Source organism: Gluconacetobacter asukensis (assembly GCF_014174375.1).
GTDB lineage: Bacteria > Pseudomonadota > Alphaproteobacteria > Acetobacterales > Acetobacteraceae > Gluconacetobacter > Gluconacetobacter asukensis.
The window spans coordinates 57275-170856 of sequence record NZ_JABEQE010000004.1; the positions used below are offsets into that span (position 1 = coordinate 57275).

A 113582-nucleotide genomic window follows, 5' to 3' on the forward strand; every position below is an offset into this window, starting at 1 on the left:
CGAAAACGGCCACGGCGCCTTCCGCCCCTACAAGCACACGATCATCGTCAAACCCGGCGAAAGGCTCAGCTACCTGGTCACCGCCGACGAGCCCGGCTTGTGGGCCTATCACTGCCATCTGCTCTATCACATGGAGGTCGGCATGTTCCGCACCGTGGTGGTGGCATGAGGGCGCGATTCCCGGCCACCCTGGCCCTCATCCTCTGCGCAGGCACGGCCCACGCGGCCGATGGCAACACAACGGGCAGCATGGACGATGCCCCCGTCGCCTATGTCGGCGGCATGCCGCCCGTCATGGACCACATGCTCTACAGCCACGCGCTGCTCGACGAGTTCGAAGCCCGCGCCAACAATCATGGCGGCCAGTTCCGCTATGACGGCCAGGCCTGGTTCGGCACCGACTACGACAAGCTGTGGCTGAAATCCGAAGGCACGGTCGGTACCGACGGCCGCTTCGGCGACGGCGACCACGAAGTGCTGTACGACCGCGCCGTCTCCCGCTATTTCGACGTGCAGTCCGGCGTGCGGGTCGATATCGATGCCGGGCCGACCCGCGCCTGGGGCGCGGTGGGCGTCGAAGGGCTGGCGCTGTATTTCTTCCAGCTCGAAGCGACCGCCTATTTCAGCGATCGCGGCGCGGCGGCCCGGCTGCAGGGATCGTACGACCTGCTGCTGACCAACCGCCTGATCCTCCAGCCCCAGGTGGAAATGAATGTCTATTCCACCAACGACCGCGCCCGCGGCAACGGGCGCGGCCTGTCGGATCTCGATACCGGATTGCGCCTGCGCTACGAATGGCACCGCAAGATCGCCCCCTATCTGGGCGTGACCTACACCAGCAGCTTCGACCAGGCCGCCAGCATGGCCCGCGCGCGCGGGCAGCGGGTCCACGGCATGAACGTCACCGCCGGAATCAGACTATGGTTCTGACCCCGCCCGTGATCACCACGATGTTTTCAAAACAAGACAGAAGGAAAATCTCGCCGATGCGTCCATCCATCATCAGGACCGCCCTCCCGCTGGCCGCCCTGCTGGCCGGGCTCCACGCCGCTCAGGCTGCCGCGCAAGGCACCACCGGCACGGCGCAGGGCATGTCCGGTATGGCCGGCATGGACATGTCCGGCATGGACCACGGGTCCATGAGCATGAAGGGGCCGATGGAGACCATGCCGGGCATGCAGATGGCCGGCCCATCCCCCACACCAGACCGGACGGCGAACGCCGCCCCGCAGGGCGATTGCCGTGCCATGCCGGGCATGGCCATGCAGGGCGGCCGGTCCGGGGCAGGGTGCGGCACGCAGGGCGCGGCAGCCAACCCCGACCCGCAGCCCATGCCCGAGGCCGTGCGCGAGCGTTAACGGGGCCGCGTCAACGCCCCACCCGGCGCGCCTGCTTCGCGCGCCGGTCTTCAATCTCGGGCTGCGATCAGCCAAACCGTTCGCCGACCATCTCCTCGCTCTCCGCCCACAGCGCCTCCGCACGGACCGGATCGACGGCATAAGCCCGCACCCCGCCCTCGATCAGGCTGATCGGCTGGTCGTCGGGCACCACGGCGCTGACATGGCAATCCTCGCAATAATGCCCGCCCACCGCATCGGCCTCCGCCACCACACCGGCCCAGACCGAGGTCGCAGCCCCCTGCGGGATGGTCTTGAACTGGAAAGGCGGCTTGCCCTCGGCGGTGGCGCGTTCATTGATCTGCGCCACCATGGCCTCGATCTGCCCGGGGCCCATATGGCGGGCCAGCTCCGTCATGATCCCGCCGGGATGCACGGCCGTCGCCCGCACGCCCCGCGCCCGATGCCGCGCATCGAACGCAACCGCGAACAGGATATTGGCGGTCTTGGACCGTCCATAGGCCAGGAACGGCTCATAGGCCGTCCGCTCGAAATTCGGATCGTCGAGGTCGATATCGGAAAACCGATGACCCGACGAGGCCAGATTCACCAGCCGCGCCCCGTCATGCATCAGCCCGGCAATCCGGTTGACCAGCACGAAATGCCCCAGATGATTGGTGCCGAACTGCGTCTCGAACCCATCTTTGGTATGGCCAAACGGCGTGGCCATCACGCCCGCATTGGCAATCACCAGGTCGAAGGGCAGGGCGCGCGCGTTCAGCGCATCCGCACAGGCGCGCACGCTGGCCAGGTCCGCCAGGTCCAGTGCAACCAGCTCCAGCGAACCGCCGCCGCGTTCCGCATCCGCGCGCACCTGTGCGGTCGCCCGATGCGCCTTGTCCAGATCGCGCGCCGCACCCACCACATGCGCGCCATGGGCCGCCAGCGCCCGCGCCGTCTCGACCCCAAGCCCGGCGGAAACACCAGTTACGAACACGCGCCTGCCCGCAAGGGAAAGCCCGGAAAGAACATCCTCGGTCGTGGATGTCGCGCCAAAATCCTGTGCCATCATTGGCCTCCAGCAGGAAAGGGAGTTATGTGGAAGCATGCTCCGCTTATAGATATGCGGAGGATTACTCCGCTTAACAAGGGGCAGAGGCGTGGACGGGGAAAAAATATCGCGCCGCAAACCGCGCAGCGACGGCCAGCGCAACCGCCAGCACCTGCTGGATACGGCGAAAGCCGCCTTCCAGTCCGGCGAGACCGACATCCCGCTGGACGAGGTCGCACGCCGCGCCGGGGTCGGAATCGGCACGCTCTACCGCCATTTCGCCAACCGCGACGCCTTGATCGAGGCCGTCTATCGCAACGAGCTGGACCGTCTCGCCGCGGCCGCCACCCAGCTTGCGGGCACGCATCCGCCGGTCGAGGCCCTGCGCGCATGGATGCTCCTGTTCGTGGATTATATCGCCGCCAAGCAGGTCATCGCCCCCGCCCTGAACGGGCTGGTCGGCGGCACCTGCGCGCTCTACGCGGCCTCGGCCGAGATCATCAAGGGCACGATCGACGGGCTGGTCTCCCGCGCGGTCAAAAACGGCGACATCCGCCCCGATCTCGACCCGCTGGATTTCCTCCGCGCCCTGGTCGGCGTCTCCAACGTCGCCGCCGCCCCAGGCTGGGAAGCCAGCGCCCGACGCCTGGTCGATATCCTCATCGCCGGATCACAGCCTCCAACCGCGTCCCAAAGCCGGACATGACAGCTATACATGACAGCTATATAGGCCATGCTTCAAGCGTATGACCAAGTCTGTCCGGCTTGCAGGGCATCGGCCATGTCATCGCCGATGCCGGAGAGGAAGCATTCCAAAGCGGTCGAATGGCAGTTGGAGGCCATCGCGTACCCGATCATTCTGCAACATGTCGGACAGGCCGCTTCCAGCCTCTTTGTGAGTCGTACCGATAGATTGCCAGTGCCGAAAAATTGAAATGACAAAGGCTGCGTCATCGGTCAGATCGGAAAAACCCAGTACGGTAAGATTGGTGATTTGTATCTTCCAATCCAATAAGCATGTGAATTGCCATTTTTAAGCGGTCAATGCTGAATTCAAGTACTATTTTTGTTGAAATGCCCTGCCTTGTCAGTCGGCAGGGGTTGGCGTAACTGGGGTCCGAACCTTAAGCCGACTTGACCATGTCCGGTTTGCGGGGCCGCATTTCAGGCCCATACACCTCAATGACGTTGGGATTGCGATGAACGCCTATTCAGATTACCTGACCGAAATCAAGGACAGAGCAAATCAGGGGCTCGCTCCCAAGCCGATCGACGATGGCGCGCTCGTCCGTGACATGATCACGTTGATTGAGGACGCAGGTAACGAACACCGGGCCGATGCCCTCAAGTTCTTCATTTACAACACGCTGCCCGGCACCACGAGCGCCGCCGGCGTCAAGGCGGCGTTCCTCAAGAAGATCGTCCTGGGCGAAACGCTCGTCCCGGAGATCACCCCCGCCTTCGCTCTCGAGTTGCTGTCGCACATGAAGGGCGGCCCCTCGATCGAGGTGCTGCTTGACATCGCCCTCGGCGATGGCGGCCCGATCGCCGAGCAGGCGGGCGAGGTGCTGAAGACCCAGGTCTTCCTCTATGACGCCGACATGTTCCGGCTGCGCGATGCCTTCAAGGCGGGCAACGCCATCGCGAAGGACGTGCTCGAGAGCTATGCCAAGGCCGAATTCTTCACCAAGCTTCCGGCTGTCGAGGACGAGATCCAGGTCGTGACCTTCGTCGCGGCCGAAGGCGATATCTCGACCGACCTCCTGTCGCCGGGCAACCAGGCGCATTCGCGCTCGGACCGCGAGCTGCACGGCAAATGCATGATTTCGCCGGAAGCACAGCAGGAAATCGTCGCGCTGCAGAAGCAGCACCCCGGCAAGCGGGTGATGATGATCGCCGAAAAGGGCACGATGGGCGTCGGCTCGTCGCGCATGTCGGGCGTGAACAACGTGGCGCTCTGGACCGGCAAGCAGGCCAGCCCCTACGTTCCGTTCGTCAATTTCGCCCCTGTCGTCGCGGGTACCAACGGCATCTCGCCGATCTTCGCGACCACGGTCGACGTGACCGGCGGCATCGGCCTGAACCTCAAGAACTGGGTCAAGAAGACCGGCGCGGACGGCAAGCCGATCCTCAATAACGACGGCAACCCCATCCTCGAGCAGAAATACTCGGTCGAGACCGGCACCGTCCTGAAGATCGATGTAAAGAACAAGCAGCTCCGCGACGAGAACGGCAACGAGCTGGTCGATGTCGCCGCCGCGTTCACGCCCCAGAAGATGGAGTTCATGAAGGCGGGCAGCTCCTACGCCATCGTCTTCGGCAAGAAGCTCCAGACATTCGCGGCCCAGGCGCTGGGGATCGAAGCGACCCCCGTCTTCGCACCGAACAAGGAGATTACGGTCAAGGATCAGGGCCTGACCGCGGTCGAGAAGATCTTCAACCGCAACGCCGTCGGCGTGGCGCCGGGCAAGGTCCTGCATGCAGGGTCGGATGTCCGCGTGAAGGTGAATATCGTCGGCTCCCAGGACACGACCGGCCTGATGACGGCACAGGAGCTTGAGGCGATGGCGGCCACCGTCATCTCGCCGCTCGTGGACGGTGCATACCAGTCGGGCTGCCATACGGCATCCGTCTGGGACAAGAAGGCCCAGGCGAACATCCCGAAGCTCATGAAATTCATGAACGATTTCGGCCTGATCACCGCGCGTGACCCCAAGGGCGTCTATCACGCGATGACGGACGTGATTCACAAGGTCCTGAACGACATCACCGTGGATGATTGGGCGATCATCATCGGCGGCGACAGCCATACCCGCATGTCCAAGGGCGTGGCCTTCGGCGCCGACTCCGGCACGGTGGCCCTGGCACTGGCCACGGGCCAGGCGACGATGCCGATCCCGCAATCGGTCAAGGTCACGTTCAAGGGCACGATGCAGCCGCACATGGACTTCCGTGACGTGGTGCACGCGACCCAGGCGCAGATGCTCAAGCAATGCGGCGACAACGTCTTCCAGGGCCGCGTCATCGAAGTGCATATCGGCACGCTGCTCGCCGACCAGGCCTTCACCTTCACCGACTGGACAGCCGAGATGAAGGCCAAGGCGGCGATCTGCATCTCGCAGGACGAGCCGCTGATCGAATCGCTGGAAATCGCCAAGTCGCGCATCCAGATCATGATCGACAAGGGCATGGAAAATGCCGCGGGCACGCTGAAGGGCCTGATCGCCAAGGCCGATGCGCGCATTGCCGAGATCCGCTCGGGCGAAAAGCCCGCGCTGGCGCCCGATGACAACGCGAAATATTTTGCCGAGGTCGTGGTCGATCTCGATCTGATCGACGAGCCGATGATCGCCGATCCCGACGTGAACAACCCCGATGTCTCCAAGCGCTACACCCACGACACGATCCGCCCGGTTTCGTACTATGGCGGCACCAAGAAGGTGGACCTTGGTTTCGTGGGCTCCTGCATGGTGCACAAGGGCGATATGAAAATCGTGGCCCAGATGCTCAAGAACCTGGAGAAGGCGCAGGGAAAGGTGGAGTTCAAGGCACCGCTGGTTGTCGCCGCCCCGACCTACAACATCATCGATGAACTGAAGACCGAGGGGGATTGGGAAATCCTCGAGCGCTATTCCGGCTTCGAATTCAATGACCTGCTGCCGAAGGCCACCGCGCGGACCGAATACGAGAACATCCTCTATCTGGAACGTCCGGGCTGCAACCTGTGCATGGGCAACCAGGAGAAGGCAGAAAAGGGCGATACCGTTCTGGCGACGTCGACCCGCCTGTTCCAGGGACGCGTCGTCGAGGATTCCGGCGAGAAGAAGGGTGAATCGCTTCTGGCCTCGACCCCGGTCGTGGTGTTGTCGGCGATCCTTGGCCGGATGCCGAACAATGAGGAATACAAGGCTGCCGTCGAAGGGATCGATCTGACCACGTTCGCTCCGCCGAAGGCGACGCCGATCGATTCCTTGTCCGTCCATTACTGATACGAGGTATTGGGTCCCCGGGTCTGGCCGTTTGGCATCCGTGACGGAGTCCTGTCTGGCACGTTGCCACTCCTGATACGGACATTCGGCTAACCCGGCCCTGTGCTTCGGTGTTCACTTCCATCAAGGCCGCTCCGCTCCGATGCGCGGAAAGGCAACCCCGGGCGCGGCCCTCTGGGCCGCTCCCGCTCATCAGCCCATATTTTCGGTCAGGCTCTAAGAGGCTGTTTCAAAAACCCCGCTGGCGGCGGCCTGACGGCGGTTTCCTGCGCGTCGGTGCTCACGGCCATCAAGGCCGCTCCGCTCCGATGCTCAAAAACCACCGCCAGACGCGTGGCTGGCGCCACGCTTCCACTCACCATCGGAGCTTTTGAAACAGCCTCTAAAACGGGCCCTACGCCCAACGACGTGCGTTCGCGATCTCATGTTCGATCTGCAGGATCATCCGCTGCGGCACGTCATGGTCAGTCGCGATCGCACGCCATCCGGCAGGGGGCTCGCCGCAAAGCCCGCATCCCATTCAAAAGCCACGCTTCGAGGGGCCTCGTCCCGACCAAGCGAGTGCAACAGCGATCGAATATGATCTCTTAAACGCCATAAATCACGATAAATAATCAATAATGATCTTTTGACGATAGGCGGACGATACGGCAGAACGCCGACCGCCGGACCGGTTTCCGGACGGGTTCACCGCGCAGGTCCGCCGCCCATCCTCACCCACCCGCCGCCATTTCAGCCGCAAAATCCCGATAGGACCGCAACGGCCGCCCCAGAATCCCGGTCAGCCGTTCCACATCGCCCGCATCGGGGATCATCCCCTCGCTCTGGAACCGGTCGGCCATCTTGCGCATGTCATAGGCCATCCAGGCCGGGGCAAAGCGCCGCAGCGTCTGCTCGAAAGCGACGGTATCATTGCCCGCATGCACGATCGGGCGGCCAAGCACCTCGCTCCAGATGCCGGCAATGGCGCTGCCCGTCAGCAGATCGGGCCCCACCAGATTGAAGCGCGCAAACGGCAGCGGCGCGGGCGCGTGCGCGCGCCTCAGCAGTTCCAGTGCGGCAATCTCGCCGATATCGCGCGCATCCACCATGGCCAGGCCCCTGTCGCCCACCGGCATCGGATAGACGCCATGGCTGAAGATCGCATCCTTCACGCCGACATCGTTATTGATGAAATAGGCCGGCCGCAGCACGGTCGCATGGAGCCCGGTCTGCTCGATCATCCGCTCGACCGCATACTTGCCCGCAAAATGCGGAACATCGACATAGAGGTCGCTGTGAATCACCGAAAGATAGACAATCCGCTCGATCCCCGCCTCCCGCGCCAGATTGAGCGTGATGAGCGCCTGCGTGAATTCATCCGGCACGACGGCATTGAGCAGGAACAGCGTGTCGACACCCGCCAGCGCCGCACGCATGGCATCGATATCCAGCATCTCCCCCTGCGCCACGGCCACGCCGGCGGGCAGTTTCGCCTTGGCCGGATCACGCACCAGGGCGCGAATATCGGCCCCGCGCCGGGCCAGTTGGGTCACGATTTGCGTGCCGACCGTACCGGTCGCGCCAGTGACGAGAATGGTCATGAGAATGCTCCATGGTTCGAGGATGTGCAGTTCAATCTATTGACCCACCGATGATCCGATAGACGCTATATCTGGACAGTCTGTCTCACGGGTGGATCGCTCATGGATTTATTGGCACTCGCGGATTTCAACCTGGTCGCCCGTCATGGTGGCTTCGGCCGCGCCGCGCGCGCGGCCGCCCGTCCCAAGGCAACCCTGTCGCGCCGCGTGGCCGATCTGGAGGAAAGCCTGGGCTACCGCCTGTTCGAACGCGGCGCGCGAACGCTCAGGCTGACCGAGGAAGGGCGCGCGCTCCACGAACGCACGGCCGCCCTGCTGGGCGAGATCGACGATGTGGCGGCGGCGATCGGCGCGGGCTCGGCGCGTCCGCGCGGCCGGCTGCGCATCAGCGCGCCGCAAGTGTTCGCGCATGTGGTGATGGGGCGGCTGAGCGCACATTTCGCCCTCCTTCATCCGGACGTGCAGGTCGAGGTCACGGCGGAAGACCGCACCGTCGATCTGGTCGAGGACGCCTACGACCTCACCATCCGCGTCAATCCACGGCCCGATGACGATCTGACCGGACGCTGCTTCCTGCATGATCGCCTCGTACTCGTCGCGGTTCCCTCCCTCTGCCGCCCGGCAGGGGAAGAGCCCGTTCCGGCGATCCTCCTCGCCTCCGCCGACCCCGCCCAGCCATGGCGGATTCAGGGGCCGAACGGCGTGGTCGCGATGACGCCGGAGCCGGTCCTGACACTGTCCTCGCTGATCATGGTGCGCGACGCCGTCCACACGGGCATCGGGGCTGCGCTGCTGCCCCTGTCGATGGTCGCGAAGGACATCGCACACGGCCGCTTGACCCGCTGGGGCGACGTCGCGGGCGGCGAGGTGGAATTATGGGCGCTCTACACCTCCCGCCGCCTGCTGAGCGCGCGGGTCTCGGCGTTCCTCGATTGCCTGCACGCAGCCTTCCCCACCGGCACATCCGAGGAACTGGCCGGATTCCTGGCCTAACCCAGCCGCTGTCACAGGTGCAGGAAAAGACCCAGACCGTTCATCCCGCAGCTTTCGGGAGAATGGACATGGTATCGTTATCTATTGAATCGCTCGAAAGAAAGGACGATCAACGTCCTTTCAGCATGATTGTTATCTTCTCTTTCAGTTGCGGCAGATCGGTCTGAACAGTGTTCCAGACGATATCGAAGTCTGTATTAAAATATCCGTGGGTTATTCGGTTTCGGATACCGCGCATGCTCTTCAACGGAATGCCATCATCCACGAAATCCGGGAAGTCGCGCAGAATTTTGGCAGAAGTTTCCCCGATGATGATAAAGGCCAGAACCGTGGCATCCTTGACCAGCGCATTGGCCAGGAACTGTTCCCGCGTCATCCCGGCGGTATAGGCAAGCGCCTTGTCGGCACCTTCCAGAATTTGCCCGAGCAGTTCGCTGATATCCTTCCGCATCACAGGGCGACGCAATCGGACAGGATGCGTGCCCGAAGGGAAGATTTGATGTCGCCCGGCGTCAACAGGTCAACCTGTAAGCCCAGCACATCCTGCAACTGCTCCTGCAAGCCGCCAAGGTCGAACAGCGTCACATCCGGCGTCACGTCCACCAGGATATCCACGTCACTATCGGGCCGGTCATCCCCGTGCGCCACCGAGCCGAACAGGCGCGGATTTCGGGCGAAACGGGTGGCCAGAATCATGTCCCGGATGATGTCCCGCTTGCTGGCCAATATTTCGGACGGCTTCATTGGTCAGATCCCCAAAGACCCCTCATGGGCTGGAACTATGGCACAAATCCACAGGACGGGCATCCGTCAGGTGGCATCCGGCTCCATCAGAGCCATGGCGACTCCTCCCCCTAATAGCGGGCAGAAATTTACGGGCGCCGCAGAATGCCAGCGGGCAGGCTGGCGTCACGCATCCCAAAGGTCCGCTGGCATTTAATAGACGATCGGTCTAATAAATCCCTCATGAATGCCGACTCACCCGCCCCCCGACGCGGCCGCCCCCTGCGCGCGCCAGACGGTCCCGTGCAAACGCGCGAACAGCTCATCCGCGCCGGCGTCGCTTCATTGACCGAGCAAGGGTTCACCGCCACCGGCCTGGACGGGCTCCTCCGTGCCGCCGGCGTGCCAAAAGGCTCGTTCTATTATTATTTCGACAGCAAGGAGGCATTCGGCCTGGCGCTGGTCGACAGCTACGCCGCCTATTTCGCGGCCAAGCTGGACCGCTGGCTGGGCCAGGCGCAGGTCCCCCCGCTGGAGCGCGTGCGCCATTTCGTGGCCGATGCGGCGGCCGGCATGGCCCGGCACGATTTCCGGCGCGGCTGCCTGATCGGCAATCTGGGTCAGGAACTGGCGGTGCTGCCCGAGACTTATCGCCAGGCGCTGGCCACGGTGCTGGCGTCGTGGGAGGCAAGGCTGGCCGCCTGCCTGGCCGAACAGTATGGCGACCCGGCCGCACGGCACTACGCGGCCTTCTTCTGGACCGGGTGGGAAGGTGCGGTGCTGCGCGCCCGGCTGGAACGCTCGGCCCGGCCGCTGGACCTGTTCCTGGACGGGTTCACCGCGCTGGTTCGCCTCTAGCAGAATGGGAGATCAGACAATGTTCGATGCCGTGATGATCGAGAAATCCGCCGACGGGGCACAGACGGTCCATATCGGCCCGGTCGAGGACGCCCGCCTGCCCGATGGCGACGTGACGGTGCGCGTCGAATGGTCGACGCTCAATTACAAGGATGCCCTGGCCATCACCGGGCGCGGGCCCATCGTGCGGCAATTCCCCATGGTGCCCGGCATTGACTTCGCAGGCGTGGTCGAACTCTCGGCCCGCGCCGACATCCCGCCCGGCACCCGGGTGGTGCTGAATGGCTGGGGCGTGGGCGAACGCTGGTGGGGCGGTCTGGCCGGCCGGGCACGGGTCAAGGGCGACTGGCTGGTGCAACTGCCCGAGGCCTTCACCACGCGGCAGGCCATGGCGATCGGCACCGCCGGCTATACCGCCATGCTGTGCGTGATGGCGCTGGAACGGCAGGGGCTGACGCCGGAGCGCGGCCCGGTGCTGGTCACCGGCGCCTCGGGCGGGGTGGGCAGCGTCGCGGTCATGCTGCTGGCCCGGCTGGGCTACCACGTCGCCGCCGTGACCGGCCGGCCGGAGGAAGAGGATTACCTGCGCGCGCTGGGCGCCGCCGAGATCCTGCCGCGCAGCGGGTTCTCCACCCCCGGCCGGCCGCTGGAAAAGGCGTACTGGGCCGGGGCGGTCGATGTCGCGGGCGGCGTGGTGCTGGCCAATGTCTGCGCCGCGATGCTGCCCAACGGGGCGGTCACCGCTTGCGGGCTGGCGGCAGACATGGCGTTCCCGGCCACGGTGGCCCCGTTCATCCTGCGCGGGGTGACGCTGGTAGGCATCGACAGCGTGATGTGCCCCCGGCCCCAGAGGATCGAAGCCTGGCGGCGCCTGGCCGAACTCACCGACCCCACGCGCCTGGAATCGATGGTCACCGAAATCGCGCTGGCCGACGTGCCGCAAGCGGCGGCCGCCCTGCTGGACGGCAGGATGCGCGGGCGCATCGTCGTCCGCATCCCCTGAACAATCGTTTCAAACGCGCGTCCCGTCGCAAGGGGCCGCGCGTTCAAGGCAATGAGATTACTCCGGCGCGCCATCCAGATGCGAGTGATAGCGGGGACCCGCGAACGTGGCCAGCAGGGCAATCGCGCAGCCCGCGCCCCCCACCACGATCATCAGCGCCGGGGCCAGGTCGCCCCCCAGGCCCAGCGCGATCCGGTGCTGGATCAGCCCGGTACTGGCCGCGATCAGATTGCCGCACTGATACGCCACGCCCGGAAAGGTAGCCCGGACATCGGAGGGCGAGAGTTCATTCAGATAGGCCGGCACCACCCCCCAGGCCCCCTGGATGCAGAACTGGATCAGCACCGCGCCGAGGGCGATCCACACCGGCGCGGTGGAAAGCGCCCATAGCGGCAGCAGCGGCAGGGCCAGTGCCGCGGCCAGCGCAATGGCCCGCGCCCGCCCGATCCGCTCCGACAGCGCGCCGAAGCACAGCCCGCCCGCAATGGCGGCCAGATTGTACAGCACCACGATCACGGTAATGGTCGGATGCGGCAGATGCCGCTGCAACGCCAGGAAGATCTTCGGAAACAGGTCCTGCGACCCGTGGCTGAAGAAATTGAACGCCGCCATCAGGCACACCGCATACACCACCAGCCCGCGATACCGCCGCAGGACCGACAGCATGGACGGCTTGGCGGCGCGGGGCATGCCCGCCATCCGCTGCTGGCTGGCCAGCCAGACCGGGCTTTCCTTGACGTAGAGCGCGACATAGATGACCGAAAGCCCGGTCGAGGCCCCCAGCACGAACAGCCCCTGCCATCCCAGCGCCGGCAGCAGCAGGAACATCAGCGACGCCAGCAGGTAGCCCGCCGGATAACCCGCCTGCAGCAGGCCCGACGCCGTGCCGCGCCAGTGCGGCGGCACCGTCTCCATGGTCAGCGACGTGCCGACCCCCCATTCCCCGCCCAGCGCCACGCCGAACAGCAGCCGCAGCGCCAGGAAGATCGTCAGGTTGGGCGCGAAGGCCGACAGCAATTCGATGGTGGAATAGGTCACGATCGTCGCCATCAGGATCGGGCGGCGCCCATACCGGTCGGCGGCCCGGCCGAACAGATAGGCCCCGACCGGCCGGCTGATCAGCGTCAGCGTCGGCGCCAGCAGGATCGCCTCCAGCGAGGTGGCAAAACTGTGGGCCACATTATCCAGCGTGAACAGCACGATGAAGAAATCGCAGGCATCGAGCGTCCAGCCCAGGAAGCACGCGGCGATGATATGCCGGGCATCGCTCAGGCTGCGGATCGGAGGGGCAGCGCCGGTCGGGGGCAGGGAGGTCATGATCGGGGCGGGTCCTTGATTGCTTTCCTCCGTTCTAGCGGCAACCGGCGCCGATGGCATGGGGGGCCGCGAGATCAGGGCGAACCGCCCCCGCCGACCGGCCGCATGCGATCGCGCCGGGCGCGAAAAGTTCGAATCACAAGTTCGAATCTCGCACCGAATTGGCAGGAATCTTTCGAAACTATCACTTTCCTGTGATAGCGGTTCTCCAGCCGTCCGGCGTCGTTAGATTTTTTCAAGGGCCCGCAATCGCCGCGCTCGCGCGTTTTCCTTTCCTCCTGACCAAGAAGGGTAGTGGCATGAACCGTCACCAGCAGGAACAGGAGCCGTCGGGCCCGATCCGGGTGCTCTCCGTAGCATCCGAGATGTTCCCCTTCGTCAAGACAGGGGGACTGGGCGACGTGGTGGGCTCGCTGCCGGCGGCGCTGCGTACCGAGGGCGTGCTGGTGACGACCCTGCTGCCCGGCTACCCTGCGGTGCTGGACGCGCTGGAAGGCCCGGTGCGCGTGGCCACGATGGCGCCCCTGCCGGGTGTCGAAATCGCGCTGCTGGAAGGCTATGCCGCCGGTCATCACCTGCTGGTCATCGATTGTCCGCATCTGTTCCGCCGCAAGGGCAACCCCTATCTGGCGCCCGACGGCACCGACTGGCCCGATAACGGCGTGCGCTTCGCCTGCCTCTCGCGCGTCGCGGCCAGCATCGCCCAGGGAAAGGTGGAGGGGCAGGCGGCGGGCCTCCGCCCCGACCTGGTGATGGCGCATGACTGGCAGGCCGGCCTCACGGGGGCCTATCTGCATTATGACGGCCAGCCGGCCGCGCCGGTGGTGCAGACCATCCACAATCTGGCCTTCCAGGGCCGCTTCCCGGTGACGGATCTCGAACGGTTCGGCCTTCCGCCCCATGCTTTCACGATCGACGGCGTCGAATGTTACGGCGAAATCGGCTTCCTCAAGGCCGGCCTGCTCTTCGCCGCGCGCATCGTCACCGTCTCGCCGACCTATGCGCGCGAAATCCAGTCCCCCGAATGGGGCATGGGGCTGGACGGGCTGCTGCGCACGCGGGCAGACCAGCTCAGGGGGATCCTGAACGGTATCGACACCAATGACTGGAATCCCGAAACCGACCCGGCGGTCCTCTTCCCCTATCAGGTCGGCGACGTGGTGGGCCGCCGGCCCAACAAGCGGGCCTTCCAGGCGGAATTCGGCCTGCCGCAGGACCCGGATGTCTTCCTGCTGGGGCTGGTCAGCCGCCTGACCGGGCAGAAGGGGGTGGATATCCTGGCCGATATCGTGCCCCGCATCCTCGACGACCGCACGCAGCTGGTCGTGGTCGGCAGCGGCGACGTGGCGATGGAACGCGCGCTGGCCCGGCTGGCGCGCCAGTATCCCGACCGGCTGGCCTGCCATATCGGCTATAGCGAGCAATTGGGCCACCGCATCCAGGCCTCGGCCGACAGCCTGCTGCTGCCGTCGCGCTTCGAGCCCTGCGGCCTGACCCAGCTCTGTGCCGTGCGCTATGGCTGCGTGCCGATCGCGGCGCGCGTCGGCGGCCTGGCCGATACCATCATCGACGCCAACGAGGCCGCGATGGCCAGCGATGTCGCGACCGGCTTCCTGTTCTCGCCGGTCGATGGCGAAACCCTGGCCGGCGCCATCCGCCGCGCGGCCACCCTGTACCGCCAGCCGGGGCGCTGGGCGGGGCTGCAACGCAACGGCGCGCGCTACGACGTCTCCTGGGGGCGCAAGGCGAAGGAATATGCAAGGCTGTTCCGCCGGGTCCTCGGCCGGGCGGAAATCGGCATGGCCGAATTCGACAATTCGTCGGTACGGCGCCACGCGCGGCTGGCCGGGCCGGGCGGCATCGTCCCGTCCACGCGGGGTGCGCGGGCGGCCTATCAGGCAGCCCGGCGCGGGCGGGTCCGCGCCAATGACCTGTTCGGCCGGTCTGGCTAGGCACCGTCCCGCCGCGCCGGGCCGCCCCGGCCTGTCCGTTCGTCCGCCATTTTCCGCCTGTATTCCAGCCCGCCGGAATCCCGCCTCATGAACGTTGCCTCGAACGACAGCGTCTATTTCCTTCCTCCGGAGACCGAAGCCCTGCTGCGGGGCACCTGCCCCGACCCGTTCGCCATCCTCGGCCGCCAGGCACACGGCCGTTCCGACATCGTGCGCGCCTTCTGCCCCGACGCGCGGGCGGTGCGGCTGGTGGTCCAGCGTCCGCGCTCGGCCCCGATCGAGCGCGCCATGCGCCGGGTGGACGAACGCGGCCTGTATGTCGGCACCGTGCCCGCCGGCGCCCGCTACCGGCTCAAGATCGGCTGGGCCGACGGATGGGAGGAAACCGAGGACCCGTATTCCTTCGGCCTGCTGCTGGGCGATCTGGACCTGCATCTGTTCGCCCAGGGCCAGCATCGTGACCTGGACCAGGTCATGGGCGCCCAGCCGATGGTGGTCGACGGCGTGGCCGGCGTGCGCTTCGCGGTGTGGGCCCCCAACGCCTTCCGGGTGTCGGTGATCGGCGATTTCAATGTCTGGGATGGCCGCCGCCACCCCATGCGCCTGCGCCACGCGGCCGGAATCTGGGAATTGTTCATCCCCCGCATCGGCCCGGGCGAGCGCTATAAATACGAAATCATCGACGCCGAACACCGGCTGCTGCCCCCCAAGGCCGACCCGTATGCGCTGGCGGCGGAACAGCCGCCGGCCAACGCCTCGGTGGTGGCGGACACCACCCCCTTCGCCTGGACCGACGAGGACTGGATGCAGGGCCGCGCCGGCCGGCATGATCTCGCCGCGCCGATGTCGATCTACGAGGTGCACCTGGCCTCCTGGCGCCGCCCGGCGGGCGACCCGCACGGCATCCTGCGCTGGGACGATCTGGAACGGACGCTGATTCCTTACGTTGTCGATATGGGATTCACCCATATCGAGCTGATGCCGGTCATGGAGCATCCGTTCGACGGGTCATGGGGGTATCAGACATTGGGCCTCTACGCGCCATCGGCCCGCTTCGGGGCGCCGAAACAGTTCGCCGCCTTCGTCGATGCCTGCCACAGGGCAGGGGTAGGCGTGATCCTGGACTGGGTGCCGGCCCATTTCCCCGCCGACGCGCACGGCCTGGCCCATTTCGACGGCTCATGCCTGTACGAGCATGCGGACCGGCGCGAGGGCTACCACCCCGACTGGCACACGCTGATCTACAATTTCGGACGCAACGAGATCCGGGGCTTCCTGATCGGCAGCGCGCTGACCTGGCTGCGCCGCTACCATGTCGACGGGCTGCGGGTCGATGCCGTCGCCTCGATGCTCTATCGCGACTATAGCCGGCGCGAGGGCGAATGGCTGGCCAACATCCATGGCGGGCGCGAGAACCTGGAAGCCGTCGCCTTCGTGCGCGACCTGAACACGATCATTGCCGAACATTGTCCCCACACGCTGATGATCGCCGAGGAATCGACGGCCTGGCCCGGCGTCAGCTGGCCGGTGGCCGATGGAGGGCTGGGCTTTTCCTATAAATGGAACATGGGCTGGATGCACGACACGCTGGCCTATATCGGGCGCGACCCGCTCTGGCGCCGCTACCACCATTCCGAAATCATGTTCGGCCTGTACTATGCTTTTTCCGAGCGCTTCATCCTGCCGCTGTCGCATGACGAAGTCGTCCACGGCAAGGGCTCCCTGCTGGAGCGCATGCCCGGCGACGAGTGGCGCAGACATGCCGGGCTGCGCGCCTATTTCGCCTTCATGTGGGGCCATCCGGGCAAGAAACTGCTGTTCATGGGCGGCGAGCTGGCCCAGCCGTACGAATGGCGCGCGGACGGCGAGGTCGCATGGTACCGGCTGGACCAGCCGGAGGGGCGCGGCATGCAGGCGCTGGTCCGCGACCTCAACCGCCTGCACCGCGCCTGCCCGGCCCTGCATCGCGCCGACTGCACGTCCGACGGGTTCGAATGGCTGATCGGCGACGATGTCGACAATGCCGTCTTCGTCTGGCTGCGCCGCGCGCCCGACGCGGCCCCGGTCCTCGTGGTGTGCAACATGACGCCGGTGCCGCGCCCCGCCTACCGCGTGGGCGTGCCCTATGGGGGATATTGGCGCGAACTGCTCAATTCCGACGGAGGTGAATATGCGGGGTCCGGCATGGGCAATGGCGGCGGTGTCCAGGCCGAGCCCGAAGCCGCCCATGGCTACGACCATTCCTGCGTCCTCACCCTGCCGCCCCTCGCGGTCCTGTATCTCTCGCCGGAGTAAGCCTGTGCATTGTCAGAGCCTGACCGAAAATGCGCGCTGGCGGCGATCCAGCGTGCGTTGCCTGCGCTTCGGTGCTCATGGCCATCAAGGCCACTCCGCTCCGATGCCCGGCAACACACGCCGGGCGCGGCCCCCTGGGCCGCTCTCGCTCGCCAGCCCGCATTTTCGGCCAGGCTCTCAGACAGGGTCCGGCCGATGATGCGCTTTCCCGCCCGGCTGATGCGCGGCGCGCCCGCACCCCTGGGCGCCACCTGGGACGGGCTGGGTGTCAATTTCGCGGTCTTCTCGGCCAACGCGCACCGCATCGACCTGTGCGTGTTCGATCACTCGGGCAGGCGGGAGGTCGCGCGGTTCGACCTGCCCGAACGCACCGACGAAGTCTGGCACGGCTACCTGCCCGATGCGCGGCCGGGCCTGCTCTACGGCTATCGCGCCTACGGCCCCTACGAGCCCCTGCGCGGCCACCGCTTCAACCCGCACAAGCTGCTGGTCGATCCCTATGCCCGCGCGCTGCATGGCACCCTGACCTGGTCGGACGCGCTGTTCGGCTACCGCGTCAACTCGCCGCGCGGCGACCTGTCGATCGACCGGCGCGACAGCGCCCCCGCAATGCCCAAGAGCGTGGTCACCAACGACGCCTTCAACTGGGGCGAGGACCGGCTGCCCCGCGTGCCGTGGGACCGCACGGTGATCATGGAAGCGCATGTGCGCGGCCTGTCGATGCGCCGCAACGACCTGATGCCGGTCGAACGCGGCACCTTCCGCGCCCTGTCCGACCCGCGCCTGATCGACCATCTGCTGCATCTGGGCATCACCACGCTGGAACTGATGCCGGTCCAGGCCTTCCTCAAGGACCGGTTCCTGATCGAACGCGGGCTGACCAATTACTGGGGCTACAACACGCTGGCCTTCTTCGCACCCCAGACCGGCTACCTGGCCGAAGGCTCCCCGCACGAAATCCGCACCGCCATCCGCCGCCTGCACGCGGCAGGGATCGAAATCATCCTCGACGTGGTCTACAACCATACGTGCGAGGGCAGCGAACTCGGCCCCACCCTGTGCTATCGCGGGCTGGACAACGCCGTCTATTACCGGCTGGTGCCGGAGGACGAGCGCCACCTGATCAACGATACCGGCTGCGGCAACACGCTCAACCTCTCCCACCCGCGCGTGCTGCAGATGGTCATGGACTCGCTGCGCCACTGGGCGGTCGATTTCCATATCGACGGGTTCCGCTTCGATCTGTGTTCCACCCTGGGGCGCGAGAGCTACGGGTTCGACCCGTTCTGCGGCTTCTTCGACGTGCTGCGCCAGGACCCGGTCCTGTCCACGCGCAAGCTGATCGCCGAACCGTGGGACCCGGGGCCCGGCGGCTACCAGCTCGGCAACCATCCGCCCGGCTTCGCCGAATGGAACGACCGCTACCGCGACACGGTGCGGCGCTTCTGGCGCGGCGATGCGCTGACGCGCGGCGACCTGGCGGCACGGCTCGCCGGTTCGGCCGATGTGTTCGACCGGCGCGGGCGGCGCCCGTGGGCATCGGTCAATTTCGTGACCTCGCATGACGGTTTCACGCTGATGGACCTGGTCAGCTACAGCCACAAGCATAACGACGCCAATGGCGAGGGCGGGCAGGACGGCCATTCCGACAATCTCGGCCGCAACTGGGGGGTGGAAGGCCCGACCGACGATCCGGCGATCCTGGCGATGCGCGCCCGGGTGCGGCGGGCCATGCTGGCCACCCTGTTCCTGTCGCAGGGCACGCCGATGCTGCTGGCGGGCGACGAATTCGGCCAGACCCAGGGCGGCAACAACAACGCCTACTGCCAGGACAACCCCACCGCCTGGCTGGACTGGTCGCTGGCCGCCTCGGCCGCCGGGCAGGCGATGATCGCCTATGTCGCCCGGCTGGCGGCCCTGCGCGCCGCCCACCCCTCCGTACGCTGGCGCAGCTTTCTGTATGGCAAGCGCGAAACCCCGGCCGGTCTCCTCGACATCGCCTGGTACGATCCCGAGGGCCATCCGATGACGTCCGACGCCTGGAATGACGAGCACGGCAGAATCTTGGGCCTTTTGCGCTCGTGCACTGATGATTCCGGCGTCACCGATACCACCTACCTGATCATGAACGCGGGCGGCGCGGACGCGGACTGTACCCTGCCGCCGGTTCCGGGCGAATGGACGCTGCTGCTCGACAGTGCCGACCCGGCCCGGACCGGCACCATTGCGGACAGGCTGGCGCGCTGGACGGTGGGTGCCCACGGCGTCGTGCTGCTCGGCTTCACTCCCGACGCACGGCATGCAAAGGGAACGGTCGATGCGTAAGACCCATGCTTTCGCCTGCAGTTTCGGCGCAACCCTGGTCGCGCCGCACCAGACGCGCTTTCGCCTCTGGGCACCGTCCAGTTCCTCGGTCTCGGTCGAGATCGAGGGGCAGGCCCCGGTACCGATGGAGCGCCATCCCCATGGCTGGTTCGAGGTCACGGCCCCCTGCGGCGCCGGCGCGCTCTATCGCTACCGGGTCGGCCCCTATCTGGCGGTGCCCGACCCGGCCTCGCGCGCCCAGCCGCGCGACGTGTCGGGCCCCAGCCAGGTGGTCGACCCCCGCGCCTATGACTGGCAGGAGAACGAGTGGCGGGGCCTGCCGTGGGAACAGGCCGTCATCTACGAAATCCATGTCGGCGCGGCCGGCGGGTTTCGCGGCGTGCGCGACCAGCTTGCCCGGCTGGCGGCCCTGGGGATCACGGCCGTCGAGCTGATGCCGCTGTCCGAATTCCCCGGCGGCCGCAACTGGGGGTATGATGGCGTGCTGCCCTACGCGCCGGAATCCGCCTACGGCACGCCCGACGACCTCAAGGCGCTGGTCGATCACGCCCACGCGCTGGGCATGATGATCTTTCTCGATGTCGTCTACAATCATTTCGGGCCGGAGGGGAATTTCCTCCCCGCCTACGCCGCCCCGTTCTTCCATGGCGGCCCGCAGACCCCCTGGGGCGACGCCATCGATTTCCGCCAGCCGGCCGTGCAGGCCTATTTCACCGAAAACGCCTTGTACTGGCTGATGGAATACCGGTTCGACGGGCTGCGTCTGGACGCGGTGCAGGCCATCGGCGAGCGTGACTGGCTGGTCGAACTGGCAGCCCATGTCCGCGCCCGGACCGAGCCCGGCCGCCACGTGCACCTGATCCTGGAGAACGAGAACAACGATTCCGGCCTGCTGCGCTCGGGGTTCGACGCGCAATGGAACGATGACGGGCACAACGCCCTGCACGTGCTGCTGACCGGCGAGGACGAGGGCTATTACGCCAATTTCGCCACCGATCCGGCCGGGCGCCTGGCGCGCGTGCTGGCCGAGGGCTTCGCCTTCCAGGGCGAGCTGTTTCCCACCCTCGGCCGCCCGCGCGGCATGGAAACGGGCGGCCTGCCGGCCAGCGCCTTCATCCTGTTCCTGCAGAATCACGACCAGATCGGCAATCGCGCGATGGGCGAGCGGCTGACGGTGCTGGCCCCGCCGCAGGCGCTGCGCGCCGCCTACGGGCTGCTGCTGCTGTCGCCGCAGATCCCGCTGCTGTTCATGGGCGAGGAATGGGGCTCGCGCCGGCCGTTCCTCTATTTCACCAGCCACCCGCCCATCCTGGGCGATATCGTGCGCGACGGCCGAAGGCGCGAATTCGCCGCCTTCGCCCATTTCAGCGACCCGGCCCGGCGCGAGACGATCCCCGATCCCAACCACCCCGACACCTTCGCCGCGTCGCTCCCCCTGGCCGAGGAGGCCGCCACGGCCGAAGGGCGGGCATGGCAGGGCTTCTTCGCCACCCTGCTGCGCCTGCGCCACGCCCGCATCACGCCGCGCCTGCGCGGTGCCCGGGGCCTGGGCGCGCGGGTCGTGGGGCCGGGCGCGGTGGCCGCGCGCTGGCGGATGGGCGACGGGGCGATCCTGTCGATCGGCCTCAATCTCGGGCCGGATGCGGTCGACCTGCCGGACTGGGTGGCCGGCCCGATCCTGTACCAGGACCCGCCGCAGCCGGGCGGGCAGGGGCCCCTGCCGTCGCATGGCGTGGTCGTCCATCTGGCCGAGCCCCGGCCGCCTTCGGGGGCTGCTCATGAATGACCGCAGCCTGCGCACGCGGGCACGCAAGGCAGGTCTGGCCACCGCATGGCGCGACGCAGCCGGCGTTTCGCATCGTGTCGGGGCCGATACGCTGCGCGGCCTGCTGCGCGTGCTGGAAGACGGGGCGAAGCTGGAGGAGGACGCGCTGCCGCCGATGGTGGTGGGGCAGGCGGGCGTGGCCACGGTGCTGCCGCTGCGCGCATCGTCCGAACGGCTGGCCTTCCGGCTGGAATGCGAGGATGGCAGCGTCATCTCGGGCCATGCCGGCCGGTCCAGCGACGGCTGCGCAAGGCTGCCCGCCATTTCGGATCTCGGCTATCACAGGCTGGAAATCGCGGGCCGGCGGACGGTACTGGCCATCGCGCCGGCCCGCTGCCGCACAGTGGCCGACGCCACGGGCGGCGCGCGCGGCTGGGGCCTGTCGGTGCAGCTCCACGCCCTGCGCGCCCGGCACGATGCCGGGATCGGCCATTTCGGGGCCCTGGCCGACCTGGCGCGCCAGGCCGCCGCGGCCGGCGCCGACGCGCTGGCCATCAGCCCGGTCCATGCCATGTTCAGCGCCCGGCCCGCGCAGTTCAGCCCCTATTCCCCCTCCAGCAGGCTGTTCCTGAACGTGCTGCTCGCCGACATGCGCAGCTGGTTTTCCACGCATGATATCGGGGCGATGATGCGCCGGCTGCGCATCTCGCCGCAGGCCGCGCGGGCGCTGGAAGACGCGCCGCTGATCGACTGGCCGCAGGCGGCCGAACTGCGGCTGCGCATGCTGCGCGGCCTGTATGACGATGTCATCCGCCCCGCGCCGCCGGCCGAACTGACGGCCTTCGTCGCCGCCCATGGCCGCGCGCTGCATTGCCACGCGGTGTTCGAGGCCCTGCAGGCGCATCAGCTCGGCCGTGGCCCGCGCGGCGGCAACTGGCGTGCCTGGCCCGGTGCGTTGCGCGATCCCGCCAGTCCCGAGGTGGCGCGCTTCGCCGAGGAACGCCATCACGACGTCTGCTTCCACCTGTTCCTGCAATGGCTGGCGGCGCGCGGCCTGCACGGCGCGGGCCAGGCGGCGCGCGATGCCGGCATGCGCATCGGCCTGATCGCGGACCTGGCGGTCGGCACCGATCCGGCCGGCAGCCAGTGCTGGGCCAACCAGGACGATTTCCTGATCGGCGGCTCGGTCGGCGCGCCGCCGGACCCGCTGGGCCCGCTGGGGCAGAATTGGGGGCTGACCACCTTCTCTCCAGGCGCATTGCGCGCCCACGGCTATCGCGCCTTCATCGACACGCTGCGCGCGACGCTTACGCGCCAGGGCGGGGTGCGCATCGACCATGTGATGGGGCTGGAACGGCTGTGGGTGATCCCCGAGGGCGCGTCGGCCGCCGACGGGGCCTATCTCTCCTTCCCGGGGCGGGACCTGATGCGGCTGGTGGCGCTGGAATCGCACCGGCACCAGGCGGTGGTGATCGGTGAGGATCTGGGCACCGTGCCCCCGGGTTTTCGCACCCGCGCAGCACAGCGGTCGATCATGGGCATGAATGTGCTATGGTTCCAGCGTGATGCACAGGGCGCGTTCCTGCCGCCCGACAAATGGGGAGCGAACGATGTGGCCATGACGACCACGCACGACCTGCCCACCGTAGCCGGCTGGTGGCAGGCTACAGACATCGGCTGGCGCAAGAGCCTGCGCCAGCTGGCGCGCGGCACCAGGGCCGAGGACGCGCTGGCCGCCCGCGCGCGGGACCGCGATGCGCTGTGGGCGGCGCTGCACCCGCCGGCCGCGCCCGATCCGCCGCCCGTCACGCCCGACGGCGCGGCCCGCGTGGTCGATGCGGCGGCGCGCTTCGTCGGTACCGCCGCCTCGGCGCTGGCGATCCTGCCGCTGGAAGATGCGCTGGGCCTGCCCGAACAACCCAACCTGCCCGGCACCATTTCGGGCCACCCCAACTGGCAGCAGCGCTACCCGCCCGGCCCGCCGGTGCTGGAGCGGCCGGACGCGGCCCGCCGGCTGGACCTGCTGCGCACCGCCCGGAATCGCGTATGACGGCGGGCGTGCGCGCGACCGTCCGCCTGCAATTCCACGCCGGCTTCACGCTGGATGACGCGGTCCCGCTGGTCGATTATTTCGCCGGGCTCGGCATCAGCCACCTCTACGCCTCGCCGCTGCTGGCCGCCCGCCCGGGCTCGACCCACGGCTACGACACGCTGGATTACAGCCGCATCAATCCCGAGCTGGGCGGGCGCGAGGCCCTGGTCCGGCTGGTGGCGCGGCTGCGCGCGCACGGCATGGGGCTGATCCTCGATATCGTGCCCAACCACATGGCGGTGGGCGGCAGCGGCAATGCGTGGTGGGAGGATGTGCTGGCCTGGGGGCGGTCCAGCCGGTGCGCCCATATGTTCGACATCGACTGGTCCCCGCCCGACGACAGCCTGCGCGACCGCGTGCTGCTGCCCTTCCTGGCCGAACCCTACGGCGACTGCCTGGACAACGGCACGCTGGAACTGCGTTACGACGCAGCCGAGGGCCGTTTCGCCTGCTGGCATTACGAACATTGTTTCCCGATCTGCCCCGATCACTTTCCCGATCTCTTCGCGCCCGAAGACGCGCCCCCGTCCGACGGGCTGGCGGACTGGTCGCGCACGCCCCAGGGTGCGGCCGCCGTCGCGCGCGCGCTGGCGCGCATGGCCGGGCCCGAGGGACGGGCCCGCCTCCATGCGCTGCTGGAACGCCAGCATTACCGGCTCGCCTGGTGGCGCACGGCCTCCGACCTGATCAACTGGCGACGCTTCTTCGACATCACCGGCCTGGCCGGATTGAGTGTCGAGCATCCCGACGTGTTCGACGCCGTGCATCGCACGATCATCGGCCTGTATGCCGACGGGCTGATCGACGGCGTGCGCGTCGACCATATCGACGGGCTGACCCAACCGGGCGCTTATACCACGCGCCTGCATCGCGCGCTTGCCGCTGCCGCCCCCGCCCGTCCGCCCGAGGCCCCACCGGGCGCCCCCCTCTATGTCGAGAAGATTCTGGCCGTGGAGGAGGTGCTCCCCACCGGCTGGGCAGTCGACGGCACCACCGGTTACGATTTTCTGGAACAGGTCGACCTGCTGCTCCACGACCAGCGCGGCGCGGACGCGCTGGACGATCTGTGGGTATGGGGCGCCGGCGGCGCCACCAGCTTCCATGCGGAGCAGGAAGCAGCGCGCGAGGCGGTGCTGGACGGCACGCTGGCCGCCGACCTGGCCCGGCTGGTCCACGCCCTGGCCACCCTGGCACGGCGCGACCCGCGCGCCCGCGACTTCACGCCCGCCGCGCTGGAACGCGTGCTGCGCCGTATCCTCATCCGCTTTCCCGTCTACCGGACCTATGAAGGCGATGGCGGCAAGGTGCTGCACGCGGTCTGCCAGAGCGTGCGCGCCGGGCTGCCACCGGCACAGCAGCCGGTGCTGGACTGGCTGGAGCGGCAACTCGGCCCGCAGGCCCCGCAAGATGCCGCCGGCGCCATCGCCTGCTTCGTGCATCTCACGGCCCCGCTTGCCGCCAAAGCCGTTGAAGATACATCATTTTATCGCTATGGCCGCCTCCTGTCGCGCAACGATGTCGGCACGCATCCCGGCCAGTTCGGCGGCACCGTCGCCGCCTTTCACGCCGCCAATATCGTGCGCCGCCGCGACTGGCCCCGCGCCATGCTGGCCACCGCCACCCACGACCACAAGCGCGGCGAGGACGCCCGCGCGCGCCTGGCCGTGCTGTCCGAACTGGCCCAGGAATGGGCACGCGTCGCCACGCGCTGGAGCACCTTCAACGCCCCGCTGCGCCAGCGGATCACGACCCGCTCAGGCCCCTGCGCCGCGCCCGACCGCGCGGACGAACTGATCCTCTACCAGACCCTGCTGGGCGCCTGGCCGGTCGGGGACGGTCCGCTCGAGCACAGGATCACGGCGGAATTCCGCGACCGCGTGGCGGCCTGGCAGGTCAAGGCCCTGCGCGAGGCCAAGCGCCACACAAGCTGGATCGACCCCGAGCCCGCCTATGAGGAGGCCTGCGGCGCCTTCCTCGACGGCCTGCTCTCCCCCCATCCCGAAAACCGGTTTCCCTGGATGCTGGATGCGTTCGTCAACCAGATCGCCCCGGCGGGCGCGCTGAACGGGCTGGCGCAGACACTGCTGCGCCTGACCAGCCCCGGCGTGCCGGATCTGTATCAGGGGTGCGAATTCTGGGATTTCAGCCTGGTCGATCCCGACAATCGCCGGCCGGTCGATTTCGCCGGCCGCATGGCGGCGCTGGCCGAGGGCGCCGATCTCGGACCGCTGCTGCCGCACTGGCGCGACGGCAGGGTGAAACAGGCGCTGATCGCAGCAATACTGCGGTTCCGGGCCGCCCATCCCGACCTGTTCGCCGAGGGGGCGTACCAGCCCGTCAGGGTCACGGGCACCCGGCGCCAGCATCTGGCCGCCTTCGCCCGCGTCACGGCAGGGGCGACGATGCTGGTGATCGCGCCGCGCCTGCCCGCCGCCCTGATGCCGGACCCCACCGACCTGTCCTGCCCCTCCATGCTCTGGCGCGGCACGGCGCTGGACTGGGACGACGCGCCGGCCGGCCCATGGCGCTCGCTGCTCTACCCGGACCGCATTCTCGACCGCGCGGCGGTGCTGTACCTGGCCATGCTGGCCGATGCGGCACCGCTGGATGTGCTGGTGTCCGCCTGACCTGCTAGGTCAGGCGTTCCAGCAGCACGGCCTGTTCCGTCCCCACGCGAATGGGACCAGCAGGCAGAAAGCCGGTCTTTTCCGCCACGCGGAGCGAAGGGCGGTTGTCCGGGGCCACGAGGCAGACCGCCCGGCGAAACGGGGTTGAGCGATCCAGCCACTCCAGGGCACCGCGCAGGGCTTCGGTCGCGTAGCCCCGGCCATGCGCCCATGGTGCCAGCACCCAGCCGGCCTCGGGCACGCCGCCCAGTAACGGGTCGGTGTCCCGCTTGAAATCGGCGAAGCCCACGTCGCCCACATACCGGTCGCCGTCGCGGGTGCGGACGCACCAGTAGCCGAACCCCAGCACCGGCCACAGGCCGCGATAGCGCAGCAGCCGCGCCCAGCTTTCCTGCGCCGTGGCCGGCCTGCCGCTGATATGCCGGACGACAGCCGGATCGGCCCACATCTCGGCCAGCGGGCCGAAATCGGTGCTTTCGTGCAGTGTCAGCCGCAGCCGGTCGGTTTCGATGATGTGTCCTGGGGTCCCGGGCATCGGGGTCTGCATCCTTCCATGACGCACGGCGGCTCTCCTTCAAAATAACTTCACTGTCTCTGCCCCGCGCTTTCCGCTGAGTGTGCGCTGTCATAGCGCCTTTGGCCAAGGGGGGATGCCTTGTCGGAGACAACCATACCGCGCAGTCATTTTCTGCGTCCCAGAATGGACAGCGGGGGCACCGCCGCGTTCAGGATCTTCTTCCTGTCCGTGCTGGCATGCGCGCTGGCCTTCGTCGGGTACAGCCTCCTGACCGACCTGCAGGCGGCAGGCGAGCACGGGCTGGCCGTCGGGGCCTTCGCCCTGCTGGCACTGGCGCTGCTGATCGCGCTGGGCTTCGAATTCGTCAACGGCTTCCACGACACGGCGAACGCGGTCGCGACCGTCATCTATACCAACAGCATGCCGCCCATGGTGGCCGTCGTGTGGTCGGGCATGTGGAACCTGCTGGGCGTGCTGGTCTCGTCCGGCGCCGTCGCCTACAGCGTGGTCACGCTGCTGCCGGTCGAACTCATCCTCCAGGTGGGCAGCAGCGCGGGATATGCGATGATTTTCGCCCTGCTGATCGCCGCCATCGTATGGAACCTCGCGACCTGGGCGATGGGTGTGCCCAACAGTTCCTCGCATGCCCTGATCGGCTCGATCATGGGCGTGGGCATCGCCAACCAGCTGATGGCACCCACCGGGGCGGCGACCTATGGCGTCGACTGGTCGCAGGTGACGAAGGTCTTCAGCGCGCTGCTGTTCAGCCCACTCTGCGGCTTCGTGCTGTCGATGGTGCTGTTCTGGCTGTTCCGCGTGCTGGTGCGCAACCGGACGCTGTTCGAGGCGCCCGAGGGCCACAAGCCCCCGCCGCTGTGGATTCGCGGCCTGCTGATCGGCACCTGCACCGGCGTCTCCTATTTCCACGGCGGCAATGACGGGCAGAAGGGCATGGGCCTGATCATGCTCATCCTGATCGGCGCGGCACCCACCGCCTATGCGCTCAATCGCGCCATGCCGGAATCGGCCATGCCGGCCTTCGTCCAGTCGGCTGGCGAGACCGCGGGCATCTTCCGTCATCACATGACGGGCCGGGGGGCCGACGATGTCGCAGCGGCCCGCGCACGCGTCACGGCCGCGCTGCGCGACAGGGCGGTAGCGGATGGCCAGGTCTATGGCGCGCTGGCCGTACTGTCGGACGATATCGCCCATTCGGTCAGCGGGTACCCCACCCTCAACGCCATCCCCGCCGCGCAGGTGCCGAACGTCCGCACGGACATGTACCTGGTGTCGGACGCAATCCGCGTCCTGGGCAAGACCACCGCCTTCGAAGGGGCCGAGGCTGCGGGCCTCAAGCATTTCATGGGGCAGCTCAATGCGGGCACGCGCTTCATCCCCACCTGGGTCAAGGTCGCTGTCGCGGTGGCGCTGGGCCTGGGCACGATGGTCGGCTGGAAGCGCATCGTCGTCACCGTGGGCGAGAAGATCGGCAAGACGCACCTGAACTACGCACAGGGCGCCTCGGCGGAACTGGTTGCTATGGGGACGATCGGCCTGGCCGAGGGTTATGGTCTGCCGGTTTCTACCACCCATATCCTCTCCAGCGGTGTGGCGGGGACCATGGCTGCGGCAGGTTCGGGCCTGCAATGGCGGACGTTGCGCACCATGGCCATGGCCTGGGTGATCACGCTGCCCGCTGCCATGTTGATCAGCGGCATGCTGTTCTTTATCCTGAGGCATGTCTTCTGACACGAGGCCATGAAAGTCGAACGACCCGTCCCGGCCCTGCACCGCGTGGCGGGTCTTCTGGCGGTGCTCTGCCCCTTGACGATGGGGAACGGCATTCTGGCCGCCACCCTGCCGCTGGTCACCGATGTCCTGCCCTCCGGCGTGCCGCTACCCCCACCGACGCCGGTGGAAGTGCAGCCGCCCGAAGACCCGGGCAGCGAACTTCTGGGTGAGGCCGGCGGGGCGCGGCCTTGGCTGGCCCGCCACGGCATCCGAATCAACATGCAGGATGTCGAGGAATTATGGGGCCTCGCCTCAGGCGGCCTGCATCCCGGACCCACCTATGACGGCATGACGGCTGTGACCCTGATGTTCGATACCGAGCGTGGCTTCGGCTGGCCGGACGGGTTGCTGAATGTCAGCGCGTTGCAGATCCGCGGTCGGTCGCTGACGGGCGAGCGGCTCGGGGCGGTGAATACCGTCAGCGGCTACGATGCCGGGCGCTCGACCCGGCTGTTCGAACTCTGGTACGGCCAGGGCTTCTTCGCGAACCGGCTGGATGTCAGGGTGGGGTCGATCGACCTCGATACCGAGTTTTTGGTCAGTCAGAACGCCTCATTCTTCCTCAATTCCAGTTTCGGCTGGCCGCTCTCGACCTCAAATAACCTCTATTCCGGAGGGCCGTCCTGGCCGTTCTCGGCCCTGGGGGCGCGGGCGAAATGGACGCCGATCGACCAGTTGGTGCTGATGGGCGCCGTCACCGACGACAACCCGACGCGCGGCCCCTTCTACAGCGCCATCGCGCCCACGCAGCGCGACCCGTCGGGCACCGCATTTTCGACCAGCGGCGGGACGCTGTTCATAGGCGAGGCCCAGCTTTCGGTCGATGTCGCCCGCTGGATCGGCGGTCAAGCGGCTCCCAGCCTGCCGGGAACGTGGAAACTCGGCGGCCTTTACGACACCGGCCGCTTCCCCGACCAGCGATACGACGATCACGGCGGCCTGCTGGCAGCACCGGACAGTACGGGCCAGCCGCGCTACCATCGTGACAATTGGATGATCTACATGATGGCCGACCAGATGATCTGGCGGGCGGCGCCGGGGTCGAGCAAGACGATCAGCCTGTTCGTGCGTGCCACCGCCAATGACGGCTCGCGCAACCGGTTCTCCGCCGAGATCCAGGGCGGCGTGACGTTCGACGGGATGGTCCCGGGCCGGACTGACGACACGATCGGCATCGCCTGGGGAACTGGCTTCTATGGTAGCCGGGCAATCGGCAATGCGCGCGATGCCATGCGTCTGGGCACGAGCCTGGCAGGCGCGCTGAAGCCCGAGCAGCATATCGAGGTGACCTATCAGGCGGCCGTGACCCCGTACCTCATCATCCAGCCCGATTTTCAGTATTTCTGGCACGTCGGCGGCACGTCGTTCGATCCGCAGACGGGGCGGCCGATCGGTAACGGCGTCGTGCTAGGCGTGAACATGACCACCACGTTCTGAGGGCCCGGCTACAGGGATTCATGAAAATTTCAACGCGTTTTCCTGTGGAAAGCCCTATTCGGCCAGTAAGGCGTACAGCATGGAAGGCAACGACGATGGACGATGAGGATCTGGAAAGCCTGTCGGCTGAAGAGCGCGAGCGCGTGCAGATGCGCCGCGAACTCATCGACGATCTGGACGAGGAGTTCGAGCTTTCGTTGGAGGAAGAGGCCATCGGTGGAACGCTCGACGCGTCCGACCGCGCGTTTCGGCGCGTCTATTTCCGTGAACTGGTTCGTCTCCAGGGCGAGTTGATCAAGCTGCAGGATTGGGTGAAGGCGACCGGCCATCGCCTGGTCGTAATCTTCGAGGGGCGGGACGCCGCCGGCAAGGGGGGCGCGATCAAGCGGATCACCCAGCGGCTGAATCCGCGTCTGTGCCGCGTCGCCGCCCTGCCGGCACCCAACGACCGCGAGCGCACGCAATGGTATTTCCAGCGCTACGTGGCCCATCTGCCGGCGGCGGGTGAGATCGTCCTGTTCGACCGGAGCTGGTACAACCGTGCTGGAGTCGAGCGTGTCATGGGCTTTTGCACCGAGGATGAATATGAAGAGTTCTTCCGCTCGGTGCCCGAGTTCGAGCGGATGCTCGTTCGCAGTGGCATCCAGATCATCAAGTTTTGGTTTTCGATCACAGATGACGAGCAGGAGGCTCGCTTCCGCGCGCGGATCGAAGATCCGCTGAAACAGTGGAAGCTCAGCCCGATGGATCTGGAAAGCCGCCGCCGCTGGGAGGATTACACCCATGCGAAGGAGACGATGCTCGAGCGGTCCAGCATCGACGAAGCGCCGTGGTGGGTGGTGCAGGCGGTCGACAAGAGGCGTGCGCGCCTGAACTGCATCGCCCACCTGCTCTCGCTCGTTCCCTACGGGCCGGTGCCGAAGCCGGACGTGGTGCTGCCCGAACGCGTCCATCATCCCGACTACGAACGGCAGCCGACCCCGGATGCCATGATCGTTCCCCCGCGCTACTGACGCGGCCTGCGCGAGGGGCTGGAACGCCCCGGGGGGCCTGCGTTCCGCCTGCTTGATCCTGCCGAACCCTTGGTGGCGCTCTGGCGTAGCGGGGGATTGTATCTTTTCAGGATGCGGGCCAGGGTCCTGAGACAGGCGGGTTTTGAAGGATGTCGATAATTAATAGCATGACGCGACCCATCCCGGGCTGCGCTCGTTCACCAGCCCACATTCCCAAACAGAATCTTAAGCGGTTTCCGTTATCTGAATATTAAGTTTATGGCCGTCAAAATAGAATGCTCCTGTCCGGCAACTTTCAGTCCTGATATAAGAGAGAATTATTCATGAACAATCATGATCTGTCTGACTTCAAATCCAGGCAAGATTTCGTTGAGATGAACGAAAGTGATTTTCGTTCCATTCGATCTGTTCAGGCTCTCATTGATCGGGAAATGCCGGCCGCGCTTGACAAATTCTATGCCCAGGTTCGCCGGACGCCGAAGGCGCGGAGTTTCTTTTCTTCCGAGTCACAGATCGAGCATGCGAAACATGCCCAACAGACGCATTGGAAACGGATTTCCGGTGCGCGGTTCGATGATGAATATGTCAAAAAGGTCCGGACGATCGGTTCGGTGCACGCCCGCATCGGGCTGGATCCGAGCCTGTATATCGGTGGTTATGGGATCATTCTCAACCATCTCGTTCAGTCCGTCATTGGCGATATGCTGTCGCATGGTGGTTTCCTGTCCCGGACCTCGTCACGGGTGGCGCGGAACCTCGGGGATGTGATCGGCAGTCTGTGCAAGGTGGTGCTGATGGAGATCGACCTGACGGTGTCGTCCTATCTGGATGACCTCGATAAGGCGCGCGTCGCGATGCAGGCGGAACAGGACCGCCGCGCCCAGGAAGATCGCGAGGTGATTGAGATTATCGGCAATGCCCTGACGGCGCTGGCCAATGGCGACCTGACCCATCGCATCGAAGGCGGCCGGATACCCGAGCGCCTGGACGCGCTGAAGCAGCATTTCAATCAGACGGCCGAGACGCTGGAACATAGCCTGTGCAAGATCTCGGTGAACGCGACCGATATCGTGTCGAACGCCGACGGGATTCGCCAGGGGGCCGAGAATCTTGCTCGCCGCAGCGAACAGCAGGCGGCGAGCCAGGAGGAAATGTCGGCGGCGCTGAGTCAGATCACGCAGCGGGTCGCGAAGACAGCCGAGGAAACGCGGAAGGCCAACCACATGGCCAACACGGCGCGCGGCGATGCCGAGCATGCGGGCAGCGTCGTCCATGGCACGATCGCGGCGATTTCGGAGATCGAGAAATCATCCCGGGAAATGGCCGGCATTATTGGGATCATCAACGAGATCTCGTTTCAGACCAATATCCTGGCCCTCAATGCTAGTGTCGAAGCGGCACGGGCTGGGGATGTGGGCCGTGGCTTTGCCGTGGTGGCCAGCGAGGTCCGCGCGCTGGCGCAGCGCTCGGCCGATGCGGGCCGGGAAATCTCGGCGTTGATCAATCTCTCGGGCGGACAGGTGAAATCCGGCGTGACGTTGGTGCACGAGGCCGGCGATGCATTGCGGCGCATCATGTCGCAGGTGCAGCAGATCAACGATGTCGTGTCGAGCATTTCGGATTCGGCACAGGAGCAGTCCGCCAGCATCAGCCAGTTGAATATCGCCATGGGCGGGCTGGAACAGACGACCCAGAAAAATGCCGCCGTTGCCGAGGAAAGTGCCTCGGCGGTGCGCAATCTGGTGGCGACGTCCGACGAACTGACGCGGATGGTCGCGGGGTTCACCCTGTCCGGCCGAGACACGCGGCCTGCATTCTCGCGGCAAAAGCCCAAGCTGGCCCTGATCCGGACGGAATAAGCGATCGCGAAGGCTGTCACGCGGGCGGCCGGTCTGCCATCGTGCGGTGCAGGAAGGCACCGATCTCATCCGCCATGACGTGCTGAAAGCCAGCGCGGTCGAAACCCGGCGGATCTTGCGATGGCGAAAAATCCGGGCGCGCCATGTTCGCGGGGAAGGGGCTGAGGAACGAGAAATGCCCCGCGCCGGGCACGCAGCGATTATCGACCTGCGCCGGGTCGGGCACGCCCTGCATCACGACATTGGCCAATACCGGCGGGGTGATGTCGTCCTCGGCCGCCGTGCGCATCAGGATCGGGCAGCGGACCGCCGACAGGGCGCCGGGGGCGCGGAACCACCCGGTGGCCGGGGCCAGCAGTACCAGCGCGTGAACGCGCCGGTCATGCGTGACGGCGATGCGCCGTGGCGGATCGTCCGGGCTGCGTCCGCCGCTCCATGGCTGGCCGCCCGCCGCCGCCAGCACCGTGTAGGTGCCCAGGGAATGGCCGATCAGTGCCACGCGCTCCGGCCGCAGGGCGGGGCCGACCACCGGGTCGGCGAAGGCGGCGGCGATGCTCAGGCACACATGCCGGGGGCGGTTTTCCAGATTGGCCAGTGTGCGGGCCAGCGCGTCGTCATTTAGGCTGTTGCCGGGGTGTTTCGGCATGGCGATCACGAAGCCGCGTGACGCCAGCGCCATTGCCAGGTCACGATAGACCCAGGGCGATCCGCCATTGCCATGGGACAGCACGACCAGCGGCCGATCATGCCCCGCGACCGGTCCTTCGGCGAGGGGTAGGTGGTAGGGGCCGAAGCGGCGCGGATGCGGTGTGCCGATGGTGGGATAGAGGATCGCCAGTTCGATCGCCGCGTCCTGCACCCTGTCATGGAGCGTCAGGCCACGATAGCCCACCACATGCCCGGCGGGACCTGGTGCATCGTCGTGGCTCTGTTCCATCCCTGATCCTTTCCGCTCGTGCCGTGGGTGCTCCGGCCCATTGTTCCGAGTGGCGTTAACATGCCGATATCGGATGGGGCGGGCCAGTGGCGGCGACGCATCGCTTCCGCTCGGTATCGAAACGTTTAAAACATGCTCGTGAAGCAGGCCCTGGCCGGACATGCTTGTCCGGCTGGGTGAACAGTCTATTGAAAACAGGAATCTATAATCGTTTTCGCGCCCGGGGGGCCGCAAGGGCCCCTCCTTGCTCTTGTCATCTGTCAGGAAACTCATGCCGTCTGCCCTTTCTTCCATCTCGTCGCGGCCCACGCGGTCTTCGTCCTTCGCTGTCGTGGTTGCGATCGAATTGTGGGAGCGGTTCGGCTATTACGGCATGCAGGCCGTGCTGTTGCTGTTCATGGTGCGGCAGCTCGGCATGGCGGATGCGCGGGCCAATCTGCTGATGGGGGCCTTCGCGGCCATGGCCTATGCCTTGCCGGTGGTTGGGGGCTGGGTGGGCGACCGGGTGCTGGGGTCGCGCCGGGCCATGCTGCTGGGGGCTACCTGCATGATGGGCGGCTATGCCGCGCTGGCGGTGGCGACGGCGCATGTCGGGCTGATGACGGTGGCCATGGCGCTGATCGCGACCGGCAACGGATTTTTCAAGCCCAATGCCGCCAATCTGGTGCGCCGGATCTATGAAGGTGACGACGCGGCGCTCGATTCCGCTTTCACGCTCTATTACATGGCGGTCAATGTCGGCTCGACCGCGTCGATCCTGCTGACGCCCTTGCTGCAGGACCATTTCGGCCCGGCGGCGTCGTTCGCCACCTGCTCCGCCGGGCTGGCGTTCGGCCTGGGCGTCTATACCGTCCTGCGTAGCCGGCTGCGCCATGTCGGCTCGGTGCCCGATTTTGCGCCGCTGGCCGCAGGGCCGGTGGGTGGGTTGCTGCTGGGCATGGCGGGGGCGATCGTGGGGTTGCACCTGATTCTGGATCGGCCGGCCGTGGCGCGGGCCTGTGTGTGGCTGGCCGCGCTGTCGGTCCTGGGCGTCTGGGCGGTGATCTATCGGCGTGCCGTGCCGGCGCAGCGGCCGGGGTTGCGGATGGCCTACATGCTGTCGATCCAGGGCATGATCTATTTCGTGTTCTACCAGCAGATCGTGACGTCGCTGACCCTGTTCGCCCTGCGTGCGGTGCGCGGCGATGTGACGCTGGGCGGGGTGACGCTGTTTCATATGTCGGCCGGCCAGTTCCAGGCCCTGAACCCGATCTGGATCATGGTGGCCAGTCCGATCCTGGCCTTTCTCTACCGGCGCCTGGCCCGGCAGGGGCGCGACCTGCCGATCGCGCGGAAGTTCGTGGTGGGATACAGCCTGGTGACGCTGGCCTTCGTGATCTGGTGGCTGGGGGCGCTGTCGGGTGGGGCGGGGCTGGTTTCGCCCTGGTTCATGATCGCGGCCTATTGCGCCCTGGCGGTGGGTGAATTGCTGGTCGGCGGGCTGGGGCTGGCGGTGATTGCGCGTTATGTGCCCGCTGCCATGGGTGGGTTCATGATGGGGTCGTACCTGCTGTCGATGGGGGTGGCGATGTATGTCGGCAGCATGGTCGCCAACCTGGCGGCCGGTGCCCCCGCGCATCCGGCGGCGGGGGCGGAGGCCTATGCCGGCCTGTTCCTGACCCTGGCTATTGCCGCCGGCACGATCGTGATCCTGTTTGCGGCATTGCTGCCGCTGACGCGGCGGTGGGATCGCCAGCATGTGCGGGATTCGGCTCTTTTCTCCGCCTAGTCCCGAGCTTTCAGAGGCTGGTTTCCAGAACGCGGCGGCTGACTTCCAGGGTTACGTCCTGGTGTTCGCCCAGTGCGGTCATGCCGTGCTGTGCGAGCTGGCTGATCACGCCGTCGATCGTCTCGGTGCCGAGCCCGTAGGCGGACAGGCGGGTGGGGATGTCCAGGCTTTCGAAGAAGGCGCTTGTGCGCGCAATCGCGCACTCGATCCGCTCGTCCTCGGTGCCGTCGCGCAGGTTCCATACGCGCTCGGCATATTGCAGCAGCTTGCCGCGCTTGGCGTCCTTGCGGACCCGCAGCATGGCGGGCAGGACGATGGCCAGTGTGCGGGCATGGTCGATATCGTGGCGGGCCGTCAGTTCGTGGCCGATCATGTGCGTCGCCCAGTCCTGCGGCACGCCGGCGCCGATCAGCCCGTTCAGCGCCAGGGTCGCGATCCACATCAGATTGGCGCGCAGATCGTAATCATGCGGGCTGGCGATGACCTTCGGCCCGATTTCGATCAGGCTCAGCAGCAGCCCTTCGGCGAAACGGTCCTGCGCCATGCCGCCGGCCGGGTAGGTCAGATACTGTTCCATGATGTGGGTGAAGGCATCGGCCACGCCGTTGGCGACCTGCCGCACCGGCAGGGTGTAGGTCTTGGTCGGGTCCAGCACCGAGAAGCGCGGGAAGACGTGGGGGCTGCCGAAGGCGAGCTTTTCCCTGGTTTCCGTGCGGGAAATGACGCTGAAACTGTTCATTTCCGACCCCGTGGCGGGCAGCGTCAGCACGCTGCCGAAGGGCAGGGCGCCGGTCACATCCGCCCCATGGGTGCGCAGGATGTCCCACGCGTCGCCCTTGTAGTTCACGGCGGCGGCGACGAATTTGGTGCCGTCGATCACCGATCCGCCGCCGACCGCCAGCAGGAAATCCAGCCCTTCCGCACGGATGGTCGCGACCGCGTGCATCAGGGTCTCGTAGGTGGGGTTGGCCTCGATGCCGCCGAATTCACGCACCGTCCGCGTGCCCAGGGCTGCGCGGACCTCGGCCAGCGTGCCGTTCTTCTCGGCGCTGGAGCCGCCGTAGAGGACCAGCACGCGCGCTTCGGCCGGAACATGGTCGGCAAGCTGGGGGATCGTGTCCTTGCCGAAGATGATGCGGGTCGGGTTGTAGAATTCGAAATTCTGCATGGTGTCTCCTTGCCGCCGGCGTGGCCGACGGAAAATCGGGTCAGGCGGGCAGGCCGAGCATCCGGCGGGTGGCCGTCATGGCGTCGTCGAACGCCTGACGGTCGCGGGTGAATTTCGCCAGCAGCGTCGCCCCCAGCCAGAGCTGGTAGAGGGCGGCGGCCAGCGGGCGGGCATCCTGCGTTACGGGGAGCGAGCCGTCCTGCTGGCCGGCCGCGATGAAGCGGGCCAGACGGTCCACGACTGCGGTGGCGCCGCCCTGCAGGATCAGGCGCATCCGCTCCGACAGGTCGCAGACCTCGGCGCCGAGTTTGACGGCCAGGCAATGGTCGTGGACCGTGCCGGCGATATGCGCGTCGCGCCACTGGGCCCAGTAGGTCATGAAACGCTGGCCGGCGGTGCCGTCGTGCTGGTCCAGCAGCACGTCGATCCGGGCGAGATAGGTGGTGAAATACTGCTCCAGCAGCGCCTCGCCGAAGGCCTCCTTCGAGGCGAAGTAATGGTAGAACGAGCCCTTGGGGATCTCTGCCGCGCAGAGGATCTTGTTGAGGCCGACCGCCGAGAAGCCCTTGCTGCCGATGATCGGCCGTGCCGTGTCCAGGATATGGCGGCGGACATCGTGATGGACGGATGCTGCGTTCATGAGGGGAGGCTATCCTGAATTAGACCGGTCGTCTAGTGGGGTGTCGATCCGCGCAGCGCGCGGCGGGTGGCCGCCGGCGCGCGTGTCGAACGGGGCGCTAACGCCACAATGCGGCCAGGAGCGGCACCAGCAGGGCGGTCAGCAGGCCGTTGAGCCCGATGCCCAGGGCGGCGAAGGCCGCCCCGACCTCGTCGAGGGCTGCGACCTGGGCGGCTGCGATGCCGCTGCCGGCGACGCCGGCGGCCAGGCCGTGTGCCCGCCAGTCGTCGATCTGGAAGCGGGCGAGCATGTGGCGGCCGATGATGGCCGCCAGGATGCCGCCCAGGATTGCCAGCGAGGCGGTGAGCGCGGGCACGCCGCCGATCTGATCGGACACCGCCATGGCGATCGGCGTGGTGACGGCCTTGGGCGCCATGGACAGCGCGACGCTGCGCGACCCGCCCAGCAGCCAGACGAGGCCCACGCCGCTGATGACCGAGGTGAGCGAGCCGGCCAGCAGGGCGAGGCCGATGCTGGAGAGATGGCGGCGGACCAGCGCGAAATTCTCGGCCAGCGGCACGGCCAGCGCCACCGTCACGGGGCCGAGCAGGAAATGGATGAACTGCGCGCCGGCGAAATAGGTGTCGTAGGACGTGCCCGTGCCCAGCAGGGTTGCCCCCACGATCAGGATCGCGATCAGCACCGGGCTGGCGAAGGGCGAGCCCCCGCAGGCTTTCTGCACCTGGCGGCCGATGACATAGGCCGCCAGCGTGACCACCAGCCAGAGCAGCGGAGTGGCGGAAAGGGGCGTCCAGAGATGATGGAGAGCGGCGTTCATGATGTGCGTCCCTCGCCATTGGTGTCGTGCGTGTGGGTGGGGCGCAGGGTCCAGTGCATGACCAGCGCGGTCACGATCAGGCTGAGAATGGTCGAACCGGCCACGGCGACGAGGATCGGCAGCCATTCCTTTCGGATGACCCCGGCCTCGGCAATGATTCCGACGCCGGCGGGCACGAACAGCAGGCCCATATTGGCGATCAGCCCCTCGGCCGCCGGCTTCAGCGGTGCGGGTGTCCGGTCATTGCCGGTGCGCCGGGCCCGGAGGCCGAGGGCGAGGGCCAGCAGGAACATGCCGATGACCGGGCCGGGGATCGGGAGCTGAAACGTGGCGCGCAGCAATTCGCCCAGAAGCTGGCATCCGACAAGAATGAGCATCGCCGACGTCATCATGGTCTCCACTGGTGCGGGCCCCTGCGGGAGAGGCCGGTCCGGACGGGATAACAACATGATCGCGAAAATGCGACAGCGGAGACGGGTTCATGGCCCGCCGGGTAGGGGAAAACATGCTATTCTCCGCCTGACGCGGAAGGATGGCCGCCATGGACGATCTGCCGATCAGCAAGGCATTCACGCTGCTGGAGCCGGGGCCGGTGGTGCTGGTCACGACCCATGACCGCCACCGGGACAATGTGATGACCATTTCCTGGACCATGGTGCTGGATTTCTCGGCCTCCTTCGCCATCACGACCGGGCCGTGGAATTATTCCTTCGCCGCGTTGCAGCGCACGAAGGAATGCGTGATCGCGATTCCGACGGTGGACATGATCGATACCGTCGTGGGGATCGGGACCTGTTCGGGGCAGGATACCGACAAGTTCGCGACATTCGGGCTGGTGCGTGAACAGGCCCACCGGGTTCGCGCGCCGCTGATCGGGCAGTGTCTGGCGCATATCGAATGCCGGGTGGTCGATTTCATCGAACGCTACAGCATCGTGGTGCTGGAGGGGGTCGCGGCCCATATGGATGCCGCGCGGCAGGAGCGGCGGACGATCCATGCCGTCGGCGACGGCACCTTCGTCGTGGATGGGCAGCGGATCGACCGGCGGGAGATGATGCGGTCGAAACTGCCGGATGGCGTTTGAAAATTTCTTCCTTTTCTGAAGAAAGAACCTCTGTCCATGCGGGGGTGTCGCATGCGTCCCTGCAAAAGAACCCTGAACAGATCAAAAGTTTTTTTTGGTTCTTTTTTCAAAAAAGAACGGAAACGCCGGACTCACGCGATTTTGACAATCCTCGCCCCTGCCTGTCATAACGGTATCGCACTGACACCGTAGCCGGCAGGAGAGACACGACAGGATGACGACGGGCCAGACTGCTTTCACGCGGCGGGACATGCTGCGGGCCATTGGCCTGATCGCGGGTGCGGGGGCGATGTACCAGGCCATGACGGCGCTGGGTCACGCGGCGGAATCGCAATTTACCGGCGCGCCCGACCTGTCCGGGGCGCCCCGGGGTGCGAAGGTGGTGGTGCTGGGTGCCGGCCTGGCGGGATTGCTGGCGGCGTATGAGCTGGAACGGGCCGGCTACGAAGTGCAGGTGCTGGAATACCAGAACCGTCCGGGCGGGCGGAACTGGACCCTGCGTGGGGGCGACACCTATACCGAGCTGGGCGGTGCGACGCAGACGGTCCGGTTTGCGCCGGGGAATTACCTCAATCCCGGTCCGTGGCGGATTTCGCACCATCATCGTGCCATCCTGCATTATTGCCGGGCCTTCAATGTGCGGCTGGAGCCGTTCATTCAGTTCAACAACAATGCGTTCGTCCATTCCACGCATGCGTTCGGCGGCAGGCCGCAGCGCTACCGGGACGTGGCGGCGGATTTCCATGGCAATGTGGCGTCGCTTCTGGCCACGGCGGTCAATACCGGCGGGCTCGACCACGCCGTGACGCAGGACGATCGCGAACGGCTGCTGGAGGCCTTGAAAGGGTGGGGGACGCTCGATGATTCTCTCACCTATCGCAAGGGGCTGCATGTGTCGGGGCAGCGCAGCTATGCCCGGCCGCCGGGGGCCGGGGCCGATGGCGCGCCGCTGCCGTCGGACCTGCTGCCGTTTCATGACGTGCTGGACCCGGTGGTGTGGAAGAGCATGAAGTTCTTCACCAGCTATGACATGCAGCCGACCATGTTCCAGCCCGTCGGGGGGATGGACATGATCGGCAAGGCCTTCGCCAGCCGCCTGCCGCACCAGATCACCCTGAATGCCAAGGTGACGGGTATTGCGCAGGACGAAAAGGGCGTGACGGTCCGCTGGGCCGACACGCGGTCGGCGGAAATGCATGAAACGAAGGCGGATTGGTGCGTGTGCACGCTTCCGCTCACTATTCTCTCGCAGATCGATATTCAGGTGTCGGCCGCCAAGAAGGCCGCGATCAGCGCCGTGCCGTATGCATCGCACGCGAAGGTCGGGCTGGAATTCCGCCGGCGGTTCTGGGAGGAGGATGAGGCGATCTATGGCGGCATCAGCTTCACGGATCAGGAAATTGCTTTGGTGTCCTACCCCAATGACAATTTCCATGCCGCGGGCCCGGCGGTTCTGTTGGGGGCGTTTGCCCTGGGGCGCGGGGGATATGATCTGGCGGGGATGACGCCGGAAGAGCGGATCGAGGCTGCGCTGAAACAGGGCGAGAAAATCCATCCGCAATATCGGAAGGAATTCCTGAGCGGTGCCTCCGTGGCGTGGAGCCGCGTGCCGTGGATGCTGGGGTGCCGCGCGCGCTGGAGCGAGGCCGACCGGGCCGCGCATTACCAGAATCTGGTGTCCATGGAAGGAAGAATCGTGTTGGCCGGTGATCATGCCTCTTACATGGCAGGCTGGCAGGAGGGGGCTTTGCTGTCATCGCTCGATGCTATCCGGCAACTTCATCATCGTGCGACGGCCGTATGAGGCGGCTGGTTCAGGCCCTGCTGCTGGCCTGCGCCTGGGGCGCGGCCGGCCCGGCGCGGGCGCAGGCGCCGTCGGCCGACGGGAGCGAGATCTACCGGCAGATCTGCCAGGCGTGCCACATGAAGGGCGGAACGGGGGCGATCGGGGCGGGCAAGGTGCCGGCGCTGGCGCATAATGCCCGCCTGGCGGTGGCGGCCTATCCGGCGACCATCGTGGCGCAGGGGCATGGCGGCATGCCGTGGTTTTCCGACATTCTCTCGCCCGCACAGATCGCCTCCGTGGTGAATTACGTGCGGACCCATTTCGGCAATCATTATCAGGATGCGCTCGACGCCCAGACGGTGGAAGCGATGCTGGGGCCGAGGAAAGTCGACGACCACTAAGCTGGATTGAAGCGTCCCGGGTTTCCCGGAGGCTATTTGGTTTGAGTCACGCAGCCATATCGATGTTCTCAGGGGCTGCATAGTAGTTGGCTTCGGCCTCGGCGGGTGGGATATGGCCGATGGGACCGAAGAGGCGGTGGTTGTTGAACCAATCGACCCAGCGCAACGTTGCCATTTCCACGGCCGACACACCCGGCCAAGAGGGCTGCCGCCAGATGACCTCAGCCTTGTGGAGGCCGTTGATGGTCTCAGCCAATGCGTTGTCGTACGAATCCCCGACGCTGCCGACCGAGGGTACCAGATTGGCCTCGGCCAAGCGTTGGGTGTAATTCATGGCGAGGTATTGAACGCCCCTGTCACTATGGTGGATCAGACCATCCTCGGGGCCGGGCCTACGCGCATGGATTGCTTGCTCCAGGGCGTCCAACACGAACCCGGCGGTGGCGCTGGTGCTGACCTTCCAGCCCACGATGCGCCGGGCATACGGGCGGCATGTTCATGATAGGAGGACGGAGCAATCGCCAGTTCGCGGCAGATCGGCTCGATACCCAAGTCCTCGCGATGGGCGAAGCAGCCAAGGTTCCACCTGCGTTAGCAGGGGGAATGCTGCGGAGGGGTCTATGAACGCCATCATCATTTCCCGTGGCGGTCGAGCTCCGCCATCGCAAAATACGCCGATGCCTTGCGCAGGATCTCGTTGGCGTGCCGTAACTCCTTGACCTCGCGCTCAAGCTCCTTGAGCCGAACGCGCTCGTCACCAGCTTGCCCCGCCGGCCCCGCCCGCCGTCTCGCCTCATCGCGGCACCAGCGGCGCAAAGTTTCCGCCGTGCAGCCAATCTTCGAGGCAATCGACGTCATCGCCGCCCACTCCGAGCCGTAATCGGCGCGATGCTCCCCAACCATACGGACCGCACGCTCCCGCACCTCAGGTGAAAATCTCTGGCTCATCGTATTCATCATAGCTCCTTCTCATAGATAGGAGCCTCCGGGAAACCCGGGACGCTTCAGAATCCATGAATGCAGACAGCGCCTAAAACACGAGTGTGTGTATCCCCGGCGCTACTACTTGACAAAACATTACAAATCGGTGCGATAAATCTCGAATTGTTTCTATAACGTCGACGCTTCCAGGTGATACGAGGCCGTAACCAGCCTCGGCACGTGAAAGCCGCCGACCTCAACCTCACGCAGCTAACGTGAGATCAAATTGAGTCGCCTCATCGAAGACGTCGTATTCGTCAACGGCACCGCAACACCCGATGCCAACTCACAACGCACCGCCTAATCACGTCGCGTCATCCAATTTCTAGGAAAACTCTCTTCAGGATGGGTTAAGATGCTATGAGGATAATACCCGTGAATAGCGTGAAATTTATGAATGCAAACAAACTGTTTGTAACAAATAACGTAAAAGAAATTTCGTTTACAGTATTTGTGTCGATGTTATTAATATCGGTATTTCATTTTAATATATTGGATTATAAAATTTCGAGATATATGAATTACGTCGGTGAAAATAGGGATATTATTGATACTATCGTAGGTATAATTACTGGACTAAATGCCTTTTCAAATATATTGATGATGTCTATCGTTGTCTTTGCGTGGTTTTATTCAGACACGGGCGCGAAAAAAAATAGTGTCTTTATAGGGGCGTTAACTTCATTCGGAGCGGGGGTGATTAGCCGCATATTGCAGTTTAACCTGCCGATGCATGTCAGACCCCTCTATGATCCGGCGCTGAATTTCCGACTTCCAAGCGGTGTTGGATCTGGTACTCTTAGCCATTGGTCATCGTTCCCGAGCGATCATGCTACGATATTTTTTGGTTTTGCCTGTACTATTAATGCTGTCAATCCTGTTGCCGGAGTTTTGGCCTATATACTTGCATTTATTTTCGATTTCGGTCGTATCTATCTTGGTTATCATTTCCTGAGTGATGTCATTGGAGGGGCAGCTCTAGGCATATTTTGCGTCACATTGACTAGGCCGCTCTGTGTCAATAAAAAAGTAAATTCGTTTTTCTTATGGTGCATGTCACACAAACCATATTTTTTTGCTGTTTCATTCTATTTTTCCATTTGCATAGCGACGATGTTTGATGATTACAGGGCAGCAATACTCAAGATTCTTCATATGTTCCATGTTCATATTCCATCCTAGTGTCCTGATCGAGAAGTTTAGGTGATTATCCTGATGGCGGGGGTAATCGAACGGGACGTGCGGCGGTTGCGATCGAACTGACGGCATTGGAGCGTCAGGAACTGGAATTTCTGGTACGGGCGCGCAAGACGGGACAGGCGCTTGCGCGGCGGGCATGGATTGTCCTTGCTGCCGCCGATGGGGAGGAGAACAAGACGATCCGTGACCTGACGGGCGCGTACATCAACACGGTTGGCAAATGGCGCCGGCAGTTTGCGATAGACCGTCTGGACGGGCTTTACGATGAACCGCGGCCCGAGACGCCGCGCGATGCTATGCATTGGTCGCTGCGCTCGATGGCGCGGGCCGTGGGGTATGCACCGTCCACGATCCATCGCATCTGGAAAGTGTTCGGGCTACAGCCGCACCGGACAGAGACCTTCAAACTGTCGAGCGATCCCGTCTTCGTGGAGAAGGTCCGCGACATCGTTGGCTTGTATATGGCACCGCCCGAACATGCGCGGGTGCTGTGCGTTGATGAGAAGAGCCAGATCCAGGCGCTGGATCGCAGCCAGCCCATGCTGCCTATACGGCGCGGCAAAGTCGTGCGGCGGACCCATGACTAACCCGCCATGGCACGACGTCGCTGTTCGCGGCTCCCGACATTGCCGCTGGCACTGTCATCGGAAAATGCTATCCGAAGCACCGGTCCACGGAATTCCGTAAATTTCCCGTCCAGATCGAGACCAGTGTGCCGACTGATCTCGATATCCATCTGGTGATGGATAACTATGGTAACCAGCCGATCAAGACCCTCCCTGAGTTTTATCGAAAGGCTCTTCGACACCGAGAGCGACATTGCTTTTGTGGATGAGGATCAGTTCCCGGAGATTTTCGATACCAAATTCGGTAGAAGCGAAGACATGCTCGTTCTCCTCGGTGGAATTGATGACATGGAGGCAGCCATCCTCCGGCTCCATGCCGATGCTAATGTCATGCAGGAAATCTTCATCCTCGCCGAACTGAGTGGCGATGCAGGCGGCAGTATAGACAAAATGGATTGCCGCCACGATCAAGCGGCTTGTTTTTGAGGCGCAGCCATGGGCGGCCAATTCCAGGGCAGCAGTTCGTGGAGGCGGTTGACCTTGCGGTCGTTGATGCGGGCGAGGACGTCGGCGAGATAATCGTGCGGGTTGAGGCCGGACAGTTTGGCGCTTTCGATAAGGGTCATGGCGTCGGCAATGTTGTCTCCGCCCGCGTCGGAACCGGTACCACCATGATTTCGATTTCGGGCTTGCCGCTGCCGCTGAGCTGGATGATGGCGCGCCCGGCCGGCAGCGGGAAATCGACCATCTTGCCGATTCCGCTACAGGCCGGCCCGCGCTCGTGGTGGGTGGAGCCCACGGCGGCGCCGTCGCGCACCAGGTCGAGCCACGCGCGGGCATTGAGCATGACCCGGTAGGTGCCTGCCTTCGGGGCGTCGAAGGCGACCATTCCGCCGGAACTGACCGAGCCGCCGGGCTCGTCGGGGCGGAGGGCGTAGCTGACATCCGGCGTTGGCCGCAGGGCCACCAGCACCGCCTGCCCTGGCGGGAGGACGGCATGGTCGAGCGCGGACACGGTGCCGGCGGCCGCGAGGTGGGACGGAGATGCCCATCCGCGCAGATCGTCGGGCAGGGCCGGCTTGTCCGGCGTGCAGGCCGCTGGCGGCGCCGGCGGCGGGTCGTCCGCCCGTGCGGGGGCCGAGAGGGGGAGGCCGAGCAGCAGGACGGCCAGAGACGGGATGACGAATGGTTTCGCGGTTGCCATGATGCCTTTCCGCATTCCTGTATCGCTTTGGGTCCGTAGCCGAATTCTATACGGACACCGCCGAAACTCGAAATGAAAGCCTGCCGGCCGCCCTGGGCGCGGGCGGCGCTGCACGGATTCGGAAGGACTCCGGTGGCGATCGGCCGCCTGTATGGAGTCAAGCGTGAATCGTCATCGCGCTGTGAATTGTTTGGGCCGATGGCGCGATGCGACAGTACGGTGGAATCACGGAGATTCGGTGTTGCTGCTCTTGACGGCGCGTAAATGGCGGAAGACCGGGGGTTTTTCGATGAGGGCCGATGCGGCGCCTCGGGCGATTATCCACAGATTCCGGGGGTACCCTTCTGGATAACTCTGTGGATTGCTTGTCCGGAAACAGGCGTGATCGCGACGAATCCCGCTTTTCTTGGTTTGTTCCGGCGTGGCGGGTGGTGCCGGAGGGCTTCCGCGGTTTTTTTTCCGGTCGGCTGTGAATGATTTGCAGCCTGGGGCAGTCATAAAATTGACATGGAATCAAGACCCTTTTCAGGGGATGGATGCAATCATGCTGGAAACGGCGGAAAACAGCCATTTTCGCGATGATGTTCCGTCGTGGAGCGGCGAGGATTATCCACAGATTCCGGGGATACCCCTCTGGATAACTCTGTGGGTGGATGAAGCTGAGGCTTGAATCCGAGGGACCTTGCCCTGTTCTTCCCGGTTTGTTCCCGCACCCGTGTGTTCGGGCCGGTTGGGGGGGGAGGCGCTGCAAAAAAGAGGCCGGGCCCGAAGGCCCGGCCGAGGGGTTTTTTTTGCACAGCGGGTCGCTCTTATCCGATTGTCGGAAGCGATGAGTATGAAATAATTGTTACATCGTGATGAATCGGGGCCGCCCGTTTTCAGTCCTGTTCGGCGGGGGGAAGACTGTGCGGGAAGGCGGCGGGGCTGAAGAAGCCCAGCAGGATGCCGCCGAAGGCCACCGCGATGGCCAGCGGGGTGAGGACGCCGAAGCCGGCATGGGTCAGCACCTGGCCGCCGGCTGCCGACCCGAGCAGGATGCCCACGTTGCTGGCGGCATTGATCGCGGCCCCGGCCACGTCGGGGCGGGTGGCGCGGGCGCGGATGGCCCCGGACATGACGAAGGGGATGATGGCCGAATAGCCGATGCACCATAGCCCCACGGCGCCCACCGCCGCCCAGCCGGACAGGATGTGCCCATACATCAGCCCCATGCCGATCAGCATGGCCAGGCCGCCGCCCAGCAGGCCGGCGCCGGGATTGCGGTCGACAAACTGGCCGGCCCCCCACAGGCCGAGGATGCTGACGCCGCCCGTGAGCAGCAGGGCGATGCTGAGGGTGCCCGCCGTCAGCCCATGGTCGAGCAGCAGCGGCGCGACATAGGTGTAGAGCAGGTTGTGCGCGAAGAAGAACACGGCATCGACCGCCACCACGATCAGGAAGATCCGCATCACCCTGCGGGAGGCCATGCCGGGCAGGCTGTTGCGCACATTGGCGGGCGAGGAGACCGGCGGCAGGAAAAACGCGATGCACAGGGTGAGCACGACTGCCAGCGCGGTCATGACGAACATCGCGACCCGCCAGCTTGCCAGATGCCCGATTGCCGCCGCGCCCGGTACGCCCAGGATGGCGCCCAGCGAAGTGCCCCCATAGACGAAGGAAATGGCCCGGCCGGTCATGCTCTGCGGTACCAGCCGCGCCGCATAGGCGGACGTGATCGACATCAGCAGCGCATGCGCCAGCCCGCCGATCAGCCGGCCCATGCACAGGAGCGGAAAGGTGGGGGCCACCGCCACCACCAGATTGGACAGCACGTAGCCCGACAGCGAGATGAGCATCAGCCGTTTGCGATCGATATGCGCGGTCATGATCGTGAGCGGGACCGCGCCGAGTGCCACCATCAGGGCGAAGGCGCTGACGGCCAGCCCCGCGTGGCCTTCCGGAATGTGGAAAGTCTGCGCCATCTCTATCAGGATGCCGACGGGGGCGACCTCACTGGTCAGTGCCGTGAAGGTACAGGCAAACAATGCCCAGAGACCGATGACGGCGCTGGTCGGCAGGGTTTTGAAAAGCATGGGGACCTGTTGCGAATACCGAAATTGGACGCCGATTCTTCGAAAACCCTTCTGGCATTCCCTGCATCGGAACGGAATAGACAGTTTTCGAGGGGCTGGAACCCGGCCGGCGGCTACGAGGCTGGCAGGAGGCGAGCAACCGTCCCTTACCCGCCGCTCGACAGTTTCATCAGCACCAGGCCGCTCGTGATCAGGAGGGCGGCCAGGATGCGCAGGGGGCTGGCGGCTTCGCCGAGAAACAGGATGCCGACCAGAAAGGCCCCGATCGCCCCGATGCCAGTCCAGACCGTATAGGCGGTCCCGAGCGGCAGATGTTTCATCGATAGCGAAAGCAGGGCGAAGCTGGCGATCATCCCGGCGATGGTTATCGCGGAGGGGATGAAGCGTGTGAAACCCTGGGATTCCTTCATCGCGAAGGCCCAGACGACTTCCAGCAATCCAGCGATCGTAAGCATCAGCCACGACATGGCGGTCTCCATTCAGAGCCGCCGGGCCGTCCCGGACCTGAAAACCCGCAACAGGGGCGAGGACGTGGCCTCGCGATTGATATAGGACATGATGGGGGCCGGATCAATCGGCCCGTCCCTCCCGCGAGGCCGTCTTCAGCAGCCAGGCGCGGAAGGTCTGGAAAGGGCCGTAGCTGCCGTGGTTCGGGGGGGAGGCCAGGTAGTAGGCGCCCTCGCTGCGCAGCGTTCCGCCCGGCAGTTCGACCAGGCGGCCGCTCTTCAGCAGGTCTGATACCAGAAAACGCGGCAGCAGGGCGACGCCGGCCCCGGCTGCGGCGGCCTGTGCGATGAAGGTGAACTGGTCGCACAGCATGCCGTGGACCTTTAGCGCCTCCACCCCCTGGGCGGCGAACCATCGTTCCCACGCATCGGGGCGGGAGACCAGGTGCAGCAATGGGGCGCCGAGCAGGTCGGCCGGGGTGCGGAAGGCGTGGCGGGCCTGCAGGGTGGGGCTGCAGGCCGCGACGATCTGTTCCGACATCAGGAAATCCATGTCCGCGCCCGTCCATTCGGCCGCGCCGAAATGGATGGCGGCATGGAGCGTGTCGCCCGAGAAATCGAAGGGCAGGGGGCGGGACATCAGGTTGATCGTGATGTCGGGATGGGCGCGCATGAAATCCGGCAGGCGGGGGGCCAGCCACTGGCTGCCGAAGGTGGGCAGCACGCCCAGATTGACGGCGCCGCCGGTGGGATTGGCGCGAAAGCCCAGGGTGGCGGTGGCGATATGGCGCAGGGCCTCGCGGACCTCGCGCGCATAGGCCTCGCCCGCCAGGGTCAGGCGCACCGTCTGGCGGTCGCGGACGAACAGGTCGGCGCCCAGTTGCTGTTCCAGCGCGCGGATGTGCCGGCTGATCGCGCTCTGGGTCAGGTGCAGTTCCCGCGCGGCAGCGGTGAAGCTCTCCAGCCGGGCCGCGGCCTCGAACGAATGCAGGAGCAGGGTGGGAGGCAGGAAACGTCGCGGGGTCGCCATGTCAGCCCGTGGATGCGAAGGGGAAGTGACGCGCGGGGTGGGGTCATTCCAGATCCGCATGATGTCAGTTTCCTTTATCGTTTGAAAGGCGGGCCGCCGTCGCGAATGATATGGAATCGGAATAACAGGCCGGCCGCGCCAGGGGCGCCCGACAGGGTGGGGACGTGTGGTGGACAAGACCGGGATGATCGGCGCGGACGCGATCCGGGCCCGTTTCGCGCGGGCGATGTCGGAGATGTATCGCCAGGAGGTGCCCCAGTATGGTGCCCTGACGGAACTGGTCGCGCGGGTGAATGCGCGGGTCCTGCAGGACGACCCGGCCCTGAAGGCCCGGCTGGAGGCGATCGGCGCGCTGGCGCGGCTGGATGTGGAACGGCATGGTGCGATCCGGCTGGGCACGGCGGCGGAACTGGCGACCATGCGCCGGCTGTTCGCCGTGATGGGCATGGCGCCGGTCGGGTATTACGATCTGTCGGTTGCGGGCATTCCGGTGCATTCCACCGCCTTCCGGCCGGTCGATGAGGCGGCGCTGGGGCGCAATCCGTTCCGGGTCTTTACCTCGCTGCTGCGGCTGGACCTGATCGCGGACGTGGCCCTGCGCGCCGAGGCCGAGCGCATTCTGGCGGCGCGGCGGATCTTCACGCCCGGCGTGCTGGCGCTGATCGGGCAGTGGGAGGGTGAGGGCGGGCTTGGGGACGCGGAGGCGGACCTGTTTGTTCGCGAGGCGCTGGAGACGTTCCGCTGGCATCGCGAGGCAACGGTCAGTGCCGCCACCTATCGCCGCCTGCATGACGCGCATCGGCTGATTGCGGATGTGGTGTGCTTCAAGGGGCCGCATATCAATCATCTGACGCCGCGCACGCTGGATATCGATGCGGCGCAGGCCGAGATGCCGCTCTACGGCATGCGGGCCAAGGAGGTGATCGAGGGGCCGCCCCGCCGGGCCTGCCCGATCCTGCTGCGCCAGACCAGTTTCGCGGCGCTGGAGGAGCCGATCCTCTTTCTTGGGGAAGGCAGTGCGGGCGAGGACGGGTGCCATACCGCCCGGTTCGGCGAGATCGAGCAGCGTGGCATGGCGCTGACCCCGAAAGGGCGGGCGCTGTATGACCGGCTGCTGCGCGTGGCGCGTGACGACGGGCCGGAGGATGTGCCGTACGGGGCGCGGCTTGAAGCGGCCTTTGCGCGGTTTCCTGATACCGAGGACGAATTGCGCGGGCAGGAGTTGGCCTATTTCCGCTACGACCTGACGGATGGCGCGTCGCTGCCGCCCGGCCTGTCGGCCGAGGCGCCGATCGGGGATCTGGTGCGGTTGGGTGTGGTTGTGGCCACGCCGATGACCTACGAGGATTTTCTGCCGGTGAGCGCGGCCGGGATCTTTCGCTCCAATCTGGGTGGTTTGGGTGGGGCGGATTATGCCGCCAGCGCCGACCGTACGGGGTTCGAGGCCGCCCTGGGGGCCGAGGTGCTGGATGAGTGCGCGCTGTACGCGGCGCTTCAGGACCGATCTGTTGCCGATGTCCGGCGATGCCTGCGTGATGCGGCTGCCGCGTGATTGAAGGCCGGTGAGGCCACCCGGGAGGAAAAGAGCACGGCGATGAGAAACGATCCGCGCAGCCATGGATTGTGGGAACTGTCTGCCCCACCCGCGCCCGCCACCATGGCGCTGGCCGGGGATATCGATGCCGATGTGGTGATTGTCGGTGCGGGTTATACCGGCCTGTCGGCCGCGCTGCATCTGGCCGCGGCCGGGGGGTCGGTGGTGGTGCTGGAGGCGGTGGAGATCGGGTTCGGCGGGTCCGGGCGGAATGTCGGGCTGGTCAATGCCGGATTGTGGGTCATGCCGAAGGATGTGATCGATGGGCTGGGGCCGGTTCATGGGCCGCGCATCCTCCGGTTGCTGGGCGATGCGCCGTCAATGGTGTTCGATCTGGTCGGGCGGCATGGCATTGCCTGTGAGGCCGAGCATAATGGCACGCTGCATTGCGGGGTCGGCCGGGCGGGGCTGGCCAGCCTGAAGGAGCGCGAGCGCCAGTGGCGGCGCCTGGGCGCGCCGGTCCGGCTGCTGGACCCGGGTGAGACGCGAGAGAAGGTGGGCAGTGGCGTGTATGCCGGGGCGTTGCTGGATGCGCGGGCCGGCACCATTCAGCCGCTGGCCTATGCGCGCGGGTTGGCGGGGGCGGCGCTGGCGGCGGGGGCGCGGATTCACACGGCGAGCCCGGTTGTCTCCGCCCGGCAGGAGGGCGGCCGTTGGCGGTTGTGGACCGAGGCGGGCAGCGTGCGTGCGGCGAAGGTGATCGTGGCGACCAATGCCTATACGACCGTGCATGCCGGCGCGTTGTGGCCCGAGATCCGGGCGGAGCTGATTCATCTGCCTTATTTCAACATTGCCACCGTGAAGCTGGATGCGGCGCAATTGGGCTCTGTCCTGCCGCAGAAGCAGGGGGCGTGGGACACGAAGGAGGTGCTGACCTCTTTCCGGCTCGATCGGGCGGGGCGGCTGGTGATTGGCAGCGTGGGGGCGTTGCGGGGGGCGGGCCTGTCCGTGCACCGGCAATGGGCGGCGCGGGCATTGGCACGGATCTATCCCCAGTTGGCGGGTATCGGGTTCGAGAGCGAATGGTTCGGCAGCATCGGCATGACGGTCGACGATCTGCCCCGCCTGCACCGGCTGGCGGAGAATGTCGTGTCCATCAGTGGTTATAATGGGCGGGGTATTGCGCCCGGCACGGTATTTGGCCGCGTGCTGGCCGATTTCGTGCGCGGTGTGGTATCCGAGGCCGAATTGCCGTTGCCGGTGAGCGATGTGGTGCCGGCACGTGCCCGGCGGGTGCGGGAGGCGGTGTATGAGTATGGCTCGGCCGCCGCGCATCTGGTCGGTGCAAGGTTGTAGGAAGGATTCTTCTTTTTCTGAAGAAAAAGAAGCAAAAAGACTTTTATCCGTTTTGGGTCATCGCGTGTTCCCAGCACAAAATTCCTGAACGAATCAAAAGTTTTTTGGTTCTTTTTTTTCAAAAAAGAACAGAAAACCAGACGATGAAGCGAGAAAGCAGAGAGACGATGACAAACCTGATAGCTTCCGAAGTGCATGACCTGCTGGTGCGCCTGGGCGTGCCGGCCGCGCGGTTTACGGGTGGCACGCTGGCCGTGCGCTCGCCGGTGACTGGCGAGGAGATTGCGCGGGTGGTCGAGAGCGCGCCGGAAGATGCGCGCCGTACGATCGGCGCGGCGGCGGAGGCCTTCACGGCGTGGCGCCGGGTGCCCGCGCCGCGCCGGGGTGAGCTGGTGCGCCTGCTGGGCGAGGAACTGCGCGCCAGCAAGGAGGCGCTGGGCCGGCTGGTGACGCTGGAGGTGGGCAAGGTCGTGTCCGAGGGCCTGGGCGAGGTCCAGGAGATGATCGATATCTGCGATTTCGCGGTGGGGCTGTCGCGCCAGTTGTACGGCCTGACGATCCAGTCGGAGCGGCCCGATCACCGGCTGACGGAGCAGTGGCATCCGGCGGGTGTGGTTGGCGTGATCTCGGCGTTCAATTTCCCGGTGGCGGTGTGGTCGTGGAATGCGGCGCTGGCTTTCGTCTGTGGCGACCCGGTGGTGTGGAAGCCGTCGGAGAAGACGCCGTTGACCGCGCTGGCGGTGCAGGCGCTGTTCGACCGGGCGGTGGCGCGATTTGGCGATGACGCGCCGGCGAATCTCGGCACGCTGCTGATCGGCGGGCGGGAGATTGGTGAGCTGCTGGTGGACGATGCGCGGGTGCCAGTGGTTTCGGCGACGGGTTCGACGCGCATGGGACGCATTGTCGGCGAGCGTGTGGCGCGGCGCTTTGGCAAGTCGATCCTGGAACTGGGCGGGAACAATGCCTCGATCGTCACACCTTCGGCCGATCTGGAACTGACGCTGCGTGCCGTGGCCTTCGGCGCGATGGGCACCGCCGGGCAGCGCTGCACCACGCTGCGCCGGTTGATCGTGCATGAAGATGTTTATGACGCGCTGGTGCCGCGTCTGGCGCAGGTTTATCAGCGGATTTCGGTTGGCAGCCCGATCGATAGTGACGCGCTGGTGGGGCCGCTGATCGACGGGGCGTCGTTCGAGGCGATGCAGGCCAGCCTGAGCGATGCCAAGGCCCATGGCGGCATTGTGCATGGTGGCGAGCGGGTCGACGTGAACGGGGACGGGTCGTTCTATGCCCGCCCAGCGCTGGTGGAAATGCCGGGGCAGGTGGGGCCGGTGCGTGAGGAAACCTTTGCGCCGATCCTGTATGTTCTGAAATACAGCGCGCTGGATGAGGCGATTGCGTTGCAGAACGATGTGCCGCAGGGGTTGTCCTCCTCCATCTTCGGCAACGATCTGCGCGAGATCGAGCTGTTCCTGTCGGGCGCGGGTTCGGATTGCGGGATTGCGAACGTCAATATGGGGCCGTCCGGTGCGGAAATCGGTGGGGCCTTTGGCGGAGAGAAGGAGACCGGTGGTGGCCGGGAATCCGGATCGGACGCGTGGCGGGCCTATATGCGGCGGCAGACGAATGCGATCAATTATGGCCGCACCCTGCCGCTGGCGCAGGGGGTGACGTTCGATATCGGTTGATGGGTGGGTCGGGGCGGAGGGCCCCGACCTTTCAAAACGCTTCGTTATCGTTGGTTTGCGGGAAGCTGTTTTTCAGACCGAGGGGCGGGCTCTGCCCGCGCCCGGCAGGGCATGATGCCCTGCACCCCGGTTTTTGACTATCGTCGGTGACATCGGCCATCGTGCCGGGGGGCATCCGTCCGCGCACGGATGTGGTCATGGCGTGAGGCGAGGAAGGCCGTGCTGGCAATCGCCAGGGCGTAGACGGCGAGGTCGGCCACCGCAAAATGATGCCCCAGGAGAAAGCTGCCCAGCGGGCCGGAGCGGACATGATCCAGGGCCGGCGCGTGGAGGCGTTTCAGACATTCGGTGAGGGTGGCCAGCACGATGGCGGCGCAGGCCGTCCGGAGCGGGTACCGGCCATTGGACGGGATGGCCACTGCGCACCAGATCATCATGCCCCAGAGCCATGAACCACCCCATTTGGTGACGGGAAACGGGAGGCCGAGCGGTGCCTTTCGCAGAATCACGCCTGCCGCGATGGTCGCGCTCATCAGCAGGACGAGCCGCGTGGATGACAGGCCGGGCCGTGGTGGATGGGGCATCGTCGGGAGTCCGTTGTCACGTCGTCGACTGACTGTTCGAGCGGGAGAGGCGGTTCGGCCGGATGGCGATCGTTGTGGTGACGAACGCCACGTAGAGGAGCAGATACCAGGAGCCGATCTTGCCATACCGCACCATGTGCCCTGCATGCTGTTTCGAATAGAGCCATGTGCCGGTAAAGGTCCCGATGTTCTCGGCAATCCACAGCGCCAGGCTGGACAGGAATGCGGCACAGGGAAGGGGCATCCACCAGCGCCGGGTGGAGACCCGGAAGGAGATCCGGGTGCGGCCGAAAACCAGGACCGTGGCGAGGAAAAGCAGCCAGCGCATGTCCGGCAGGGCGTGGTGGGTAAAGAAATTGAGGTAGATCGCAGCAGACAGGCCGAGTGTTGCCGGGAAGGGCGGATAGGGCGTGAAGCGCATGTCGAAAATTCTGATGACGCGAACCATGTAGCTCCCGACCGCCGCATACATGAAGCCTGAGAACAGGGGGACGTGCATGATCTTGAACACGCCCGGCTCGGGATAGGTCCAGGCGGCGACGCTGACCTTGAACCATTCCATCATCGTCCCCGTGACATGGAACAGGAGGATGATCTGGGCTTCCTTCCATGTTTCGAGCCGGAAGGTGAGAAACACGATCTGCGTCAGGACCGCGAACAGAAACAGCGCATCGTAACGGCAGACTGGCCAGGAGGGGGACCAGACCCATTTCGTGACCAGAATGGCCAGCAGGAGCAGGCCGCCGAACAGGCAGGCCCATCCCTGTTTGAGGACGAAGAGGCCGAGTTCGAGGAGGCCGGACGAGAGATGCGACCGGCCCCAGTTGCCCATGCGACGTTCGAGCGCGCGCGTATCGAGGCGTGGGGAGCGTGGCATCGGTATCCGGCGGGAGTAGGGAGAGGGCCCCCTTCTTCTATGACCGTATTCCTTCCGACGGAAGTCGTCCTGGCCGTCTGTCCGCGCGGCGGTCTCACGATCCGGATATCAGGGCCCCGATCGTTTCAATATGTCAGGACAGCAGGACGGAGGAGGCCCCGGCATTGTGTATGTCGATGCCGGTCATTCCATAGAGGGTGACGTGACCGCTTTGTCCGGTTACGAAAATATCGGTATTTCCCTGGGATGTTGAAACCTTGATGTCCGCGATATTGCCGATGCCGGTCAGGGTGACGGTTTCCCTGCCGGGATTGAAGCCATAGAGCCCCAGATGGCCTATTTTGGACATGTCCGCGTCGAGTGTCGTGATTCCGGTTTCGGTTCCGAAATACGCATCCAGGTCGCCGCCCCAATCATGGATGGTCGCACCCTCCAGCCCGCCATTGAAGGTTGTGTGGCCGCCCTGAACGGCCAGCATGATATGATTGCCGGAAACGCTCTGCGAGGCGTTGACGACAAAATCCTTCACGCCGGTATAGATATTCTGCTGCGTGGCGCCGCCATCGACGGTCGCCGTCGTGCCCTCATTATCCGCAGCGCTCATCGACGCCACGATCGTCTGGACCCCGGAGAATGTGTCCGACGCCTTGACGAGCAGGTTCACGGAATCCGCGAACAGCGTTTCGTTGTCGTTTCCGCCCGTGATGGTATCCGTGATACCCTGGGAATGGAACGCCACCAGATCGAAGACGCCCTCGTCGCCCGTGACGTCGATCTGCCCGCCATCGGTGACGAGAAGATCGGCGGCCGATGCATTGTGGCTTCCGTTTACGGTTGTCACGCCCCCGGTCGCCCAGACGGTGGTCTTCTGAAGGTTGAGGTTGACCGTATTGTTGCCGCCTTGGATACCGAGATAGGCCTGGGGGGCGTTATTGCTGAAGGGGGAGAACATCGAGGGCCCGCCGGTATCGGTCCCGGCATTGAAGATCAGAGTCTGATCGCCGTTCCAGACCTGCTGGACACCACCGCCATCGACCGTCAGCGTATGATCCGTCGGACCGTTGGGATCGGACACGATCACTTCGACGGCGCGAGCGGTATTGCTGACCGTCATGTCGTTGTTATTGGTAAAGACGAGCAGATTCGCGTTGGACGATGCGCTGTCGATCGTGCCGTGGCCGGCCGAGACATGCAGGCTGTTGGTGCCCGACAGCAGAAGATTGAAATCGGCATTCGCATTGTCGATGATCGAGTCGGCACCGGATAGCGTTCCGTCAATCGTCGATGTGCCGGAATTTTCGATGGCGATAGTGGAGAACATGCCGGAAAGTGTCACGCCGCCGGCGCCGTCGACTGAAAGGGCGTACCCGTTGCCGATCACCGCATCGGTAATATTTGCATTCGCATGCAGGGCGACCTGTGCCGATGTCGAGGATTCGATCGTATCGTCGGCGTTGCTGGAAACATCGACAGACGATGCGGTGCTGGTGAGGGTGAGGGCTACCCCGCTTCCTGCCTGTGTCACTACCTGGGTTGCGGACGTGACGACGGATGGTGTCGGAGAAATTGCCGTGGCCTGTCCCGAGATCGTGACGATGTTCTGCGGATTCGTGTCATAGGAGCGGGAGAGCGTGTCGTCATAAGACACGTTGGGGTCACTGACATCGAACGAGATGGCGCCCCCTGACGGCTGCGTCCCGGCGACGGATTCCGGCCCGATGAACATGCCGGAAAGAGACCAGTTCGCGAGATTTTCGAGTGCGGCGCTGTTCTTGTCAGTAGCCTGGCCGACCATCGAGGCGATCATCTGGTCGATGGCGGCATTCAGATCGATCGTGACAGTGTGCAGGGGGCCGCTATCGGTGACGGCCGGAAGGTAGGCGACGGGATTATCCGCGCCGGCGTTTCCGCTTACGTTGAACATGCCGGTCCAGGTGCCGGTCGTGCTGTCGTAGCTGAGGGTGGAATAGGGCTGTGGCTGTCCGCGCGTGTCGGTTATCGGGACCTGTAGAAAGATCCCGAATGTCGGAAGCGACGGATCATAATGTGCGCTGTTGGTCGCGTTGAAGGTCACCGTGAAATCGTTGCCCACATAGCCGACCCCGTCCAGTGGAGCGACGGAGGATACTCTCTCATCGGCCGAGAAGGTCATTGATTTATCGAAAGTATAGGCCGGCTGCGTCGCGGGTGCGGCTGTTTGCAGAAATACGTCGCGTACATTGCCGCCGGCCGCACTCAGCCGATACGTATACTGGCCAGGCGTTCCATAGACGACGAGACCCGATGACGCACCGGATGAATCCCCCGCGTGCCACGAATAGTCGGCCGCCCCCAACAGGCTGTCATCGTCCTGGGATGCGCCGACAACGGGAGATGAGGGGTCGAATATTTCAGAGGCCGGTGTGCCCCATTGGGTCAGGCTCCAATCTGTATTGTCGGCACCGGAGACCAACGGAAGCTGCGATTGATATTGCTCTGCGCCGTCAAGAACCGTTCCGGTATTGAATAATATTTTCGGGCTGGCGCTGACATCGTCAAAAATTCGAATGGACATGGGGCGGTTTCGTCAAATCTCGGGATTGGAAATATTGGCGCCGCGACATTATCGTCCCGCCCGAGACAAAAAAGTTAACGTTCGTTTAATTTATGTCCAATTCAAGAAAAGATGAAATATTCATGGAGGGGTATCTTGACCGGTCTGGCGGAGGTGTGTTTAGGGTTTGGGTTTTTTATTTTAATGAAATATTAATACGTGGATTAATATCAAGATAATGAACTTTGTTCTTAATATTGTTTTCCACGAATGGCAATAATGAAACCATGTTTGATTTCGTATCGTTCCTCCCCTCGTTGGCGGGGGCGGTTGGGGCATTGCTGGTGTTGGCTGGGAGGTCAAGGAGCGGGTGGCTGGCGCCTCGGATAATAAAAGTTTCCCTTATGGGCCGCCTGTGCATCGGAGCGTCTCCGACGACGGGCGGGAGAGGCCGCGTCGTCTGCGGCCTCTGGGGGAATCGCTGTCTGAAGCCGTTCGTAACCCGGCCTGCTCAGAGCCTGTTTGGAAATGCGTTCAGCATCGCCAACGCCTGCCGGGTCGCCTCGGTCAGCGGGGTGGGCAGGGCTGTGAGCGGGAACCAGCCCCAGTCGGCAAGGGCGTGGGGTTCATGGATGGCGGGGGTGCCGGTCTGGATGGTGGCGCGGAAGACGGGGGCGACCCAGTGCGTGCCGCGCGCGCGGTCGATCTGGTCGACGATGCACAGCAGGCTGGTAAGGGTGATGGTGATGCCGAGTTCTTCGGCGATTTCGCGGATGGTGGCGTTGGCGACGGTTTCGTAGGGGTCGAGCTTGCCGCCGGGGAGGCCCCAATGCTGGGCTTCCGGGTCTTTTCGGCGGAGGACCAGCAGGAGTTTGCCGTCTTCGATGATGGCGGCGCCGCAGCCGACGCGAGGCTGGGGAATGGGGGGTGTGCTGTCGGTCATGGGGGCAGCATAGCCAAGTGCAAGAATGGAAACGATCCGTTTCCGTCATTTTTGTTATTGTATTTCAGGACCTCCGCTATGTCTGGATGCAGCGGAACGGTTCGGGCCTGATGGGTCCGGGTGTTCGGTGTGCATTTGTCCTGATTTCGGAGTTGTTTCCCATGAAGCGCAGCGCCTATTCGCTTTTCACGGCCTTGGCCATTGCCGCCAGCCTGCCTGTTGCCGCCCAGGCGGCGGGCAGCCCGGCCGAGGTTCAGTCGGGCCATTATGCGGTCGAGCCCAGCCATACGCAGGTCGGGTTTTCGGTCCTGCATTTCGGCTTCACCAACTACGCGGGTGTGTTCTCCAACGTGTCGGGCACGCTGGAGCTGAATGCGAAGACGCCGGCGGCGTCCAGCCTGTCGGTGACGATCCCTGTCGCCTCGGTGCAGACCACCAGTGACGTGCTGAATGGCGAGTTGAAAGGTGCCGAGTGGTTCGACGCCGAGAAATTCCCCAACGCCACCTTTGTCTCGACCAGCGTGAAGCTGACCGGCAAGAGTGATGCCGTCGTCGCGGGGAACCTGACGATCCATGGCGTGACGAAGCCCGAGACGCTGAAGGTGCATTTCATCGGCGCCGGCGTGAACCCGCTCGACAAGAAATACACCACCGGTTTCGAGGCCACCGGCACCGTCAAGCGCAGCGATTTCGGCGTGAGCAAGTATGTGCCCTATGTCAGCGATGAGGTGACGTTGCGCATTGCCGGCGCCTTCGAAAAGCAGGACTGACCGCCATGGCCATAGCCGCGCGCGAAGCCGGCGGGGTTGTGCGGTATACGGCCGTCGCGATCGTCCTGCATTGGGCGATCGCGCTGGGCATCCTGGTCCTGATCGCGATGGGGCTGGTGATGGACCATCTGCCGCTTGCCCCGATGCGGGTCTTCCAGCTCTACCAGCTTCATAAATCCATCGGCATCACCATCATGTTCCTGATCGTGCTGCGTGTGGGCTGGCGCCTGACGCATGCGGCGCCGGGCCTGCCGGAGAGCATGAAGCCGGTGGAGCGGCGGGCGGCGCATCTGACCCATGCCGCGCTGTATGGGTTGCAGCTTCTGTTGCCGCTCAGTGGCTGGGCGCTGGTCTCGGCTTCGGTGCTGGGCATTCCGACCGTGCTGTTTTCCGTCGTGCCGTGGCCCGACCTGCCGGTCCTGTCCACGCTGGCCGACAAGGCGCCGGCCGAGGCGGTGCTGAAGATCGTTCATCACTGGGCGGCCTGGAGCCTGCTGGCGCTGATCATGTTGCATGTGGCGGCTGCTCTGCGTCATCATGTTATTCTGCACGACAATATCCTGCGGCAGATGCTGCCGGCCTTCGGCCGCCGTACCCTGCGCCAGGGAGAGTAATCCGATGTCTTTTCTCAACAGGACGGCCTTCGCGGCCGTTGCGGCCACTCTGTTCCTCGCGCGGCCCTCTCTGGCGGCCGAGTGGACGATTGATGCCGCCCACAGCATGGTCGGCTTCTCCGGCATGCAGACCGGCAGTCCGTTCAGCGGGCATTTCGGCAAATTCGGCGGCACGATCTCGTTCGATCCGGCCCATCCCGAGGCGGGCCATGCCCTGATCACCATCGATATCGCCAGTGCCGCGACCGGCGACCGGCAGCGCGACGGGGCGATGCCCGGCCGCGACTGGTTCGATGTCGCGGCCTTTCCCACTGCTACTTTCGAGGCCACGCGCTTTGTGGCGACGGGAGGCAATGGCTATCAGGCCATCGGTCGGCTGACGATCCATGGTGTCAGCCGGCCGGAAACGCTGCCATTCACGCTGGAGATCAGCGGTGATACGGCGCATGCCAAGGGGCATCTGGACCTGGTCCGTTCCGCCTTCAATGTCGGGCAGGGGCCGTGGGCGAGTGGCCAGTGGGTTGCGCTGGCGGTCGGCGTGGATGTCGATCTCTCGGCCCACAAGGGAGGTTGAAGACGTTTCGATTGTGGTATGGTGGGGAGGGCTCGGGTATCGCCATGCCCTGCTTTCAGCCATAGTCGGTCACAGGATGGCGTTATCCGGTCAGGAAAGGGTGTCGGGCATGCGGCGTCGTGATGAAGATGGCATCGTTTCGGAAGCCGGCCTGCTTCTGGCCGAAATCCAGTCGGATGTGGAGCAGTTGAACAGGCGCGCGCAATCCGTCCCGCAGATGCCCGACAGCCTGCGTCAGGGCATTGCCGCCCTGGCGGACAAGATCGACGCGCTTTGTGACCTGAGCCGCCGATAGGCGGCGGGCCGCGCGGTCAGAGCCTGTTTGGAAATGCGCGCTGGTGAGCGAGAGCGGCCCGGAACGGGCCGCGCCCGGCGTGTGTTTCCGAGCATCGGAGCGGAGCGGCCTTGATGGAAGTGAGCACCGAAGCACAGGAAACGCGCGTCGGATCGCCACCAGCGCGCATTTCCAAACAGGTTCTCAGCCCGGCCCGCACTGGGCGTCGATCAGCAGGCGCGCGCATGCGCCCACCTGCGCGGCCGGCCCCGGCGGCGGGAAGGCCTGGCCCACGACATAGGCGCCTTCCATCAGCAGGATCAGGCCGTCGGCAAGCTGTTCCGGATTGGTGGCCCCCATCTGCAGGGCGCGGTCGACCAGCCAGTCCCGCACCTGATGCTTGAGGCGGGCTGCTTCCTGCCGCACCGGGTGCGCACGGTCGGGATATTCGAGGATAGCGTTGGTCAGCGCGCAGCCGCGATAGTCGGCGGCGGCGGAACGTTCGGCCAGCCCGTCGAAATAGGCCAGGAGCTGGGCGCGGGCGTCATCGGGGTGTTCGGCGCGGACAAGGGCGATCCGGTCCCAGAAACATTGCTGGTAGTCGGCGAGGAAGGCCGTGGCCAGCCCGTCCTTGGAGGCGAAGGCGCGATAGAGCGACGGCTTGGTCACGCCCGCATTCTGCACGATCTCCTCCACCCCCACGGCGCGGATGCCCTGGCGGTAGAACAGGTCGCGGGCCGACTGGCGGAGCCTGTCGGCCGCCGTCGGGCGTCGGGGAGGGCGCGGGGCGGGCGAGGAGCGCATGGGGAAATCCGCTTGACGATGTTACCGATCGGTACGTAACGTGGCGCGATCTTGAACTGACCGGTCAGTCATATGAGCCCGCTCCCTGTTTCCCGCAAGGTTTCCCGGCCCGCCTACGCGTTCGTGGGGGTGGTGGGGCTGACCTTTCTGTCGCTTCTGGTGTCGGCGGGGGTGCGTGCCACGCCGGGCGTGCTGATGATGCCGTTGCAGATGGAACTGGGCTGGAGCCGGGCCGGGATTTCGGCCACTGCGGCGTTCGGTATCTTTCTCTACGGTTTTGTCGGCCCGTTTTCGGCGGCGCTGATGCAGGCGGTGGGGATACGCCGCACGCTGGTCGGCGCGCTGCTGCTGATTGGCGGGGCCAGTTTCCTGTCCCTGTTCATGACGCAGCCATGGCAGTTCTTCGTCACCTGGGGGATGCTGACGGGGCTGGGCACCGGGGCCGTGGCGATGGTGCTGGGGGCGACGGTGGTGAATCGCTGGTTCGTGGCCCGGCGCGGCACCGTCATGGGGCTGCTGGCGGCCAGCACGGCCACCGGATCGTTGTTCTTCCTGCCGGCCCTGGCGGCGCTGGCCCATGACCATGGCTGGCGCGCGCCGGTGCTGGCGGTGACCATCGCCTGCCTGGTCCTGGCGCCGCTGGTGGCGCTGTTGCTGCCCGAACATCCCGAGCGGCTCGGGCTTCTGCCGCATGGGGCGCCGCCGGATTATGTGTCGCCCCCGCCGCCCGACCGCAACCCGCTGCACATGGCGGTGGGGGCGTTGCGCGATGCGGTGCCGAAACGCGATTTCTGGTTTCTGTTCCTGACGTTTTTCGTGTGCGGGTTTACCACCAATGGGCTGATCGGCACGCATTTCATCGCGATCTGCGCCGATCATGGGATCGGCGAGGTGCCGGCGGCGGGGTATCTGGCCATGATGGGGCTGTGCGACCTGTTCGGCACCACGCTGTCAGGCTGGCTGACCGACCGGACGGATGCGCGCTGGCTGCTGTTTTCCTATTACGGGCTGCGCGGCCTGTCGCTGGTGGCGTTGCCGTTCTGCGATTTCTCGCCGGGCAGCCTGACGGTGTTCGGCATCTTCTACGGGCTGGACTGGATCGCGACCGTGCCGCCGACGCTGCGCCTGGCCAATGTGGCGTTCGGCGAGCGTGCGGCGCCCATGGTGTTCGGCTGGGTGGTGTTCGGGCACCAGATCGGCGCGGCCTGTGCCGCGTCGCTGGCCGGGCTGCTGCGTCAGGCTCAGGGCAGCTATCGGGACATGCTGGTGCTGGCCGGCTGCGCGGGCGTGCTGGCGGCGCTGATGGCGCTGGGCATCGGGCGTGCGCCCGTGCGCGGTACTGTTCCGGCAGGGGCGCGATAGAGGGAAGGTCCTGGGGCTCCCGGATCACGGCGCAGGCATGGCCGCGCCTCCGGGAGCGGTGGGATCACGCTATTCCTCCAGGTCGTACTGGCTTGCGGCGTAATCCACGTTGAGGTCATTCACATCCCTGACCGCACGCATCACGGCGTCGCGCCGGCAGTCCGAGCGTTCGATCGCACGGCGGAGTTCCGAGCCGATGGCGGTACTATCGCCGCAGACCGTCAGGGCCGCGCGGTCTATCCGGGCCACAAGGTCCCGGGCCCCCGGGGCGGTCGCCAGATCGGCCCGGTAAAAGGTAACGGGTATCCGTTGGATCTCGTCCTCGCCCCAGCCCTGGCCCTCGGCCGTGATCTCTTCGGACTGGGTGTTGCGGGCCTGGGCCCAGGCGGAATGCAGGGGCACCAGGGAGGGCGCCAATCCTGCTAGGATGAGCAGTCCGGCCCCGATGAGCCGGGCCCGATGGTGGGGGGAGGTTGCTTTCAAAGTCTGCTGTCGGGTTGCCGGCTTTGCCGGGTTGGCTTCCATAGGCGCCATACCAGCCATCCATACTGGATTGGTCATGACACACGCTCCAAGATCGACCTGGAAGAGACTCAGTGCGGTCGCCCGCCGGAGATTGCCTCCGGCAGCGCCGCCTGACGCCTTACTGTGTAGGCGTGTGGGCATGGGGGAACCAGATCACATTCAGCGGGGCCTTTCCCTGCGTCACGCAATGGGCGCATGCCCGTCGGGCTGTCAGGCGGCCGGGCGGCGGCCCTGATAGACGCGTCCGAAGCGGTTTTCGAGGAAGGTGTCCAGCGCGATATCCTCCTGGCGGATGAGGCCCTGGGCGGGGAGGTGGCCGTCCTTCAGCAGGTCCAGCACGGCGCAGATGGCGCCGGCGGTGGTGATCTGGATGGCGGTGCGTGGGCGGCCGTTGACGGTCTCGCCATAGATGCGGCGGACGAAGCTTTCCTGCGTCAGGCGGCCGTCGCGCCAGCCTGACACGGTGACGAAGACCAGCACGATGTCCTGCTGCGTCACCGGCAGGGCGTATTCGAGAATATCCTTGAACAGGTCGCGCCGTTCGGCCAGCCGCAGGTCGCGCAGCAGCAGCTTCATCGCCTGGACGTGGCCGGGATAGCGGATGGTGCGGTAGTTGAGTTCGCGCACTGCCCCAGCATAGGTCTCGCACAGCGAGCCGAGGCCGCCCGAGGTATTGAAGGCCTCGTAGGTCACGCCGTCGACGCCCAGCGTTTCCAGCCCTTCCAGCGCCGGCACCATGCGCCGCCGGCCGTCCACGATGGCCTCGCAGGGCTCGATATATTCGTTGATGACGCCGTCGGTGCTCCAGGTGAGGTTGTAGCCCAGCGCGTTGGAGGGGAATTCGGGCAGCGCGCCGACCCGCAGGTGGATCGTGTCCAGCCGTTCGAAGCGCCGGGCGATGTCGTGGGCGACGATGGACACGAAGCCGGGGGCCAGGCCGCATTGCGGGATGAAGGCGGAGGACGCGCCGGCCGCCAGGTCGCGGACCGCGCGGGTGCTGGCCACGTCCTCGGTCAGGTCCAGATAGTGGATGCCCGCCGAGGCGGCGGCGGAGGCGATCGCGGTCGTGAGATGGTAGGGTGCGGCGGAGAGGACGGCGTCATGGCCCGCCATCAGCGGGGCCAGGGCGTCGGGCTGTGCGATGTCGGCCCGGAGGCGGCGGACCTGGGGGCCGACATCGGCGCGGTCCAGGCCCGGCTGGTCCCGGTCGATCAGCGTGACGGCGTAATCGCCGGTCGCATCGAGGAAGTCCGCGATCGTGGAGCCGATCTTGCCTGCGCCGGCAACGAGTATCTTCTTCATGCCCATCGTTCCTGATCCGTATGTGATACGGAAATGGAACGAAGGAATACGGCCGGACACAATGGGCGGAGTGACGCGCGATCGGTGCTTTCTTTCGGCAGAATGTCGGATATGATCGGCATTATGCAACCCGATGAGACGGACAAGGCCCTGCTGGCCCTGCTGGAGGGCAATGCGCGGATTTCCACCGTCGCGCTGGCCCGCCGTGTCGGCCTGTCGCGCACGACGGTGCAGAGCCGGATCGAGCGGATGGAGCGGGCCGGGCTGATTGCGGGCTATACGACCGTCACCCCTGCCCATGACGCTGATGCGGTGCGGGCGCATGTCATGATCACGGTCACGCCGCGCCAGGCGGCCTCGGTCGAGGCGGCGCTGCGTCCGATCCGGGAAATCCGCGAACTCCACGCCGTCAGCGGTTTGGTGGACATGATCGCCATTGTCGGCGCGGGCTCGACCGAGACCATCAACCGGGTCATCGACCGGATCGGCATGCTGGACGGGGTGGAGCGCACGACATCGGCGATCATCCTCTCCACGCGGTTCCGGCGCCGGGGAGGGGAGCCAGCTTCGTGACCGGGCCGCTCAGGGGGCGGGTGGCGGCGTGGGGCTGAGATAGGGCTGTGCCGCGGCCGGGCGGGCGGGCGGCGGTTCCGGCCGGTGTGAACCATCGGGCATGGAATGCGTTGAAAAATGTGATGTTTGTTGGGGGGCGCCGGTGCGTCCCGTCCCATCGAACGGCTGCGGAGCCCCCGGCAATTGAGGAGAAGCGACCTTGAGATTTTCAGCATGCGCTCCATTCGCCGCGTTCGCCCTTGCCGCCTTTTCCCTGGGCACGGTCCATGCCGCGTCGCGCGAGGAGCAGAGCGCGGCCTGCCGGGGGGATGCGATCAAGCTGTGCACCTTCGCCATTCCGGACGAAGACAAGGTAGCCGCCTGCATGAAGAAGAAGGTCGATCAGCTTTCGCCGCGCTGCCGGGCGATGTTCGAACCGGCGGGAAAGAAGAAGCCCGGCCGGGGCAGGGCGAAATCTCCGTCATGAAAGGGCCGGGTCCAGACAGGCTCTGACGCGCCTCAGCTGTAACGGATCATCTGCATGAATCCGTAATCCATGTGCATCTGGTGATGGCAGTGGAACAGCGTGTCACCCGGATTGTCGGCGACGAGCAGGGCGTCGATCGTGTCGAATCGTCCGATCTGGACCGTATCTTTCTCGATCGGGCCGATCCGGCGCATGCCGCGGCGCAGGATGGTGAAATGGTGCCGGTGCAGATGCAGCGGATGCGCGCAGCCGCTGAGATTGATCCAGCGGAACAGGTAGCGGCCGCCCGCGCGCACATGCAGCGGGGGCAGGTCGGCATAGGAGCGGCCGTTGATCGTCCAGCCTTCCATCCCGTCCGGTGTCAGCCTGCGTTCGAACAGCATGGGGAAGATGCCGTCCAGCCGCAGATCTTCGACCGGCGGGGCGGCGGGGCCGCCGAACAGGGCGTAGTCCCAGTCGGATATCGGGGGCGGGGTCCAGATGGCGGGGCCGGTGGCGCCGGCATATTCGATCACGCGGCCCAGGCCGGCGGTCTGCTGCGCCGGGTCGGTGGGGCCCAGCACCCAGCGGCCCGGCCGGTTCATATGCACGATGGCGTCGACCCGTTCGGCCACGCCCAGCGTGATCACCGAGACCGGTGCGGGACTGGCGACCGGGTTGCCGTCCAGGGCGACCACCGTGAAGGCGTGGCCCGGCAGGGCCAGGGACACGGCTTCGGTCGCGCTGGCATTGAGGAAGCGGAACAGCACCCGTTCGCCCTGCCGCACGCGCACCGGCTCGGCCGCCTGCATCAGCCGGCCATTGAAGGTGGCGTAGCGGTAGCGCGGCATGGCGCAGAATTCGGGGGAGGCCGGGATGCCGGGCAGGGCGCCGTCCCAGTGATGGGCCGCCAGCAGCACCTCGCGATCGTGGCGGCCCGGATCGCGGCGGGGTTCGACGATCAGGAAGCCGAACTGCCCGCTATACATGGCGCGCGAGAAATCCATCATCGCCATGGTGTGGGTATGATACCAGCGCGTGCCGGCGCGGGGAGGCACGAAGCGGTAGTCCAGCGTGCCGCCCGGCGGGATGGTGGCCGATCCTTCCTCGGCCGCGCCATCGGGGACGGCGCCCACGTCCAGCCCGTGCCAATGGACCAGTTCCGGCGCGTCGCTGCCGTTGGTCACGCGGACCCATGCCGGCCTGCCCTCGGGCAGGCGCAGCACCGGGCCGGGTACCTGCCCGTCATAGGCCAGCACCCGGCGGGTGATGCCCGGTGCCAGTTCGACCGTCGTGGGCGCGATCCGCAGCGTTATGGGCTGGGCCGTCATGGGCTGGACCGGGGCGGCATGGCCGGCACCCGGGCGCGGCAGCAGGCCCGCCATGCCGCCGGCCAGCAGCGCCCGCCGGCGGGTGATGGGGGGAATGTCAGTCACTGCCATGATGCGACCTCCCGCGCGGCGCGGATTCCGTGCTGGAATGCGCCGGTATAGTTCTGTGCGCCGTTGAGTTCGGCATGGGCGATGGCGATGCGGCCGAAGCCGCGCGCCACGATCTCGCGCTCCGGCGGCTGGCCGTTGCGGCCGTAATAGAAGCCGGGTGTCTGGATGACCCGCGCATGGCCCCAGCGATTGAGGATGATGCCGTCGATGTCGCGCGCGGGGTCGAACCCGGCCTCGGCGAACATGGCGGCCATCTGGGTGCGGATGATGCGCTCATATTCCGCGTAGCTGGTGGACAGCAGGCGCATCCGCCCGCGCGCGCCCTGTTCCCACGCGCTCAGGCCGGGGGTGTACAGTCCCATGTAGAAGGTCAGCAGGGCTGGGCGGTCGGGGTGCAGCGGAGGGGTGTAGTCGGGGGTGACGATCGACTGGCGGATATTGGCGCAGAAGCCGAACATGGTGCCGTCATCCATCCAGCGGGCTGCCGTCGCGTTCAGCCGGTAGAGGAAGCGCCAGTTCTTCAGCCCCACATTGGCCACCAGGGCGGGGGCGTAGCTGAACCGGTCGTAGGCCGTGCGGATGCCGGCCGGCAGGTCGCGCACTACATGTTTGGTGATCCACCCGCCGGTCGCCATGATGACGGCGCGCGCGCGAACCCGATGGATGCAGCCGGCGCGGGCGTAGGCCACGTCGACGATGCCCGAGGCCGGGTCGTCGCCGCGATGGCGGACCGACAGCACGGTTGCATCCTGGCGGATGCGCACCGGCCCCTCGGCGTCCAGCCGGGCCGGGTCGATGCGGCCCCACTGCATGGCCGAGAACGACACGCCGCCGGGAAACAGGCCGGGGATGAGCTGCGACGCCAGATAGCGGCCCAGCAGCGCGTTGCCGCCGGGGAAGGAGTAGGTCATCCGCTCGGACTGGGTGACCAGATGCATGCCGTAGCGCGCGGAAATCGCATCGGCGCTGACGCCGCCCAGCAGGCCCACCACCGGCTGGTGGAATGAAGTCACCTCCGGCCGGTAGCCGCACAGTCCTTCCAGATAGGTGCGGTAATCGATCTGGTCCAATGCGCGCGGATCATCGGCATGCACGGCGCCTTCGCCCCGTCGCCAGCGCAGCAGGCTCTGCCGGACCTCGGGCGGGAAGGGCGTGCGCGCCAGGTCGTCGCGCCAGATGTTTTCGGTCCAGCAGGGGCGGGGCGCGCCGTCCCTGGTGTCGAAACGATAGGCGATGTCGACCTGTTTCTCGTTGAAACCATCCATGTTGGAATAATTGTCGAACGAGAAGCGGAGCTTCTTCAGGGACGGGTCCCATGACTGCACGGTGAAGTCGTAGGGGATGCCGCATTCGCGAAACAGGGCGCCGATGGGGGTGTCGGCATCGGGCTTCGGCGCCAGGAAATCGTTCGATCCCTGCGGGCCGAGCAGGCGCGTGCCCTCGACCATGAATTCGTTCTGTCGCGCCTCGCCGCCGAAGATCGGGTGGTTGTCCAGGATCAGGCAGTGCCGGGTACCCTCGGTCAGGGCCCGGTATTCCTTGGCCGCCATCAGGCCGGTCAGGCCGCTGCCGACGATCACCAGGTCGTAGGATTCGACGTCCTCGCCGGCAAGGGGGGCGGCGGACAGGGCGTCATGGAACCCGTCGCGCACGCGGTGCGCCGCCGTCAGGACCGGCAGCGTGTTGCCGTTGGCGCGTGCATAGTCGCCGACGCCGCCATAACCCGAAAAATCGTCGATTCCGTCTGGATCGTGCCCTGAAACCGGGCAGGCTGTCACCGGGCGCGCCCTGCCGTTCAGGAAGTCTCGCCGCGTGGTTCCACCCCCCATGCCCAGGCGGCGGTCTTCGCTGCTGCCATTGCCCATACCGTTTCCTCTTGAACGCGCGTTCCGCCTGCCTTTCCGGGGAATGCAGGCGGATAATCGGTTTATCGTCGAAATGGATTCTGCAGAGCCAGATCAATGCGGCCATAGTACTATCCGCCGGTGAAGGAAATCCCGGAAGAGTTCAAATCACAGGGACCTGCGCCGTGATCATTGACATGCAGCAGGACTTTTCCGGGCCTGACGTTGCGCGAGCTGGTGCGGCGCCGGCGGCAGGGGGAACTTTCGGGACGTCCACCCGTAGCGATGCACGTGACAATGGTCGGGTCGTGCCGACCGTCCATGCCGATCGCCTCGACGGGGCCGCGCACGTGCCCGGCTGATCCGTTCCCTCAGGCGATGGTCGATTCCATGATGCATTCGGGAGAGAGTGGATGCCTGTCGCCACCGTTGCCGACCTGATCGCGGATACGCTTGTTGAAGCGGGTGTGAAACGCATGTTCGGCGTTGTGGGCGACAGTCTCAACGCCCTGACGGAGGCGCTGCGGGTTCGGCCGGCCATCGAGTGGGTGCATGTGCGTCATGAGGAGGTCGCGGCCTTTGCGGCGGCTGGAGACGCGCAGATCATGAACCAGCTTGCCGCCTGCGCGGGGTCGTGCGGGCCCGGCAACCTGCACCTTATCAACGGTCTGTTCGATGCCCATCGCAGCCGGACGCCGGTGCTGGCGATTGCCGCGCATATTCCCTCGGGGGAAATTGGCGGCGGCTATTTCCAGGAGACGCATCCGCAGAACCTGTTTCGGGAATGCAGCCATTATTGCGAGCTTGTCTCCGATCCGTCCCAACTGCCCTATGTGCTGGAAAATGCCATTCGGGCTGCCGTGGGGCTGCGCGGCGTGGCTGTGGTGGTCATTCCGGGGGATGTCGCGCTGCGCCCGGCGCCGCCTGGCGCCCATGCGGCGCGCCGGGGGCTGTTGCCGCCGGTGCCGCTGGTGCGGCCGGCGGAGGCCGAGCTGGGTGCGCTGGCGGAACTGCTGAACGGTGCCGGGCGCGTCACGCTGTTCTGTGGCCGGGGCTGCGCGGGGGCCCATGGGCTGCTGCTGCAACTGGCGGAGGCGCTCAAGAGCCCGATCGTGCATGCGCTGGGTGGCAAGGAATGGGTGGAATATGACAATCCCTACGATGTGGGGATGACGGGCTTTATCGGGTTTTCGTCGGGCTATGCCGCCATGAATGCGTGCGACGTTCTGCTGATGCTGGGGACCGATTTCCCTTACAAGCAGTTCCTGCCGGCCGAAGCCCGGATCGCACAGGTCGATATCCGGGCGCAGAATCTGGGGCGGCGCTGCAAGCTGGATCTGGGGCTGGTCGGTGATGTGGGGGCGACGATCGCCGCCTTGCTGCCGAAACTGACGGTGAAGGCGGATCGGACGCATCTGGACAACAGCCTGAACCATTATGCCAAGGCCCGGGAAGGGCTGGATGATCTGGCGACCGGCACGCCCGGGCGCAGGCCGATCCACCCCCAATATCTGGCCAAGCTGGTCAGTGAGGCGGCGGCGGAGGATGCGGTCTTTACCGCGGATGTCGGCACGCCCACCATCTGGGCCGCCCGCTACCTGAAGATGAATGGCAGGCGCCGGCTGATCGGGTCCTGGGTTCATGGTTCCATGGCCAACGCCATGCCGCATGCGATCGGCATCCAGGCTGCGCAGCCGGGGCGACAGGTGGTGTCGCTTTCGGGCGATGGTGGCTTTACCATGCTGATGGGCGACCTGATTACGCTGACGCAGCAGGACCTGCCGGTGAAGATCGTGATCTTCAACAATGGCGTACTGGGTTTTGTCGCGCTGGAAATGAAGGCCGCGGGGTTTGTCGATGTCGGCGTTGATTTGAAGAATCCGGATTTCGCGGCGATGGCGCGGGCGATGGGCATCCATGCCCTGCGCGTCGAGGACCCGGGTGACCTGCCGGGGGCTGTGGCGGAAATCCTGGCCCATGACGGGCCGGCGCTGCTGGATGTGGTGACCGCAACCCAGGAGCTTTCGCTGCCGCCTACGCTCAAGGCCGAGCAGGTGAAGGGGTTCAGCCTGTATGTTCTCCGTGCGATCATGAGCGGCCGGGGGGATGAGATTCTCGATCTGGCCAAGACCAATCTTCTGAAACGCTGAATCGGGGCGCAGTGCCGGTCAGAAGATCTGCACGATGATCAGCACGATGCCGGCCACGCCCACCAGCCATGCCAGCGTGCGGATGCCGGTAATGCCGGCGATGTAGCTCGCGGCATGGACGACCCGCGCCCCCAGGAACAGCCATGCGCCCAGCACGGTCATGCTGTTGGAGATGCCGGCGGCGTGCGCGATCAGCACGACAATGGCGAAGGGGAGCAGGTTTTCCACCAGGTTGCGGTGCGCCCGCAGGCCCCGCCCCGCCGCCCCCGTGGGCTCGGGGACGCCTTCGCGGTTGCCGAGCACGCCGGCCTGTCCGATCTGGCGGAAATAGAGGGTCCCGTAGAGCACGGGCAGCGCCAGGCAGAGGATGGCGGACCAGAGCAGGGCCCAGAGTTCGGACGTCATGGCAGGCTACCTTCTCGCGCCGGACAGAAGAATGGCCACGCACCGGTCCTGGGCGGCCGGTGCGTGCAACGCGGCCAGTCGCTGCGGGTTGCGGCTTTCATCGCGACGGCCTTTCGGGCCTGCCCGGAAACGGCTCGTTGTGTGGGGCCTGGAGGGGCGTAGCCCCGTTCGGTCTTCTTCATGCAGGGCGGTTTATGTGTACGTGGAAACGGCGAGGCCCGTGACAGGAAGGGGATATTCTATGAAATGGGCCATCAAATTCTCTGTTGCGCCAGGGGATGGTGGGGTGGCGTGGGCCGGAATACCATTGCAAAGGGATGAATTGAAAAAATAAGGATATGAAAGAAGAATATGGAAATTCTTTGTGCGGTCTCAGTGTGTTGTGCGTGGAGTTCACGAGTGGGTGATTTGTGGCTTCGAGGGGAATCCTCTTGCCACATCAATCGGGTAGTTCATTTCACATGTGTTTAAAAATATTCTTTTTAGAAAAGAAAATTTTATAAATTTGTCCCAACGGGTGTATGGGAGGGGTGGGAGCCGGGCAGGTCCGTGAGGCTGCGGTGTGATGCGCGGTTCGATTTTCAAAAAAATAGGAGCATTCCATGATTTTACTGGAAAAATATCATTCGTCTCTCGTGTATGCGGCGGATAGCCGTGGTGGCAGGGGTGCCGGCCATAATCCGGGAAATTTTGCACAGGATCACGAACGGGCGGTCGAGGCTGGCCGCAAGGGAGGCCAGCACGGCCATGGCGGGACTGCCGCGCATAGCAGCGGCGGTGCCGAACATAAGGGGGGCAATTTTGCCGACGATCCCGAACGGGCGGCTGAGGCGGGGCGCAAGGGCGGCCAGCATAGTCATGGCGGGAGTGCCGGGCATGCCAGCGGTGACGCCGGGCATAAGGCGGGGAATTTCGCCGATGATCCCGAGCGGGCGGCGGAAGCGGGCCGCAAGGGTGGTCACGCGTCCCACAAGGGTTCGTGAGGCAGCGGCAGGCGTGGCGGCGTGCGCGGTCATGATGGACGCGTGACGGATCATGTCGAAATGGCCTGCAACCTTATGTAAACGCTCAACGTGCTCATGGAACCCGGCTGACGCAGGCGTCAGCCGGGTTCCGGCGTTTGGTGGTGCGTTTTCTGCGCCTGGGTAAGGACGCCGATCGGGATGTGTTCTCACAAACTGGTGTAGAGGTATTTAAAAAACTTATTCATTGTTAGGGCTTTTTTGATTCTACGTGACGCCGTGTTGTTCCGGCGCTTCACACGCGACAGAAGCGTGCCGTGGAGCACCCGTCTGCGTCCTGCCGCGAACCAGGGCAGGCCTGAATCATTCAAGCGAAGGAAATCGTCATGTTCATGACATATCGTGCCGTCCTGACCGCGGCTGGCGCGGCGGTGCTCGTCGTGCTGTCGGGCGGTGGCCCGTTGCATGCGCAATCGGTTGGCGAACGGTCCGGCGTCAATTCGCTGCTGGGGGTCAGCCCCTCGACCGCGGATTTTGTGCGGATGGTGGCGTTGAGCGACATGTTCGAGATCCAGTCGGCCAAACTGGCGCTGGCACGCAGTAAGGATGACTCCGTGCGGGCCTTTGCGCAGCGGATGCTGAAGGACCATCAGGCAACGACAATGCAGCTCAAGGAGGCCATTGGCGGGCGCGCCGGCATCGAGGCGCCGCCCACCGCGCTGGACCAGGCGCATGAGACGAAGCTGAACCAACTGCGCAACCTCAAGGGGCCTGGTTTCGATCGGCAGTATCGCACCGAGCAGATCACGGCGCATGAGGATGCCGTGTCACTCTTCACGCGCTACAGCGAGGGCAAGGAGGACCAGGCGCTGCGGGATTTTGCCACGCATGCGCTGCCCACGCTGACGGAACACCTGCGCATGGCGCGTGCGCTTCCCATCACGCATGACTGACAGGCCCGAGGAGAGAGGATAGGGGGCCGCATGCCTGACGATCTCCGCTATGGTGCCCTCGGGGCGAACTGCGTGCATCTGTGCGTCGACATGCAGCGCCTGTTTGCGGAAGAGACCGACAGGTACATGCCGTGGATGAAGCGTGTGTGCCCGACGGTGGAGCGGATCGCCGCCCACGCGCCGGAGAGAACGATCTTTACGCGCTTCATCCCTGCCAGCCATCCGGGTGAGGGGGAGGGGACGTGGCGCCGTTATTATCGGCGCTGGGCCTCGATGACGCTGGAGCGGATCGGGATGGGCATGGTGGAGCTGGTGCCGGAATTGCGCCGTTTCGTGCCGCCGGCGGAAATGGTGGACAAGCATGTCTATTCGCCCTGGATGAGGACGGATCTGCAATCGCGGCTTGTCCGGCGGGGAACGGATACGCTGATCATCTCGGGTGGTGAGACCGATATCTGCGTGTTGGCTACCGTGCTGGGGGCGATCGACCGTGGTTACCGTGTTGTCATTGCGATTGATGCACTTTGTAGTTCTTCGGATTCCGCGCATGACGCGTCGCTGCGCGTCTATCATACGCGGTATGGGCAGCAGGTCGAAACCGCGGCTGCTGACGAGATTCTGGCTGCCTGGTCGTGATGGGCGGCTGGTGCGGGCATATCTCCGCCCGTGACGGTGTCGGTGCCGACAGCGCCGGGCGATAGCGGGCGATAGGGCGCCCCCGGTTTTCCCGAGGGGCGCCCGGAGGAGGGTCAGCTTGCCTGGAGCATGGCCTCCGGATTGCTCTCACGCTCGGCGATTTCGGTGAGGAGGGCGTCGGTCCGCTTCTCTTCTTCCAGTGTTTCGCCGAGAAGTTTTTCGGCCTGGGTAAGGCCGAGGGTGGCGGCCCATGCCTTCAGCGTGCCGTACCGGGAGATTTCATAATGTTCGATGCACTGGGCGCACCCGATCAGCACCGCGTCCGCCGCTTCGGTCGAGCCGAAATCTTCGAGATCTTCTTCCATTTCGGCCAGAATGCCCTGTGTCGCTTCACAGGTCTTGGAGCGCGGCGCCTTGCCGATCAGGCCGAACACCTCGTTCAGTCGCTCGACGTGATGGGCGGTTTCCGTGGCGTGCGTTTCGAACGCTTCCTTGAGGTCCGGTGCGTGGGCGGCGCGGACCGACCTCTTGAGGGCCTTCAGGATCTGCTTTTCGGCGAAATAGATGTCTTTCAGCGTCTCATAGAACGCGTCGGACAGGGGCTTTTCTTGGATTGGCATGATGACTTCCTTTCCATTTCAAGGGGGATGCGGAGCCTCGGCGGATTCATCCGCTCCGATCGCAGACCGGTTTGCGTTCCGGAAGACCGTCTTCACGCCTGCGATTTCTGGCTTGGGCAAGGTGGGGCGGTGTTCGTGGGATGCCGGTCGGTCGTGGGCGGGGAGGTTCATCCGCCGGGACTGCCTCGAGAGCGCCATCCATGGTGCTCCCCCGTCGGGAGGCATGTCTGAACCTACGCGGCTGTGCCTATAGGGTTGCGGATCGCGTAAAATTCTTCTGCGGTCGGGTTTTTAGCAGGATGCCGTATGAGGAGGGTTGGAGAGATCTTGTTTTGTTTGTTGTAATGACGACATTTTTTCGTGGAGCCGTCGGAGTGGCTGTTTCATTTTTTCGCCTGTGCCGCGCGCTGCTGCTGGTGGGCGTGGTGTTCGGAACCTCGCGGCGGCGGTCGTGTTACCTTGGCTCACGCAATGGAGGGGTATGCCATGCATAATTTTCCAGATCGCTGCCATGAAGCGCGCTCGGCGAGCGGCCGCCCGGCAGGAGGGCCAGCAGGGCGGGTTTGTAAACAGTCTCTTGCGGCTGCATGGATTGCGTTGGCGGTCATTGCGGCGACTCCGGTGGCCTCGGCATCGGCTCAGGATGCGGGCACTCCGCCCGCGGCGCCCCGTTTGCCATCGGCCCTGGAGCCACCCTCCAGCAGTGGCTATCTGCAGAAAGACAAGAAGGTGCCGCCTTCGGAAAAGCTGCCGGACTGGCCGCAACTGAAGCGCGACTAGGTTTCGCCGACGCCTCGGGCTCCGTGCCCCACCAAGACCGGTTGCAAGATGATGCCGTTGTCGCACGGGGACGCGACGAAGCGGCTGAAGCATGCGCCGCCCAGCGGCGATGCGTCGCAGGACCGGCAGGGGGGTGTCGAAACGCCTCGGGACTAGGACTGTCTATCAGGTTACGCGGGACATTGTCGCCCGTGCCCATGCCTGGGCAAGCTTTGGAGCCCATAGAAGATACCCCCAAACCGATGGTATTGCATGGTTCGTTCGGGCTGCGGCTGGCCACACGCGTCACGCGGAAAATGGGCCGGAGCTGCGGTCTGTAGCCTATATGCGGCATGGTGGGTGAGCGGGGTGGCGGAGAGAGTGGGATTCGAACCCACGGTACGCTACTAACGTACACACGCTTTCCAAGCGTGCGCCTTAAGCCGCTCGGCCATCTCTCCGGCGCACTGGCGGGGCTGCCGGTGTGGCAGGCCCGTCGGTATGGGGCGGGAACATAGCAACAATTCCGGCCGGCGCAAGGGGGAAAGGTGCGCCGGATTTGGGGCCGGCGCGGGTTGGGTGGTGAGGACTGGCAGTGACAGGTGGTGGGGGTCAGTGGTCCATCTTCAGGGCGGCCAGGAAGGCGCTCTGGGGGATTTCGACCTTGCCGAACTGGCGCATGCGCTTCTTGCCTTCCTTCTGCTTTTCCAGCAGCTTGCGCTTGCGCGAGATGTCGCCGCCATAGCATTTGGCCGTCACGTCCTTGGACATCGCGCCGATCGTCTCGCGCGCGATCACGCGGCTGCCGATCGCGGCCTGGATCGCGATCTTGAAGAGCTGGCGGGGGATCAGTTCCTTCAGCTTGGCGCAGATCGACCGCCCGCGGCTTTCGGCCGCCGAGCGGTGGGCGACGAAGGATAGCGCGTCCACCGGCTCCAGATTGACCAGGATCGAGATCCGCACCAGGTCGCTCTCTTCGTAGCCGTCCATCTGGTAGTCGAAGCTGGCATAGCCGCGCGACACCGATTTCAGCCGGTCGTAGAAATCGAACACCACCTCGTTCAGCGGCAGGCGGTAGACCGCCATCGCCCGGTTGCCGACATAGGTGAGGTCCTTCTGCACGCCGCGCCGCTCGCTGCACAAGGTCAGCACCGCGCCCAGATACTCGTCGGGCACCATGATGGTGGCGACGATCCAGGGTTCTTCCATCCGCTCGATCACCGAGCCGTCGGGCATGTCGGCGGGGTTGTGCAGTTCCTCCATCTCGCCGTTCGTGCGGTAGAGGCGGTAGACCACCGAGGGCGCGGTCGCGATCAGGTCCAGGTTGAATTCGCGGCTCAGGCGCTCCTGGATGATTTCCAGGTGCAGCAGGCCCAGGAAGCCGCAGCGGAAGCCGAAGCCCAGCGCGGCCGAGGTCTCGGCCTCGTAATGGAACGAGGCGTCGTTCAGCCGCAGCTTGGACAGGCTGTCGCGCAGTTTCTCGAAATCGTCGGCATCGACGGGATACAGGCCGCACCACACCACCGGGATCGACGGCTTGAAGCCCGCCAGCGCGGTTTCGGCCGGGCGGCGGTCGTCGGTCAGCGTGTCGCCGACATTGCAGTCGGCCACCGTCTTGATCGCGGCGTTGATGTAGCCCATCTCGCCCGGGCCCAGATCGTCGACCGGGACCATGCGCGGTGCGAACACGCCGACCTGATCGACATTGTAGACCGCGTTGTTGGACATCATGCGGATGCGCATGCCGCGCTTCAGCCGGCCCTCCTTGACGCGGACCAGGATGATCACGCCCAGATAGGGGTCGTACCAGCTATCGACCAGCAGGGCCTGCAGCGGCTTGGTGTCGTCGCCGACCGGCGGGGGCAGGCGCGTGACCAGGGCTTCCAGCACGCCCTCGATGTTCAGGCCGGTCTTGGCGGAGATCTGGACCGCGTCGTCGGCCGGGATGCCGATCACTTCCTCGATCTGCGCGCGGACGCGCTCGGGCTCGGCGGCGGGGAGGTCCACCTTGTTCAGGACCGGCACGATCTCGTGATGGGCGTCGATGGCCTGGTAGACGTTGGCCAGCGTCTGCGCTTCCACGCCCTGCGAGGCGTCGACCACCAGCAGCGAGCCTTCGCAGGCTGCCAGCGAGCGGCTGACCTCGTAGGCGAAATCGACATGGCCCGGCGTGTCCATGAGGTTCAGGACGTAGGTCTTGCCGTCTTTGGCCGGGTAGGTCAGGCGCACCGTCTGCGCCTTGATGGTGATGCCGCGCTCGCGCTCCAGCTCCATATTGTCCAGGACCTGGTTGGTCATTTCGCGCGCCGTCAGCGCGCCGCAGGCCTGAATCAGCCGGTCGGCCAGCGTCGACTTGCCGTGGTCGATATGCGCGATGATCGAGAAATTGCGGATCAGCGAGAGCGGTGTGTCGGTCATGGGCGCAGACATAGGCCAAAACCCCACGAAAGTCAGCGGGTCGCGCGTAAATTCTCCCGTGGGCCCGGCGCCCGCTGTCCTCGTTCAGGGTCCTGTCAGCTTGGTGTGTTAGAGCGCGCTTTCGACAGGGGTGGCATCGGGCCATCCGGAGTGCGGGGGTGGATGGATGCCAGGGGGCTTGTCGCGGCGGCATGATGCCGAAAAGCCGGCCCTGGGTGCCATGCTGGCCGTGATCGTGGGGGTAGGGCTTGCCGCTGGGCCGGCCGGCCGTGCGCGTGCGGCGGACCTGTCCTTTCGCGATGCCGTCACGGCCGCGTGGGCGGTCGATCCTGTGCGGACGGAGCTGACGACCAACGGCCAGTCGGCCGATGCGCGGGCCGATGCCGCGAAATCCTGGTTTCCCGGCGGCCCCGTGGTGTCGGCCCAGTATTTCGACGACCATTTCATCGGCACCAATATCGGCTACACCACCTATCAGGGCACAGTGTCGGTGCCGCTGTGGCTGCCCGGGCAGGGGACGGCGACGCAGCGTGTGGCGCAGGCCGAATCCGCCACCATCCAGGAAAAGCTGAATGTCGAGCACATGGCGGTGGCCGTGCGCGTGCTGGAGGCGACCGGGGCGCGGGTGATCGCCCAGCGGCGGCAGACGGTGGCGCTGTCGCTGGTGCAGGCGATGCAGCGGGTTGCCGCCGCCGTGGGGCGGGCCGAACATCAGGGGGAGGCGGCCGCTGCCGACCGGCAGGCGTCGGATGCCGAACTGGCGGCCGCGCGGAGCGAGGCCGGGCTGGCGCGCGAGCAGGTCGCGACCACCGGCGCGGCGCTGGAGACGCTGCTGGGCCGGCCGGGGCTGCCGGACATCCTGTCCTATGACGATCGCCTGCTGGCGCGGACGCGCCTGGATATGCCCCAGGCGGTCGAGGATAACGACCCGCGCGTGCGGGCCGCCACCCGCGATGTGGCCGCAGCGCGCGAGGGGGTGCGGCTGGCCCGGGCGTCGTTCATGCCCAATCCGGAAATCGGGGTCGGCGCGATCCATGAAGGGTCGTATGGCAGCCCGTGGGACAATCGGGTGGGGGTCCAGATCTCGGTGCCGCTGCCCAGCGAGGCGCGGAACGTGCCGATGATGGCCGAAGCCCGCAACCGGCTGGCGGCGGCCGGCAGCCAGGAAGTGCAAGCGCGGCGCATGGTGCGGGTGGAGCTGGCGCAGGTGCGGGCCCGGCTGGATGCGGCGCGGACGATTCTGGAGGGCGCGCGGGCCTCGGCCACCGCGCTGAACCGGCGCGCCGACGAGATGGAACATTCCTGGCAGGTGGGGGAAACGACGCTGATCGAGGCATTGCGGGCGCGGCTGGCCGCCTATAACGCCATTCTGGCGCTGAATTCCGCCGAAATCGGCTGGCATGCGGCCATTCTGCGCGCCGCCATCGCCACCGGGATGACGCCATGAGGCGCCTGGGTGCGGCCATCGGGCTGGCGGCTGCCCTGATCGGCCTGATCCGGGCGCCCGCCGTCCGGGCCGAGGCGCCGGCGGGGCTGGAGCCGGTGACGATCGGGGCCGAGGCGCGGCAGATCGAGGGGGTGGTCGACAGCGTGGCCCGGCCGGGCAGCCTGTCGCGGATGCTGCCGGTGCTGGCCAGCGTGATGCCGGACGAGACGCGGATCGTGCGGGTGCGGCCGGTCGGTGCCGGCAAGGTGCTGCGGGTGTATGTCATGGCCGGGCAGCATGTGGCGCGCAATAGCGTGCTGGTCGATTATCTGGACCATTCGCTGCATGTCGCGCGCCTGCAATCGGTGCAGATGCAGGCCGCCCTGGCCGGGGCCCTGGCGGCGGAGGCCGAAGCCGAGGCGGCGTGGAAGCGCGCGCGGGACCTGGCCGGCACCACCGTCTCGCAGGGGGAAGTGCGGCGCCGGCTGGCCGTGTTGCAGGAGGCGCGCAGTACCGTGGCCGCGCGGCAGGCCGATGTCGGAACCATGACGCATCGCTTCGAGGAGGAGTTCAACTCGATCAGCGAGCGCATCGGCACCGGTGGGGACGAGACATCGTCGCTGCTGGCCCCCATCGATGGCATGGTCCAGGAGATGGGCGTGTCGTCCGATGGGGATATCGAGGCCGGGCAGGTTGCCGCGACCCTGATCGACCTGTCATCGGTCTGGATCGTGTCCGACATTGCGCCGCAGGATGCCGCCCGGCTGGTGGTGGGCGGGCGGCAGACCGCGATGCTGAACGGGCGGCGGATCGAAAGCCGCATCAGCAGCATCAGCGGCGTGGCCGCGCCCGCCACCGGGCTGGTGCGCGTCATCAGCAGCGTGCCCAATCCGGACGGTGCGCTGCGCCCGGGCATGATGCTGGATGTGGCGCTGGAAACCGCCGAGACAAAGAGCGGCATCGTGGTTCCGTCCGAGGCGGTGCAGCAGGTTGCGGGCCGCGATGTGGTGTTCGTGCGGAACGGGGCCGACAGCTACCGGCCGGTGCCGGTGACGGTCGGGATCGATAATGGAGACAGTGCGGTCATCGTCTCGGGCCTGTCGGCGGGGCAGGCGGTGGCCGTCCATGGCAGCTTTGCCCTGAAATCCATGATTCTGCTGGCCGGGATGGGCGGGGACGACTGACCATGCGTGGCCTTCTGATTCTGCTGCAGGCGAACCGCTTCGTCGTCCTGGGGGCGGCACTCGCGATCATGCTGGTCGGGATGGCGGCGGTGATCGGTCTGCCGGTGGAAGCCGTGCCCGACATTTCGCCCCGGCAGGTGTTGGTTTCGGTCGTCGCCCCTGGCCTCGCCACCGAGGAGGTCGAGCGGCTGATCACCTTCCCCGTCGAGGCCAGCATGGCCGGGATTCCGGGGATGAACGATCTGCGCTCGGTCTCGCGGTCCGGCGTGTCGGTTGTCTATGTGCAGTTCGACGACGATACCGACATCGATCTGGACCGCACCCGCGTCAATGAGCGTATCCAGCAGGCGCGCGGGCTGATCGCGGTGCCGGGCCTGTCGATCAATATGGGTCCGCTGGCCACCGGCATGGGCGAGATCATGCAGATCCAGATCCGTGGCGCGGGTCGGTCGCTGATGGAGCTGAACCGGCTGATGAGCTGGAGCGTGGTGCCGCAGCTGAAGCTGGTACCGGGCGTGGTGGACGTGAACGTCAATGGCGGGGCCGAGGAGACGTTTCAGGTGGCGCTGGATCAGGCGCGGCTGAATGCGTACGGCGTTTCGGTGGGAGACGTGTATCGCGCCGTGGACGGCAACAATGCGGCCTCGGGCGGCGGCTGGATCGAGCATCATGCCGAGCAGCAGATCGTGGTGGGGCGCGGGCTGATCCGCACCCTGGACGATTTCGGCGCGCTGGCGGTGCGCAGCAATACCGACGGCACCGCGATCCGCCTGCGCGATGTGGGCGCGGTGTCGATGGGCCCGCGTACGCGGCTGGGCGCCGTGACGCGCGACGGGCAGGGCGAGATCGTGATCGGCGTGGTGATGATGCGCCAGGGGGCGAGTTCGGACGCGACGCTGGCCGCCATTCGCGCGGCGCTGCCGGGTATCGGGCGCGGACTGCCTTCGGGCGTGACGCTGGAGCCGTATTACAGCCGGTCGGACCTGACCAACCGCACCATCGCCACCGTGCGCGACAATCTGCTGATGGGTGCGGTGCTGGTGGTGGGCGTGCTGGTGGTGGTGATCGGCGACTGGCGGGCGTCGCTGGTGATTGCCTCGGTCATTCCCTTTGCGCTGGTCTGTGCCATGACGGGGATGCGGCAGTTCGGCATTTCGGCCAACCTGCTGAGCCTCGGGGCGATCGATTTCGGGATGATCGTCGACAGTTCGCTGGTGGTGGTCGAGCATCTGCTGGCCATGCGCGAGACCGATCGGGCGACCGACCTGCGGACGCAGGTGGTGTCGGCGACGACCCAGGTGCTGCGGCCCGTCACCTTCGCCATTCTGGTGATCGTGATGGTGTATCTGCCGATCCTGACCTTGCAGGGGATCGAGGGGAAGATGTTCCGCCCGATGGCGCAGACCGTCATCATGGCGCTGCTGGCCTCGCTGGCCTATTGCGTGTTCTGCGTGCCGGTGATCGCGGCGCTGGCGATGCGGGGCAGCCGGGGGCATGGCGACACGCGGCTGGTGGCGGTGCTGCGCCGCCGCTATGGGCCGGCGGTGCGCTGGGGGGAGAGCCATCCCGGTATGCTGTTCGGCGGCACGATCGCGGTGTTCCTGGTCTCGGTCATGCTGGCCATGCGGCTGGGGGGGGAGTTCATCCCGCAACTGGGTGAGGGGGCGCTGGTGGTGACCACGACGCGCCTGCCCAGTGCCTCGCTGCCGACGGTGCTGGAGTCGGTGCGCAAGGAAGAGCAGATCCTGAAGGGTTTTCCCGACATCGCCACCGTGGTCAGCAATACCGGGACCTCGGCCATTCCGACCGATCCGATGGGTGTGAACGAGACCGATACGTTCGTCTTTCTGAAGGATCCGTCGGCCTGGCGGACCGCGCGCACGCAGGAAGGGCTGGTCGGCGCCTATGACCGTGCCCTGCGCGACCGGCTGCCGGAGGCGCAGTTCTCGTGGAGTCAGCCGGTCGAGATGCGGATGGACGATCTGCTGTCGGGGGTGCGGACGCAGATCGCGGTGTCGATCTACGGCCCCGATCTGGCGACGCTGTCGCGGCTGGGCGACCAGGTGGCGGCGGCGCTGAACAGCGTGCAGGGGGCGGCCGATGTGGCGCCGCAGGGCGATGGCACGCTGCCCTTCATCCATGTCGATGTCGATCGCGCGCGCGCGGCGCGGCTGGATGTGGCGATGGCCGATATCCTCGACACGGTCGAGGCGGTGGGGGGGCATATCGGCCGGCCCGTGATCATGGATGATGCGGTGGTGAACACGCAGATCCGTTTTGCCGCCGCTCAGGTGGCTTCGGTCGGGCAGATCGCGGGCCTGCGCGTGCGCCGGGCCGATGGGGCTGGGTCGGTGCTGCTGTCGCAGGTGGCGCGCGTGTCGGTGGTGGACGGGCCGCCGCGCATCAGCCGCGACCGCATCCAGCGCCGGCTGATCGTGCAGGCCAATGTGCGCGGGCGGGATCTGAGCTCCTACGTCGCGGCGGCGCAGGCGGCGGTGGCGGCGCGGGTGCATCTGCCCCCCGGCTATCGGATGAATTGGGAGGGGCAGTTCCGAAACCTGCAATCGGCCATGGCGCGGCTGGAGATCGTGGTGCCGATCGCGCTGGCGCTGATCTTCGTGCTGCTGGTGCTGGCGCTGGGGTCGGTCGCGCCGGCGGCGCTGGTGTTCGTCAACCTGCCGATGGCGGCGACGGGGGGGATTCTGGCGCTGGCGGCGCGGGGGCTGCCGTTCAGCATTTCGGCCGGGATCGGCTTCATTGCGCTGTTCGGTGTCGCGATCCTGAACGGTGTGGTGCTGGTCAGCTATATCCAGCATCTGCGCGACACGGGGATGGATGTGGCGCGCGCGGCGTTCGAGGCGGCGGAACAGCGTTTCCGGCCCGTGATGGCGACCGCGCTGGTGGCCAGCCTGGGCTTCTTCCCCATGGCGTTTTCGACCAGCGCCGGGGCGGAGGTGGAGCGGCCGCTGGCGACGGTGGTGATCGGCGGGCTGGTGTCGTCTACCGTGCTGACGCTGCTGGTGCTGCCTTCGCTTTATGCGCGGGTGATGCGGGAGCGGAAAAAGGGGTAGGCTTTCGGGGCTCTGCCCCGAGACCCGCCAAAGGGCGGTCGCCCTTTGGAAACCCGGTCGTTGTCGGATTGGGGTGCAGGGCCTCAGGCCCTGCCGGGTTCGGGCAGAGCCCGATTTCAGGTTGGGGGATGCCGTGCGGCTGCTGATTGTGGAGGATGAAAGGCCGTTGGGGTCGGCGGTGCAGGAGCGGCTGCGCCGGGCCGGGCATGCCGCGGACTGGTTTACCACGCTGGCCGATGCGCGCGCGGCCCTGGCGGCCATTGCCTATGATTTCCTGCTGCTGGATCTGGGATTGCCGGATGGCAGCGGGCGCGACCTGTTGCGGGAGATCCGCCGGGGCGGGTCGGCGATGGCGGTGATGATCGCCACCGCGCAGGACCAGATCAGCGACCGTATTGCCGGCCTGTCGGATGGTGCGGACGATTACATCGTCAAACCCTATGATTTCGATGAATTGCTGGCCCGGATCGATGCTGTGTCGCGCCGCTATGGGGCGCTGGCCAGCAACCGGCTGGTGCTGGGCGGGGTGGAGATCGATCTGGGCCGGCGCAGCCTGTCCCGCGAGGGGCAGGATGTGGACCTGACGGCGCGGGAATGGGCGGTGATCGAATTGCTGGCGCGGCGGGCGGGGGCGCTGTGCTCGCGCGAGCAGATCGAGGATGCGCTCTATGGGCTGGGGGAGGAGATCGAGAGCAATGCGATCGAGGTCTTTATCAGCCGCGTGCGCAAGAAGGTGGGGGCCGGGCTGATCCTGACCGTGCGCGGGCGGGGCTACCGGCTGGCGCGGGAGGGCGCGGCATGAGGCGTGATGGCGGAGGATGGAGCCTGGCCACGCGCATCATGGCCGGGGTGCTGGTGGTGGTGCTGGGCTGTCTGGCGCTGTTGAGCGTGCTGGTGGCGGGTTTTACGCGCTACGAGGTGACGGAGCGGCTGGATAATTCGTTGCAGGAGGTGGCCGAGCGGCTGGAATTCGTGATTGCCGCCCATGCCGTGCATCCCGCCGGGGGTACGGTCGCACTGCTGCCGGAGGTCGGGCCGCGCACGCTGGCCTATCAGATCGCGACCCCGGACGGGCAATTGCTGCTGCGGTCGCAGAATGCGCCGGTCGAGGCTTTTGTGCCGGTGCTGCGGGGCGGGTTCTATGACCGGCCGCGTTTTCGCGTCTATGTCGTCAAGGCCTCGGATGGCGGGCATTACATTCTGGTGGGCGAGCCGACCTTCCATCGGCGGGAGGCGGTGCGGCGGGCGACGCTGATTTCGATCCTGCCGATGATCGTGTTCCTGCCGGCCGTGTGGCTGCTGGTGCGCTGGGTGGTGCGGCGGGCGCTGCGGCCGCTGACATCGTTGCAGGCGGAAATCCGTGCCCGTGGCAGCGGCAACCTGGCCCCGATCCCGGCACTGGATTTGCCGGAGGAACTGTCGGCGATCCATATGGCGGTCAACATGCTGCTGGACCGGCTGAAGAAGGCGCTCTCGACCGAGCGGGCCTTTGCGGCCAATGCGGCGCATGAACTGCGTAACCCGATCGGTGCGCTGCTGGCGCAGACCCAGATGCTGCGCGAGCAATTGCATGAGCCCGAGGCGCCGGGGCGGGTGGCCGCCATGATCGGGCAGATCCGCCGGCTGGGGCGGATGACGGAGAAGCTGCTGCAATTGTCGCGCGCGTCGTCGGGGGCGGCGATGGGGGATGACCGGTTCGACCTGATTGCGGTGTTGCAGATCCTGGCGGAAGAATTTGCCGACATGCCGCCCGCCTTTCCTGTCGTGACGGTGGATTGCGACGGGATGGAGGCGCTGTTCGCGCGTGGGGATATCGACGCGGCGGGCATCCTGTTTCGCAACCTGATCGAGAATGCGGCCCATCACGGCACGCAGGATGCCGTGATCGCGGTCACGCTGTCGCGGGGCGGGGTGGTGGATATCGTCAATGATTGCGCGCCGCTGCCGGCCGCGATCCTGCCGGGTCTGACCGAGCCCTTCGTGCGCGGGGGGAGTGCCGCCGACGGCAGCGGGCTGGGGCTGGCCATTGCCGCCAGCATTGCCGGGCAGATGGGGGCGCGGCTGGAGATCGCATCCCCGGTGCCGGGGCGGGAGAGGGGGTTCCGCGCGCGCGTGGTGCTGGCGGAATGTGAAATGGTGCCGTCGCTTGTCCCGCCGCGCCCGCTGGGCGGGATGGTGGTTACAGGAAGGCCATCATGATGCGGTGCAGGTGATCGGCGGGGGCGGCCTCGAACGGGCCGCCGCCCGCCGCCGCGCCGATCAGGGCCAGCAGGGGGGCGGAGCCGAGGCCCGCCCGTGCGTCGACCACCACCGCGCACAGGGCGCCTTCCGGCCGCAGGACCAGCACCCGGTCATGCCGGCGGACCGGGGTGCCGGGCGAGACCATCAGGATTGTGCCGGCGCGGAATACGGGCTCGAACAGGGCGGTATCCAGCGTGACGGCGTAGAGATCGGCCTCTGTGGGGCCGGGCATGTCCCACTGGTCCCAATGGCGACCGCTGGGCAGGCCCGCGCCGTCGAACATGCCCGGCTGGTCGAGATGCGAGAAGGGGGACAGGCGCAGGCGCGACCGGCCGGCGCGGGGTGTGGGGGCGAGCGGGTGCTGGCCGCCTGCCAGCCGGGCGAAGGCCTCCAGGCTCAGGCCGGTGATGTCCAGCACGCGCGCCAGGCTTTCGGTGCCTGGCCAGCGGGGGCGGCCGGCCGGAGTAGTGCGTTTCGACGGGTTGAAGCTGGTGGGGTCCAGCCCCGCCGCCCGGGCCAGCCCGGATGGGGTGAGGCCGTGTTCGGCGGCCAGCGTGTCCAGCGCGCGCCACAGATCGTCATGCCGCATCATGACGGGGACAGGATTTCCGATTCATGCCGCGCCGTGCCCTGGGGCGTGGAATGGTAGCGGCCGCCGGCGTCCTGGGTTGCCAGGCCCATGCGCGCCAGCCGTTCCAGGCAGGGCTGGTCCTTCAGCCCCGCCGGGCGCCCCGCCGCGCCGCTGAGCATCAGCCGGTGCAGCGCCGACCGGCAGCAGGTTTCCAGATAGGGTTCGGTCCACATGCGGCGGAGGATCGGCGTTTCGGGCCCGGCTTGCAACCACGGTGGTGGATGTTATGAGACGAACGTCGGGGTTGACATGGCAACGCGTGACTTGCCCGAACATTGTTCGTATGGTCGCTGCCTGCGCCGACGAATGGAGACCCGTGCCATGCTATTGAAGGAGAGCCTGCGCCATGGCATTGCCTCCGCGGTGTCGTATGCCGGACGCTCGACGACGGTTCGAAACAGCATTATTGGTGCCGGTCGTGCGTTCGATCCCGCTCCTGGCGTTGCGCAGACCGGACCACGTCTGGTCGTGCATGCGATGACGTTCGATGGCGGTTTCGCGAAGGATCGGGGCAATCTCGCACTTGATCGCATGGCGGGCGAGCGTAAAGTGTTCGGGAAAGCATTCGACCGGGTAGAGAATGGCAAAACCCCCGCCTGCGCCTAAAACGAGGCCGGCCTCTGATACGTCGGTGCCGGTTCCCGCAGAAAATGTGGCTATTCTGAAGGAAAATCTGGGGATTGACCCGTCATCTTCCCCAGACGTTCTGCTGGCCCGGATTTCTGCGACGGTTTCGACCTCCAGCAGCCCATATACATCGGCGGAAATGCTGGAAGATTATGTTCAGCGCGGTATGCCCGATGTCAAAGATCGTGTTCTTGACACGATCGACGAAGAGCGCCGCTGGCGCCATGCGCGAGAGGAACAGGAACAAAACCACCGGCATGCGATTGAGCGTGAGGAGATTGCCCTTGCACGGGCCAGAATGGATGAGGAGCATCGCCAGCAGAGACGTTCCCAGAAAAACGCGCTCGTTATCGCGCTCATCGGTATTATTGGGGCTCTGGGCGGATCTTACTTTCTTCCTGCTGGCGTTTGTATCTGGGTGATCGTTATCTGTGTCGGTGGGCCATCGACGGCGACAATAGCGGCGCGCCTGCTGGATCACCGGAAGTCGTGAGAGAGGGTTTTATCCACATGCTGCGCATCGACGACCCCGCCACTGTGGCTGAAGTGACCGCGATGGCCGACCGGTATGAGGCGGCGCTGATGGCGAATGACCTCGATACGCTGGATGCGCTGTTTCGTGATGCGCCGGAGACGATCCGTTATGGTGTGGGTGAGGTGCTGTACGGCTTTGCCGAGATCGCGGCCTTTCGCAAGGGGCGGGCCGGCGGGTCGCCGCAGCGGCGGGTGCTGCGGCGGGTGATTACGACCTTCGGCACCGATCTGGCCACCGTCAATCTGGAATTCCAGCGCGAGGGGGCTACGCGCATCGGGCGGCAGAGCCAGACCTGGGTGCGCACGGATGAAGGCTGGAAGATTACCTGCGCGCATGTATCGCTGATGGCCGACATATCCTGAGAACCTGTCTGGAAATGCGGGCTGGTGGCGATCCGGCGCGCGTTTCCTGTGCTCCGATGCTCACGGCCATTGAGGCCGCTCTCGCTCACCAGCCCACATTTCCAGACAGGTTCTGCTTCTGCGTGTTGGCGGGGAGTCTGTTCTTTTTTGAAAAAAAGAACCAAAAAACTTCTGATCTGTTCAGGAGCTTTTTGCCTGCTCGTTGCGAGGCACCTGAACGGATCAAAAGTCTTTTTGCTTCTTTTTCTTCAGAAAAAGAAGAGTCTTTACTCTATTGGTGGTGATACCACCCGGTGGCGTACCACTTCGCCTACCAGGATCAGCGCGGGGCTGCCTATGCCGCTGGTGCGGGCGAGGCTGGGCAGGGTGTCCAGTGTGCCGGTCAGTACGCGTTGGTCGGGCTGGGTGCCGCGTTCGACGATGGCGGCGGGCCAGTCGGGGGGGAGGCCGTGGCGGACGAGCATTGCGCACAGGTCGGGCAGGGCGTGGACGCCCATATAGATGGCGATTGTCTGGCCTGTGCCGGCCATGCGGTCCCATGGCAGGTCCAGCGTGCCGTCCTTGCGGGCGTGGCCGGTGACGAAGAGGCAGGATTGGGCGCAGTCGCGGTGGGTCAGCGGAATGCCGGCATAGGCGGCGCAGCCGCTGGCGGCCGTGATGCCGGGCACGACCTGGAAGGGGATGCCGGCTTCGACCAGGGCCTCGATTTCCTCGCCGCCCCGGCCGAAGATGAACGGGTCGCCGCCCTTCAGGCGCAGCACGCGCTCGCCCGCGCGGGCGCGGCGGATCAGTTCGGCATTGATGTTGGGTTGCGGCATGGTGTGGCGGTCGCGCTGCTTGCCGACGAAGACACGTGTGGCGTCGCGGCGCACGCGGTCCAGCAGGGCGGGCGGCAGAAGCTGGTCGTAGAGGACGGAATCGGCATTTTGCATCAGGTGCAGCGCGCGCAGGGTCAGCAGGTCCGGGTCGCCGGGGCCGGCGCCGACCAGCCAGACCTCGCCCGTGACGCGTGTGCCGTCCAGGATCTGGTCCAGCACCTGTCGGGCGGTTGCGGTGTCGCCGCGCTGGGCGGCTGCGCCGCCCGGGCCGTCGAGAAAATCTTCCCACACGCGGCGGCGGCGGTCGATGTCGGGGCAATGTGCGACGACATGGGGGCGGGCGTCGCGCAGGAAGCGGGCGAGGCTGTCGAGGCCGGCCGGCATCGCGGCCTCGATGCGTTCGCGCAGGCGGCGGGCCAGGACCGGGGCGGCGCCGCCGGTGGAAATCGCGATCCGCACCGGGCCGCGATGGATCTGTGCGGGGGTGATGAAGCTGGAAGGTTCGGGATCGTCCACCGCGCAGACAGGAATGTTCAGCGCGTCGGCCCGCGCGGCGACGGCGCGGTTGACCGTGCGGTCGTCGGTGGCGGCGTAGACCAGGCGGCAGCCGGGCAGCATTGCATCCAGTTGGTCGGGATGGGCTTCGGCGGCGATGTGGTGGATCTGCCCGGCGTCGCGCAGGGTGGTCAGCGCGTCGTCCAGCGTGGGGGCCAGCACCTCGACCCGTGCCGCGTGGGCCAGCAGCAGGCGGATCTTGTTCAGGGCGATGCCGCCGCCGCCCACCACCAGCACGCGTGTGTCGCGCAGGCGCAGGGCGACGGGGAACCAGCCGGGTTCGTCCGATGCGGTCATGGCGTGTGTCCTGTGGTCTGGTTTCCTGTGATCCGGCAGGGGCGGGCATGGGCCAGCACGAAGGCGGCGATGGTGTCGGTGTCGTTCAGGTCCAGCCGGGTCAGGCCGGGTGGCAGGTCCAGCGTGGGGGCGTCGGTGGCGACGGCTGCGATCTGCGGCGTGGTGGGCCAGAGCGGGTCCTTGCCCAGGGTGGGGCGGTAGATTTCGATCGCGACCGGCAGGGCTGTGCGGAAGCCTTCGACCAGGATCAGGTCTGCCGGGGCCATGCGGGCGATCAGGTCGGGCAGGGTGGGGTGGTCTGGGCCATCCTGTTCGTGCAGCAGGGCCCAGCGTGTGTCGGAGGCCACCAGCACCTCGCGCGCGCCGGCCGTGCGGTGGCGGTGGGAATCCTTGCCGGGGCGGTCCATGTCGAAGCCATGGTGGGCGTGCTTGATGGTGGAGACGCGCAGGCCTCGCGCGGCCAGCGTTTCCAGCAGGCGGACCACCAGCGTCGTCTTGCCCGCGCCGCTGCGCCCGGTGATGCCCATGATGGCGGCCTGCCCCATCGTTTCGTCCTGTTGCGTCCCGCGTGTTCGTAGGGGGTACAGGTGCCTCCAATCCCCGATGATGGCAAGGTCGGGAGCTGAGGGGCCGGCGGCAAGGGAGCGTGGCGATGGGGTGTGCTGGTGTGGTTCTGGCGGGCGGGGCGGCCACCCGCATGGGTGGGGGGGACAAGCCGCTTGTGACCGCCGGGGGGACCACCCTGCTGGCGCGGCTGCTGGCGCGTCTGGCGGGGGAGGATATGGCGCTGGCCATCAACGCGCGGGGGGACGCCGCGCGCTTTGGGGCCTATGGGCTGCCGGTGCTGCCTGACGGGATCGAGGGTGCCGGGCCGCTGGCCGGGGTGCTGGCGGCCATGGACTGGGCGGCCGGGCTGGAGTGCGCCTGGGTGCTGACGGTGCCGGGAGATACGCCCTTTGTGCCGCGCGGGCTGGCGGCAGCACTTGCGCCCGGGCCGTCGGTGGCGGTGTCGGGCGGGCGGCGGCACCATCTGGTGGCGCTGTGGCCGGTGGCGGCGCGGGGGGCGTTGCGTGCGCGGCTGGAGGCGATCGGGCCCGGTGCGCCGCGTGCCGCCTTTGGCGTGCGGGCCTTTGCCGAGACGATCGGTGTGCGGGAGGTGGTGTTTTCCGACCAGCCGTTCGATCCGTTCCTGAACGTCAATACGCCGGAGGATCTGGTGGTGGCGCGTCGGATCGCGGAGGGGGAGGATGGGCGGTGAAAGAGCCGAAAAAACTTTGATTCGTTCAGGAGTTTTCTGCTGGGGCAGGCGATGGCCCTGAACGGATCGAAAGTCTTTTTACGGCTTTTTCGGAGGACGGCAGAGGATGATTACTGCGCGCCTGTTACCCGCCACACGGTATTGCCGACATCGTCCGCGACGAGCAGGGCGCCGGATTTGTCCAGGGCCAGCCCGACGGGGCGGCCGTGGACATGGTCTTCGTCGGCGGTGAGGAAGCCGGTCAGCACGTCGCGGGGCGGGCCGGAGGGGCGGCCGTCGGTGAAGGGGACGTAGAGGAGGCGGTAGCCGCTCTTGGGCTTGCGGTTCCAGGAGCCGTGCTGGGCGACGAACAGGCCGCTGCGCCATTCGTCGGGCAGGCTGCTGTCCTGCGAGAAGGCGATGCCCAGCGAGGCCGTGTGCGGGCCCAGCGCGTAATCGGGGGCGATGGCGCTGGCCACCAGGTCCGGCCGCTGGGGCTGGACGCGGACATCGACATGCTGGCCGTAATAGCTGTAGGGCCAGCCGTAGAACGCGCCCTCCTTCACCGACGTGATGTAGTCCGGCACGAGGTCGCTGCCGATTTCGTCCCGTTCGTTCACCGCCGTCCACAGGATGCCGGTCCGGGGTTCCCACGCCAGCCCGTTGGGGTTGCGCAGGCCGGTGGCGAAGGGGGTGAGCGTGCCGGTGGCGATGTCGAACCTGTCGATCCGCGCGCGGCCTTCCTCGGCTTCCATGCCGTTATCGGCGACATTGCTGTTGGAGCCGATGGTGACGTAGAGGGTGCGCCCGTCCGGGCTGGCCAGGATGTTCTTGGTCCAGTGGTGGTTGTATCCGGCCGGCAGGTCCGCGGCTTTCTCGCCCGGGGCGTCGATATGGGTTTCGCCCTCGCGATAGGGGAAGCGGACCAGGGCGTTGGCATTGGCCACGTAGAGCGTATCGCCGACCAGTGCCATGCCGAAGGGCGAATAGAGATGGTCGAGGAAGACGCTGCGCTGGTCGGCGAGCCCGTCGCCATTGGTATCGCGCAGCAGGATGATGCGGTTGGGGCTTGGCGCGCCCGCGCCGACGCGGCCCATGATCAGGCCGGCGATGCGGTTTTTCAGGGTCTTGATATCGGTGCCGGGCGAATTGGATTCCGCCACCAGGATATCGCCGTTGGGCAGCCTGTACAGCCAGCGCGGATGGTCCAGCCCGGTTGCGAACGCATGCACCGCCAGCCCCGGTGCCGGGACCGGGGCCTGCGTGCCCTGCCAGCCGATGGGGGTGGCGATGTTGACCGTGGGCATGAAGGTCGGGTTGGGCGGCAGCAGGATCGGATTGGGGCCGGTTCCGGCCGCGACCGACTGCCGGGCTTCCTCCGGCGACAGGATGGCGCGGCAGCCGACGGCCGCCAACAGCGCCAGGACGCCGGTGCCCGCCAGGAGAAGCCGGATATGGGAAGATGTCATGACGACGGCCTCGCACTCTGTGGCCCCGCGCATGCGTTTGGAGCCGGTGACGACAAGAATGGGTCGATCATCATGCGGTTTCGCGTGAGAGTGCAACCATGTAGGGCCTGGAATAGAATGATGTCCGCATCCGACCCGATGAAGCGAGCTGCAGAATGAGAGCGCGGAAAACGCCCCCGAACCGGGGGAAAAGCGGGGCGGCGGCATCGCCCGGTGGGGGCGAGGGGCCGGTTGTGCCTGCCGGGGGGCGGGGAGCGGATGATCCCGAACTGCCCAGCCCGGTGGTCGGGCCGAGCCGGCCGCGGCTGTTTCGCGTGCTGGGGCCCGGGCTGATCACCGGCGCGTCGGATGACGATCCGAGCGGGATCGCGACCTATTCGCAGGCCGGGGCGCAGTTTGCCTATGGCCTGTCATGGACGCTGCTGTTCACCTATCCGCTGATGGTGGCGGTGCAGATGATCAGCGCGCGGATCGGGCGGACGACGGGGCATGGGCTGGCGGGTGTGATCCGCCTGCATTGTCCGGCCTGGCTGCTGAGCGGGGTCGTGCTGCTGCTGCTGGTGGCGAACATCATCAATCTGGGCGCCGATCTGGGCGCGATGGCCGATGCGCTGGGGCTGCTGCTGCCGGCGCCGCATGCGCTGTATGTGCTGCTGTTTTCGGCGATTTCGATCTCGATGCAGCTGTTCCTGCAATATACGCGCTATGTGGCGGCGCTGAAATGGCTGACGCTGGCGCTGTTTGCCTATTTCGCCGCGCTGGCCTGCGTGGCGGTGGATTGGCGGGTGCTGGCCTGGCATCTGGTCTGGCCCGGCCATGCGCTGACATCGGGCTATCTGACGACGCTGGTGGCGATCCTGGGGACCACGATCAGCCCTTATCTGTTCTTCTGGCAGGCGTCGGAGGAGGTCGAGGACCTGCATGTCTATCCGCAGCGCATCGACCTGGTCGATGCGCCGTCGCAGGGCAGGCGGGCGCTGCGGCGCATCGAGATCGATACGCTGGTGGGCATGGGATTTTCCAATCTGGTCGCGCTGGCCATTCTGGTGACGACGGCTGCGACGCTGAATGTCCATGGCGTGACCGACATCCAGACCTCGGCACAGGCCGCCGAGGCGCTGCGGCCGATCGCGGGGGAATTCGCGTCGCTGGTCTTCACCGTGGGTATCGTGGGCACCGGGATGCTGGCGGTGCCGGTGCTGGCGGGATCGGCCGCCTATGCCGTGGGGGAGGCGCGGCAATGGCCGACGGGGCTGGAGCGCCGCCCCAAGGAGGCGCAGGCCTTCTACGCCACGCTGGTGATGGCCACCCTGATCGGCATGATCATCAATTTCGCGCCTGTCGATCCGATCCGCGCACTGTTCTGGAGTGCGGTGCTGAACGGGGTGACGGCGGTGCCGGTCATGGTCGTGATGATGGTGGTGGCGGCGCGGCGGGATGTGATGGGGCGGTTTGCCATTCGCGGCCCGCTGCGATGGCTGGGCTGGATCGCGACCCTGCTGATGGGCGGGGTGGTGCTGGCGATGTTCGGCGCTTTATTATGATGGGGTGACCGGTAAAAGACGGAAACCGTGGGTTTCCGTCTTTGGGTACTGCCGTGTGGTGGGGTGGGCCGTATGGTCCGGGATGTAACGTTCGCCCCCCATGAAACGGCCCCGAGGCCGGGAAGAGGTCACGATGACGAAGCTGCTGGTTCTCTATTATTCCACCTATGGACATGTCGAGACGATGGCCGGGGCCGTCGCCGAGGGGGCCCGCGCGGCGGGCGTCGAGGTCGATATCAGGCGCGTGCCGGAGACGGTGCCCGAGGAGATCGCGAAGGCGCATCATTTCAAGCTCGACCAGGCGGCGCCGGTCGCGACACCGGCCGATCTGGCGGAGTATGACGCCATCATCATCGGTGCGCCGACGCGCTTCGGGCGGCTGCCGGCGCAGATGGCGGCCTTCTGGGACCAGACGGGCGGGCTGTGGCTGAAGGGTGCGCTGGTCGGCAAGGTGGGCGCGGCCTTTACCTCCACCGCCAGCCAGCATGGCGGGCAGGAAACGACGCTGTATTCGCTGCTGTCCAACCTGATCCATCACGGCATGGTCATCAGCGGCCTGCCCTACAGCTTCCAGGGCCAGTTGAAGCTGGACGAGGTGACGGGCGGCGCGCCCTATGGCGCCACCACGCTGGCCGGTGGCGACGGGTCGCGCGCCGTGAGCGAGAATGAACTGGATGGCGCGCGTTTCCTGGGCCAGCATGTTGCCGGGCTGGCGAAGAAGCTTACCTGAGCCTGCCCGAAAATGCGCGCTGGCGGCGATCCGGCGCGCGTTTTCTGCGCTCCGATGCTCTCGGCCATCAAGGCCGCTCCGCTTCGGTGCTCAAAAACACACGCCGGGCGCGGCGCTTGCGGGCCGCTCTCGCTCACCAGCCCACATTTTCGGACAGGCTCTGAGACGGGGTATTTGCTCTCGTGTGACGGTCAAGTCGTGCCCATGGTGGGGTCCGTCCGTCCGGGGTGGCCGGTTTCGACCCGGCCGGCGAACCGGTAGGCCAGTTGGGGCTCGGCCGGGGTGGTGAGCGTGATGTCGTACCACATCGCGCCCGGTGCCAGGTCGAATGCCGCCGTGGCAGTTTGGCCGGGGGTTACGCGCAGTGTCTGCCTTGCGCCCCGGTGGCCGGCCAGGGTGCAGGCGAGGGTGATGGTCCGGTGGTCGGTATTGGTCACGCGCAGGACCAGGTCCCGGCCGCTTCCGTGCAGATATCCGCATTCCGCCTGCAGGCACAGCCCGCCCTGCCGGCCCTTGAAGCGGCGGTAGAAACCGTTGGGTGCGTGGACCGACACGTCATATTGCCTGCCCGCGAATGACGTCAGGTCGAAGGCCACGTCGAGCGTGTCGCCGGCTGCCACGGCGTAGGTGCCGGCCTGCATGGCCCCTTTTTTCCTGGTGCCGTCCAGGGCGACGCCGTGGCGGTAGATATTGAAGGGCAGGCCCGCCGCGCGGGCGCCGTGCAATTTCTGGCCGGCGTGCAGGCGCAGCGCGAGCTGCTCGCCATCCGGCGTCAGGCCGCCGTCGCAATAGGGTTCGTAGGGCAGGGCGCAGGAGGGGCGGGTGCCGGGTTCCTGCCGCACCATGGTGCGCAGGCTGGCCGGATCGGTGCGGAGCGCGGCGAGTTCCCTTGCGTGCAGTGCGCGAAAGCCGCCGGGCAGGGGCTGGTCGCGGGCTTCCTCGATGGTCTGGAGATGCGCGTCGCGATCCAGATAGGGCAGGGCGGGCACCGTGCCGTCATAGGGGCGGAAGCAGGAGGTGAGGTCGCCGCTGATCGCGCGGCGCCAGGGCGAGATGTTGGTTTCGGTGACCGTCTTGCCGAATTTCTGCTGGATGAAGGTTTCCAGGAATTGCAGGGTCGAGCTGTGCTCGAAGAGCTGCGAGTTGACCCAGCCGCCGCGGCTCCAGGGCGAGGCCACGATCATGGGCACGCGGAAGCCCAGCCCGATGGGCCCGGTACGTGCCAGGCGGGGGGGAACGCCCCGGTCCTCCTCGTCGCGGGCGGAGGTATATTCCAGCCCGTCGGGGCCGATCGCGGCCGAGGAGCGGCCGGTTTCCGGTCGGTACGGGTCCGGCGCGGCGTAGGAACAGCCATGGTCGAAATAGCCGTCATTCTCATCGTAGGTGATGAGGAAGATGGTCTTTTTCCAGATTTCCGGGTTTTCGGTCAGGATATCCATGATTTCCGACACGTACCAGGCGCCGTACCATGGTGAGGTGGGGTGGTCGGAAAAATGCTCGGGGGCGGCCAGCCATGAGACGGTGGGCAGTGCGCCCGTGCGCACATCCTGCCGGAACTGGTGCAGGATATCGCCCCTGGGAGCGTCCATGTGCCGCCTTCCTTCATCGTCGGGGAAGGAGAGGGATTCGAGGGTCCTGTAATCCGGGTCGCCGCTGTTGGTGACGAACGCCTTTTCGAACAGGGCGCGTTCTTCCCGCCGGAGTTTTTCCACCGTGCGGCCGGCCGAGGCGCGGCGCTGGGTCAGGACCGCCAGCAGGACCCTGGCTTCGGCAAGCTGTTCGTCCCGCGTTTCGGAGGCGGGCGTGTCCTGCGTCATCAGCCGGTCGATATGCTCCGTGCAGTCGCGGATGCGGGCCTCGAGCCAGTCGCTGAAGCCGGGATTGGCCGAGACGCAATATTGATCGAAACATTCCAGCACGTTGCAGCCGAAATTGGACAGCCACGCCCGTTCCGGCCCGGTCATGCCGCCGGTCTGGGAGAGTTCGTTCTGGTAGAATTTCCAGGAAATGCCGGCTCTTTCCAGCCGTTCGGGGAAGGTGGTCCAGTTCATGCCGCCTTCCAGGATCTCGCCGTTGCGCATGTAGACCCGGGAATCGGGCGCCTGCAGGTCGCGGACGGTGCCGGTCCAGAACAGCAGCCGGTTGGGGGTCGTGCTGGTCATCGCGCCGCAATAATGCTGGTCGCAGATGGTGAAGGCATCGGCCAGCGCGTAGTAGAATGGCAGGTCCTCGCGCGTGTAATAGCCCATCGTCAGCGGATAGCGGTCATAACCCTTGTGGTGCGATGCCTTGGCGTCGATCCAGCGATCGTGGCCGCCATCGTTCCATGCATCGACCTGGCTGTCGCGTGAATGGGGGAGGGAGCCCATCCAGGTGACGCGCGTGTCGCGGATGTTGAGCCGCCAGGGCAGGTACGTGTGGCCCGAGGCCCCGGATTGGGCGAAGACCGGATTGCCGTTGGCAAGGCGCATCGCGCGCGGATCGTTGAAGCCGCGCACGCCCTGCAGCGTGCCGAACACATGGTCGAACGACCGGTTTTCCTGCATCAGGATCACGACATGCTCGGCATCCTGCCAGGTCGTGCCCGGATTGGGCGCGATGGCGAAGGCGCGCTGGATCGCCGCTGGAAGTGCCGTGGTGGCGCCCGCCGCACCGGACAGGAGAGCGTATTTCAGGAAATCGCGGCGTGTCGTCATGATCGGCTCGACCCATGTCCCTGGTGGCGGAATCCCTGTCGATGGGATGCCACATACGGCATGGGCCGCATTCCCATTGTGACAATTCCATGAAACCGGGCGGGGCATGGCGGGTTCCCTGGCCCGTCGTCACCGGCCCGACATTGCCAACTTGTCAGGAAAAATGATCCGGACGCGCATTGGAAATGCCGGCCCGGTGATCTATGGCCTTCAGGCGCCATGACCGACATCCGGGGACCATGAACAGGACCATTCGTTTTCTGCTGCTGCTGCCCTGCCTGTCCGGTCTGCAAGGATGCTACGAAATCGGGCCCACCCGGCTGGACCGGGACCAGAGCGATTATTCGCGCGCGCTGACCAGCTCGGGCAAGCAGCAGACGCTGCTGAATGTCGTGCGCCTGCGCTATGCCGACACGCCGGGCTTTCTGGACACCACCCAGATGATCTCGGGCTATCAGCTGCAGCGCAATCTCTCGGTCGGGATCGGGACCTATTCGCTGGCCAGCCGGCCCTATGGCGGCGCGGGCATGCAGGTGCAGGAAAGCCCGACCTTCACCTTCCAGCCCGTGACCGGCGATGCGTACGCGCAGAGCATCCTGCGCCCGCTGCCGCCGGGCAACCTGCTGCCGCTGGCCATGGGCGGGCTGCCGATCGACGTGCTGTTCCGGCTGGCGGTGCAGTCGATCAACCTGATCAGCAATGCCGGTTCGCTGGGTGGGGATGTGGGGCGCGGGTCGCCGGTCTTCTTCGACCTGATCTACGATCTGCGCCTGCTGCAACTGGCGGGGCTGCTGGGCATCCAGCTGGAGCGCAGCCCCACCGCCTCGGCCACCGACAAGGACGGTGCGGCCGACCGCGTGTTCCTGTCGATCGCCTCGACCGACGATCCGGACCTGGCGCAGGTGGTGCATGACACGCGCCGCCTGCTGGGCATGGCGCAGGATGACGAGCGGGTGGAGGTCGTCTATGGCGGCGGGCGGCCGCGCCGGGGACAGATCCGGCTGCTGACGCGCACGGTGCTGGGGGTACTGGGGCAGATCGCCTACCAGATCGACGTGCCGGAGGAGGATATTACCTCGGGCCGCACGCGCCCCACCATCCGGCTGGTCGGGCGGGAAACCCGGCCGATCGTCGTCATTCACGTGACGAAGGAGCGCCCGGAGGCGGTCTTTTCCTGGACCAACTACAATCACAAATTCTACTGGATCGCGGACGACGATTTCGACAGCAAGCTGGCCTTTACCATGCTGCAGATCCTGCTGGAGCTGTCGAAGACCAGCAAGGGGCCGAATACCATCGTCACCATTCCCGCCAACGGCTAGAGCCGGCCTGCAAATGCGCGTTGGTGGCGATCCGACGCGCGTTTCCTGTGCTCCGATGCTCACGACCTGTAAGGTCGCTCCGCTTCGGTGCTCGGAAACGCACGACGGGCGTGCCGCTTTGCGGCACTCTCGCTCACCAGCCCGCATTTCCAGGCCGGCTCCGCGGGTGGGGGGCGCTGGTGGCGATCCGATGCGCGTTTCCTGTGCTCCGATGCTCACGATCTGTAAGGTCGCTCCGCTTCGGTGCTCGGAAACGCGCGCCGGGCGTGCCGCTTTGCGGCACTCTCGCTCACCAGGCCGCATTTCCAGGCCGGCTCCGCGGTCGTTCGATAAGGCCGGATTTGATTATGCGGTATTTTCGCTTAAGAAATTGAGTGCATTGATCTGGATCAAATAAATAATCAATATTATATTACTTTGTGCGTCTTGCATGACTTTGTAACATTTAAGTTAGATTTTGAATGATTTCTTTGCGAGGGCTGCGTGCGTCCGTTGGGTGCGCGGGCATCGATTGTGGAATGAATCGCGCCTCCCTCTTTTGAAGAGGAATCATTCCCGTTTGCCAGTGATGGGACGTGAACTGTTGAATGACAGGTTCAAGACGAAGGAACGCGAATTTCTTCTGCGCATGATCGACGATCTGCCGGTGGCGGTCATGACCGTGGAGCCGGAGACGATGCTGATCGACTATGTCAACAACACGTCCCGGGCGCTGATCCGCAGGCTTGAGCATCTTCTGCCGATCCGCGCCGATGAATTGATCGGCACTTCCATCGACGTCTTTCACCGCTGTCCGGCCTATCAGCGCCATATCCTGTCGGACCCGCGCAACCTGCCGCACAATGCCCGCATCAGGCTGGGGGAGGAGGTGCTGGACCTCAAGGTCTCGGCCATTACAGACGCGGACGGCCGGTATCTCGCGCCCATGCTGACCTGGGCACTGGTGACGAAGGAAGTCGAGGCGGAAAAGCGCATCGGCTATCTGGCGCATCATGATGCGCTGACCGGGTTGCCCAACAGGCTGATATTCCGCAGGACGCTGGAGGAACGACTGGCGGTGCCCGATACGGCATTCGGGCTGCTCTATATCGATCTCGATGGCTTCAAGCAGGTCAATGATGCGCGGGGGCACCAGGTGGGCGACGCGCTGCTGCGGCAGGTTGCCGACCGGCTGAGGGCGCTGTGCGGCGACCCGGCGATGATGCTGACGCGGCTGGGGGGTGACGAGTTCGCGATCCTGCTGCCCCATGATCATCAGCAGCCGGCCGGACGGCATGCGGAGCGGGTGGTGGCGGCGCTGGGCAGGCCCTTCGATCTCGAACAGGGGCAGACCGTCCAGATCGGGGCGTCGGTCGGCATTGCGCTGGCGCCGGAGCATGGCGAGGCGCCCGAGAGCCTGCTGGCGCGGGCCGACATGGCGCTGTACGCGGCCAAGGAGGATGGAAAAGGGGTCGCCCGGCTCTTCTCGCGCGATCTGGAGCTGCGCGTGCAGGAACGGACGCGCCTGGAGAAGAGCCTGTATGCCGCCCTGCAGGACCGGCAGGGCCTGTTCGTCTTCTATCAGCCGATCATCGACCTGTATTCGGGGCGCGTCATGACGCGCGAGGCGCTGGCCCGCTGGCATCATCCGCAGCGCGGCTGGGTCTCGCCCGCCGAGTTCGTGCCGGTGGCCGAGCAATGCGGGCTGATCGACCAGTTGGCGGAATTCGTCCTGGACCGGGCCTGCCGGAGTGCCGCGCAATGGGATGACGGGGCGCATGTTGCCGTCAACATCTCGGCGATCCAGCTGGGGAAGGGCACGCTGGTGCCGGCGGTCTCTGCAGCACTTGCGGCATCCGGCCTGCCGGCGCACCGGCTGGAGATCGAGGTGACGGAAACGGCGCTGCTGGGTGACGAGCAGGGCGGTATCCAGGATCTGCTGACCCTGCGCCAGATGGGAGTGCGTATCGCGCTGGACGATTTCGGCACCGGCTATTCGTCGCTGGCCCATCTGCGGGCCTTTCCGTTCGACAAGATCAAGATCGACGGTTCGTTCGTCCGCGATGCCCTGACGCGGCCGGAATGCGCCGCCGTGGTCCGGGCCATCGCCGATCTGGGCCAGCGCCTGGGGGTGCGGACCGTCGCGGAAGGGGTCGAGACCGAGGAGCAGCTTGCCCTTGTCCGGAGGGAAGGATGTGCCGAGGTGCAGGGCTATCTGCATGGCCGGCCCATGCCGGCGGCGGAGGATGCCGAGCTGGTGGCACGTCTGGATGCGGGACTGGGCGCCGGCTGACAGCCTGTTTGGACATGCGTGCTGGCGGCGCATCCTGTGCGCGTTTCCTGCGCTTCGCGCGTGCGCGATAAAGTATAAATCTTTATCATAACATTTCCGGGTGAGATTGAAAACCTCTGCCTGGACAGGTGGTCGATATCGGATTTCTGCAATTGTGACTTATTCGCATTTGTGTTCTTAAGGCGCCACATCACCGTGGTTGCGAGAACGAGAGAATGCCGAGTCCACTGATCCGTCGCCGTGTTCACCCTGCGCCGCTGATGGCGGGTTTTGCGCTGCTCTGTTCGGGGCTGCATGTCGGTTCGGCGGAAGGCGCCACCGATGGCGAGGCGGCGGCGGTGCCGAAGCATCATCGCCATGCCGGCCGCAGGATGCATGCCCGTGCCCATCCTGCCGGGGAGGCGCCGGTGGAGGGGCATCGGGCGACCGAAAATGCCGGGGCGCGGCCCGATGGGGTTGTTCCGGCGCGGCCGCTGAATGGCCAGAAGCTGGAGCAGGCGGGGCGAAGCGCTGCCGAGGAAGAGCGTGTGACCGTCGTGGGCAGTCGCATGAACATCCTGCATGAGGATATCGGCCTCAGCCGCATGCCGCAGGATGTGATGCACACGGCCCAGACCGTCAACGTGGTGCCCAAGCTGCTGATGGAACAGCAGAACGTGAAGTCGCTGGACGAGGCGCTGCGCAATGTACCCGGCATCACAGCCTCGGTCGGCGAGGGCGAGGGCGGGATGAGCGGTGACCAGTTTCTGATCCGGGGCTTCCAGGCGCAGAACGATATCTATGAGGACGGGCTGCGCGATTTCGGCGTCTATAGCCGCGACAGTTTCGATTATGACCATGTGTCGGTCATCAAGGGCCCGTCCTCCGAAGTGTTCGGCAATGGCACGACGGGTGGTGCCATCAACATGGTCACCAAGATGCCGCATCTGGGGAACAGCTATGGCGGCCAGTTCTCGGGCGGGTCGGCCGATTATTATCGTGGCACGCTGGATGTGAACCAGCAGATCGGCGAATCCACCGCCGTGCGCATTGCCGCCATGGGCAATGAGAACGACGAAGTGGGCCGTGACAGCGTCTATTCGCATCGGTGGGGGATTGCGCCGTCCATTGCGTTCGGCCTGGGTACGGCGACGACGCTGACGATCGAATATTTCCATCAGACCGACAATCGCATTCCCGATTACGGCGTGCCGCTGCTGACGAAGCCGGGCACCTCCGTCTCGCGCCCGGCGACGTCGTTCGGGCTGAATCGGAACAATTGGTATGGCACGCAGTACGATCAGGACGCCACGAATGTCGATATGCTGTCGGCGCATCTCAAGCACGAGCTGAACAGCCATATCTCCTTCTATGACGATCTGCGCGGCGGGATGTATGAGCGGTACTATTCGGCATCATGGGAGGGCTGCGATGCGACCTGCAACGCGGCGTATTTTACCGATCCGTCCACCGCGCTGGTGAACCGTCGCGGCCATCTGGGTGGCCCGGAGCCCTATCAGCAGAATGACTGGTCGGTGCAGAATGTCTTCTCGACGATCGCGACATTCAATACCGGCGCGCTGAGGCATCAGATCATCGCCGGATGGGACGTGTCGCACGTTTATGATCGGCGCACGAACTATGCCTATAATTATAACGGTCTGAACGGAACACAGGCTGATACGACCAGCCTCGTCAATCCGACCAATGTCGTGCCGGGGCTGTTTCTGGGTGGGGTGGGACAGTATAGCGGTAATCTTGTGAACATCAGCGGCGTCGGACGGGCCCTGCACAAGACCGGCGATGCGACCGATATCGGGGCCTTTTTCTCGGACCAGATCTGGTTCACGCCGAAATTCTCGGTGCGTGCGGGCTTCCGCTGGGATCATTGGGACAGCCATTATGCCGCGAATGAAGGGCCGGTCGGTGCTGGTGTGTCCTATGGTCAGAACCAGGATACCTACAATCCGACCGTCAACCTGATGTATACGCCTGATGACAACACGATGCTCTATTTCAACTGGGCGCAGTCGACGACGCCGCTCGGGCTGTATGTGACCAACAGTTCCGAGCCGTTGAAGGCCTCGACCGAGGGGTTCAAGCCCGAGCGCAGCAGCCTTTACGAAGTCGGCGCAAAATATAACGCGTTTCATGGTCGGATGGGCTTTACCGTGTCGGCGTTCCGGCTCGAGAAGGGCAATTCGCTGCTGACGGACCCGTCGACCGGGGATGTGACCTCGTCGAGCGATCGGCAGCGGAACCAGGGGTTCGAACTCAGCGCGTCGGGTGAGATCCTGAAGAACTGGAACGTGATCGCGACCTATGCCTATTACGACGCGCGGACCATTGCGTCGCTGACGGCGGCGGATGTCGGCAAGCGCATTCAATACGCGCCGAAGAATTCTGCGACTTTCTGGACCACCTATACCGCCATGGCGAACACGCCCTGGAACGTCACCTTCGGTGGCGGCCTCACCTGGCGCCAGGGCGTGTGGCTGGATGCCGCCAATACCGCGCGGGCGCCCTCGACCGTGGAATGGGATGCCATGATTTCGCACAGCTTCCTCAAGCACTGGAAGGTGCAGATGAACGGCTATAATCTGGCCAATCGCCTGAACTATTCCAATCTGTTCAGTGATCGCGTGACCCCTTCGATGGGGCGGGCGTTTCTGTTCAATCTTTCGGCGACTTACTAAAGTCTTCTTTTTCTGAAGAAAAAGAAGCAAAAAGACTTTTGTTGGTTCAGGAGCCTCGGAACGGGCAAGCCCAAGGCTCCTGAACGGAATAGAAGTTTTTTGGTTCTTTTTTTCAAAAAAGAACGGAAACGCGGACTCTCATGACGCATCCAGCGTCATCAGCGACGCATTGCCGCCGGCGGCGGTGGTGTTGGTGCTGACCAGTCGTTCTTCCAGCAGCCATTCGGGCAGCGGGCCTTGTGCCGTCAGGGTGTGCACCGTCACCACCGGGCCGTGGCGGCCGGCCTTGTCGTCCAGGGCCCGCAGGGCTGCCGCCAGACCGGGGGCGCCGGGTTCGGCCAGGATGGTGGCCGGCACCGGGTCCGCCAGTCCGATCAGGGAGGCGGCGTCGGGCACCGTGCGGATATGCGTGCGCAGGGTGGGGGGCAGGCTGGCGGCCCAGGAGGCGGCGTCGCCGGCCAGCAGCACCACGCTGTTGCCGGTGGCCAGGGCCATGCCGGTGGCGCGGCGGGCGGCGGCTTCGGAGCTGGCGAGGCACAGCACGCTGCCGCGCGGTTCGAGCGACCAGAGATTGGTCTCGCCCACCGGGCCGGGCATCGGCACGCGCAGCCCGTGCAGGGGGCGGCCGGTCACGCCGTCCGGATGGCCGGAGCCGGCCGAGAAGGCCTGCCAGTCGCGTGCGGCCTGGGGCAGGGTGCCGGGCCGGGCGTCGGCCGGATCGGATGGTGCCGGCGCCGGGGGCGTGAAGGCGGGGCAGGCGGCCAGCAGGCGGCGCAGGATCAGCGGGCCGCCGGCCTTGGGGCCGGTGCCCGACAGGCCGCGCCCGCCGAAGGGCTGGACGCCGACGACGGCGCCGATCGTATTGCGGTTGACGTAGAGATTGCCTGCCGCGATGCGGTTGGTGACGTGGTCCACGGTTTCGGCGATGCGGGTGTGCAGGCCGAAGGTGAGGCCGTAGCCGGTGGCGTTGATCGCGTCGATCAGCCGGTCGAGAGTCTTGCGCTGCCAGCGCAGGACGTGCAGGACGGGGCCGAACACTTCGCGCCCGATGGTGGCGATGTCGTCGATTTCGATCAGGGTCGGCGGCAGGAAATGGCCGCCCGGCACCACATGCGGCGTGGCGGGGGACCAGACGCGGCAGCCGGCGGCGCGCATGCGGGCGATGTGCGCGCTGATGCCGGCGCGGGCGTCCTCCGTGATGACGGGGCCGATATCGGTGGCCAGCAGTGCCGGGTCGCCCACGCGCAGTTCCTGCATCGCGCCGCGCAGCATCGCCAGCATGGGTTCGGCGCAATCGTCCTGCACGCACAGGATGCGCAGGGCCGAGCAGCGCTGGCCCGCGCTGTCGAAGGCGGAGGCGATGACGTCGGTAACCACCTGTTCGGCCAGGGCCGAGGAATCGACGATCATCGCGTTCTGGCCGCCGGTTTCCGCGATCAGCGGCACCGGCTGGCCGTTGGTGCCCGTGCGCCCGGCCAGCTGGCGGGCGATCAGGCGCGCGACTTCGGTGGAGCCGGTGAACATGACTGCGGCGATCCGTGGGTCCGCGACCAGCGCCGCGCCGATATCGCCGCCGCCGGGCAGCAATTGCAGCGCGCCGGCCGGGATGCCGGCCTGGTGCAGCAGGGCGACCGCGCGGGCGGCGACCAGCGGCGTTTCCTCGGCCGGTTTGGCCAGCACCACGTTGCCGGCGGCCAGCGCGGCCGAGACCTGGCCGAGGAAGATGGCCAGCGGGAAGTTCCAGGGGCTGATGCAGACGACCGGGCCCAGCGGCATGTGGGTTTCGTTGTTGAATTCCCGCCGGATCGTGGTGGCGTAGTAGCGCAGGAAATCGACGGCCTCGCGGATTTCCCCCACTGCGTTGGGGTAGGATTTTCCGGCCTCGCGCACCACCAGGCCGATCAGTTCCGCGTGGTGGGTTTCCAGCAGGTCGGCGGCTGCCTCGAGGCAGGCGGCGCGCGTGGCGGGGGGACGGGCGGACCAGTCCGCCATGGCGGCCACGGCCAGTCCGACGGCGTGGGTCGCCTGGGTGGGGTCGGCGAAATGGGCCGTGCCCGGCATGTCGTCCGGGCGGGCCGGGTTGGGCACCTTGCGGACCGGGGTGGTGGGGGCGGCGCCGTCGGCCAGGATCGGGGTGGCCGCCCATTGGTGCTGGCCGGACGCCATGGCGTTGGCCAGTGCGGTCAAGGACGGTTCGTCGGCCAGGTCCAGCCCGGCGGAATTACGGCGGCTGGTGCCGAACAGGGCGGCAGGCAGGGCGATGACCGGGTGCGGCGCGCCCACGGGCAGGCCGTTCTGCGCGGCCAGGTCACGTGCCGTCTGCACCGGGTCGGCCACCAGCGTGTCCAGCGGGATGGCGCTGTCGCCGATCTGGTTGACGAAGGAGGAATTGGCCCCGTTTTCCAGCAGGCGGCGCACCAGATAGGCCAGCAGCGTCTCGTGCGAGCCGACCGGGGCGTAGATGCGGCAGGGGCGGTCGAGATTCGCAGAGCCGACGACGTGATCGTACAGCCCTTCGCCCATGCCGTGCAGGCACTGGAATTCATATTTGCCGTGGCGGAAATGCGTGCCGGCCAGGGCGTGGATGGTGGCGACCGTGCGGGCATTGTGGGTGGCGAATTGCGGGAACACCGCATCCGGCGCGCCCAGCAGCAGGCGGGCGCAGGCGATATAGCTGATATCGGTGTGGCATTTGCGGGTGTAGACGGGGAAATCGGCCTGGCCGTCGAGCTGGGCCTTCTTGATCTCGCTGTCCCAATAGGCGCCCTTGACCAGCCGGACCATGATGCGGCGCCCGGTGTCGCGGGCCAGGGCGATGATCCAGTCCAGCACGGCGGGGGCGCGCTTGCCGTAGGCCTGCACCACGAAGCCGATACCGTTCCAGCCCGTGAGATCGGGGTGGCGGCACATGCCTTCCAGCAGGTCGAGTGACAGGTCGAGCCGTTCGCTTTCCTCGGCGTCGATATTCAGGCCGATATCGTAGCTGCGCGCCAGCCGGGCCAGGCGGACCAGCACCGGGAGCAGCTCGGCCATCACGCGGTCGCGCTGGGCGCGGGCATAGCGCGGGTGGATGGCCGAGAGTTTGATCGACAGGCCGTTGCGGTCGTAGATGTCGCGGCCCTGGCCCTGCGCCGCGCGGCCGATGGCGTGGATCGCGGTTTCGTAGTCGCGGCAATAGCGGGCGGCGTCGGCCTCGGTCAGCGCGGCTTCGCCCAGCATGTCGAAGGAATAGCGGAAGCCGCGATCGTAGCGAGCCTGGCTGGTGCGCAGGGCGCTCTCGATCGTCTCGCCGCAGACGAATTGCTCGCCCATCATGCGCATCGCGACATCGACCGCGCGGCGGATCAGCGGTTCGCCGCCGCGCGCGACCAGGCGCGTCAGCGCGCCGGCAAGCCCGTGCTGGCGCTCGGGCGTGACCAGGCGGCCGGTCACCACCAGCCCCCAGGCGGCGGCGTTGACGAACAGCGAGCGGCCCAGACCGACATGCGCCATCCAGTCGCCGGTGCCGATCCGGTCGCGGATCAGCGCGTCGCGGGTGGCGGTGTCGGGGATGCGCAGCAGGGCCTCGGCCAGGCACATCAGGGCCACGCCTTCACGCGAGGACAGCGAGAATTCCTGCACCAGCGCCTCCATCCCGCCGGGGCGGCGGCCGTCGCGCAGCGCGCCGGCCAGGCGGCGGGCGGTGGCGCCCGCCTGGGCCGCCAGTTCGGGCGGGAGGGTGGCGTCGTCGATCAGGGCGGCGACACACGCGGCCTCGGGCCGGCGCAGGCCGGCTGCGATGCGCGCGCGGGCCGCATCGCGGGGCGGCAGGGCGTCTCGCAGCGCGGCGGTTGGCGGGAGGGGAGCGGACGGAGGGACGGGCTGGGATGTCATGGGGCGGCTTGCCGACGGAGGGGAAGATTGGGTGGATGTTTCCGTATCATATCGTATATGATGTGCAAGATAATATATGATTCGCTGGGTCGCGAAACGGGGAGGACAGGTATGCTGCCGGAGAGTGTCTTCATGAATGCGCAGCAGGAGACGCGCGGTCTGGCGTCGGAGCGGGTGGGCAATGCGTTGCGCGAGGCGATCCTGGATGGGGTGCTGGCCGACGGGCAGTCGCTGCCGCAGTCGGAGCTGGCCAGCGGGTTTGGTGTCAGCACCATTCCGGTGCGCGAGGCGTTGAAGCAGCTTGAGGTCGAGGGACTGGTGCTGTTTCAGCAGAATCGCGGTGCCACGGTGATCGGCCTGTCGGAAGAGGATATCATCGATTTTTCCGAGATCCGGGCGGCGCTGGAGGAGATGGCGGCGGTGCAGGCGGTGCGACGCATGACCCGCATGGACCTGGCGCGGATCGAGGATGCGTATGAGGCCTTTGTGGCCGGCACCAGCGAGCAGCCGGAGGGGATGGCGCGCTCAGGCGCGCTGAACTGGGCGTTTCATGGAGCGATCTATCAGGCGGCGGGGCGGCCCCGGCTGCTGGACATGATCGAGGGCGTGCATCGCCGCGTCGACCGCTATATCCGGGCGCATCTGGAAATTGCCGGCCGCAAGGCGGTGACGGATGCCGAGCATCTGGCGCTGCTGGAAGCCTGCCGGAACCGGGACGAGGCGGCGATCGGGTCGTTGACCCGCCAGCATATCCTGGATGCCGCCACCGTTTCGATCGACGTGCTGCGTCGCAACCGCGCGGAGGGTTGAGGGGCCGCTTTCGTGCCTTCCGCGGATCATTCCCACGATGATGGTTTCATGGAATCGTATCCCCTGTCCGGGGACGGGATGGGGCTCGGGGGGCGATCGGAGCCAAGGCAGCGGGAGCGTGGACGCATGGACGGGATGGGGACGCTGGGGTCGGTCGGAGAGGCCGGCGCGCCGGTTCGCTACAGTGTCGAGACGCGGTGGCTGCACTGGTCGTGCGCGTGGCTGGTCCTGGCGCAGTTCGTGCTGGGCGAGCTGATGCATCGGGTGCCGAAGGCGCTGCATGGGCCGATCGTGTCGGCGCATCTGTCGCTGGGGGTGCTGCTGGCGGCGCTGTTCGTGATGCGGGTGGCCTGGCGCGTGACCGGGGGGCGGGCGATCCGCTTTCCGGCCAGGGACGGGCTGGCCGGGTGGGCGGCGCGGGCGATGCATGGCGTGCTGTATCTGGCGCTGGGGGCGGAGATCGGGCTGGGCTACCTGGCCCGCTGGTCGGGCGGCAAGCCGGTGACGGCGTTCGGCGCCGTGATCAATTCGCCCTTCGGACCGATGTCGCAGGCGACGCATCATCTGTTCGGCAGCGCGCATGGCTGGCTGGCCTGGGCGATCATGATCCTGGCAGCCGGGCATGTGGCGGCGGTGCTGTATCATGTGCGGGTTGTCCGGGACGGCGTGCTGCGCCGGATGTGGGCGTGAGGCCGATGCGGATGGCACCGCGCATGCTGGTTCTGACGCTGATGCTGGCCCTGGCGGCATGCGGGGGGCGGGGGAATATGGGGCATGGGCATCGCGCGGCCGGGCCCTATCTGGATGGTGGGGCCGGTTATGGCGCGCCGTGATGGGCTGGTCTTCCGTCCGAGGTGAGCCGCGTGTGGTGCGTTTGTAGAGTCCTCTGATCCTGCCGGGATATTGCGGATTTTGTGTCAAGGGGTGGGTGGGCTATCGTCGGGCCGTGCGCTGTCTGGACAGGGTGGGAGCGGGACGATGTATATCGGCATTGACGCGGGGACATCCGGGATCAAGGCGGTGCTGGTCGATGAGGCGCAGACTGTGCTGGCCACCCGCACGGAGCCCCTGACCAGCCAGTCGCCGCATGCGGGCTGGAGCGAGCAGGACCCCGAGGCGTGGTGGCGGGCCCTGCTGGCCGCCATCGATGCGTTGCGCGACAGCCATCCGCAGGCGGTTGCCGCCGTGCGGGGCATGGGCCTGTCGGGGCAGCAGCATGGTGCCGTGCTGCTGGATGGGGGCGGGCGGGTGCTGCGGCCCTGCATCCTGTGGAACGATGTGCGGGCCAGTGCCGAATGTGCGGTGTTCGAGCAGCGTTTTCCCGAAAGCCGGGCGGTGACCGGCAATATCGCCATGCCGGGCTTTACCGCGCCGAAGCTGCTGTGGGTGGCGCGGCATGAGCCGGATATCTTTCGGGCCACGCGGCATGTTCTGCTGCCCAAGGCCTGGCTGCGCTATCGGCTGACCGGCGAGATGATCGAGGAGATGTCGGACGCATCCGGCACGTTGTGGCTGGATGTCGGCCGCCGGCAATGGTCGGAGGCGGCGCTGGCGGCGACGGGCCTTTCGCGCGCGGCGATGCCGGCATTGTGCGAGGGGACGGACCGGGCCGGGACGCTGCGTCGGGAACTGGCGGAACGGTGGGGGATGGATGTGCCGCCGGTGCTGGCCGGCGGGGCGGGCGACAATGCCGCCGGGGCGGTCGGGCTGGGGGCGGTGCGGCCGGGAGATGCCTTTGTCTCGCTCGGCACGTCGGGGGTGGTGTGGGCGACGACGGACCGGTTTCGGCCGGGGGCGGCCTCGGCGATCCATGCTTTCTGCCATGCCGTGCCGGGGATGTGGCACCAGATGGGGGTGACGCTGTCGGCGGCGTCCTCGCTGGCGTGGTGGGCCTCGGTCGCCGGGCGGAGCGAGGCCGAATTGCTGGCGGAACTGCCGGAGGTGATCGAACGGCCGTCGGGGCTGCTGTTTCTGCCGTATCTGTCCGGCGAGCGGACGCCGCATAATGATGCGGCCATCCGGGGGGCGTTTGTCGGGCTGGATCGTGGCACCACGCGCGCGCGGATGACGCAGGCGGTACTGGAAGGCGTCGCGTTTTCGCTGCGCGATGCGCTGGATGGGCTGGCCGGGGCGGGGTCGGTGCTGGAACAGGCCGATGTGATCGGCGGTGGTTCGCGCAGTATTGCGTGGCTGACCATTCTGGCCGCCGTGATGGGCATTCGCCTGCATCGTCTGGCGCATGGCGAGCAGGGCGGTGCGTTCGGTGCCGCGCGGCTGGCGCGGCTGGCGGTGACCGGGGAGGCGGTGGCCGATGTATGCCTGCCGCCGGAGCGTGTGGGGACGGTCGATCCGGATGCCGGGTTGCTGGCGGCCTATGGTGCGCTGCTGCCGCGTTATCGGGCGCTGTATCCCGCGCTGTTGGATCTGCCGCCGGTTCCGTAAGGTGGGATGGAACAGGGAGGAATGAGGCGATGACCCAGGTGAGGGGCTGGCGGGCCGATCCGCTGGTATGGGGGCACGGGCCCCGGCTGTTCGAGATGTTTCTTGAGCCGACCTGTCCTTTTTCGGTGCGGGCGTTCGGCAAGCTGGATGCGCTGCTGGAGGCGGCGGGGGAGGATCGCATCACCGTGCGGCTGACGATGCAGTCGCAGCCCTGGCACATGTATTCCGGTGTGGTGACGCGTTGCGTCATTGCGGCCTCGACGCTGCCGGGCGGCCGGGAGGCGGCCCGCGCCGTGCTGGCGGCGGTTGGGGCGCATCGGGAGGAATTCGAGTTCGCGCATCATTGTGCCGGCCCGAACATGGATGCCACGCCGAACCAGATCATCGCCCGGCTGGAAGAATATAGCGGGGTGGCGCTGGCGGAGGCGTTTGCGATTGCCGATCTGGACCGCGAGATCAAGCGGCATTGCCGCTATGCCCGGCAGAACGGCATTCATGTCTCGCCGACTTTCATGATCGACGGGCTGGTTGATCCGGCGATCGGGAGCGGGGATGCGGTTGCCGATTGGGTGGCACGATTGGTTTGAAGCGAGCGATGTCCGGGCGGCCTGTCTGCCGCCCGGTCCGATCGGAAAAATCCGATCAGTAGCGGTGGTGATAGTAATCGCCGCGCCAGCCGCCGCGATCGTCGTACCAGCCGTAATGGCCGTCGTGATGGCCGCGATGCCAGCCGCGATAGGGCGGGCGCTCGTAGACGCAGGCTGCGAGCGTCAGCACCGCGAGCAGCGCGCAGGTGGAACGGATCATTCTTGTCATGCTCTGATCTCCTTCATCTGATCTCCATCAGTCGCCGGATCGGGGATATCCGCGCCCGATCAGGCTGACAGGGAATCATGGCCAGTACGGGGCGGAAACGCCCGATCGGGCGGCGGGATCATTTCCAGACCCATTTTCCGACCACGCGGCCGTTGATATGCACCTCGTCCAGTGCGCGGGTGTAGGTCGGGTAGCCGGGGTTGATGCTCATGATCTGGACCATGACCGGGTCGGTGGCGCCGTAGACGATTTCCAGCCGTTTCAGCACCAGGCCGAACCCGTCCCACAGCACATAGACGCCGGGTGGCGACGGGGTGCGGTGGCCCATATCGACCAGGACCCGTTCGCCCGCCTGGTAGTCGGGTTCCATACTGTCGCCCGCGACGCGCAGGACCACCAGGGATTCCGGACTGTCGGTAAAGGCGCCGAGGAAGCGGCGGGGCAGGAACCAGTGATCGACCGGCTGGGGGCCGTCCTCGACCGCCACATGGCTGGGCACGGCACCCGGCCCGGCCTGCGGGGCCACGTTATATTCGGGAATGCGGAACAGGCCCTCGGTCGGCGGGGGATCGCGCTCGACCGGTGCGGCCCCGAACGGGGCGCGGGGGGCGGCCAGGTGCGGCCGGCGGGGCGGGGACTGGTCCGTGCCGTGCAGCGTGCCGGGGGCCAGGGGCTCCCAGTTCGGGTCGGTATCGTCGCGGAACACGTTGGCGCTGACGGCGAAGCGCCGGGCCAGGGCCTCGCGCACATCCTCGGGCAGCCGCTGGGGGGTGCCCTTGTGGATATATTGCTGGAGATAGGCGTGGTTGCGCCCCAGCGCCAGCGACTCTGCCTTCAGGTTGCTGCCAGCGTCGGCGATGAGCCTGAGCAGCGCGTAGCGGGAGGGGGTCAGGACCGACATGCGCCTATTATGCCGAGCGGAATAGGGAATTCCCAATAGGATATACCCTCTTGACGGCAGGAATATGCCTATTATGTTCCCTATTCATGCGGACTGATCCTGTTTCCCTTTCCTATCGGCCTGATCCCCTGCTGGGGGTCATCGAGCGCTTCCTGACGGAGAGCGGCCTGTCGGCCACGGCTTTCGGCGTGCTGGCGATGAATGATCCGCGCTTTGTCCATGAGATGCGGGCGGGGCGGGAGGTGCGGCGGGCCACGCGGGTGCGTGTCGTGGCCTGCATGCGCGATGCCCGCGCGCGGGATGGGGAAAACCGGCCGGTCTGCCCGAATGAGGCTGGGGGGCAAGATGAGGCCATCGAAATATGACTGGGCGCGGCTGGACCCGCAGGTGGATGCGCTGCTGGGGCAGGGGCTGCGGGTGACGCAGGTGGCGCAGGCGCTGGAGATGCGGGTGCAGACCATTCGCGACCGGTTGAGCTATCGCCGGCGGGCGCCGAGGGCGGGGACGAAGCGGGTGGCGCCGAAGCTGATCGACCGGAGATGCCTGAACTGCCGGGCGGCGTTTCAGGTGGCCTCCCCCTTCCTGCGCCTGTGCCCAACCTGCCGAGCCGAATGCTGAACCCCCAACGACCAGGGGTGAAGGGGACGACTGTCCCCTTCCGGGTGCAGGGCAGAGCCCTTCCACTACAAAGAGGAAAAATCATGACGGGAACGGCAGGAATTCCGTTCGACGCGATCAACGCGGCGGCGCTGGCGAACTGGCCGTCGCTGGTGGCGGGCTGGCTGCCGGCGGGACGGCGGCGTGGCGATGAATGGGTGGTGGGCGGCCTGGACAATGCGCCGGGGCGGTCGCTGTCGATCAATCTGCGCACGGGACGATGGGCCGATTTTGCCGACGGGCCGCGCGGGGGAGACCCGATCAGCCTGTATGCGGCGCTGCATGCGCGGGACGACCGGGTGCGGGCGGCGCGGGAGCTGGGGGCATTGTTGGGCGTGGGGGATGGGGCGGCGGCTGCCGTCCGGGGTGCGCCGGATGAGGAGGATTGGCGCCCGGCCGTGCCGCCGCCGGGGGCGCCGATGCCGGATCTGGATGGCTGGGACCATGTCTATGCCTATCGCGACGCAGCCGGGCGGGTGATGCGCTATGTGGTGCGGCGCGATGCGACCGCGCATGCGCGCAAGCGGATCATGCCGCTGACCTGGGGCACGGTGCGCGCCGAGGGGGGCGAGCGGACGGGCTGGCATCCGCGCCATGCCGCGGTGCCGCGATCGCTGTACGGGCTGGAGCGGGTGATGCGGGCGCGCACCGTGCTGGTGTGCGAGGGCGAGAAGGCGGCGGATGCCGCGCAATGCCTGTTTCCGCGCATGGCGTGTGTGACCTGGACGGCGGGCAGCGGGCATGTGAGCCGCGCCGATTGGAGCGTGCTGGCGGGGCGGCATGTGATTCTGTGGCCCGACCATGACGCGCCGGGGGC

General features: G+C 66.1%; 98 protein-coding genes, 1 tRNA gene, 2 pseudogenes and 1 other annotated feature (2 of these 102 running past the window's edge). Of the genes and pseudogenes, 62 read left to right on the forward strand and 39 right to left on the reverse strand.

Features of this window, described 5'->3' with window-relative positions; translation table 11 throughout:
- The 3 genes in view from HLH35_RS06030 to HLH35_RS06040 are tightly spaced (at most 56 nt apart) and all read left to right on the forward strand, a layout consistent with a single transcriptional unit that may run on beyond the window.
- Positions 1–169 carry the 3' portion of a copper resistance system multicopper oxidase gene (locus HLH35_RS06030; protein ID WP_182978292.1) on the forward strand. It extends 1616 nt beyond the left edge of the window, so the window shows 169 of its 1785 coding nt (coding positions 1617–1785); the start codon falls outside the window, past its left edge; its stop codon occupies positions 167–169.
- On the forward strand, positions 166–930 hold the full coding sequence (locus tag HLH35_RS06035; protein ID WP_182978293.1) for a copper resistance protein B: 765 nt from the start codon (positions 166–168) through the stop codon (positions 928–930). The genes HLH35_RS06030 and HLH35_RS06035 overlap by 4 nt, the downstream gene beginning before the upstream one ends.
- A gap of 56 nt (positions 931–986) precedes the next feature.
- Positions 987–1358 (forward strand): hypothetical protein, encoded by a 372-nt coding sequence (locus HLH35_RS06040; RefSeq protein ID WP_182978294.1) that lies wholly within the window; start codon positions 987–989, stop codon positions 1356–1358.
- A 67-nt stretch (positions 1359–1425) separates the two neighbouring features.
- Here the strand turns inward: HLH35_RS06040 and HLH35_RS06045 are convergent, their stop codons facing one another.
- On the reverse strand, positions 1426–2406 hold the full coding sequence (locus HLH35_RS06045) for an SDR family NAD(P)-dependent oxidoreductase (RefSeq protein ID WP_182978469.1): 981 nt from the start codon (positions 2404–2406) through the stop codon (positions 1426–1428).
- Positions 2407–2497: 91 nt separating this feature from the next.
- On the opposite strand from HLH35_RS06045, the gene HLH35_RS06050 reads away from it, so the two are divergent.
- Both HLH35_RS06050 and HLH35_RS06055 read left to right on the forward strand, forming a co-directional pair.
- A complete protein-coding gene (locus HLH35_RS06050) occupies positions 2498–3094 on the forward strand; it encodes an SbtR family transcriptional regulator (RefSeq protein ID WP_182978295.1) in 597 nt (198 codons plus the stop codon).
- 493 nt (positions 3095–3587) lie between these two features.
- On the forward strand, positions 3588–6377 hold the full coding sequence (locus HLH35_RS06055; protein ID WP_182978296.1) for a bifunctional aconitate hydratase 2/2-methylisocitrate dehydratase: 2790 nt from the start codon (positions 3588–3590) through the stop codon (positions 6375–6377).
- Positions 6378–7090: 713 nt separating this feature from the next.
- Here the strand turns inward: HLH35_RS06055 and HLH35_RS06060 are convergent.
- Positions 7091–7960, reverse strand: a complete 870-nt coding sequence (locus tag HLH35_RS06060) for an NmrA/HSCARG family protein (RefSeq protein ID WP_182978297.1) — start codon at positions 7958–7960, stop codon at positions 7091–7093.
- A 102-nt stretch (positions 7961–8062) separates the two neighbouring features.
- Here HLH35_RS06060 and HLH35_RS06065 point away from each other — a divergent pair, with 102 nt between their 5' ends.
- On the forward strand, positions 8063–8953 hold the full coding sequence (locus HLH35_RS06065; RefSeq protein WP_182978298.1) for a LysR family transcriptional regulator: 891 nt from the start codon (positions 8063–8065) through the stop codon (positions 8951–8953).
- A 109-nt stretch (positions 8954–9062) separates the two neighbouring features.
- On the opposite strand, the gene HLH35_RS06070 is transcribed toward HLH35_RS06065, so the two are convergent.
- Together HLH35_RS06070 and HLH35_RS06075 are read right to left on the reverse strand one after the other, a co-directional pair.
- The gene (locus HLH35_RS06070; protein ID WP_182978299.1) at positions 9063–9404 is read right to left on the reverse strand and encodes a HepT-like ribonuclease domain-containing protein; all 342 of its coding nucleotides are present in this window, start codon (positions 9402–9404) and stop codon (positions 9063–9065) included.
- Complete coding sequence (locus tag HLH35_RS06075; RefSeq protein ID WP_182978300.1) at positions 9404–9697, reverse strand: nucleotidyltransferase family protein; 294 nt, start codon at positions 9695–9697, stop codon at positions 9404–9406. The genes HLH35_RS06070 and HLH35_RS06075 overlap by 1 nt, the downstream gene beginning before the upstream one ends.
- Positions 9698–9919: 222 nt before the next feature.
- Here HLH35_RS06075 and acuR point away from each other — a divergent pair, with 222 nt between their 5' ends.
- Both acuR and acuI read left to right on the forward strand, forming a co-directional pair.
- Positions 9920–10534, forward strand: coding sequence for an acrylate utilization transcriptional regulator AcuR (gene acuR / locus HLH35_RS06080; RefSeq protein ID WP_182978301.1), 615 nt, complete (start codon positions 9920–9922; stop codon positions 10532–10534).
- A gap of 19 nt (positions 10535–10553) precedes the next feature.
- Positions 10554–11537, forward strand: a complete 984-nt coding sequence (gene acuI / locus HLH35_RS06085; RefSeq protein WP_182978302.1) for an acrylyl-CoA reductase (NADPH) — start codon at positions 10554–10556, stop codon at positions 11535–11537.
- Between the two features lie 57 nt (positions 11538–11594).
- Here the strand turns inward: acuI and HLH35_RS06090 are convergent, their stop codons facing one another.
- Positions 11595–12854, reverse strand: a complete 1260-nt coding sequence (locus tag HLH35_RS06090; RefSeq protein ID WP_182968085.1) for an MFS transporter — start codon at positions 12852–12854, stop codon at positions 11595–11597.
- A gap of 299 nt (positions 12855–13153) precedes the next feature.
- On the opposite strand from HLH35_RS06090, the gene glgA reads away from it, so the two are divergent.
- From glgA to treY, 6 genes are all read left to right on the forward strand, one after another.
- On the forward strand, positions 13154–14806 hold the full coding sequence (glgA, locus tag HLH35_RS06095; protein WP_182978303.1) for a glycogen synthase GlgA: 1653 nt from the start codon (positions 13154–13156) through the stop codon (positions 14804–14806).
- 87 nt (positions 14807–14893) lie between these two features.
- The gene (gene glgB, locus HLH35_RS06100) at positions 14894–17101 is read left to right on the forward strand and encodes a 1,4-alpha-glucan branching protein GlgB (protein WP_182978304.1); all 2208 of its coding nucleotides are present in this window, start codon (positions 14894–14896) and stop codon (positions 17099–17101) included.
- Positions 17102–17296: 195 nt separating this feature from the next.
- Positions 17297–19426: a glycogen debranching protein GlgX gene (gene glgX / locus HLH35_RS06105; RefSeq protein WP_182978305.1), complete on the forward strand. Its 2130-nt coding sequence runs from the start codon at positions 17297–17299 to the stop codon at positions 19424–19426.
- Entirely contained in the window at positions 19419–21212 is a 1794-nt protein-coding gene (treZ, locus tag HLH35_RS06110) for a malto-oligosyltrehalose trehalohydrolase (protein WP_182978306.1), read from the forward strand. The genes glgX and treZ overlap by 8 nt, the downstream gene beginning before the upstream one ends.
- On the forward strand, positions 21205–23241 hold the full coding sequence (gene malQ / locus HLH35_RS06115; protein WP_182978307.1) for a 4-alpha-glucanotransferase: 2037 nt from the start codon (positions 21205–21207) through the stop codon (positions 23239–23241). Before treZ ends, malQ begins: the two co-directional genes overlap by 8 nt.
- Positions 23238–25910, forward strand: coding sequence for a malto-oligosyltrehalose synthase (gene treY, locus HLH35_RS06120; protein ID WP_182978308.1), 2673 nt, complete (start codon positions 23238–23240; stop codon positions 25908–25910). Before malQ ends, treY begins: the two co-directional genes overlap by 4 nt.
- A gap of 4 nt (positions 25911–25914) precedes the next feature.
- Here the strand turns inward: treY and HLH35_RS06125 are convergent, their stop codons facing one another.
- Positions 25915–26445, reverse strand: a complete 531-nt coding sequence (locus HLH35_RS06125) for a GNAT family N-acetyltransferase (RefSeq protein ID WP_182978309.1) — start codon at positions 26443–26445, stop codon at positions 25915–25917.
- A gap of 165 nt (positions 26446–26610) precedes the next feature.
- Here HLH35_RS06125 and HLH35_RS06130 point away from each other — a divergent pair, with 165 nt between their 5' ends.
- The 4 genes from HLH35_RS06130 (at position 26611) to HLH35_RS06145 (ending at position 32527) form a co-directional block, all read left to right on the forward strand.
- A complete protein-coding gene (locus HLH35_RS06130) occupies positions 26611–28176 on the forward strand; it encodes an inorganic phosphate transporter (protein WP_182978310.1) in 1566 nt (521 codons plus the stop codon).
- A gap of 9 nt (positions 28177–28185) precedes the next feature.
- Positions 28186–29655 (forward strand): carbohydrate porin, encoded by a 1470-nt coding sequence (locus HLH35_RS06135; protein WP_182978311.1) that lies wholly within the window; start codon positions 28186–28188, stop codon positions 29653–29655.
- Positions 29656–29804: 149 nt separating this feature from the next.
- On the forward strand, positions 29805–30668 hold the full coding sequence (gene ppk2 / locus HLH35_RS06140; RefSeq protein ID WP_408870102.1) for a polyphosphate kinase 2: 864 nt from the start codon (positions 29805–29807) through the stop codon (positions 30666–30668).
- 374 nt (positions 30669–31042) lie between these two features.
- Complete coding sequence (locus HLH35_RS06145) at positions 31043–32527, forward strand: globin-coupled sensor protein (RefSeq protein ID WP_182978313.1); 1485 nt, start codon at positions 31043–31045, stop codon at positions 32525–32527.
- A gap of 16 nt (positions 32528–32543) precedes the next feature.
- Here the strand turns inward: HLH35_RS06145 and HLH35_RS06150 are convergent, their stop codons facing one another.
- The gene (locus HLH35_RS06150) at positions 32544–33464 is read right to left on the reverse strand and encodes an alpha/beta hydrolase family protein (RefSeq protein ID WP_182978314.1); all 921 of its coding nucleotides are present in this window, start codon (positions 33462–33464) and stop codon (positions 32544–32546) included.
- Positions 33465–33735: 271 nt separating this feature from the next.
- Between HLH35_RS06150 and HLH35_RS06155 the strand changes: the two genes are divergently transcribed.
- Entirely contained in the window at positions 33736–35232 is a 1497-nt protein-coding gene (locus HLH35_RS06155; protein ID WP_182978315.1) for a peptide MFS transporter, read from the forward strand.
- Between the two features lie 10 nt (positions 35233–35242).
- Here HLH35_RS06155 and HLH35_RS06160 read toward each other — a convergent pair whose 3' ends face one another.
- From HLH35_RS06160 to HLH35_RS06175, 4 genes are all read right to left on the reverse strand, one after another.
- Entirely contained in the window at positions 35243–36400 is a 1158-nt protein-coding gene (locus HLH35_RS06160) for an iron-containing alcohol dehydrogenase (RefSeq protein WP_182978316.1), read from the reverse strand.
- 40 nt (positions 36401–36440) lie between these two features.
- Positions 36441–37040, reverse strand: a complete 600-nt coding sequence (locus tag HLH35_RS06165) for a TetR/AcrR family transcriptional regulator (protein ID WP_182978317.1) — start codon at positions 37038–37040, stop codon at positions 36441–36443.
- Between the two features lie 97 nt (positions 37041–37137).
- Positions 37138–37857, reverse strand: coding sequence for an LrgB family protein (locus HLH35_RS06170; protein ID WP_182978318.1), 720 nt, complete (start codon positions 37855–37857; stop codon positions 37138–37140).
- Positions 37854–38234, reverse strand: coding sequence for a CidA/LrgA family protein (locus tag HLH35_RS06175; RefSeq protein ID WP_220790565.1), 381 nt, complete (start codon positions 38232–38234; stop codon positions 37854–37856). Before HLH35_RS06175 ends, HLH35_RS06170 begins: the two co-directional genes overlap by 4 nt.
- 164 nt (positions 38235–38398) lie before the next feature.
- Between HLH35_RS06175 and HLH35_RS06180 the strand changes: the two genes are divergently transcribed.
- The 3 genes from HLH35_RS06180 (at position 38399) to HLH35_RS06190 (ending at position 41128) form a co-directional block, all read left to right on the forward strand.
- Positions 38399–38941: a flavin reductase family protein gene (locus HLH35_RS06180; RefSeq protein ID WP_182968054.1), complete on the forward strand. Its 543-nt coding sequence runs from the start codon at positions 38399–38401 to the stop codon at positions 38939–38941.
- A 214-nt stretch (positions 38942–39155) separates the two neighbouring features.
- Positions 39156–40745 (forward strand): flavin monoamine oxidase family protein, encoded by a 1590-nt coding sequence (locus HLH35_RS06185; protein WP_182978319.1) that lies wholly within the window; start codon positions 39156–39158, stop codon positions 40743–40745.
- Positions 40742–41128, forward strand: coding sequence for a c-type cytochrome (locus HLH35_RS06190; protein ID WP_182978320.1), 387 nt, complete (start codon positions 40742–40744; stop codon positions 41126–41128). The genes HLH35_RS06185 and HLH35_RS06190 overlap by 4 nt, the downstream gene beginning before the upstream one ends.
- A gap of 46 nt (positions 41129–41174) precedes the next feature.
- On the opposite strand, the pseudogene HLH35_RS06195 reads toward HLH35_RS06190, so the two are convergent.
- Positions 41175–42085: pseudogene (locus tag HLH35_RS06195) on the reverse strand (DDE-type integrase/transposase/recombinase).
- Positions 41711–41804, reverse strand: a sequence feature (AL1L pseudoknot). Its footprint overlaps the pseudogene before it by 94 nt.
- A 399-nt stretch (positions 42086–42484) precedes the next feature.
- On the opposite strand from HLH35_RS06195, the gene HLH35_RS20290 reads away from it, so the two are divergent.
- The 3 genes from HLH35_RS20290 to HLH35_RS06210 all read left to right on the forward strand — a co-directional run bounded on the left by HLH35_RS20290 (position 42485) and on the right by HLH35_RS06210 (position 44361).
- Positions 42485–43291: a phosphatase PAP2 family protein gene (locus HLH35_RS20290; RefSeq protein ID WP_182978321.1), complete on the forward strand. Its 807-nt coding sequence runs from the start codon at positions 42485–42487 to the stop codon at positions 43289–43291.
- An 86-nt stretch (positions 43292–43377) separates the two neighbouring features.
- Positions 43378–43896 (forward strand): helix-turn-helix domain-containing protein, encoded by a 519-nt coding sequence (locus tag HLH35_RS06205; protein WP_182978322.1) that lies wholly within the window; start codon positions 43378–43380, stop codon positions 43894–43896.
- A gap of 165 nt (positions 43897–44061) precedes the next feature.
- Entirely contained in the window at positions 44062–44361 is a 300-nt protein-coding gene (locus HLH35_RS06210; RefSeq protein WP_182978323.1) for a hypothetical protein, read from the forward strand.
- Here the strand turns inward: HLH35_RS06210 and HLH35_RS20365 are convergent.
- Positions 44343–44591: pseudogene (locus HLH35_RS20365) on the reverse strand (transposase domain-containing protein); the annotation flags it as partial. The gene HLH35_RS06210 and the pseudogene HLH35_RS20365 overlap by 19 nt on opposite strands.
- Positions 44498–45079 carry a hypothetical protein gene (locus HLH35_RS06220; protein WP_182978324.1) on the reverse strand — a complete coding sequence of 194 codons (582 nt, stop codon included), beginning with the start codon at positions 45077–45079 and terminating at the stop codon, positions 44498–44500. The gene HLH35_RS06220 and the pseudogene HLH35_RS20365, both read right to left, overlap by 94 nt.
- A 544-nt stretch (positions 45080–45623) precedes the next feature.
- Here HLH35_RS06220 and HLH35_RS20175 point away from each other — a divergent pair.
- Positions 45624–45749: a hypothetical protein gene (locus tag HLH35_RS20175; protein ID WP_275944217.1), complete on the forward strand. Its 126-nt coding sequence runs from the start codon at positions 45624–45626 to the stop codon at positions 45747–45749.
- Positions 45750–45957: 208 nt separating this feature from the next.
- Here HLH35_RS20175 and HLH35_RS06225 read toward each other — a convergent pair whose 3' ends face one another.
- The 3 genes from HLH35_RS06225 to HLH35_RS06235 all read right to left on the reverse strand — a co-directional run bounded on the left by HLH35_RS06225 (position 45958) and on the right by HLH35_RS06235 (position 48687).
- The gene (locus HLH35_RS06225; RefSeq protein WP_182978325.1) at positions 45958–47151 is read right to left on the reverse strand and encodes an MFS transporter; all 1194 of its coding nucleotides are present in this window, start codon (positions 47149–47151) and stop codon (positions 45958–45960) included.
- 146 nt (positions 47152–47297) lie between these two features.
- A complete protein-coding gene (locus tag HLH35_RS06230; RefSeq protein ID WP_182978326.1) occupies positions 47298–47618 on the reverse strand; it encodes a DMT family transporter in 321 nt (106 codons plus the stop codon).
- Between the two features lie 103 nt (positions 47619–47721).
- Entirely contained in the window at positions 47722–48687 is a 966-nt protein-coding gene (locus HLH35_RS06235) for a LysR substrate-binding domain-containing protein (protein ID WP_246384889.1), read from the reverse strand.
- A gap of 109 nt (positions 48688–48796) precedes the next feature.
- Between HLH35_RS06235 and hglS the strand changes: the two genes are divergently transcribed.
- The 3 genes from hglS (at position 48797) to amaB (ending at position 53205) form a co-directional block, all read left to right on the forward strand.
- On the forward strand, positions 48797–50179 hold the full coding sequence (hglS, locus tag HLH35_RS06240; protein ID WP_338029304.1) for a 2-oxoadipate dioxygenase/decarboxylase HglS: 1383 nt from the start codon (positions 48797–48799) through the stop codon (positions 50177–50179).
- A 42-nt stretch (positions 50180–50221) separates the two neighbouring features.
- Entirely contained in the window at positions 50222–51517 is a 1296-nt protein-coding gene (locus HLH35_RS06245) for an NAD(P)/FAD-dependent oxidoreductase (protein ID WP_182978327.1), read from the forward strand.
- A gap of 167 nt (positions 51518–51684) precedes the next feature.
- Entirely contained in the window at positions 51685–53205 is a 1521-nt protein-coding gene (amaB, locus tag HLH35_RS06250; RefSeq protein WP_182978328.1) for an L-piperidine-6-carboxylate dehydrogenase, read from the forward strand.
- Between the two features lie 137 nt (positions 53206–53342).
- Here amaB and HLH35_RS06255 read toward each other — a convergent pair whose 3' ends face one another.
- From HLH35_RS06255 to HLH35_RS06270, 4 genes are all read right to left on the reverse strand, one after another.
- Entirely contained in the window at positions 53343–53789 is a 447-nt protein-coding gene (locus HLH35_RS06255) for a ribosomal maturation YjgA family protein (RefSeq protein ID WP_182978329.1), read from the reverse strand.
- A 16-nt stretch (positions 53790–53805) separates the two neighbouring features.
- Entirely contained in the window at positions 53806–54666 is an 861-nt protein-coding gene (locus tag HLH35_RS06260) for a DUF817 domain-containing protein (protein WP_220790566.1), read from the reverse strand.
- A 133-nt stretch (positions 54667–54799) separates the two neighbouring features.
- On the reverse strand, positions 54800–57220 hold the full coding sequence (locus tag HLH35_RS06265; protein ID WP_182978330.1) for a hypothetical protein: 2421 nt from the start codon (positions 57218–57220) through the stop codon (positions 54800–54802).
- A gap of 490 nt (positions 57221–57710) precedes the next feature.
- Positions 57711–58142 carry an NUDIX hydrolase gene (locus tag HLH35_RS06270; RefSeq protein WP_182978331.1) on the reverse strand — a complete coding sequence of 144 codons (432 nt, stop codon included), beginning with the start codon at positions 58140–58142 and terminating at the stop codon, positions 57711–57713.
- A 161-nt stretch (positions 58143–58303) separates the two neighbouring features.
- On the opposite strand from HLH35_RS06270, the gene HLH35_RS06275 reads away from it, so the two are divergent.
- The 4 genes from HLH35_RS06275 (at position 58304) to HLH35_RS06290 (ending at position 60395) form a co-directional block, all read left to right on the forward strand.
- A complete protein-coding gene (locus HLH35_RS06275) occupies positions 58304–58912 on the forward strand; it encodes a YceI family protein (RefSeq protein WP_182978332.1) in 609 nt (202 codons plus the stop codon).
- A gap of 5 nt (positions 58913–58917) precedes the next feature.
- Entirely contained in the window at positions 58918–59526 is a 609-nt protein-coding gene (locus HLH35_RS06280; RefSeq protein WP_182978333.1) for a cytochrome b, read from the forward strand.
- A gap of 4 nt (positions 59527–59530) precedes the next feature.
- Entirely contained in the window at positions 59531–60100 is a 570-nt protein-coding gene (locus tag HLH35_RS06285; protein WP_182978334.1) for a YceI family protein, read from the forward strand.
- 109 nt (positions 60101–60209) lie between these two features.
- Complete coding sequence (locus HLH35_RS06290; RefSeq protein WP_182978335.1) at positions 60210–60395, forward strand: hypothetical protein; 186 nt, start codon at positions 60210–60212, stop codon at positions 60393–60395.
- 183 nt (positions 60396–60578) lie between these two features.
- Here HLH35_RS06290 and HLH35_RS06295 read toward each other — a convergent pair whose 3' ends face one another.
- Positions 60579–61178, reverse strand: a complete 600-nt coding sequence (locus HLH35_RS06295; protein ID WP_182978336.1) for a TetR/AcrR family transcriptional regulator — start codon at positions 61176–61178, stop codon at positions 60579–60581.
- Between the two features lie 72 nt (positions 61179–61250).
- Here HLH35_RS06295 and HLH35_RS06300 point away from each other — a divergent pair, with 72 nt between their 5' ends.
- Positions 61251–62540 (forward strand): MFS transporter, encoded by a 1290-nt coding sequence (locus HLH35_RS06300; protein ID WP_182978337.1) that lies wholly within the window; start codon positions 61251–61253, stop codon positions 62538–62540.
- Positions 62541–62609: 69 nt separating this feature from the next.
- Here HLH35_RS06300 and HLH35_RS06305 read toward each other — a convergent pair whose 3' ends face one another.
- On the reverse strand, positions 62610–62942 hold the full coding sequence (locus HLH35_RS06305; RefSeq protein WP_182978338.1) for a UrcA family protein: 333 nt from the start codon (positions 62940–62942) through the stop codon (positions 62610–62612).
- 333 nt (positions 62943–63275) lie between these two features.
- The gene (locus HLH35_RS06310) at positions 63276–64367 is read right to left on the reverse strand and encodes a saccharopine dehydrogenase family protein (RefSeq protein ID WP_182978339.1); all 1092 of its coding nucleotides are present in this window, start codon (positions 64365–64367) and stop codon (positions 63276–63278) included.
- Positions 64368–64478: 111 nt separating this feature from the next.
- Between HLH35_RS06310 and HLH35_RS06315 the strand changes: the two genes are divergently transcribed.
- On the forward strand, positions 64479–64940 hold the full coding sequence (locus HLH35_RS06315) for an Lrp/AsnC family transcriptional regulator (protein ID WP_246384890.1): 462 nt from the start codon (positions 64479–64481) through the stop codon (positions 64938–64940).
- A gap of 199 nt (positions 64941–65139) precedes the next feature.
- Positions 65140–65406 carry a hypothetical protein gene (locus HLH35_RS06320; protein WP_246384891.1) on the forward strand — a complete coding sequence of 89 codons (267 nt, stop codon included), beginning with the start codon at positions 65140–65142 and terminating at the stop codon, positions 65404–65406.
- Positions 65407–65438: 32 nt separating this feature from the next.
- Here HLH35_RS06320 and HLH35_RS06325 read toward each other — a convergent pair whose 3' ends face one another.
- Both HLH35_RS06325 and HLH35_RS06330 read right to left on the reverse strand, forming a co-directional pair.
- Positions 65439–66827 (reverse strand): multicopper oxidase family protein, encoded by a 1389-nt coding sequence (locus HLH35_RS06325; RefSeq protein ID WP_182978341.1) that lies wholly within the window; start codon positions 66825–66827, stop codon positions 65439–65441.
- Positions 66818–68692 (reverse strand): FAD-dependent oxidoreductase, encoded by a 1875-nt coding sequence (locus tag HLH35_RS06330; RefSeq protein WP_182978342.1) that lies wholly within the window; start codon positions 68690–68692, stop codon positions 66818–66820. The genes HLH35_RS06325 and HLH35_RS06330 overlap by 10 nt, the downstream gene beginning before the upstream one ends.
- Positions 68693–69084: 392 nt before the next feature.
- Here HLH35_RS06330 and poxB point away from each other — a divergent pair, with 392 nt between their 5' ends.
- Positions 69085–70821 carry a ubiquinone-dependent pyruvate dehydrogenase gene (gene poxB / locus HLH35_RS06335; protein ID WP_182978343.1) on the forward strand — a complete coding sequence of 579 codons (1737 nt, stop codon included), beginning with the start codon at positions 69085–69087 and terminating at the stop codon, positions 70819–70821.
- An 18-nt stretch (positions 70822–70839) separates the two neighbouring features.
- Here poxB and HLH35_RS06340 read toward each other — a convergent pair whose 3' ends face one another.
- A complete protein-coding gene (locus HLH35_RS06340; protein ID WP_182978344.1) occupies positions 70840–71226 on the reverse strand; it encodes an MAPEG family protein in 387 nt (128 codons plus the stop codon).
- 602 nt (positions 71227–71828) lie between these two features.
- Here HLH35_RS06340 and HLH35_RS06345 point away from each other — a divergent pair.
- The 3 genes from HLH35_RS06345 to HLH35_RS06355 all read left to right on the forward strand — a co-directional run bounded on the left by HLH35_RS06345 (position 71829) and on the right by HLH35_RS06355 (position 73777).
- Positions 71829–72209 carry a con-10 family general stress protein gene (locus HLH35_RS06345; RefSeq protein ID WP_182978345.1) on the forward strand — a complete coding sequence of 127 codons (381 nt, stop codon included), beginning with the start codon at positions 71829–71831 and terminating at the stop codon, positions 72207–72209.
- Between the two features lie 365 nt (positions 72210–72574).
- Complete coding sequence (locus HLH35_RS06350; protein ID WP_246384892.1) at positions 72575–73141, forward strand: DUF4142 domain-containing protein; 567 nt, start codon at positions 72575–72577, stop codon at positions 73139–73141.
- A 30-nt stretch (positions 73142–73171) separates the two neighbouring features.
- Complete coding sequence (locus HLH35_RS06355; RefSeq protein WP_182978346.1) at positions 73172–73777, forward strand: isochorismatase family cysteine hydrolase; 606 nt, start codon at positions 73172–73174, stop codon at positions 73775–73777.
- A gap of 113 nt (positions 73778–73890) precedes the next feature.
- On the opposite strand, the gene HLH35_RS06360 is transcribed toward HLH35_RS06355, so the two are convergent.
- From HLH35_RS06360 to lepA, 3 genes are all read right to left on the reverse strand, one after another.
- Positions 73891–74397: a YciE/YciF ferroxidase family protein gene (locus HLH35_RS06360; protein WP_182978347.1), complete on the reverse strand. Its 507-nt coding sequence runs from the start codon at positions 74395–74397 to the stop codon at positions 73891–73893.
- Positions 74398–75526: 1129 nt separating this feature from the next.
- Positions 75527–75617: transfer RNA gene (locus HLH35_RS06365), tRNA-Ser, on the reverse strand.
- A 151-nt stretch (positions 75618–75768) separates the two neighbouring features.
- Complete coding sequence (lepA, locus tag HLH35_RS06370) at positions 75769–77574, reverse strand: translation elongation factor 4 (protein ID WP_182978348.1); 1806 nt, start codon at positions 77572–77574, stop codon at positions 75769–75771.
- Positions 77575–77740: 166 nt separating this feature from the next.
- On the opposite strand from lepA, the gene HLH35_RS06375 reads away from it, so the two are divergent.
- The 5 genes from HLH35_RS06375 (at position 77741) to HLH35_RS06395 (ending at position 85454) form a co-directional block, all read left to right on the forward strand.
- Complete coding sequence (locus HLH35_RS06375; protein ID WP_182978349.1) at positions 77741–79021, forward strand: TolC family protein; 1281 nt, start codon at positions 77741–77743, stop codon at positions 79019–79021.
- Positions 79018–80184, forward strand: a complete 1167-nt coding sequence (locus HLH35_RS06380; protein WP_182978350.1) for an efflux RND transporter periplasmic adaptor subunit — start codon at positions 79018–79020, stop codon at positions 80182–80184. Before HLH35_RS06375 ends, HLH35_RS06380 begins: the two co-directional genes overlap by 4 nt.
- Positions 80185–80186: 2 nt before the next feature.
- Positions 80187–83255 carry an efflux RND transporter permease subunit gene (locus HLH35_RS06385; protein WP_182978351.1) on the forward strand — a complete coding sequence of 1023 codons (3069 nt, stop codon included), beginning with the start codon at positions 80187–80189 and terminating at the stop codon, positions 83253–83255.
- A gap of 133 nt (positions 83256–83388) precedes the next feature.
- Positions 83389–84057: a response regulator gene (locus HLH35_RS06390; protein WP_182978352.1), complete on the forward strand. Its 669-nt coding sequence runs from the start codon at positions 83389–83391 to the stop codon at positions 84055–84057.
- Positions 84054–85454: a sensor histidine kinase gene (locus HLH35_RS06395; RefSeq protein ID WP_182978353.1), complete on the forward strand. Its 1401-nt coding sequence runs from the start codon at positions 84054–84056 to the stop codon at positions 85452–85454. Before HLH35_RS06390 ends, HLH35_RS06395 begins: the two co-directional genes overlap by 4 nt.
- Here HLH35_RS06395 and HLH35_RS06400 read toward each other — a convergent pair.
- On the reverse strand, positions 85435–86088 hold the full coding sequence (locus tag HLH35_RS06400) for a helix-turn-helix transcriptional regulator (RefSeq protein WP_182978354.1): 654 nt from the start codon (positions 86086–86088) through the stop codon (positions 85435–85437). The genes HLH35_RS06395 and HLH35_RS06400 overlap by 20 nt on opposite strands.
- Positions 86085–86300: a hypothetical protein gene (locus tag HLH35_RS06405; RefSeq protein ID WP_182978355.1), complete on the reverse strand. Its 216-nt coding sequence runs from the start codon at positions 86298–86300 to the stop codon at positions 86085–86087. Before HLH35_RS06405 ends, HLH35_RS06400 begins: the two co-directional genes overlap by 4 nt.
- Positions 86301–86448: 148 nt before the next feature.
- On the opposite strand from HLH35_RS06405, the gene HLH35_RS06410 reads away from it, so the two are divergent.
- Genes HLH35_RS06410 through HLH35_RS06425 form a run of 4 tightly spaced genes read left to right on the forward strand, consistent with a single transcriptional unit; the run spans position 86449 to position 87935 of the window.
- Entirely contained in the window at positions 86449–86733 is a 285-nt protein-coding gene (locus tag HLH35_RS06410; protein ID WP_182978356.1) for a hypothetical protein, read from the forward strand.
- A gap of 25 nt (positions 86734–86758) precedes the next feature.
- A complete protein-coding gene (locus tag HLH35_RS06415) occupies positions 86759–87247 on the forward strand; it encodes a hypothetical protein (protein ID WP_182978357.1) in 489 nt (162 codons plus the stop codon).
- A gap of 17 nt (positions 87248–87264) precedes the next feature.
- Positions 87265–87651, forward strand: coding sequence for an oxalurate catabolism protein HpxZ (gene hpxZ, locus HLH35_RS06420; protein WP_182978476.1), 387 nt, complete (start codon positions 87265–87267; stop codon positions 87649–87651).
- 14 nt (positions 87652–87665) lie between these two features.
- Positions 87666–87935: a hypothetical protein gene (locus tag HLH35_RS06425; RefSeq protein ID WP_182978358.1), complete on the forward strand. Its 270-nt coding sequence runs from the start codon at positions 87666–87668 to the stop codon at positions 87933–87935.
- On the opposite strand, the gene cysG is transcribed toward HLH35_RS06425, so the two are convergent.
- Both cysG and mobB read right to left on the reverse strand, forming a co-directional pair.
- Positions 87918–89321: a siroheme synthase CysG gene (cysG, locus tag HLH35_RS06430; RefSeq protein WP_182978359.1), complete on the reverse strand. Its 1404-nt coding sequence runs from the start codon at positions 89319–89321 to the stop codon at positions 87918–87920. The genes HLH35_RS06425 and cysG overlap by 18 nt on opposite strands.
- Positions 89318–89866 carry a molybdopterin-guanine dinucleotide biosynthesis protein B gene (gene mobB, locus HLH35_RS06435; RefSeq protein WP_182978360.1) on the reverse strand — a complete coding sequence of 183 codons (549 nt, stop codon included), beginning with the start codon at positions 89864–89866 and terminating at the stop codon, positions 89318–89320. The genes cysG and mobB overlap by 4 nt, the downstream gene beginning before the upstream one ends.
- A gap of 107 nt (positions 89867–89973) precedes the next feature.
- Between mobB and mobA the strand changes: the two genes are divergently transcribed.
- A complete protein-coding gene (gene mobA, locus HLH35_RS06440; protein WP_182978361.1) occupies positions 89974–90579 on the forward strand; it encodes a molybdenum cofactor guanylyltransferase in 606 nt (201 codons plus the stop codon).
- A gap of 110 nt (positions 90580–90689) precedes the next feature.
- On the opposite strand, the gene HLH35_RS06445 is transcribed toward mobA, so the two are convergent.
- On the reverse strand, positions 90690–92027 hold the full coding sequence (locus HLH35_RS06445) for a PQQ-dependent sugar dehydrogenase (RefSeq protein WP_182978362.1): 1338 nt from the start codon (positions 92025–92027) through the stop codon (positions 90690–90692).
- Between the two features lie 155 nt (positions 92028–92182).
- On the opposite strand from HLH35_RS06445, the gene HLH35_RS06450 reads away from it, so the two are divergent.
- Together HLH35_RS06450 and wrbA are read left to right on the forward strand one after the other, a co-directional pair.
- On the forward strand, positions 92183–93571 hold the full coding sequence (locus HLH35_RS06450) for an NRAMP family divalent metal transporter (RefSeq protein WP_182978363.1): 1389 nt from the start codon (positions 92183–92185) through the stop codon (positions 93569–93571).
- 133 nt (positions 93572–93704) lie between these two features.
- The gene (wrbA, locus tag HLH35_RS06455) at positions 93705–94301 is read left to right on the forward strand and encodes an NAD(P)H:quinone oxidoreductase (RefSeq protein ID WP_182978364.1); all 597 of its coding nucleotides are present in this window, start codon (positions 93705–93707) and stop codon (positions 94299–94301) included.
- A gap of 191 nt (positions 94302–94492) precedes the next feature.
- Here the strand turns inward: wrbA and HLH35_RS06460 are convergent, their stop codons facing one another.
- Positions 94493–96997, reverse strand: coding sequence for a phosphocholine-specific phospholipase C (locus HLH35_RS06460; protein WP_182978365.1), 2505 nt, complete (start codon positions 96995–96997; stop codon positions 94493–94495).
- A gap of 239 nt (positions 96998–97236) precedes the next feature.
- Here HLH35_RS06460 and HLH35_RS06465 point away from each other — a divergent pair, with 239 nt between their 5' ends.
- The 3 genes from HLH35_RS06465 (at position 97237) to HLH35_RS06475 (ending at position 103266) form a co-directional block, all read left to right on the forward strand.
- Positions 97237–98319 (forward strand): hypothetical protein, encoded by a 1083-nt coding sequence (locus tag HLH35_RS06465; protein WP_220790567.1) that lies wholly within the window; start codon positions 97237–97239, stop codon positions 98317–98319.
- Between the two features lie 583 nt (positions 98320–98902).
- Positions 98903–100591 (forward strand): putative bifunctional diguanylate cyclase/phosphodiesterase, encoded by a 1689-nt coding sequence (locus HLH35_RS06470; protein WP_246384894.1) that lies wholly within the window; start codon positions 98903–98905, stop codon positions 100589–100591.
- 215 nt (positions 100592–100806) lie between these two features.
- Positions 100807–103266: a TonB-dependent receptor gene (locus HLH35_RS06475; protein WP_182978367.1), complete on the forward strand. Its 2460-nt coding sequence runs from the start codon at positions 100807–100809 to the stop codon at positions 103264–103266.
- Positions 103267–103404: 138 nt separating this feature from the next.
- On the opposite strand, the gene putA is transcribed toward HLH35_RS06475, so the two are convergent.
- The gene (gene putA, locus HLH35_RS06480; protein WP_182978368.1) at positions 103405–107139 is read right to left on the reverse strand and encodes a bifunctional proline dehydrogenase/L-glutamate gamma-semialdehyde dehydrogenase PutA; all 3735 of its coding nucleotides are present in this window, start codon (positions 107137–107139) and stop codon (positions 103405–103407) included.
- Positions 107140–107271: 132 nt separating this feature from the next.
- On the opposite strand from putA, the gene HLH35_RS06485 reads away from it, so the two are divergent.
- The 4 genes from HLH35_RS06485 (at position 107272) to HLH35_RS06500 (ending at position 110978) form a co-directional block, all read left to right on the forward strand.
- Positions 107272–107949 carry a GntR family transcriptional regulator gene (locus HLH35_RS06485; protein ID WP_408870101.1) on the forward strand — a complete coding sequence of 226 codons (678 nt, stop codon included), beginning with the start codon at positions 107272–107274 and terminating at the stop codon, positions 107947–107949.
- 126 nt (positions 107950–108075) lie between these two features.
- The gene (locus HLH35_RS06490; RefSeq protein ID WP_182978370.1) at positions 108076–108639 is read left to right on the forward strand and encodes a cytochrome b; all 564 of its coding nucleotides are present in this window, start codon (positions 108076–108078) and stop codon (positions 108637–108639) included.
- A gap of 288 nt (positions 108640–108927) precedes the next feature.
- Positions 108928–110391 carry a xylulokinase gene (gene xylB / locus HLH35_RS06495; protein ID WP_182978371.1) on the forward strand — a complete coding sequence of 488 codons (1464 nt, stop codon included), beginning with the start codon at positions 108928–108930 and terminating at the stop codon, positions 110389–110391.
- A 29-nt stretch (positions 110392–110420) separates the two neighbouring features.
- Positions 110421–110978: a DsbA family protein gene (locus HLH35_RS06500; RefSeq protein WP_182978372.1), complete on the forward strand. Its 558-nt coding sequence runs from the start codon at positions 110421–110423 to the stop codon at positions 110976–110978.
- Between the two features lie 55 nt (positions 110979–111033).
- Here the strand turns inward: HLH35_RS06500 and HLH35_RS06505 are convergent, their stop codons facing one another.
- Together HLH35_RS06505 and HLH35_RS06510 are read right to left on the reverse strand one after the other, a co-directional pair.
- Positions 111034–111207: a hypothetical protein gene (locus tag HLH35_RS06505; RefSeq protein ID WP_182978373.1), complete on the reverse strand. Its 174-nt coding sequence runs from the start codon at positions 111205–111207 to the stop codon at positions 111034–111036.
- A 118-nt stretch (positions 111208–111325) separates the two neighbouring features.
- Positions 111326–112108 carry a S24 family peptidase gene (locus HLH35_RS06510; protein ID WP_246384895.1) on the reverse strand — a complete coding sequence of 261 codons (783 nt, stop codon included), beginning with the start codon at positions 112106–112108 and terminating at the stop codon, positions 111326–111328.
- An 86-nt stretch (positions 112109–112194) separates the two neighbouring features.
- On the opposite strand from HLH35_RS06510, the gene HLH35_RS06515 reads away from it, so the two are divergent.
- The 3 genes from HLH35_RS06515 to HLH35_RS06525 all read left to right on the forward strand — a co-directional run.
- A complete protein-coding gene (locus tag HLH35_RS06515; RefSeq protein WP_220790568.1) occupies positions 112195–112473 on the forward strand; it encodes a hypothetical protein in 279 nt (92 codons plus the stop codon).
- On the forward strand, positions 112454–112726 hold the full coding sequence (locus HLH35_RS06520) for a hypothetical protein (RefSeq protein WP_182978375.1): 273 nt from the start codon (positions 112454–112456) through the stop codon (positions 112724–112726). The genes HLH35_RS06515 and HLH35_RS06520 overlap by 20 nt, the downstream gene beginning before the upstream one ends.
- Before the next feature lie 83 nt (positions 112727–112809).
- A protein-coding gene (locus tag HLH35_RS06525; protein WP_182978376.1) for a topoisomerase crosses the window boundary here: on the forward strand, positions 112810–113582 show its start. It continues 1753 nt past the right edge of the window; only the first 773 of its 2526 coding nucleotides appear in the window; it begins with the start codon at positions 112810–112812; its stop codon lies beyond the right edge, outside the window.

What these genes read in the sequence shown, in the direction of transcription:
- HLH35_RS06160 (WP_182978316.1), bottom strand. Translation starts at nt 36,400, where the DNA reads ATGCAGAATTTCGAATTCTACAACCCGACCCGCATCATCTTCGGCAAG.
- HLH35_RS06315 (WP_246384890.1), top strand. Translation starts at nt 64,479, where the DNA reads ATGATCGGCATTATGCAACCCGATGAGACGGACAAGGCCCTGCTGGCC.
- HLH35_RS06340 (WP_182978344.1), bottom strand. Translation starts at nt 71,226, where the DNA reads ATGACGTCCGAACTCTGGGCCCTGCTCTGGTCCGCCATCCTCTGCCTG.
- ppk2 (WP_408870102.1), top strand. Translation starts at nt 29,805, where the DNA reads ATGCGCCGCGAACTCATCGACGATCTGGACGAGGAGTTCGAGCTTTCG.
- cysG (WP_182978359.1), bottom strand. Translation starts at nt 89,321, where the DNA reads ATGACCGCATCGGACGAACCCGGCTGGTTCCCCGTCGCCCTGCGCCTG.
- treY (WP_182978308.1), top strand. Translation starts at nt 23,238, where the DNA reads ATGACGGCGGGCGTGCGCGCGACCGTCCGCCTGCAATTCCACGCCGGC.
- HLH35_RS06405 (WP_182978355.1), bottom strand. Translation starts at nt 86,300, where the DNA reads ATGTGGACCGAACCCTATCTGGAAACCTGCTGCCGGTCGGCGCTGCAC.
- HLH35_RS06135 (WP_182978311.1), top strand. Translation starts at nt 28,186, where the DNA reads ATGAAAGTCGAACGACCCGTCCCGGCCCTGCACCGCGTGGCGGGTCTT.
- HLH35_RS06145 (WP_182978313.1), top strand. Translation starts at nt 31,043, where the DNA reads ATGAACGAAAGTGATTTTCGTTCCATTCGATCTGTTCAGGCTCTCATT.
- HLH35_RS06515 (WP_220790568.1), top strand. Translation starts at nt 112,195, where the DNA reads ATGCGGACTGATCCTGTTTCCCTTTCCTATCGGCCTGATCCCCTGCTG.
- malQ (WP_182978307.1), top strand. Translation starts at nt 21,205, where the DNA reads ATGAATGACCGCAGCCTGCGCACGCGGGCACGCAAGGCAGGTCTGGCC.
- HLH35_RS06255 (WP_182978329.1), bottom strand. Translation starts at nt 53,789, where the DNA reads ATGCCCCATCCACCACGGCCCGGCCTGTCATCCACGCGGCTCGTCCTG.
- HLH35_RS20175 (WP_275944217.1), top strand. Translation starts at nt 45,624, where the DNA reads ATGCTGGAAACGGCGGAAAACAGCCATTTTCGCGATGATGTTCCGTCG.
- HLH35_RS06345 (WP_182978345.1), top strand. Translation starts at nt 71,829, where the DNA reads ATGATTTTACTGGAAAAATATCATTCGTCTCTCGTGTATGCGGCGGAT.
- HLH35_RS06125 (WP_182978309.1), bottom strand. Translation starts at nt 26,445, where the DNA reads ATGCCCGGGACCCCAGGACACATCATCGAAACCGACCGGCTGCGGCTG.
- HLH35_RS06290 (WP_182978335.1), top strand. Translation starts at nt 60,210, where the DNA reads ATGCGGCGTCGTGATGAAGATGGCATCGTTTCGGAAGCCGGCCTGCTT.
- HLH35_RS06065 (WP_182978298.1), top strand. Translation starts at nt 8,063, where the DNA reads ATGGATTTATTGGCACTCGCGGATTTCAACCTGGTCGCCCGTCATGGT.
- HLH35_RS06165 (WP_182978317.1), bottom strand. Translation starts at nt 37,040, where the DNA reads ATGAACGCAGCATCCGTCCATCACGATGTCCGCCGCCATATCCTGGAC.
- HLH35_RS06445 (WP_182978362.1), bottom strand. Translation starts at nt 92,027, where the DNA reads ATGACATCTTCCCATATCCGGCTTCTCCTGGCGGGCACCGGCGTCCTG.
- HLH35_RS06260 (WP_220790566.1), bottom strand. Translation starts at nt 54,666, where the DNA reads ATGCCACGCTCCCCACGCCTCGATACGCGCGCGCTCGAACGTCGCATG.
- acuR (WP_182978301.1), top strand. Translation starts at nt 9,920, where the DNA reads ATGAATGCCGACTCACCCGCCCCCCGACGCGGCCGCCCCCTGCGCGCG.
- HLH35_RS06270 (WP_182978331.1), bottom strand. Translation starts at nt 58,142, where the DNA reads ATGACCGACAGCACACCCCCCATTCCCCAGCCTCGCGTCGGCTGCGGC.
- HLH35_RS06265 (WP_182978330.1), bottom strand. Translation starts at nt 57,220, where the DNA reads ATGTCCATTCGAATTTTTGACGATGTCAGCGCCAGCCCGAAAATATTA.
- wrbA (WP_182978364.1), top strand. Translation starts at nt 93,705, where the DNA reads ATGACGAAGCTGCTGGTTCTCTATTATTCCACCTATGGACATGTCGAG.
- HLH35_RS06400 (WP_182978354.1), bottom strand. Translation starts at nt 86,088, where the DNA reads ATGATGCGGCATGACGATCTGTGGCGCGCGCTGGACACGCTGGCCGCC.
- HLH35_RS06360 (WP_182978347.1), bottom strand. Translation starts at nt 74,397, where the DNA reads ATGCCAATCCAAGAAAAGCCCCTGTCCGACGCGTTCTATGAGACGCTG.
- HLH35_RS06275 (WP_182978332.1), top strand. Translation starts at nt 58,304, where the DNA reads ATGAAGCGCAGCGCCTATTCGCTTTTCACGGCCTTGGCCATTGCCGCC.
- HLH35_RS06210 (WP_182978323.1), top strand. Translation starts at nt 44,062, where the DNA reads ATGGTAACCAGCCGATCAAGACCCTCCCTGAGTTTTATCGAAAGGCTC.
- glgB (WP_182978304.1), top strand. Translation starts at nt 14,894, where the DNA reads ATGAACGTTGCCTCGAACGACAGCGTCTATTTCCTTCCTCCGGAGACC.
- HLH35_RS06325 (WP_182978341.1), bottom strand. Translation starts at nt 66,827, where the DNA reads ATGGCAGTGACTGACATTCCCCCCATCACCCGCCGGCGGGCGCTGCTG.
- mobB (WP_182978360.1), bottom strand. Translation starts at nt 89,866, where the DNA reads ATGGGGCAGGCCGCCATCATGGGCATCACCGGGCGCAGCGGCGCGGGC.
- HLH35_RS06190 (WP_182978320.1), top strand. Translation starts at nt 40,742, where the DNA reads ATGAGGCGGCTGGTTCAGGCCCTGCTGCTGGCCTGCGCCTGGGGCGCG.
- HLH35_RS06410 (WP_182978356.1), top strand. Translation starts at nt 86,449, where the DNA reads ATGCTATTGAAGGAGAGCCTGCGCCATGGCATTGCCTCCGCGGTGTCG.
- HLH35_RS06490 (WP_182978370.1), top strand. Translation starts at nt 108,076, where the DNA reads ATGGACGGGATGGGGACGCTGGGGTCGGTCGGAGAGGCCGGCGCGCCG.
- HLH35_RS06425 (WP_182978358.1), top strand. Translation starts at nt 87,666, where the DNA reads ATGCGGGCTGGTGGCGATCCGGCGCGCGTTTCCTGTGCTCCGATGCTC.
- amaB (WP_182978328.1), top strand. Translation starts at nt 51,685, where the DNA reads ATGACAAACCTGATAGCTTCCGAAGTGCATGACCTGCTGGTGCGCCTG.
- hpxZ (WP_182978476.1), top strand. Translation starts at nt 87,265, where the DNA reads ATGCTGCGCATCGACGACCCCGCCACTGTGGCTGAAGTGACCGCGATG.
- HLH35_RS06395 (WP_182978353.1), top strand. Translation starts at nt 84,054, where the DNA reads ATGAGGCGTGATGGCGGAGGATGGAGCCTGGCCACGCGCATCATGGCC.
- HLH35_RS06245 (WP_182978327.1), top strand. Translation starts at nt 50,222, where the DNA reads ATGAGAAACGATCCGCGCAGCCATGGATTGTGGGAACTGTCTGCCCCA.
- HLH35_RS06520 (WP_182978375.1), top strand. Translation starts at nt 112,454, where the DNA reads ATGAGGCCATCGAAATATGACTGGGCGCGGCTGGACCCGCAGGTGGAT.
- HLH35_RS06380 (WP_182978350.1), top strand. Translation starts at nt 79,018, where the DNA reads ATGAGGCGCCTGGGTGCGGCCATCGGGCTGGCGGCTGCCCTGATCGGC.
- HLH35_RS06300 (WP_182978337.1), top strand. Translation starts at nt 61,251, where the DNA reads ATGAGCCCGCTCCCTGTTTCCCGCAAGGTTTCCCGGCCCGCCTACGCG.
- HLH35_RS06040 (WP_182978294.1), top strand. Translation starts at nt 987, where the DNA reads ATGCGTCCATCCATCATCAGGACCGCCCTCCCGCTGGCCGCCCTGCTG.
- HLH35_RS06220 (WP_182978324.1), bottom strand. Translation starts at nt 45,079, where the DNA reads ATGGCAACCGCGAAACCATTCGTCATCCCGTCTCTGGCCGTCCTGCTG.
- HLH35_RS06230 (WP_182978326.1), bottom strand. Translation starts at nt 47,618, where the DNA reads ATGTCGTGGCTGATGCTTACGATCGCTGGATTGCTGGAAGTCGTCTGG.
- acuI (WP_182978302.1), top strand. Translation starts at nt 10,554, where the DNA reads ATGTTCGATGCCGTGATGATCGAGAAATCCGCCGACGGGGCACAGACG.
- HLH35_RS06460 (WP_182978365.1), bottom strand. Translation starts at nt 96,997, where the DNA reads ATGACGACACGCCGCGATTTCCTGAAATACGCTCTCCTGTCCGGTGCG.
- HLH35_RS06355 (WP_182978346.1), top strand. Translation starts at nt 73,172, where the DNA reads ATGCCTGACGATCTCCGCTATGGTGCCCTCGGGGCGAACTGCGTGCAT.
- mobA (WP_182978361.1), top strand. Translation starts at nt 89,974, where the DNA reads ATGGGGTGTGCTGGTGTGGTTCTGGCGGGCGGGGCGGCCACCCGCATG.
- lepA (WP_182978348.1), bottom strand. Translation starts at nt 77,574, where the DNA reads ATGACCGACACACCGCTCTCGCTGATCCGCAATTTCTCGATCATCGCG.
- glgX (WP_182978305.1), top strand. Translation starts at nt 17,297, where the DNA reads ATGATGCGCTTTCCCGCCCGGCTGATGCGCGGCGCGCCCGCACCCCTG.
- glgA (WP_182978303.1), top strand. Translation starts at nt 13,154, where the DNA reads ATGAACCGTCACCAGCAGGAACAGGAGCCGTCGGGCCCGATCCGGGTG.
- HLH35_RS06475 (WP_182978367.1), top strand. Translation starts at nt 100,807, where the DNA reads ATGCCGAGTCCACTGATCCGTCGCCGTGTTCACCCTGCGCCGCTGATG.
- HLH35_RS06170 (WP_182978318.1), bottom strand. Translation starts at nt 37,857, where the DNA reads ATGAACGCCGCTCTCCATCATCTCTGGACGCCCCTTTCCGCCACTCCG.
- treZ (WP_182978306.1), top strand. Translation starts at nt 19,419, where the DNA reads ATGCGTAAGACCCATGCTTTCGCCTGCAGTTTCGGCGCAACCCTGGTC.
- HLH35_RS06035 (WP_182978293.1), top strand. Translation starts at nt 166, where the DNA reads ATGAGGGCGCGATTCCCGGCCACCCTGGCCCTCATCCTCTGCGCAGGC.
- HLH35_RS06060 (WP_182978297.1), bottom strand. Translation starts at nt 7,960, where the DNA reads ATGACCATTCTCGTCACTGGCGCGACCGGTACGGTCGGCACGCAAATC.
- HLH35_RS06225 (WP_182978325.1), bottom strand. Translation starts at nt 47,151, where the DNA reads ATGCTTTTCAAAACCCTGCCGACCAGCGCCGTCATCGGTCTCTGGGCA.
- HLH35_RS06090 (WP_182968085.1), bottom strand. Translation starts at nt 12,854, where the DNA reads ATGACCTCCCTGCCCCCGACCGGCGCTGCCCCTCCGATCCGCAGCCTG.
- HLH35_RS06180 (WP_182968054.1), top strand. Translation starts at nt 38,399, where the DNA reads ATGGACGATCTGCCGATCAGCAAGGCATTCACGCTGCTGGAGCCGGGG.
- HLH35_RS06285 (WP_182978334.1), top strand. Translation starts at nt 59,531, where the DNA reads ATGTCTTTTCTCAACAGGACGGCCTTCGCGGCCGTTGCGGCCACTCTG.
- HLH35_RS06485 (WP_408870101.1), top strand. Translation starts at nt 107,272, where the DNA reads ATGAATGCGCAGCAGGAGACGCGCGGTCTGGCGTCGGAGCGGGTGGGC.
- HLH35_RS06310 (WP_182978339.1), bottom strand. Translation starts at nt 64,367, where the DNA reads ATGAAGAAGATACTCGTTGCCGGCGCAGGCAAGATCGGCTCCACGATC.
- HLH35_RS06510 (WP_246384895.1), bottom strand. Translation starts at nt 112,108, where the DNA reads ATGTCGGTCCTGACCCCCTCCCGCTACGCGCTGCTCAGGCTCATCGCC.
- HLH35_RS06185 (WP_182978319.1), top strand. Translation starts at nt 39,156, where the DNA reads ATGACGACGGGCCAGACTGCTTTCACGCGGCGGGACATGCTGCGGGCC.
- HLH35_RS06350 (WP_246384892.1), top strand. Translation starts at nt 72,575, where the DNA reads ATGTTCATGACATATCGTGCCGTCCTGACCGCGGCTGGCGCGGCGGTG.
- HLH35_RS06295 (WP_182978336.1), bottom strand. Translation starts at nt 61,178, where the DNA reads ATGCGCTCCTCGCCCGCCCCGCGCCCTCCCCGACGCCCGACGGCGGCC.
- HLH35_RS06075 (WP_182978300.1), bottom strand. Translation starts at nt 9,697, where the DNA reads ATGAAGCCGTCCGAAATATTGGCCAGCAAGCGGGACATCATCCGGGAC.
- HLH35_RS06375 (WP_182978349.1), top strand. Translation starts at nt 77,741, where the DNA reads ATGCCAGGGGGCTTGTCGCGGCGGCATGATGCCGAAAAGCCGGCCCTG.
- HLH35_RS06235 (WP_246384889.1), bottom strand. Translation starts at nt 48,687, where the DNA reads ATGCGGATCTGGAATGACCCCACCCCGCGCGTCACTTCCCCTTCGCAT.
- HLH35_RS06465 (WP_220790567.1), top strand. Translation starts at nt 97,237, where the DNA reads ATGAACAGGACCATTCGTTTTCTGCTGCTGCTGCCCTGCCTGTCCGGT.
- HLH35_RS06280 (WP_182978333.1), top strand. Translation starts at nt 58,918, where the DNA reads ATGGCCATAGCCGCGCGCGAAGCCGGCGGGGTTGTGCGGTATACGGCC.
- putA (WP_182978368.1), bottom strand. Translation starts at nt 107,139, where the DNA reads ATGACATCCCAGCCCGTCCCTCCGTCCGCTCCCCTCCCGCCAACCGCC.
- HLH35_RS06450 (WP_182978363.1), top strand. Translation starts at nt 92,183, where the DNA reads ATGAGAGCGCGGAAAACGCCCCCGAACCGGGGGAAAAGCGGGGCGGCG.
- HLH35_RS06330 (WP_182978342.1), bottom strand. Translation starts at nt 68,692, where the DNA reads ATGGGCAATGGCAGCAGCGAAGACCGCCGCCTGGGCATGGGGGGTGGA.
- HLH35_RS06055 (WP_182978296.1), top strand. Translation starts at nt 3,588, where the DNA reads ATGAACGCCTATTCAGATTACCTGACCGAAATCAAGGACAGAGCAAAT.
- HLH35_RS06045 (WP_182978469.1), bottom strand. Translation starts at nt 2,406, where the DNA reads ATGGCACAGGATTTTGGCGCGACATCCACGACCGAGGATGTTCTTTCC.
- HLH35_RS06155 (WP_182978315.1), top strand. Translation starts at nt 33,736, where the DNA reads ATGCCGTCTGCCCTTTCTTCCATCTCGTCGCGGCCCACGCGGTCTTCG.
- HLH35_RS06505 (WP_182978373.1), bottom strand. Translation starts at nt 111,207, where the DNA reads ATGACAAGAATGATCCGTTCCACCTGCGCGCTGCTCGCGGTGCTGACG.
- xylB (WP_182978371.1), top strand. Translation starts at nt 108,928, where the DNA reads ATGTATATCGGCATTGACGCGGGGACATCCGGGATCAAGGCGGTGCTG.
- poxB (WP_182978343.1), top strand. Translation starts at nt 69,085, where the DNA reads ATGCCTGTCGCCACCGTTGCCGACCTGATCGCGGATACGCTTGTTGAA.
- HLH35_RS06070 (WP_182978299.1), bottom strand. Translation starts at nt 9,404, where the DNA reads ATGCGGAAGGATATCAGCGAACTGCTCGGGCAAATTCTGGAAGGTGCC.
- HLH35_RS06385 (WP_182978351.1), top strand. Translation starts at nt 80,187, where the DNA reads ATGCGTGGCCTTCTGATTCTGCTGCAGGCGAACCGCTTCGTCGTCCTG.
- HLH35_RS06130 (WP_182978310.1), top strand. Translation starts at nt 26,611, where the DNA reads ATGGACAGCGGGGGCACCGCCGCGTTCAGGATCTTCTTCCTGTCCGTG.
- HLH35_RS06500 (WP_182978372.1), top strand. Translation starts at nt 110,421, where the DNA reads ATGACCCAGGTGAGGGGCTGGCGGGCCGATCCGCTGGTATGGGGGCAC.
- HLH35_RS06150 (WP_182978314.1), bottom strand. Translation starts at nt 33,464, where the DNA reads ATGGAACAGAGCCACGACGATGCACCAGGTCCCGCCGGGCATGTGGTG.
- HLH35_RS06175 (WP_220790565.1), bottom strand. Translation starts at nt 38,234, where the DNA reads ATGCTCATTCTTGTCGGATGCCAGCTTCTGGGCGAATTGCTGCGCGCC.